General features: G+C 64.5%; 100 protein-coding genes (1 of these 100 only partly in view). 67 read left to right on the top strand and 33 right to left on the bottom strand.

Annotated features, from left to right (window positions below; all coding sequences use genetic code 11):
• Nucleotides 1-46 precede the first annotated feature (46 nt).
• The gene (locus MUB52_RS13855) at nucleotides 47-1774 is read right to left on the bottom strand and encodes a peptide ABC transporter substrate-binding protein (protein WP_263844819.1); all 1728 of its coding nucleotides are present in this window, start codon (nucleotides 1772-1774) and stop codon (nucleotides 47-49) included.
• Between the two features lie 276 nt (nucleotides 1775-2050).
• On the opposite strand from MUB52_RS13855, the gene MUB52_RS13850 reads away from it, so the two are divergent.
• From MUB52_RS13850 to MUB52_RS13835, 4 genes are all read left to right on the top strand, one after another.
• The gene (locus MUB52_RS13850; protein ID WP_263844818.1) at nucleotides 2051-3985 is read left to right on the top strand and encodes an ABC transporter ATP-binding protein; all 1935 of its coding nucleotides are present in this window, start codon (nucleotides 2051-2053) and stop codon (nucleotides 3983-3985) included.
• On the top strand, nucleotides 3978-5141 hold the full coding sequence (argE, locus tag MUB52_RS13845) for an acetylornithine deacetylase (RefSeq protein ID WP_263844817.1): 1164 nt from the start codon (nucleotides 3978-3980) through the stop codon (nucleotides 5139-5141). The genes MUB52_RS13850 and argE overlap by 8 nt, the downstream gene beginning before the upstream one ends.
• A 61-nt stretch (nucleotides 5142-5202) precedes the next feature.
• A complete protein-coding gene (locus MUB52_RS13840) occupies nucleotides 5203-6549 on the top strand; it encodes an NAD(P)/FAD-dependent oxidoreductase (protein ID WP_263844816.1) in 1347 nt (448 codons plus the stop codon).
• Between the two features lie 186 nt (nucleotides 6550-6735).
• A complete protein-coding gene (locus MUB52_RS13835) occupies nucleotides 6736-7899 on the top strand; it encodes a M20 aminoacylase family protein (protein WP_263844815.1) in 1164 nt (387 codons plus the stop codon).
• Here MUB52_RS13835 and MUB52_RS13830 read toward each other — a convergent pair.
• From MUB52_RS13830 to moaA, 3 genes are read right to left on the bottom strand one after another with little or no spacing between them, the layout of a single operon-like run.
• The gene (locus MUB52_RS13830) at nucleotides 7896-8957 is read right to left on the bottom strand and encodes a glycosyltransferase family 4 protein (protein WP_263844814.1); all 1062 of its coding nucleotides are present in this window, start codon (nucleotides 8955-8957) and stop codon (nucleotides 7896-7898) included. The genes MUB52_RS13835 and MUB52_RS13830 overlap by 4 nt on opposite strands.
• On the bottom strand, nucleotides 8954-10252 hold the full coding sequence (locus tag MUB52_RS13825; RefSeq protein ID WP_263844813.1) for a 3-deoxy-D-manno-octulosonic acid transferase: 1299 nt from the start codon (nucleotides 10250-10252) through the stop codon (nucleotides 8954-8956). Before MUB52_RS13825 ends, MUB52_RS13830 begins: the two co-directional genes overlap by 4 nt.
• An 8-nt stretch (nucleotides 10253-10260) precedes the next feature.
• Nucleotides 10261-11268, bottom strand: coding sequence for a GTP 3',8-cyclase MoaA (moaA, locus tag MUB52_RS13820; protein WP_263844812.1), 1008 nt, complete (start codon nucleotides 11266-11268; stop codon nucleotides 10261-10263).
• Nucleotides 11269-11352: 84 nt separating this feature from the next.
• On the opposite strand from moaA, the gene MUB52_RS13815 reads away from it, so the two are divergent.
• Complete coding sequence (locus tag MUB52_RS13815) at nucleotides 11353-11835, top strand: hypothetical protein (protein WP_263844811.1); 483 nt, start codon at nucleotides 11353-11355, stop codon at nucleotides 11833-11835.
• Here the strand turns inward: MUB52_RS13815 and MUB52_RS13810 are convergent.
• From MUB52_RS13810 to glmU, 3 genes are read right to left on the bottom strand one after another with little or no spacing between them, the layout of a single operon-like run.
• Nucleotides 11832-12389 (bottom strand): pyridoxamine 5'-phosphate oxidase family protein, encoded by a 558-nt coding sequence (locus MUB52_RS13810; protein ID WP_263844810.1) that lies wholly within the window; start codon nucleotides 12387-12389, stop codon nucleotides 11832-11834. The genes MUB52_RS13815 and MUB52_RS13810 overlap by 4 nt on opposite strands.
• A gap of 3 nt (nucleotides 12390-12392) precedes the next feature.
• Nucleotides 12393-14213, bottom strand: a complete 1821-nt coding sequence (gene glmS / locus MUB52_RS13805; protein ID WP_263844809.1) for a glutamine--fructose-6-phosphate transaminase (isomerizing) — start codon at nucleotides 14211-14213, stop codon at nucleotides 12393-12395.
• 2 nt (nucleotides 14214-14215) lie between these two features.
• Entirely contained in the window at nucleotides 14216-15568 is a 1353-nt protein-coding gene (gene glmU / locus MUB52_RS13800) for a bifunctional UDP-N-acetylglucosamine diphosphorylase/glucosamine-1-phosphate N-acetyltransferase GlmU (RefSeq protein ID WP_263844808.1), read from the bottom strand.
• A gap of 138 nt (nucleotides 15569-15706) precedes the next feature.
• Here glmU and MUB52_RS13795 point away from each other — a divergent pair, with 138 nt between their 5' ends.
• The 3 genes from MUB52_RS13795 (at nucleotide 15707) to MUB52_RS13785 (ending at nucleotide 18869) form a co-directional block, all read left to right on the top strand.
• Complete coding sequence (locus MUB52_RS13795; protein ID WP_263844807.1) at nucleotides 15707-16372, top strand: HAD-IA family hydrolase; 666 nt, start codon at nucleotides 15707-15709, stop codon at nucleotides 16370-16372.
• A 46-nt stretch (nucleotides 16373-16418) separates the two neighbouring features.
• Nucleotides 16419-17627, top strand: coding sequence for a DegT/DnrJ/EryC1/StrS family aminotransferase (locus MUB52_RS13790; RefSeq protein ID WP_263844806.1), 1209 nt, complete (start codon nucleotides 16419-16421; stop codon nucleotides 17625-17627).
• A 78-nt stretch (nucleotides 17628-17705) separates the two neighbouring features.
• Entirely contained in the window at nucleotides 17706-18869 is a 1164-nt protein-coding gene (locus tag MUB52_RS13785; protein WP_263844805.1) for an isovaleryl-CoA dehydrogenase, read from the top strand.
• A gap of 46 nt (nucleotides 18870-18915) precedes the next feature.
• Here the strand turns inward: MUB52_RS13785 and MUB52_RS13780 are convergent, their stop codons facing one another.
• Nucleotides 18916-19518, bottom strand: coding sequence for an OmpW/AlkL family protein (locus tag MUB52_RS13780; RefSeq protein ID WP_263844804.1), 603 nt, complete (start codon nucleotides 19516-19518; stop codon nucleotides 18916-18918).
• A gap of 167 nt (nucleotides 19519-19685) precedes the next feature.
• Here MUB52_RS13780 and MUB52_RS13775 point away from each other — a divergent pair, with 167 nt between their 5' ends.
• The 8 genes from MUB52_RS13775 to MUB52_RS13740 all read left to right on the top strand — a co-directional run bounded on the left by MUB52_RS13775 (nucleotide 19686) and on the right by MUB52_RS13740 (nucleotide 27116).
• Complete coding sequence (locus MUB52_RS13775; protein ID WP_263844803.1) at nucleotides 19686-20000, top strand: hypothetical protein; 315 nt, start codon at nucleotides 19686-19688, stop codon at nucleotides 19998-20000.
• Nucleotides 20001-20040: 40 nt separating this feature from the next.
• Nucleotides 20041-21645: a carboxyl transferase domain-containing protein gene (locus MUB52_RS13770; RefSeq protein ID WP_263844802.1), complete on the top strand. Its 1605-nt coding sequence runs from the start codon at nucleotides 20041-20043 to the stop codon at nucleotides 21643-21645.
• A gap of 10 nt (nucleotides 21646-21655) precedes the next feature.
• On the top strand, nucleotides 21656-22078 hold the full coding sequence (locus MUB52_RS13765; protein ID WP_263844801.1) for an ASCH domain-containing protein: 423 nt from the start codon (nucleotides 21656-21658) through the stop codon (nucleotides 22076-22078).
• Entirely contained in the window at nucleotides 22075-22764 is a 690-nt protein-coding gene (locus MUB52_RS13760) for a hypothetical protein (RefSeq protein ID WP_263844800.1), read from the top strand. The genes MUB52_RS13765 and MUB52_RS13760 overlap by 4 nt, the downstream gene beginning before the upstream one ends.
• Nucleotides 22765-22767: 3 nt before the next feature.
• On the top strand, nucleotides 22768-24702 hold the full coding sequence (locus MUB52_RS13755) for an ATP-binding protein (RefSeq protein ID WP_263844799.1): 1935 nt from the start codon (nucleotides 22768-22770) through the stop codon (nucleotides 24700-24702).
• On the top strand, nucleotides 24699-25364 hold the full coding sequence (locus MUB52_RS13750) for a glutathione S-transferase family protein (RefSeq protein ID WP_263844798.1): 666 nt from the start codon (nucleotides 24699-24701) through the stop codon (nucleotides 25362-25364). The genes MUB52_RS13755 and MUB52_RS13750 overlap by 4 nt, the downstream gene beginning before the upstream one ends.
• Nucleotides 25365-25468: 104 nt before the next feature.
• Complete coding sequence (locus MUB52_RS13745; RefSeq protein WP_263844797.1) at nucleotides 25469-26338, top strand: hydroxymethylglutaryl-CoA lyase; 870 nt, start codon at nucleotides 25469-25471, stop codon at nucleotides 26336-26338.
• The gene (locus tag MUB52_RS13740) at nucleotides 26331-27116 is read left to right on the top strand and encodes a crotonase/enoyl-CoA hydratase family protein (protein WP_263844796.1); all 786 of its coding nucleotides are present in this window, start codon (nucleotides 26331-26333) and stop codon (nucleotides 27114-27116) included. Before MUB52_RS13745 ends, MUB52_RS13740 begins: the two co-directional genes overlap by 8 nt.
• Nucleotides 27117-27135: 19 nt before the next feature.
• Here MUB52_RS13740 and MUB52_RS13735 read toward each other — a convergent pair whose 3' ends face one another.
• Nucleotides 27136-27315 carry a hypothetical protein gene (locus tag MUB52_RS13735; protein ID WP_263844795.1) on the bottom strand — a complete coding sequence of 60 codons (180 nt, stop codon included), beginning with the start codon at nucleotides 27313-27315 and terminating at the stop codon, nucleotides 27136-27138.
• 70 nt (nucleotides 27316-27385) lie between these two features.
• Between MUB52_RS13735 and MUB52_RS13730 the strand changes: the two genes are divergently transcribed.
• Nucleotides 27386-28303: a LysR substrate-binding domain-containing protein gene (locus MUB52_RS13730; RefSeq protein WP_263844794.1), complete on the top strand. Its 918-nt coding sequence runs from the start codon at nucleotides 27386-27388 to the stop codon at nucleotides 28301-28303.
• A 61-nt stretch (nucleotides 28304-28364) separates the two neighbouring features.
• Here MUB52_RS13730 and MUB52_RS13725 read toward each other — a convergent pair whose 3' ends face one another.
• Nucleotides 28365-28871 (bottom strand): fasciclin domain-containing protein, encoded by a 507-nt coding sequence (locus MUB52_RS13725; RefSeq protein WP_263844793.1) that lies wholly within the window; start codon nucleotides 28869-28871, stop codon nucleotides 28365-28367.
• A 307-nt stretch (nucleotides 28872-29178) separates the two neighbouring features.
• Between MUB52_RS13725 and MUB52_RS13720 the strand changes: the two genes are divergently transcribed.
• The 32 genes from MUB52_RS13720 (at nucleotide 29179) to MUB52_RS13565 (ending at nucleotide 53454) form a co-directional block, all read left to right on the top strand.
• Nucleotides 29179-29544, top strand: a complete 366-nt coding sequence (locus MUB52_RS13720; RefSeq protein ID WP_263844792.1) for an NADH-quinone oxidoreductase subunit A — start codon at nucleotides 29179-29181, stop codon at nucleotides 29542-29544.
• Complete coding sequence (locus tag MUB52_RS13715; protein ID WP_263844791.1) at nucleotides 29535-30068, top strand: NuoB/complex I 20 kDa subunit family protein; 534 nt, start codon at nucleotides 29535-29537, stop codon at nucleotides 30066-30068. The genes MUB52_RS13720 and MUB52_RS13715 overlap by 10 nt, the downstream gene beginning before the upstream one ends.
• Nucleotides 30069-30077: 9 nt before the next feature.
• Nucleotides 30078-30695: an NADH-quinone oxidoreductase subunit C gene (locus tag MUB52_RS13710; protein ID WP_263844790.1), complete on the top strand. Its 618-nt coding sequence runs from the start codon at nucleotides 30078-30080 to the stop codon at nucleotides 30693-30695.
• Nucleotides 30696-30869 carry a hypothetical protein gene (locus MUB52_RS13705; RefSeq protein WP_227270325.1) on the top strand — a complete coding sequence of 58 codons (174 nt, stop codon included), beginning with the start codon at nucleotides 30696-30698 and terminating at the stop codon, nucleotides 30867-30869.
• The gene (locus MUB52_RS13700) at nucleotides 30869-31072 is read left to right on the top strand and encodes a hypothetical protein (RefSeq protein ID WP_263844789.1); all 204 of its coding nucleotides are present in this window, start codon (nucleotides 30869-30871) and stop codon (nucleotides 31070-31072) included. The genes MUB52_RS13705 and MUB52_RS13700 overlap by 1 nt, the downstream gene beginning before the upstream one ends.
• Entirely contained in the window at nucleotides 31072-32289 is a 1218-nt protein-coding gene (locus tag MUB52_RS13695; protein ID WP_263844832.1) for an NADH-quinone oxidoreductase subunit D, read from the top strand. Before MUB52_RS13700 ends, MUB52_RS13695 begins: the two co-directional genes overlap by 1 nt.
• Nucleotides 32286-32549 carry a hypothetical protein gene (locus MUB52_RS13690; RefSeq protein WP_263844788.1) on the top strand — a complete coding sequence of 88 codons (264 nt, stop codon included), beginning with the start codon at nucleotides 32286-32288 and terminating at the stop codon, nucleotides 32547-32549. Before MUB52_RS13695 ends, MUB52_RS13690 begins: the two co-directional genes overlap by 4 nt.
• A gap of 39 nt (nucleotides 32550-32588) precedes the next feature.
• Nucleotides 32589-33602 (top strand): NADH-quinone oxidoreductase subunit NuoE, encoded by a 1014-nt coding sequence (gene nuoE / locus MUB52_RS13685; RefSeq protein WP_263844787.1) that lies wholly within the window; start codon nucleotides 32589-32591, stop codon nucleotides 33600-33602.
• Nucleotides 33603-33672: 70 nt separating this feature from the next.
• Nucleotides 33673-34344 carry a hypothetical protein gene (locus MUB52_RS13680; RefSeq protein WP_263844786.1) on the top strand — a complete coding sequence of 224 codons (672 nt, stop codon included), beginning with the start codon at nucleotides 33673-33675 and terminating at the stop codon, nucleotides 34342-34344.
• A 41-nt stretch (nucleotides 34345-34385) separates the two neighbouring features.
• On the top strand, nucleotides 34386-34634 hold the full coding sequence (locus MUB52_RS13675) for a DUF5337 domain-containing protein (RefSeq protein ID WP_263844785.1): 249 nt from the start codon (nucleotides 34386-34388) through the stop codon (nucleotides 34632-34634).
• A 12-nt stretch (nucleotides 34635-34646) separates the two neighbouring features.
• Nucleotides 34647-35942: an NADH-quinone oxidoreductase subunit NuoF gene (gene nuoF / locus MUB52_RS13670; protein ID WP_263844784.1), complete on the top strand. Its 1296-nt coding sequence runs from the start codon at nucleotides 34647-34649 to the stop codon at nucleotides 35940-35942.
• Nucleotides 35943-35946: 4 nt separating this feature from the next.
• A complete protein-coding gene (locus MUB52_RS13665; RefSeq protein ID WP_263844783.1) occupies nucleotides 35947-36264 on the top strand; it encodes a hypothetical protein in 318 nt (105 codons plus the stop codon).
• 133 nt (nucleotides 36265-36397) lie between these two features.
• Entirely contained in the window at nucleotides 36398-36889 is a 492-nt protein-coding gene (locus MUB52_RS13660) for a DUF5333 family protein (protein ID WP_263844782.1), read from the top strand.
• A 4-nt stretch (nucleotides 36890-36893) separates the two neighbouring features.
• Nucleotides 36894-37388, top strand: coding sequence for a DUF3291 domain-containing protein (locus MUB52_RS13655; RefSeq protein ID WP_263844781.1), 495 nt, complete (start codon nucleotides 36894-36896; stop codon nucleotides 37386-37388).
• A 4-nt stretch (nucleotides 37389-37392) separates the two neighbouring features.
• A complete protein-coding gene (locus MUB52_RS13650; RefSeq protein ID WP_263844780.1) occupies nucleotides 37393-37716 on the top strand; it encodes a hypothetical protein in 324 nt (107 codons plus the stop codon).
• Nucleotides 37717-37813: 97 nt separating this feature from the next.
• Nucleotides 37814-38221 (top strand): DUF5333 domain-containing protein, encoded by a 408-nt coding sequence (locus MUB52_RS13645; protein ID WP_263844779.1) that lies wholly within the window; start codon nucleotides 37814-37816, stop codon nucleotides 38219-38221.
• A gap of 48 nt (nucleotides 38222-38269) precedes the next feature.
• Complete coding sequence (gene nuoG, locus MUB52_RS13640; RefSeq protein ID WP_263844778.1) at nucleotides 38270-40306, top strand: NADH-quinone oxidoreductase subunit NuoG; 2037 nt, start codon at nucleotides 38270-38272, stop codon at nucleotides 40304-40306.
• Entirely contained in the window at nucleotides 40303-40686 is a 384-nt protein-coding gene (locus tag MUB52_RS13635) for a hypothetical protein (RefSeq protein WP_263844777.1), read from the top strand. The genes nuoG and MUB52_RS13635 overlap by 4 nt, the downstream gene beginning before the upstream one ends.
• 6 nt (nucleotides 40687-40692) lie before the next feature.
• Nucleotides 40693-41730, top strand: a complete 1038-nt coding sequence (gene nuoH, locus MUB52_RS13630; protein ID WP_263844776.1) for an NADH-quinone oxidoreductase subunit NuoH — start codon at nucleotides 40693-40695, stop codon at nucleotides 41728-41730.
• Between the two features lie 2 nt (nucleotides 41731-41732).
• Nucleotides 41733-42140 (top strand): hypothetical protein, encoded by a 408-nt coding sequence (locus MUB52_RS13625; protein WP_263844775.1) that lies wholly within the window; start codon nucleotides 41733-41735, stop codon nucleotides 42138-42140.
• Complete coding sequence (gene nuoI / locus MUB52_RS13620) at nucleotides 42137-42631, top strand: NADH-quinone oxidoreductase subunit NuoI (protein ID WP_263844774.1); 495 nt, start codon at nucleotides 42137-42139, stop codon at nucleotides 42629-42631. Before MUB52_RS13625 ends, nuoI begins: the two co-directional genes overlap by 4 nt.
• Nucleotides 42628-43011 (top strand): carboxymuconolactone decarboxylase family protein, encoded by a 384-nt coding sequence (locus MUB52_RS13615; RefSeq protein WP_263844773.1) that lies wholly within the window; start codon nucleotides 42628-42630, stop codon nucleotides 43009-43011. The genes nuoI and MUB52_RS13615 overlap by 4 nt, the downstream gene beginning before the upstream one ends.
• Nucleotides 43008-43427 (top strand): carboxymuconolactone decarboxylase family protein, encoded by a 420-nt coding sequence (locus MUB52_RS13610; RefSeq protein WP_263844772.1) that lies wholly within the window; start codon nucleotides 43008-43010, stop codon nucleotides 43425-43427. Before MUB52_RS13615 ends, MUB52_RS13610 begins: the two co-directional genes overlap by 4 nt.
• Nucleotides 43424-44026, top strand: coding sequence for an NADH-quinone oxidoreductase subunit J (locus MUB52_RS13605; protein ID WP_263844771.1), 603 nt, complete (start codon nucleotides 43424-43426; stop codon nucleotides 44024-44026). Before MUB52_RS13610 ends, MUB52_RS13605 begins: the two co-directional genes overlap by 4 nt.
• Before the next feature lie 99 nt (nucleotides 44027-44125).
• A complete protein-coding gene (locus MUB52_RS13600) occupies nucleotides 44126-44758 on the top strand; it encodes a hypothetical protein (protein WP_263844770.1) in 633 nt (210 codons plus the stop codon).
• Nucleotides 44759-44804: 46 nt separating this feature from the next.
• Nucleotides 44805-45110: an NADH-quinone oxidoreductase subunit NuoK gene (nuoK, locus tag MUB52_RS13595; protein ID WP_011569388.1), complete on the top strand. Its 306-nt coding sequence runs from the start codon at nucleotides 44805-44807 to the stop codon at nucleotides 45108-45110.
• A gap of 6 nt (nucleotides 45111-45116) precedes the next feature.
• Complete coding sequence (gene nuoL, locus MUB52_RS13590) at nucleotides 45117-47189, top strand: NADH-quinone oxidoreductase subunit L (protein WP_263844769.1); 2073 nt, start codon at nucleotides 45117-45119, stop codon at nucleotides 47187-47189.
• Complete coding sequence (locus MUB52_RS13585) at nucleotides 47189-48730, top strand: NADH-quinone oxidoreductase subunit M (RefSeq protein ID WP_263844768.1); 1542 nt, start codon at nucleotides 47189-47191, stop codon at nucleotides 48728-48730. Before nuoL ends, MUB52_RS13585 begins: the two co-directional genes overlap by 1 nt.
• An 11-nt stretch (nucleotides 48731-48741) precedes the next feature.
• The gene (gene nuoN / locus MUB52_RS13580; protein WP_263844767.1) at nucleotides 48742-50184 is read left to right on the top strand and encodes an NADH-quinone oxidoreductase subunit NuoN; all 1443 of its coding nucleotides are present in this window, start codon (nucleotides 48742-48744) and stop codon (nucleotides 50182-50184) included.
• A gap of 64 nt (nucleotides 50185-50248) precedes the next feature.
• Nucleotides 50249-50995 carry a biotin--[acetyl-CoA-carboxylase] ligase gene (locus tag MUB52_RS13575; protein WP_263844766.1) on the top strand — a complete coding sequence of 249 codons (747 nt, stop codon included), beginning with the start codon at nucleotides 50249-50251 and terminating at the stop codon, nucleotides 50993-50995.
• 12 nt (nucleotides 50996-51007) lie between these two features.
• Complete coding sequence (locus MUB52_RS13570) at nucleotides 51008-51781, top strand: type III pantothenate kinase (protein WP_263844765.1); 774 nt, start codon at nucleotides 51008-51010, stop codon at nucleotides 51779-51781.
• Between the two features lie 5 nt (nucleotides 51782-51786).
• Nucleotides 51787-53454, top strand: a complete 1668-nt coding sequence (locus MUB52_RS13565) for a ribonuclease J (RefSeq protein WP_263844764.1) — start codon at nucleotides 51787-51789, stop codon at nucleotides 53452-53454.
• A 98-nt stretch (nucleotides 53455-53552) separates the two neighbouring features.
• On the opposite strand, the gene MUB52_RS13560 is transcribed toward MUB52_RS13565, so the two are convergent.
• From MUB52_RS13560 to MUB52_RS13550, 3 genes are all read right to left on the bottom strand, one after another.
• A complete protein-coding gene (locus MUB52_RS13560) occupies nucleotides 53553-54980 on the bottom strand; it encodes a DEAD/DEAH box helicase (protein ID WP_263844763.1) in 1428 nt (475 codons plus the stop codon).
• Nucleotides 54981-55199: 219 nt separating this feature from the next.
• Complete coding sequence (locus MUB52_RS13555) at nucleotides 55200-56807, bottom strand: peptide chain release factor 3 (protein WP_263844762.1); 1608 nt, start codon at nucleotides 56805-56807, stop codon at nucleotides 55200-55202.
• Between the two features lie 87 nt (nucleotides 56808-56894).
• Nucleotides 56895-57842 carry a Hint domain-containing protein gene (locus MUB52_RS13550; protein WP_263844761.1) on the bottom strand — a complete coding sequence of 316 codons (948 nt, stop codon included), beginning with the start codon at nucleotides 57840-57842 and terminating at the stop codon, nucleotides 56895-56897.
• A 192-nt stretch (nucleotides 57843-58034) separates the two neighbouring features.
• On the opposite strand from MUB52_RS13550, the gene MUB52_RS13545 reads away from it, so the two are divergent.
• The 7 genes from MUB52_RS13545 (at nucleotide 58035) to MUB52_RS13515 (ending at nucleotide 63585) form a co-directional block, all read left to right on the top strand.
• Complete coding sequence (locus MUB52_RS13545; protein ID WP_263844760.1) at nucleotides 58035-58814, top strand: SDR family oxidoreductase; 780 nt, start codon at nucleotides 58035-58037, stop codon at nucleotides 58812-58814.
• Between the two features lie 3 nt (nucleotides 58815-58817).
• Entirely contained in the window at nucleotides 58818-59936 is a 1119-nt protein-coding gene (locus MUB52_RS13540; protein ID WP_263844759.1) for a DNA alkylation repair protein, read from the top strand.
• A gap of 92 nt (nucleotides 59937-60028) precedes the next feature.
• On the top strand, nucleotides 60029-61387 hold the full coding sequence (locus MUB52_RS13535) for an SLC5/6 family protein (RefSeq protein WP_263844758.1): 1359 nt from the start codon (nucleotides 60029-60031) through the stop codon (nucleotides 61385-61387).
• A gap of 42 nt (nucleotides 61388-61429) precedes the next feature.
• Nucleotides 61430-62512, top strand: coding sequence for an ABC transporter ATP-binding protein (locus MUB52_RS13530; RefSeq protein ID WP_263844757.1), 1083 nt, complete (start codon nucleotides 61430-61432; stop codon nucleotides 62510-62512).
• 18 nt (nucleotides 62513-62530) lie between these two features.
• The gene (locus MUB52_RS13525; protein WP_263844756.1) at nucleotides 62531-62881 is read left to right on the top strand and encodes a Lin0512 family protein; all 351 of its coding nucleotides are present in this window, start codon (nucleotides 62531-62533) and stop codon (nucleotides 62879-62881) included.
• Complete coding sequence (locus MUB52_RS13520; protein WP_263844755.1) at nucleotides 62874-63233, top strand: Lin0512 family protein; 360 nt, start codon at nucleotides 62874-62876, stop codon at nucleotides 63231-63233. Before MUB52_RS13525 ends, MUB52_RS13520 begins: the two co-directional genes overlap by 8 nt.
• A 121-nt stretch (nucleotides 63234-63354) precedes the next feature.
• Nucleotides 63355-63585, top strand: coding sequence for a hypothetical protein (locus MUB52_RS13515; RefSeq protein ID WP_263844754.1), 231 nt, complete (start codon nucleotides 63355-63357; stop codon nucleotides 63583-63585).
• 146 nt (nucleotides 63586-63731) lie between these two features.
• Here MUB52_RS13515 and MUB52_RS13510 read toward each other — a convergent pair whose 3' ends face one another.
• Both MUB52_RS13510 and MUB52_RS13505 read right to left on the bottom strand, forming a co-directional pair.
• Complete coding sequence (locus MUB52_RS13510; RefSeq protein ID WP_263844753.1) at nucleotides 63732-64397, bottom strand: helix-turn-helix transcriptional regulator; 666 nt, start codon at nucleotides 64395-64397, stop codon at nucleotides 63732-63734.
• Entirely contained in the window at nucleotides 64384-64713 is a 330-nt protein-coding gene (locus MUB52_RS13505; protein ID WP_263844752.1) for a hypothetical protein, read from the bottom strand. Before MUB52_RS13505 ends, MUB52_RS13510 begins: the two co-directional genes overlap by 14 nt.
• Before the next feature lie 218 nt (nucleotides 64714-64931).
• Here MUB52_RS13505 and tatA point away from each other — a divergent pair, with 218 nt between their 5' ends.
• From tatA to MUB52_RS13485, 4 genes are read left to right on the top strand one after another with little or no spacing between them, the layout of a single operon-like run.
• The gene (gene tatA / locus MUB52_RS13500) at nucleotides 64932-65141 is read left to right on the top strand and encodes a twin-arginine translocase TatA/TatE family subunit (RefSeq protein ID WP_263844751.1); all 210 of its coding nucleotides are present in this window, start codon (nucleotides 64932-64934) and stop codon (nucleotides 65139-65141) included.
• Nucleotides 65142-65144: 3 nt separating this feature from the next.
• The gene (gene tatB / locus MUB52_RS13495) at nucleotides 65145-65597 is read left to right on the top strand and encodes a Sec-independent protein translocase protein TatB (RefSeq protein WP_263844750.1); all 453 of its coding nucleotides are present in this window, start codon (nucleotides 65145-65147) and stop codon (nucleotides 65595-65597) included.
• Nucleotides 65594-66469 carry a twin-arginine translocase subunit TatC gene (gene tatC, locus MUB52_RS13490; RefSeq protein ID WP_263844749.1) on the top strand — a complete coding sequence of 292 codons (876 nt, stop codon included), beginning with the start codon at nucleotides 65594-65596 and terminating at the stop codon, nucleotides 66467-66469. Before tatB ends, tatC begins: the two co-directional genes overlap by 4 nt.
• Nucleotides 66466-67311 carry an ATP-binding protein gene (locus MUB52_RS13485; RefSeq protein ID WP_263844748.1) on the top strand — a complete coding sequence of 282 codons (846 nt, stop codon included), beginning with the start codon at nucleotides 66466-66468 and terminating at the stop codon, nucleotides 67309-67311. The genes tatC and MUB52_RS13485 overlap by 4 nt, the downstream gene beginning before the upstream one ends.
• Nucleotides 67312-67320: 9 nt before the next feature.
• Here MUB52_RS13485 and MUB52_RS13480 read toward each other — a convergent pair whose 3' ends face one another.
• The 8 genes from MUB52_RS13480 to radA form a co-directional block, all read right to left on the bottom strand.
• A complete protein-coding gene (locus MUB52_RS13480; protein WP_263844747.1) occupies nucleotides 67321-68514 on the bottom strand; it encodes a LysM peptidoglycan-binding domain-containing M23 family metallopeptidase in 1194 nt (397 codons plus the stop codon).
• A 72-nt stretch (nucleotides 68515-68586) separates the two neighbouring features.
• Nucleotides 68587-69231 carry a protein-L-isoaspartate(D-aspartate) O-methyltransferase gene (locus MUB52_RS13475; protein ID WP_263844746.1) on the bottom strand — a complete coding sequence of 215 codons (645 nt, stop codon included), beginning with the start codon at nucleotides 69229-69231 and terminating at the stop codon, nucleotides 68587-68589.
• Entirely contained in the window at nucleotides 69228-70013 is a 786-nt protein-coding gene (surE, locus tag MUB52_RS13470; RefSeq protein WP_263844745.1) for a 5'/3'-nucleotidase SurE, read from the bottom strand. The genes MUB52_RS13475 and surE overlap by 4 nt, the downstream gene beginning before the upstream one ends.
• A 74-nt stretch (nucleotides 70014-70087) precedes the next feature.
• Complete coding sequence (locus tag MUB52_RS13465; protein ID WP_263844744.1) at nucleotides 70088-70738, bottom strand: SDR family NAD(P)-dependent oxidoreductase; 651 nt, start codon at nucleotides 70736-70738, stop codon at nucleotides 70088-70090.
• A gap of 31 nt (nucleotides 70739-70769) precedes the next feature.
• Entirely contained in the window at nucleotides 70770-71174 is a 405-nt protein-coding gene (locus MUB52_RS13460) for a DUF1801 domain-containing protein (protein WP_263844743.1), read from the bottom strand.
• 46 nt (nucleotides 71175-71220) lie between these two features.
• On the bottom strand, nucleotides 71221-72702 hold the full coding sequence (gene purF, locus MUB52_RS13455) for an amidophosphoribosyltransferase (protein ID WP_263844831.1): 1482 nt from the start codon (nucleotides 72700-72702) through the stop codon (nucleotides 71221-71223).
• A gap of 155 nt (nucleotides 72703-72857) precedes the next feature.
• The gene (locus MUB52_RS13450; RefSeq protein ID WP_263844742.1) at nucleotides 72858-73412 is read right to left on the bottom strand and encodes a CvpA family protein; all 555 of its coding nucleotides are present in this window, start codon (nucleotides 73410-73412) and stop codon (nucleotides 72858-72860) included.
• Between the two features lie 28 nt (nucleotides 73413-73440).
• On the bottom strand, nucleotides 73441-74802 hold the full coding sequence (gene radA, locus MUB52_RS13445; protein ID WP_263844741.1) for a DNA repair protein RadA: 1362 nt from the start codon (nucleotides 74800-74802) through the stop codon (nucleotides 73441-73443).
• A 257-nt stretch (nucleotides 74803-75059) separates the two neighbouring features.
• On the opposite strand from radA, the gene MUB52_RS13440 reads away from it, so the two are divergent.
• Nucleotides 75060-75371, top strand: a complete 312-nt coding sequence (locus MUB52_RS13440) for a cupin domain-containing protein (protein ID WP_263844740.1) — start codon at nucleotides 75060-75062, stop codon at nucleotides 75369-75371.
• 227 nt (nucleotides 75372-75598) lie between these two features.
• Nucleotides 75599-75781 (top strand): hypothetical protein, encoded by a 183-nt coding sequence (locus MUB52_RS13435; RefSeq protein ID WP_263844739.1) that lies wholly within the window; start codon nucleotides 75599-75601, stop codon nucleotides 75779-75781.
• A gap of 93 nt (nucleotides 75782-75874) precedes the next feature.
• Here MUB52_RS13435 and MUB52_RS13430 read toward each other — a convergent pair whose 3' ends face one another.
• From MUB52_RS13430 to MUB52_RS13410, 5 genes are all read right to left on the bottom strand, one after another.
• Complete coding sequence (locus MUB52_RS13430; protein WP_263844738.1) at nucleotides 75875-76651, bottom strand: nucleotide exchange factor GrpE; 777 nt, start codon at nucleotides 76649-76651, stop codon at nucleotides 75875-75877.
• Nucleotides 76652-76956: 305 nt separating this feature from the next.
• Nucleotides 76957-77703 carry an ABC transporter ATP-binding protein gene (locus MUB52_RS13425; protein ID WP_263844737.1) on the bottom strand — a complete coding sequence of 249 codons (747 nt, stop codon included), beginning with the start codon at nucleotides 77701-77703 and terminating at the stop codon, nucleotides 76957-76959.
• Nucleotides 77700-78473 (bottom strand): MlaE family ABC transporter permease, encoded by a 774-nt coding sequence (locus tag MUB52_RS13420; RefSeq protein ID WP_263844736.1) that lies wholly within the window; start codon nucleotides 78471-78473, stop codon nucleotides 77700-77702. The genes MUB52_RS13425 and MUB52_RS13420 overlap by 4 nt, the downstream gene beginning before the upstream one ends.
• A complete protein-coding gene (gene alr, locus MUB52_RS13415) occupies nucleotides 78473-79504 on the bottom strand; it encodes an alanine racemase (RefSeq protein WP_263844735.1) in 1032 nt (343 codons plus the stop codon). Before alr ends, MUB52_RS13420 begins: the two co-directional genes overlap by 1 nt.
• A gap of 71 nt (nucleotides 79505-79575) precedes the next feature.
• A complete protein-coding gene (locus MUB52_RS13410) occupies nucleotides 79576-80364 on the bottom strand; it encodes a DUF1194 domain-containing protein (RefSeq protein WP_263844734.1) in 789 nt (262 codons plus the stop codon).
• A 315-nt stretch (nucleotides 80365-80679) separates the two neighbouring features.
• Between MUB52_RS13410 and pufB the strand changes: the two genes are divergently transcribed.
• The 3 genes from pufB to MUB52_RS13395 all read left to right on the top strand — a co-directional run bounded on the left by pufB (nucleotide 80680) and on the right by MUB52_RS13395 (nucleotide 82718).
• Nucleotides 80680-80835 (top strand): light-harvesting antenna LH1, beta subunit, encoded by a 156-nt coding sequence (gene pufB / locus MUB52_RS13405; protein ID WP_263844733.1) that lies wholly within the window; start codon nucleotides 80680-80682, stop codon nucleotides 80833-80835.
• 12 nt (nucleotides 80836-80847) lie between these two features.
• On the top strand, nucleotides 80848-81198 hold the full coding sequence (locus MUB52_RS13400) for a light-harvesting protein (RefSeq protein WP_263844732.1): 351 nt from the start codon (nucleotides 80848-80850) through the stop codon (nucleotides 81196-81198).
• Nucleotides 81199-81293: 95 nt separating this feature from the next.
• Nucleotides 81294-82718 carry a PucC family protein gene (locus MUB52_RS13395; RefSeq protein ID WP_318527431.1) on the top strand — a complete coding sequence of 475 codons (1425 nt, stop codon included), beginning with the start codon at nucleotides 81294-81296 and terminating at the stop codon, nucleotides 82716-82718.
• A 284-nt stretch (nucleotides 82719-83002) separates the two neighbouring features.
• Here MUB52_RS13395 and MUB52_RS13390 read toward each other — a convergent pair whose 3' ends face one another.
• From MUB52_RS13390 to MUB52_RS13370, 5 genes are all read right to left on the bottom strand, one after another.
• Nucleotides 83003-84490: a replicative DNA helicase gene (locus MUB52_RS13390; RefSeq protein WP_263844731.1), complete on the bottom strand. Its 1488-nt coding sequence runs from the start codon at nucleotides 84488-84490 to the stop codon at nucleotides 83003-83005.
• 156 nt (nucleotides 84491-84646) lie between these two features.
• The gene (locus MUB52_RS13385; protein ID WP_263844730.1) at nucleotides 84647-85327 is read right to left on the bottom strand and encodes an orotate phosphoribosyltransferase; all 681 of its coding nucleotides are present in this window, start codon (nucleotides 85325-85327) and stop codon (nucleotides 84647-84649) included.
• Nucleotides 85328-85390: 63 nt separating this feature from the next.
• Complete coding sequence (pyrC, locus tag MUB52_RS13380; protein ID WP_263844729.1) at nucleotides 85391-86425, bottom strand: dihydroorotase; 1035 nt, start codon at nucleotides 86423-86425, stop codon at nucleotides 85391-85393.
• 38 nt (nucleotides 86426-86463) lie between these two features.
• The gene (locus tag MUB52_RS13375; RefSeq protein ID WP_263844728.1) at nucleotides 86464-87378 is read right to left on the bottom strand and encodes a phosphoadenosine phosphosulfate reductase; all 915 of its coding nucleotides are present in this window, start codon (nucleotides 87376-87378) and stop codon (nucleotides 86464-86466) included.
• Nucleotides 87379-87496: 118 nt separating this feature from the next.
• Nucleotides 87497-88561 (bottom strand): glycosyltransferase family 2 protein, encoded by a 1065-nt coding sequence (locus MUB52_RS13370; RefSeq protein ID WP_263844727.1) that lies wholly within the window; start codon nucleotides 88559-88561, stop codon nucleotides 87497-87499.
• A gap of 170 nt (nucleotides 88562-88731) precedes the next feature.
• On the opposite strand from MUB52_RS13370, the gene MUB52_RS13365 reads away from it, so the two are divergent.
• Complete coding sequence (locus tag MUB52_RS13365; RefSeq protein WP_263844726.1) at nucleotides 88732-89640, top strand: AAA family ATPase; 909 nt, start codon at nucleotides 88732-88734, stop codon at nucleotides 89638-89640.
• 66 nt (nucleotides 89641-89706) lie between these two features.
• Nucleotides 89707-89892 carry the 5' portion of a vWA domain-containing protein gene (locus MUB52_RS13360; RefSeq protein WP_263844829.1) on the top strand. The gene runs 1077 nt beyond the window's last position, so 186 of the gene's 1263 nt are visible here — the first part of the coding sequence; it begins with the start codon at nucleotides 89707-89709; its stop codon lies off the right edge, out of view.

Genomic DNA, 89892 nt, shown 5'->3' with positions numbered 1-89892 from the left:
GGCGCGGGCTCAAGCCCGCGCCGCCCGGCGCCCCACGCGGATCGCATCAATTCTTGATGCGATACCAGTCTGCGATGTTCCACAACTCGGAATCCCAGTCGGACATCTTCACGCCGCCCAGGGTGTTGGAATGGGCGGACGGGTTACCGCGATGGACCAGCGGGATGATCGAGTAGCTCTGGATGATCATGTCGTTCATCTGCTTGGCCAGCTCACCCCGCTCTTCAAGATCGGAGGTGACGGACATTTTCTTGACCAGCGCGTCATATTCTGACTTGCAGAAGCGCTGGATGTTCGAGCCTTGCCACTGGGTCGCGGGCGTCGGGATGTCCGAGCAGAGCCAGTTCGCCATATAGGCCTCGGGGTCCACACCGGCGAAGTTGTTGGTGTACATCTCGATGTCGGCATAGAACTTCTGGAACGTATCGGGCGAGCCCGGATCCCCACCGAAGAAGACCGAGGCGTCGATGTTGCGCAATTCGGTTTCGACGCCGATCTGGCTCCACCAGTCCTTGATGAGCGCCTGCGTGTCCTGGCGCACGGCGTTGGTGGAGGTTTGATAGAGCACCGACAACTCGACCCCATCCTTGTCGCGGATGCCATTGCCGTTGGTGTCGACCCAGCCCGCCTCATCCAGCAGTGCGTTGGCCCCTTCGATGTCCTGTGTCAGGCAGTCATTGGCCTCGGACGCATAAAGTGCGGGCGCAGGCAGCACGTTGCAGGTGGGCTGGCCACCGGCGCCATAGCCGACCTCCACGATGAGCGCGCGGTCAATGGCCATCGACAGCGCCTGGCCCACTTTCGGGTCGGTCAGGAAGGGGTGCGCGTTCTCGCCGTTCATGAAGACCGACCGCTTGTCGGGGCCGAGCGCCGGGTCGGGATTGGTCTGGTTCAGGTGCAGACGCTCCACCGAGGTGCCGTAAGCGGCCACCACCGTGCCCTTGCCCACCGCTTCCATGCGATCCAGCACGTCGGGCGCAAGCTGCAGGTTCCACGCATAGTCGAATTCGCCGGTTTCCAGGACCGATCGGGCTGCCGCCGCGGCATCCCCACCGCCCTTGAATGTCACCGTGGCGAAGGCCGGTTTGCCCTCTTCGCGATAGTTCTCGTTGGCCACATAGGTGATCACGTCATTGGGGCGGAACTCGCTGACCACGAAGGGGCCGGTGCCGATTGGGCCGAAGTTGGCGTCGGTGCACTCAGGCGCGCGGGCGCCGAGGCAGTCTTGGAACTGCGCTTTCTGCAGGATTGGCGACTCGGCGCCCACGAAGGCCGTGTAGGGGAAGGGCTTGGGCGCCTCGAAGGTGATCTTCACGCCGCGTTCGCCCTCGGCTTCGACCGAGGCCACACCATCAAAGTAGCTGACACCGGCGCAGCCGCTCTCGGGGTGAGTGCAGTATTCATGGGTGAAGATCAGGTCTTCCGCGGTCAGCGGGGTGCCATCGGACCAGAGGACGCCTTCCTTCAGCGTCCATGTGATCGAGGTCAGATCCTCCGCGACACCACCGTTTTCGACCGTTGGGATCTCTTCGGCGAGCCAGGGTACCATTTCACCTGCTTCGTTGAAGCGTGCGAGTGACTCCAGAACAAGGCTGGCCGCTTCGTTTTCCTTCGTGCCGCCGGACAGGAACGGGTTCAGGGTCGAGGGCGCTTGCCAATAGATGATGTTGAGTTGACCATCGCGGCCGCGTTCGCCTTGATGGCCGTCCGCGAGCAGCGCGGGCGCATAGGCTGTTGTGGCGATGGCCCCCAGCAATAGGGTTCTGAGTTTCATGTTCTACTCCATGTTGGACACGTGAATGCCAGGATGAGCCGCGGTTCGAGCGCAGCCGTTTTTTGCCGTCGTTCGGGGAGATGCAGAATGCCGTGTAACGCCGTCTAATGACGCTGTTTTTCACCTGCCCCCTAGATGCATATGCCCATCGAAACAGCTTTTGCGGAAAAAGCAACCCTTCTGATGGCTGACGTCATGGAAAGCGGTGGGCTGCGGGTTTGACACTGCCGCCGGCTTGAGCATAGCGTCGAAAAACGACCAATATCAGGAGCGGCAATGCTGGATCAGGAACACGGTGGCGGCGGGCCGGAGCCGATCGCGCGGCTGAAAGGGCTGCGCGTGGAGTTCCAGACAAAGGATGGCCCCGTTGTCGGGGTCGAGGATGTGTCCTTCGATATCAACCCCGGCGAAACCGTCTGTGTGGTGGGCGAAAGCGGCTCTGGCAAATCGGTGTCTTCGCTGTCGCTCATGCGGTTGGTCGAGTTCGGCGGCGGCGCGATCACCGGCGGTCAGCTTTGGTTTGGCCGCTCGGGCCGTGCCGATATCGATCTGGCGAAAACCGATGGCGATGAGATGCGCCAAATCCGCGGCAACGAGATCGGGATGATCTTCCAGGAGCCCATGACGGCGCTGAACCCCGTCTTCACCGTTGGACGGCAGTTGACCGAAGGGCTGCGGCTGCACAAGAACATGGGCAAGTCGCAGGCGCGCGCCCGGGCGTTGGAGCTCTTGCGCGAGGTGCGGATCCCGGAGCCGGAGCGGCGGCTCGATCAGTATCCGCACGAGCTTTCGGGCGGCATGCGTCAGCGCGTGGTGATTGCCATGGCCCTGGCCTGCAAGCCACGCCTGCTGATCGCGGATGAGCCGACGACCGCGCTCGATGTCACGATCCAGGCCGAGATCCTCGCGCTCATGGACCGGCTCAAGCGCGAGACCGGCACGGCGGTGATGTTCATCACCCACGACATGGCGGTGGTGGCGCAGATGGCCGACCGTGTGGTCGTGATGTTCCGCGGCAACAAGGTCGAGGAGGGCCCGGTCGAGCAGATATTCGAAAGCCCGCAGCATCCCTATACCAAGGCGCTGCTGGCGGCGGTGCCGAAGCTCGGCGAGATGCGCGGCAAGGCCTGTCCCGAGCCCATGAAGCTCTTGGGCAAGCCGCAGGCCGAGATCAAACCGATCCCCGGCACCGATGAGGTGTTGTTGCGGGTGAAGAACCTGGCCACCCGGTTTCCGGTCAAGGGCGGGTTCTTTCGCCGTACGGTGGCGAATGTGCACGCGGTCGAGGATGTGTCCTTCACGCTGAACAAGGGCCAGACCCTCAGCCTCGTGGGTGAGAGCGGCTGCGGCAAGTCGACGGCGGGGCGCTCGATCTTGCGTCTGGTCGATCCGCTGTCGGGTGAGGTCAATCTTGACGGCACGGATATCATGGCGCTGGATCAGGCGCAGCTGCGGCGCGCGCGCCTCGACATGCAGATGATCTTTCAGGACCCCTTTGCGTCGTTGAACCCGCAGATGCAGCTCTCCGATCAGGTGGCCGAGCCAATCCACAACTACGGCACGCTGAAGGGCAGCGAGGTGCAGGACCGCGTTGCGATGCTCTTTGACCGGGTCGAACTGCCGCGCAGCTTCATGCGCCGCTATCCGCACGAGCTGTCGGGCGGGCAGCGCCAGCGGGTGGCGATTGCGCGGGCGCTGGCGCTGAACCCCAAGCTGATCATCGCGGATGAGGCGGTCTCGGCGCTTGACGTGTCCGTGCAGGCGCAGGTCCTGAACCTGATGATGGAACTGCAGGCCGAGCTGGAGCTGTCCTTCCTCTTCATCAGCCATGACATGGCCGTGGTGGAGCGGGTCAGCCACCACGTGGGCGTGATGTATCTGGGCCGTATCGTCGAGATGGGGCCGCGGGCGCGCGTGTTCGAGAACCCGCAGCATCCCTATACCCAGGCGCTGATGAAGGCGGTACCCATCGCCGATCCGCGCCAGCGCAAGTCCGAGAGCGAGCTCAATTTCAAGCCGATCCCCTCACCGATCCACCCGGCCGACTACCGACCGGAGCCCTCGATCTACAAGGAGGTTGCGCCGGGCCACCAGGTCCTCGTCACCGACAGCGGATATGACCGCAGTGAGGCCATTGTCGAGGTCGAAAACCGTCTGCGCGACGGGCAGGAAGAAGCGGAGGGAGCCGGCGGACGCCGCCTGTATGACTGACCGCCTCACGCCGCTGGAGATCATGCGGCAGCTGGTCTCCTTTCCGACCGTCAGCCGCGATACAAACCTGCCGCTGGTTGACTGGGTCGAAGCCTATCTGGCCGAGCACGGGATCACCGCCCATCGCTACACCGACCCCGATCAGCCCAAGGCGGCGCTCTTTGCCCATGTGGGGCCGTGGGAAGAGGGGGCGATCGTGCTCTCCGGCCATACGGATGTGGTGCCGGTCGACGGCCAGCCCTGGGACACGGACCCTTTTGAGTTGGTCGAGAAGGACGGGCGCTACTTCGGGCGCGGCACCTGTGACATGAAGGGCTTTGATGCGCTCGCGATCTGGGCGCTGGTCGAGGCGCATCACGCCGGCATCAAACGCCCCTTGCAGATCGCGCTGAGCTTTGATGAGGAGATCGGCTGTACCGGTGCGCCGCCGATGATCGAGGCAATGCAGCCCGTTCTGCCGAAGGGCAGCGCCGCGATCATTGGCGAGCCATCGGGCATGCGCGCGGTGTCCGGGCACAAGGGCGGCTGCGGCTTTGACACCCATGTGCAGGGGTTCGAGGTGCACAGTTCGATCATGGACCGCGGCGTAAATGCGGTGATGTTCGGGGCCAAGCTGGTGGACTGGGCCAATCAGATGAACGCGGCCAATCGGGACCGCACCCCGCCCGAGCTTGCAGCGCTCTTCGATCCGCCCTTCACAACGGTGCATGTGGGCATGATCGCGGGCGGAACCGCGCACAACATCACCGCGAAGGATTGTCGCTTCGCGATGGATTTCCGGGTGGTGCCGGGCGAGAACAAGAAGGCTTGGGAGGCGCGGTATCGCGCCCGGGTGGCCGAGGTCGAAGCCGAGATGCAGGCAATTGCGCCCGAGACGCGCATCGAGATCACACCGCGCTTCGACGTGCCCGCGCTCAAGCCCGAGACCAGCGGTGAGGCCGAGGCGCTCGTCCGGGGGCTCACCGGCGACAATGCAAGCCATGTAGTGAGCTACGGCACCGAGGCAGGCCAGTTCCAGCGGGCCGGCTACTCCGCGGTGATCTGCGGGCCAGGCGATATCGCCCAGGCGCACCAGCCGAACGAGTTCATCTCGGTGGCAGAGTTCGAGGCAGGACACGACTTCATGCGCCGCCTCGTGGCCCGGCTGGGGGCATGAGCCTGGGCCTGCCACAGCCGGGTCGGGTGGGCTTTCAGGCCACCCGCCACCGGTGCCGGAGATGACAGCCTTTCCGATTTCTCTTGAGACGCCCATCCGCTTTTCCGGGCCGTTGCCTGCAACTGCGGATGTGGCGGTGATCGGCGGCGGGGTTATCGGGGTCAGCACCGCGCTCTTTCTCGCGCGCGCGGGGCGCCGGGTGATTCTTCTGGAGAAGGGGCGGATCGCCGGAGAACAGTCCAGCCGCAACTGGGGCTGGATCCGCCAGCAAGGTCGAGACCCCGATGAGCTGCCGATCATGGTGGAGGCCAACGGCCACTGGCGCCAACTCGCGAGCGAGACCAACCGCGACATTGGCCTGGTGCAGGGCGGCGTGACCTATCTTGCCGAGACCGAAGCGCAGATGGCGCGCTATGCGGCCTGGGTACCGCATGCACAGACGCAGGGCGTCGACACGCGGGTGCTGAGCCGGGCGGAGACGGCCGCGCTGCTGCCCGGCGTCGCAAAGCCCTACGTCGGAGCGCTGCACACGGCCTCGGACATGCGCGCGGAACCGTGGGTCGCGGTCCCGGCGCTTGCGGAACTTGCCGTGCGCGCCGGGGCGCAGATCGTCGAGGGCTGTGCCGTGCGGTGCCTCGACCTTGCTGCTGGCCGGGTCTGCGGCGTTGTCACCGAGCAAGGCCGGATCGCTGTGCCTGAGGTGGTTCTGGCGGGCGGCGCTTGGTCGGCGCTCTTCCTGCGCAATCACGGCGTTGCCCTGCCGCAGCTGTCGGTGCGTGCGACCGTGGCCGCAACCACCGCGCTGCCGGAGGTCGCGGCTGGAGGGATGGCGGATGCAACCCTGGCCTTCCGACACCGGCAGGACGGCGGCTATACTCTGGCACCCGGCGGGTTTCACGAGCTCTTTCTCGGCTGGGACGCCTTGCGCGCACTGCCGAAGTTCCTTGCGCAATTGAAGGCCGAGCCCTTCGGCACGCGCTTTCTGCCGGCCGCCCCCCGGGGCTATCCCGATGGCTGGCTCACGCCGCGGCGCTGGAGCGGTGAGAGGCCCAGCCCCTTCGAACATATGCGCGTGCTGAACCCGGCCCCTAATGCGGCGAAGGCACGCCAGCTGAAAGAAGCCTTTGCCGAACGCTTCCCCGCGCTTCCCGCATTCGACATCGCGCGCAGCTGGGCCGGCATGATCGACACGATGCCCGATGTGGTGCCGGTCATCGACCGGATCGCCGCGCTGCCGGGGCTGACCATCGGCACCGGCATGAGCGGGCATGGCTTTGGCATCGGACCCGCCATGGGACGCATTCTGGCCGATCTGGTGCAGGGCAATGCGCCGGGACACGATCTCAGCCGCTTCCGCTTTGGCCGCTTCGCCGACGGCACACCCATGCGCATGGGTCCCGCGCTGTGACATCGGCGGGAGGCTGCCGAGCTTCGGCTTGAAGCTGCCGGAACGCGCGATAAGATGCGCCGCGCGGCCAAAGTTGCAACCCTTCTGCCCGCGGCGCGGCGTCCGGATCAGCCTGAGCAGGGCGCACCCGTGCCGAGCCCCCTCGCTACCCCAATGGCCTCACGCCATCTCAAGGAGAGATCGTCCATGCCCGTGAAGAACCGTTTCGCCGAATTGCACGAGGAAATCACCACGTGGCGACGGGATCTGCATGAGCACCCCGAACTGCTCTTCGACACGCACCGGACCTCGGCGCTAGTGGCGGAGAAGCTGGCGGCGTTCGGCTGCGACGAGGTGGTCACCGGCATCGGGCGCACGGGCGTCGTGGGTGTCATCAAGGGCAAATCCGACACCTCGGGCAAGGTGATCGGGCTGCGGGCCGACATGGATGCCCTGCCGATCGTCGAACAGACCGGCGTGCCCTATGCGTCCAAGACGCCGGGTGCGATGCACGCCTGCGGGCATGACGGGCACACGGCGATGCTGCTTGGGGCCGCGAAGTACCTTGCCGAGACGCGCAACTTCGACGGCACCGCCGTGGTGATCTTCCAGCCAGCGGAAGAGGGTGGCGCCGGAGGGCGCGAGATGTGCGAGGACGGCATGATGGAGCGCTTCGGCATTCAGGAGGTCTACGGCATGCACAACTGGCCGGGCCAGGCGCCGGGCAGTTTCTCGATCCGTCCGGGGGCCTTTTTCGCGGCCACCGATGTTTTCGAGATCGAGGTGGAGGGCAAGGGGGGCCACGCCGCCAAGCCGCATGAAACCATCGATACCACCGTCGTCGCCAGCCAGATCGTGGTTGCAGCCCAGACGATTGCCAGCCGCAACGCCGACCCGGTTGATCAGATCGTGGTCTCCGTCACCTCTTTCGAGACCTCGTCGAAAGCCTTTAACGTCATCCCGCAAAGGGCCACGCTGAAGGGAACGGTCCGCACGATGACGGATGAGATGCGTGATCTGGCCGAGACGCGGCTCAAGAGGCTCGCGCAAGGGGTTGCCGAGAGCTTCGGCGCAACGGCGCGGGTGGAGTACATCCGCAACTACCCGGTGATGGTCAACCACGAGGAACAGACGGCATTCGCCGCCAAGGTGGCGACGGATGTTTCGGGGGCCTGCGAGGAGGCGCCGCTGGTCATGGGGGGCGAAGATTTCGCCTTCATGCTCGAGGAACGCCCGGGGGCCTACATTCTGGTCGGCAACGGGCCTGGCGCGGCCGTGCATCACCCGGAATACAACTTCAACGACGATGCGATCCCGGCCGGATGCAGCTGGTGGGCCGAAATCGTCGAGCAGCGCTTACCGGCGGCCTAGGACTCTGAAAGCAGCCGCCGGTAGACAGCCACCAGCGCCGCGGCCTCTGTCTCGATGGAAAACCGCGCCTCGACGTGGCGGCGGGCGGCTGCGGACCAATCGCGCAGGCGCTCGGGGTCCATCAGGATGTGATGCGCGGCGGTGCGGATCGCCTCGGCATCGCCTGGTTCCACCAGCAGACCGGTTTCCCCATCGACGACCAGCGCCTCGAACGCACCGACGCGGGTGGCCACGACCGGGCAGCCGCAGGCCATTGCCTCGATCGGGGTGAGGCCGAACCCCTCCCAGCGTTGAGGTGCGATGTAAACGTCCAGGATGCGGTACCAATCCGCCATGGCCTCGGGGGGCACTTCGGGCATGAAGCGGATCCGGCCGGACAGCCCGGCATCGGCGATCTTCGCCCGCAAACCCTCTTCGAAGGCGCGATGCTCCGCCGTGGCCCGGCCCATGACAAGCGCGGTGGCCGTGGGGTGGTCCTCCAGCAGGCCGATCATCGCATCGACGTAGACATCCGTGCCCTTCTGCGCGCGGATGCGGCCGTAGCAGCCGATGACCGGGCCATCCTCGGCGATGCCGAGATCCCGGCGTAGTTTCGTGCGGTCGGAGGTGGGCGAAAACCCTGTTGTATCAATGCCGTGCATGATGACCTGCGACGGCCCTTCCAGGTAGCCCGCGGTTTTGTCCGATGTCGCCACCACAGCATCCATGCGCCGGATCAGCCAGCGGGTGAGCCCGGTCTGCCGACGCTGCGAGGCGGAGGTGAAGAGCAGCTTCAGCCGCTTGCCCAGCAGATACCGCAGGGCCAGGCCGCCGATCATCTCCACATTGCGCCGCGCGTGCCAGACCCGCCAGCCGCCCGGCCCCCGGCGCGACATCCAGGGCAGTGCGGAGAGCGGAACTTGCGGCACGTGATCGGGCAGCACGGGACCGGTGGCTGCAATCGCGATCTGACGCGACTGAATCGGCACCAAGCGGATGATGGTCGCCGTGACACCGGACAGGCGCCGCTTGAAGTTGGGCGCGATCACCTCGACGTCGCGCAGGGCTGTGCGGGTCATCGGGACGGCTCCGCCAGCTTCAGGATGTGAATCAGACGCCTGGCAAGGTCATCGAGGGCATTGGATCGGTCTTGGACAAAGCTCTCTGCCGCTTCGAGCGCTGCGCGTCGTGCGGCGGGCTTGTCGTAGAAGTCTGCGACCGCCTTGGCTAACCCGGCGGCATCTTCGACGAAACCGGCGGCACCTTTGGCCCGCATGTTGTCGTAGGTCTCGGCGAAGCTGGCGACGTGCGGTCCGGAGATCACGGCTGCGCCGGCCTGCACGACCTCGAATGGATTGTGCCCGCCGATGGGCCGGAGCGAGCCGCCCAGAAAGACCACATCGGTGAGCGCATACCAATTGCCCAGCTCGCCCAACGTGTCCGCGAGATAGACCGCCTCGTCGTCGCGGGGCAGCTCGTCCTTGGAGCGTGTCGCGAAGCTGAGGCCTGCGGCGGCGATCAGAGCTGCCACCTCAGCGCTGCGGTTGGGGTGACGCGGCACGAGAACCAGCGCAAGATCCGGGTGGCTTGCGCGCAGTCGTGCATGGGCTGCCAGCACGATCTCCTCCTCACCGGGATGGGTCGAGGCGGCCACCCAGAGACGGCGGCCCTTGAGGGCTGCGCGGATCTGCGCCAGCACTGCGGGATCGGTGGGCAGCGGCGCCGAGAGCGCCTTGAGGTTGGTGCCGCGCGCCACCCGATCGGCGGGGGCGTGCATGTCGACCATGGCCTGCGCCATCTCGTCGTTCTGCGTCAGGATCAGCACGAAGACGTCCAGCACATAGGCCGCCAGCGCCGGTTGACGCGCCCAGGCCGCGCGAGACTTGGCGCTGAGCCGCGCATTGACCAGCGCCATCGGCGTCTCCCGCTCATATGTCATCCGCAGCATACGCGGCCAGAGCTCGCTTTCCACGAAGATCGCGGCATCCGGACGCCAGTGATGCAGGAAGCGGCTGAGCGGTCCGCGGGCATCCAAGGGGGCGAATTGATGCACGGTCCGCGGCGGGATCCGCTCGGCCACCAGTTTGGCCGAGGTGGGGGTGCCGGAGGTAATGAGAAACTGCGCGCGCGGCAAGACCTCACCCATCTTCGCGATCAGGGCCAGCACCGACAGGCTCTCGCCCACAGAGGCCGCGTGAAACCAGATCAGCTGGCCACTGCCCGAGCGGGGCTGGCTGGCATGGCCCATCGTTTCGTGGGCGCGCAGGGCCGGGACGCCCTGTTTGCGCAGTTTCCGGATCTGTGCCCAGGCCGCGAAGGGCGCCAGCAGCACGGTGACCGCCACGTAGAGATGGTAGAGCGGCGGTGCGCGCATGGAGTGGGTCAGCCGCCCGTATGGCTCATATGGCGCGGCATCTGACCGTCGAGCCGCTGGCGGGAATAGTCGAAATCGTGCCCCTTGGGCTTCAGCGCAATCGCAGCGCGGATCGCGTCTTCGAGCGGGCCGTCGTCCTGCGGATGGGCGCGCAGCGGCGCGCGCAGGTCGGCGCGGTCTTCCTGGCCGAGGCACATATAGATCTCACCAGTGCAGGTCACACGCACCCGGTTGCAGCTTTCACAGAAGTTGTGGCTGAGCGGGGTGATGAAGCCGATCTTCTGTCCGGTTTCCTCCAGCCGGACATAGCGTGCCGGCCCGCCGGTGCGTTCGGCGAGATCGGTCACGGTATAGTGTTCGGCATAACGCGCGCGCACGTCTTTCAGTGACCAGTATTGGCCCAGACGATCTTCATTGCCGATGTCGCCCATGGGCATGACCTCGATCCAGGTCAGATCCATGTCGCGCGCGGCACACCATTCGGTGATCTGGGGCAATTCTTCTTCGTTGAAGCCCTTGAGCGCCACGGCGTTGAGTTTCACGCGCAACCCTGCGTCCTGCGCCGCATCGATGCCGCGCAGCACTTGGGGCAGGCGGCCCCAGCGGGTGATCTCGGCGAATTTGGTCTCGTCCAGGGTGTCGAGCGAGACGTTCACCCGCCGCACGCCCGCCGCGTGGAGATCCTTTGCAAAGCGCTCCAGCTGGCTGCCATTGGTCGTCAGCGTCAGCTCCTTCAAAGTGCCGGCGTCGAGATGACGCGACATGCTCTGGAAGAAGGTCAGGATCCCTTTGCGCACCAGCGGCTCGCCCCCGGTGATGCGAAGCTTCTGCACACCCAGACCCACGAAGGTCGAGCAGAGCCGGTCCAGCTCTTCGAGCGTCAGCAGCTCCTTCTTGGGCAGGAAGGTCATGTTTTCCGACATGCAGTAGACGCAGCGGAAATCGCAGCGGTCCGTCACCGAGACCCGAAGGTAGGTGATGGCGCGGGCAAAAGGATCGATCAAGGGCGCTGTCATAGCAGTATAGGTAAAGTGCTGCGCGGGGCGCAGCAAGAGGTTAACGGCATTGATGCTCTGCAGGTGCTGTGGTTTAGACGGGGCATGACAGTTGCCCGACCGCTTCGCCTGCTTGTGTTCAGCGCCGTTTCGGCCCTTGCGGCCTGTGCTGATCTTGAGCAAGGGATCAATCGTGCTCTGGGTGGCGGTGGCACGGCTGCGCCCGAGCAATCGGCCGCGCCGGCGCGGGGCTTGCCCACGGCCCGCGCAAACGATCCCGACGCCCTGGATCAGTCAACCGCCGAAGAGCGGGCTGCGGCGACGGCTGCCAGAGCGGGCGGGCGGTCGTTGGGTCAGACCGTCGCCTCGCTTGGCAGCCCGGCAGAACCCGGGTTCTGGCTGAAGACGCCGCTTGTCTCCGCCGAGACCGCCGGCCGGGTGCGCGATCGCCGAACGGGCGAGGCTGTGGCGGTCACGCTCCAGCCGATCAGCGGGCCGCCCACAGCGGGCAGCCGCCTGTCGCTCTCGGCCATGCGGGCGCTTGGCGTCAGCCTGACCGATCTGGTCACGCTTGAAGTGACGGGCTAGGCGGTCTCTTCCCGGCCGAGAATATGGGTCGGCAGCCCGTCAATGGTGCTCTGGTTGCGGGTTTCCCAATACTCCGCAATCCCGTCTTCCCCCTTGCCGTCGGCCCAGGTCTTCAGCACGTCGCGCTCGCCCGCGTAGTCCATGAACGGCACCGCAAAGCCGCAGCTTGACTGCACCAGGTCGATGGAGAGGTCATAGATCTGACGCGCGCCGGGCGAGGCCGGGAAAAGCCCGTTCAGCTCGGCGAAGCCAGTATCCCGCGGGTGCAACGTCCGCGCCGTGCCATAAGTGCGCAGGATCATCGGCTTGGCCGCGAATCCGCACCACATCAGCGTCATGCGGTTGATCTGCGCGAGATGTCCGGCGGTCTCGTTGCCAGAGCCGGTGAGGTTGCGCCACACGATCCGGGTTGGGGAGAACACGCGCAGGCTGTCCATTCCCTTTGGCGAGATGTTCACACGGCCCTCTGGTGCTGCGGTGCCGACAAAAAAGATGTGCTGCGCTTCGATGAAGCGGATCAGCACGTCGCTCAACTGATCGAATTGCTTGCCCATAGGTCACTCCACGGTCACGGATTTTGCGAGGTTGCGCGGCTGATCCACGTCCGTCCCCTTGGCGACGGCCGTATGATAGGCCAAGAGCTGCGCAGGGATCGCGTAGAGGATCGGGGTCAGAACGTCGGGCACGGTTGGCAGCGCGATGGTGGCGAAGGCGCCGTCACCCGCCTCGTCGAGCCCCTGGCGGTCAGAGACAAGGATCACCCGGCCCTTGCGCGCCATCACCTCCTGCATGTTGCTGACGGTCTTGTCAAAGAGCGCGTCGCGTGGCGCCATGACGACGACGGGCACGTTTTTGTCCACGAGCGCGATGGGGCCATGCTTGAGCTCGCCAGATGCATAAGCTTCGGCGTGTATATAGCTGATTTCCTTGAGCTTCAGCGCGCCTTCATGGGCAAGCGGATACATCAGGCCGCGGCCCAGAAAGAGCACGTCGCGCGCTTCGGCGAGTTTCAGGGCGGCCTTCTGCATCTCGGTGTTCGCTTCGAGCGCGGTGGCGATGACGCTGGGAATGCCGCGCAGGGCAGACAGGTGATCGGCCAGGCTCTCGTCGTCGATCTCGCCGCGGTCCTGGGCGGCTTTCAGTGCGAGGATGAACAGCACCGTGAGCTGGCAGGTGAAGGCCTTGGTCGAGGCCACGCCGATTTCCACGCCCGCGTGGATCGGCATGACAAGATCGCTTTGGCGCGCGATCGAGCTTTCGGGCACGTTCACCACCGACAGGATGCGGTCGGCCTTGCCCCCGCAATAGCGCAGCGCGGCAAGTGTATCCGCCGTCTCGCCCGACTGGCTGACAAAGAGCGCGGTGGTGCCCGCAGGGATGGGGGGCTCGCGATAGCGGAACTCGGAGGCCACATCCACATCGACCGGCAGCCGCGCGATCTGCTCGAACCAGTACTTCGCAGTGAGGCAGGCGAAATAGGCTGTGCCGCAGGCGACCATGGTCAGCCGCTCGATCTTGGAGAAATCCACGCCGGGGTCGGGCAGATGGATCTTGCCCTCATGGTCGAGATAGTTGCTCAGCGCCTGGCCGATCACCGTGGGCTGCTCGGCGATTTCCTTGGCCATGAAGTGCTTGTGCCCGCCCTTGTCGATCAGCGTATCGCCGATCTGCACCGTCTTCACCGGGCGGTTGGCGAGCCGGCCGTGGGCATCGCGGATTTCGACACCGGCGCGCGTGACCACAGCGCTGTCGCCTTCTTCGAGATAGCTGATCCGGTCGGTCAGCGGGGCAAGCGCGATCGCGTCGGAGCCCACGAACATCTCGCCGTCGCCGTGGCCAATGGCCAGCGGCGAGCCCTTGCGCGCGGCCACGATCAGGTCGTCCTCGCCGGAGAAGAGGAAGGCCAGCGCGAAGGCCCCGTGCAACCGCCCAAGCGCCTGTCGGGCCGCCTCTACCGGGGCCGCGCCCTGGCTCATGTAGTGCTCTGTCAGCAGGGCCACGGTCTCGGTGTCGGTCTGAGTGACGAAGCTCACGCCATGATCGGCGAGTTCGGCGCGCAGCTCACGGAAGTTCTCGATGATCCCGTTGTGCACGACCGCGACGCGCCCTGCCTGATGGGGGTGCGCATTCTTGACGGTCGGCGCGCCGTGCGTCGCCCAGCGGGTGTGGCCGATGCCGGACTTGCCGGTGAGCGGTTCGTGCACCAGAAGATCCGAGAGATTCACGAGCTTGCCGACCGCGCGGCGGCGGTCGAGGATGCCGTCCTCGACGGTGGCGATACCGGCGCTGTCATAGCCGCGGTATTCGAGGCGCTTGAGGGCCTCAACGAGAATCGGTGCCGCTTCGTGACTGCCCAGCACCCCTACAATTCCACACATTTTCAGCTGCCTCTTTGAAGTTTTGCCTTCTTGGCCTTTAGTATTGTCAACAATTTGGTGGCCATGCCCGGTTTCTCGACTTGGGGCGCGCGCGCGATGGCAAGCGCCTCGGGTTCGACGTCCGAGGTGATCACCGAACCGCTGCCGGTCATGGCCCGGTCACCGATGGTGACAGGCGCCACCAGCATGGTGTTCGACCCGATGAAGACCTCATCCCCGATTTCGGTGCGGTGTTTCATAACCCCATCGTAGTTGCAGGTGATCGTGCCCGCGCCGATGTTGGTGCGCGCGCCGAGCGTCGCATCTCCGATGTAGCTGAGATGGTTCACCTTGGTGCCTTCGCCGATCTGCGCGTTCTTGACCTCGACGAAGTTGCCGATCCGGGTGTCCTCGCTCAGCTCCGCACCGGGGCGCAGGCGCGCATAGGGCCCGACGATGGCGCCGCGGGCCACATGGCAACCTTCGAGATGCGAAAACGCGCGGATCGTGGCACCGGATTCGACGGTCACGCCGGGCCCGAACACAACGTTCGGTTCGACAATCGTGTCCCGCCCGATCACCGTGTCGAAGGCGAACTGCACCGTCTCGGGCGCAGGCAGGGTGACACCATCCTCAAACGCGCGGGCACGGGCGCGCGCCTGGAAGGCGGCTTCGGCGCTTGCCAGCTCTGCCCGGGTGTTGATGCCGAGGGTTTCGCTTTCGTCGCAGACCACGACCGTCGCGCTGTGCCCGCGCGCCCGGGCGAGGCCGACGATATCCGTCAGATAATACTCGCCCGCGGCGTTGTCGTTGCCGATGGCATCCACCAATTCGAAGAGCAGCTGGGACCGGCAGGCCACCACGCCGCTGTTGCAGAGCGTGATCGCGCGCTGCGTGTCGTCCGCATCCTTGAATTCGACAATACGCTCGAGTGTGTCGCCCTGCATCACCAGCCGCCCATAGCGCCCCGGATCCGCCGCCTCGAAGCCCAGGATGACCACGTCATGGGTTGCCTGGGCGTCGAGCATCGCCTGCAGGGTATCAGAGCTGATAAAGGGCGTATCGCCGAACAGCACGATGACCGTGCCGCTGAACCCCGCGAGCTCTTCGCGGGCCTGCGCGGCGGCATGGGCGGTGCCGAGCTGTTCAGCCTGCTCGACCACCTGGGCTTCGGGGTCATGCGCTAGTACTGCCGTGCGCACCTCGTCTGCGCCATGTCCGGCGACGATCACCGTGCGCTCGGGCGCGAGGCTTGCGCCGGCCTGCATGGCATGGATCAACAGCGGGGCACCGGCAAGCGGGTGGAGGACCTTGGGCAGATCCGAGTTCATCCGTGTGCCCTTGCCTGCGGCCAGGATGACCAAAGCGGTTGTCATGTCGTTTCTCTTTGTATTCTGCTGCACACCTCTTTATCCGTCTGGCGCAGCGGCGCAAGGCACAGGCCCATCAAAGAAGGTTGCGGCTTGCAATATGATTGGGCGGTGTTCTGCCCAGATTGAGACCGGGGAGCAGAGATGAAAACGGTGATCTTCGATCTCGACGGCACGCTGGCGGACACCAGCGGTGATCTCATCGCGGCGGCCAATCACTGTTTCCGCGACATGGGGGCGGGCGATGTGCTTGACCCCGTGCAGGACGCCGGCACCGCTCTGCGGGGCGGGCGGGCGATGCTGACCCTCGGCATGTCCCGGCTGGGGCGGGGGGACGAGGTGGCGACGATCGATCGTTACTATCCGATGCTGCTGGAGGCTTACGGCGCAGCCATCGACGTGCATACGCAAATGTATCCCCGCGCGATGGAGGCGGTCGAGGTGTTGAAGGCCGGAGGCTATGGCGTTGGCATTTGTACGAACAAGCCCGAGGGTCTGGCCGAGACGCTGTTGCAGCGGTTGGGCGTGCGAGAAGCCTTCGGCGCGCTGGTGGGTGCCGATACGCTGCCCGTCCGCAAGCCGGACCCCGAGCCGCTCTTCGAGGCTGCGCGCCGTGCGGGCGGCGATCCAGCCCGTTGCGTGCTCATTGGCGATTCCGATACCGACCGCAATACCGCGCGGGCCGCCGGCGCGCCCTGCGTGCTGGTCACCTTCGGGCCGGCGGGCGGCGACATGGCCGCGTTGGAGCCGGACGCACTGCTAGACGACTATGCGGCCTTGCCTGCGCTGGTGGACCGTCTGCTGGCTTGACCGGGGCGCCGCCCGCCTGCAAGGTCCCTGCGAGTGAGGGCATCAGATGACAGAGCGTTTCGAAGGCAGTTTCACCCAGCAGGAAGCGATCCCCGAAGCGGGCATCGAAGCGGCGCTGAAGGTCATGCGCAGCGGGCGGCTGCACCGCTATAACACCGCGCCGGGTGAGATCAGTGAAACGGCCCTGCTGGAGCAGGAGTTCGCAACCGCGGTGGGCGCGAAGTACTGTCTTGCCGTGGCCTCGGGCGGCTATGCGATGGCGACAGCCTTGCGTGCGGTCGGCGTGAAACCGGGTGATGCCGTGCTGTCCAATGCCTTCACGCTGGCGCCGGTGCCTGGGGCAATTGCGGCGGTGGGTGCAAAACCGGTTTTCGTCGGTGTGACCGAAGCGCTGACCATCGACCTCGACGATCTGCGCGCCAAGGCGGAGCAGGCGAAGGTGCTGCTCTTGAGCCACATGCGCGGGCATATCTGCGACATGGAGGCGCTGATGGAGATCTGCGACGGCGCTGGTATCAAGGTCATCGAGGATTGCGCCCACACCATGGGGGCCGCCTGGAACGGCGTGCCCTCCGGGCGTTACGGGGTCGCGGGCTGTTATTCCTGCCAGACCTACAAGCATGTGAACTCTGGCGAGGGCGGGTTCCTTGTGACCGATGACGTGGAGGTGGCGGCGCGGGCGGTGATGCTCTCGGGCTCCTACATGCTCTACGAGCGGCATCTGGCGGCGCCGCCGATGGAGGCGTTCGAGACGATCCGCTACGAGACGCCGAATATCTCGGGCCGCATGGACAACCTGCGCGCGGCGATCCTGCGCCCGCAGGTTGCCGACCTTCCCACGCAATGCGCGCGATGGAACGAGCGCTATCGGCGGCTGGAGGCCGGGCTCCGCGGCACGCCGGGTCTGACCGTGATCGAGCGGCCCGAGGCGGAGACCATCGTGGGCTCATCCATTCAGGTGCTGCTCCTGGATTGGGCGGCAGCGGACGTGCAGGCCGTGGTGGCGCGCTGTGCTGCGCGCGGGGTCGAGTTGAAGTGGTTCGGCGGCGCGGAGCCTGTGGGCTTCACCAGCCGCTACGATAGCTGGCGCTACGCCGAGACACCCAGCCTGCCGGCCTCTGACCGGGTGTTGGCGGGCATCCTCGACATGCGCGTGCCGCTGACATTTTCGCTGGAGGACTGTGACCTGATTGCCCGCATCATCCGAGCCGAAGTCGGCGCGGTTTATCAGGAGCAGTCGACCGCCGCGGAGTAAGCCGCCCGCTTGACCGGTGCGGCCCGCTGTGACATTAATGAACGCATGTTCAATAAAATCTGAGGGGAGGTCCGCGCGATGTTCATGGCCACCATGGCATTCGATCTGGGCGAGGATGTGAACGCGCTGCGCGAGGTCGTGCACCGCTGGGCGCAGGACCGCGTCAAGCCCATGGCCGCCGAGATCGACGCCAAAAATGCCTTCCCTCCAGAGCTTTGGCCCGAGATGGGTGAGCTTGGGCTGCTGGGCATCACGGTCGAAGAGGAGTTCGGTGGCGCGGGCATGTCCTACCTCGCCCATACCGTCGCAATCGAGGAGATCGCGCGGGCGAGCGCCTCGGTCTCGCTGTCCTACGGCGCGCATTCGAACCTCTGCGTGAACCAGATCAAGCTCAACGGCACGCCCGAGCAGAAGGCAAAATACCTACCGGGGCTGATTTCTGGAGAGCATGTGGGCGCGCTCGCGATGTCCGAGGCGGGTGCGGGATCGGACGTCGTTTCGATGAAGCTGCGTGCCGAGAAGCGCAACGATCACTATCGGCTCAACGGCACGAAATACTGGATCACCAATGGCCCCGACGCGGACACGCTGGTGGTCTATGCCAAGACCGACCCGGAGGCGGGATCGAAGGGGATCACGGCGTTTCTGATCGAGAAGGAGATGACCGGGTTCTCGACCTCACCGCATTTCGACAAGCTGGGGATGCGCGGCTCGAACACGGCGGAGCTGGTCTTTGAGGACGTCGAGGTGCCCTTCGAGAACGTCCTCGGCGAAGAGGGCAAGGGCGTGCGCGTGTTGATGTCGGGCCTCGACTATGAGCGCGTCGTGCTGGCGGGCATCGGCACCGGCATCATGGCGGCCTGCCTCGATGCCATCATGCCGTATCTGAGCGAGCGCAAGCAGTTCGGCCAGCCGATCGGGAGCTTCCAGCTGATGCAGGGCAAGATTGCGGATATGTACACGGCGATGAACTCCGCCCGCGCCTATGTCTATGAGGTTGCCAAGGCTTGCGACCGGGGGGATGTGACGCGTCAGGATGCGGCGGCCTGCTGTCTCTATGCCTCGGAAGAAGCGATGAAACAGGCGCATCAGGCGGTGCAGGCGATGGGCGGCGCAGGGTTCCTGAATGACAGCCCCGTCGCGCGGATTTTCCGGGATGCAAAGCTGATGGAGATCGGCGCAGGCACCTCAGAGATCCGGCGGATGCTGGTGGGCCGTGAATTGATGGCGGCGATGGGCTGACCCGATGGGGAACATCGGATCAACCCACACCAGCCCTTTTCCTGCTTCAGAATTTGTGTACGTAGGCGACACCGAAGAGGAACGGATCGATCTCGGCAGTACCGATGTCCGCGCCGTCCAGGGTTGCTTCGGTGTCGATGTCGAACCAGCGCACATTGGCGCGCAGCCATCCGTTATCGCTGATCTTGTAGTCCACACCGACCTGCACGGAAATCCCGAAGGAATCATCCAGCTCAAGCGTGCCAAGGTTGGTCTCTTCCTCGAAGAAAGTGGTGTAGTTGATGCCCGCGCCCACATAGGGTTTCCACGGGCTCGCGTTGGTGAAGTGATAGTTCACCGAGAGGGTCGGCGGCAGGTGCTTGGTGCTGGCCTCGCCGACGTTGGCGATCGAGATGCCATGCTCGAACGGTGTGGCGGCCAGCAGTTCGATCCCGATGTTGTCGCGGATGAAGTACTCGAAGGTCAGGGTGAGGGCTTCATCGCTGGCGATATCCGCAGGGTTCCCCGCAAGCGGGCCGTTGTCGGATTTCGGATCGATGCTGCCGACACCGATCCCGAAGGTCCAATCGCCTTGGGATTGTGCGAGGGCAGGCAGAGCGCAGACCGCAAGGGCGCTGCTCAGAAGGAGGGTTTTGATGGCAACTCTCATTGGTTTTTTCCTTCCGGTATTGAGTTCGATCCGGTGATGCTCCCTGTGGATTGCTACTGCATTGATGCAGATCAAGAGGGCCTGCGAAGTGCCTGTGCAAAAACGCCGCAGCGCGGTTGGACCGGTGCGCGGGGCCGCCTGACGGAGGCGCAGGATGCGGGGGTTTGATGCCGCGCTGGATGTGGTTCGCGCCGCTCGCTCTTCTGATCCTGGCGGGTGCTGTCTGGGCGTTCCGCTGGGGCTGGATCGCGGCAACGATCACCGAGACCGACGTGATCACCAGCTATGCACAAAGGTACCTGAAGGAAGCGGGCGCAGATGCACAGCTGACCGATTGCGCGGCACGTCCGGGACGGCAGGCTGGCGTCTGGCTGGTGGTGCGCTGTCTCGGACCGGGTGGCCGGTACGACTACCCGGTCGACCGGTTTGGGCGGTTGCTCGCGGTGCCCGAGACGTCGCCGCCAGGCGTGCCGGAGACCTGAGCGCTGCCAAGACCTCACTGACACGCGACAAGAGGTTGTCATGAAGCTTACATCACAGGCGCTGCCCTCCTCTGAAAACTTCCAAGCCAACCGTGCGGCCCATCTTAAGGGGCTGGCGGACATCTCGGCCGCTGCCGAAGCTGCAGCGATGGGCGGCGGCGAGAAATCCCGCGCCCGGCACGTCAGCCGGGGCAAGATGCTGCCGCGCGAGCGGGTGGCGAACCTGCTCGACCCCGGCAGCCCGTTTCTGGAAGTGGGGGCGACGGCGGCCCACGGGCTCTACGATGGGGCGGCGCCTTGCGCCGGGGTGATTGCGGGCATTGGACATGTGCAGGGGCAGGAGGTCATGGTCGTCTGCAACGACGCGACCGTGAAGGGCGGCACCTACTACCCGATGACCGTGAAGAAGCACCTTCGCGCACAGGAGATCGCGCAGGAGAACCACCTGCCTTGCATTTACCTCGTCGACAGTGGCGGGGCGAACCTGCCCAATCAGGATGAGGTTTTCCCGGACCGCGACCACTTTGGGCGCATCTTCTACAATCAGGCGCGGATGTCGGCGCTCGGCATCCCTCAGATCGCGGTTGTCATGGGCTCCTGCACCGCTGGTGGCGCCTATGTGCCCGCGATGTCGGATGTGACGATTATCGTGCGAGATCAGGGGACGATCTTCCTCGCCGGGCCGCCACTGGTGAAGGCGGCGACAGGTGAGGTGGTGAGCGCCGAAGATCTCGGCGGCGGCGAGGTTCACACGCGACTCAGCGGGGTGGCGGATTATCTGGCCGAGGACGATGCGCATGCGCTGGCACTGGCCCGGCGTGCGGTCGGCGGCCTGAACCGCGCCAAGCCCGCGACGGTGCAGTGGGAGAACCCGGAGGAGCCCGCCTATGACCCTGAAGAGATTCTTGGGGTCGTGCCGGCAGATTTGCGCACGCCCTATGACATCCGCGAGGTGATCGCGCGGCTGGTCGACAGCTCGCGGTTCGACGAGTTCAAACCGCGCTTCGGTGAGACGCTGGTGACCGGTTTTGCGCATCTCAAGGGCTGCCCCATCGGGATCGTCGCAAACAACGGCGTGCTCTTTTCCGAGAGCGCGCAGAAGGGCGCGCATTTTGTCGAGCTGTGCTCGCAGCGCCGTATCCCGCTGGTTTTTCTTCAGAATATCACCGGCTTTATGGTCGGGCGGAAGTATGAAAACGAAGGCATCGCGCGGCACGGGGCCAAGATGGTCACCGCCGTCGCCTCGACCGAGGTGCCGAAGATCACGCTGCTGGTCGGGGGGTCCTTCGGGGCGGGCAACTATGGGATGGCCGGGCGCGCCTATAGCCCGCGCTTCCTCTGGACCTGGCCGAACAGCCGCATCTCGGTGATGGGCGGGCCGCAGGCGGCGGGGGTGCTGGCCACCGTGAAACGCGACGCGATGGAGCGCGCGGGCGAGACCTGGTCCGCCGAGGAAGAAGCGGCGTTCAAGCAGCCGACGATCGATATGTTCGAGCGGCAAAGCCACCCGCTCTATGCTTCGGCGCGGCTCTGGGATGATGGCGTGATCGATCCGCGCCGCAGCCGTGACGTGCTGTTCCTGTCGCTATCCGCTGCGCTCAATGCCCCGATCGAAGAGACGCGCTTCGGCGTCTTCCGGATGTGAGGGCAGCACCATGGTGACACTTGCAGAGGTCAAGGCGCGCTACCCCGATGCGGAAGTCTTTAGCTTTGGTGACACGCCAGAGCTGATCGCGGCGTTGACGGCGCTTGTGCGCTCGGGCGCGAAACGGGCCACATGCTCCGCCGTGGTCGATATCGAAGCGGGTCGTCAGGAGGCGCCTCAGGTCGGGCGGCGGGATATCGTCTTGGACGAAGGTGGGGCGCCCGCCTTTGTCATCGAGACGCTTGAGCTGCGCGAGACGACCTGGGAGACGATGCCTGAAGAGATGGCGCTGGCCGAGGGTGAGAACGAGACGCTGGAGGGCTGGCAGGCCGATCACAAGGACTACTTCACGCGCCACGGCATCTTTGCGCCGGACATGAAGCTGATCTGGGAGCGGTTCGAGGTCGTCGAGGATTTCGGAGCTGGCGGATGAAGGGCATCCGTGCCTTGGGTGACCGGATCGCCGAGACGGTGGGCGGGCTCAGCCTGCCGACCCTTGGGCGCGAGGTCGAGCTGTCTGTGTACCTTATCCACAATTCGCCGGATGCGGAGGACTACTTCTTCATCTTCGACTTCGAGGAGTTCGTCGAGCAGTCGCGTCAGGGTTGGTTCGTGCGGCCCAAGCTGCGGCTCTGGGCCGGGCGGTCGGACTTCAACCGCCGCGCCTTTGCGCGGCAGTTCCGCGAAAGCTTTGCGCAGGAATTCGAACTGGCGCGGGTCGAGCTTGCCCAGCAGAAGGACACCAAGCGCGGCTGGTTCGGCGGGCTGCCCGGGTTCTTTCGCGACATTGCAGCCCCGTCGATTCCGGGGATGCTGGCGAACCTGGTGCTGCTGGTTGCTGTCTCGGCGGGGACAAAGGTGCTGGGGCAGATCCTGCCCGGCAGTTGGACGCAGCCGAAGACCGATGCGCAGAAACTCGAAGACGGCATCACCGAGACCCGCAGCAAGGTCGACGAGGCACTCAGCGAAATCGAGATTTCGCTGCACATGGAACTCTACCGGCACGCCTGGCGTGGGCAGCCGCCGGGGCGCCTCACGGGCGTGGATTATGATGCCTGGCCGCTGCCGAACTACGTGCGGCAACATCTGGACGACGGGACCTCGGGGTCGTGGTGGTGAGATATGTTTGACCGAATTCTGATTGCAAACCGGGGCGAGATTGCTTGTCGCGTGATGGAAACGGCGCGGGCCATGGGCGTGGGCACGGTGGCCGTTTACTCCGATGCGGACACCGGTGCGAAACACGTGGCTATGGCGGATGTGGCTGTGCATATCGGCGGCTCGGCCCCGGCAGAGAGCTATCTGCGGGGCGATGTGATCATTCAGGCGGCGCTAGACACGGGGTGCCGCGCGATCCACCCCGGCTATGGGTTTCTCAGCGAGAACCCCGAGTTCGTCGAGGCGGTGGAGGCGGCGGGGCTCGTGTTCATTGGGCCCTCGGCGCAGGCGATCCGCGCGATGGGGTTGAAGGACGCGGCCAAGGCGCTGATGGTGGAGGCGGGCGTGCCGGTGGTGCCGGGCTATCACGGAACGGAGCAGGACGACGCGTTGTTGGCCGAGGAGGCCGGAGAAATCGGCTATCCGGTGCTGATCAAGGCCGTGGCGGGCGGCGGCGGCAAGGGGATGCGGCTGGTCGAGCGCGCAGGCGATTTCACAGCGGCCCTGGCCTCGGCACGCGGCGAGGCGCAGACCGCCTTCGGCAATGCGGATGTGCTCGTGGAGAAATTCGTGAGCCAGCCGCGGCACATCGAAGTGCAGGTCTTTGGCGACGGGACACGCGCGGTGCATCTCTTCGAGCGGGATTGTTCGCTGCAGCGCCGGCATCAGAAGGTGATCGAAGAGGCTCCCGCACCGGGCATGACGCAGGAGATGCGCGCGGCGATGGGCGCGGCGGCGGTGCGCGCGGCGGAGGCCATCGGCTATGCGGGGGCGGGTACTGTGGAGTTCATCGTCGATGGCGCGGGCGGGCTGTCGCCGGACGGGTTCTTCTTCATGGAGATGAACACGCGGCTGCAGGTAGAGCACCCGGTGACCGAGGCTATCACGGGCGTCGATCTGGTCGAGTGGCAGCTGCGCGTAGCCGCTGGAGAGGGGCTGCCGCTGACGCAGGAGCAGCTCACCATCACCGGCCACGCCTTCGAGGCGCGGCTTTACGCGGAGGACGTGCCGGCCGGATTTCTGCCCGCCACCGGAACGCTCAGCCATCTGCGCTTTCCGGACGGCGCGCGGGCCGACAGCGGCGTGCGCGCGGGCGACACGATCAGCCCCTTCTATGATCCGATGATCGCGAAGGTCATCGTGCATGGGCCGACGCGGGCGGTCGCGCTCAAGCGTCTGTCGGCGGCGCTCCGTGGCACGAAAGTGGGTGGCACGGTGACCAATCTGGCCTTTCTGGGCGCTTTGGCCGGGCACGCGGGCTTTGGGCGCGGAGACGTCGATACCGGGCTGATCGCGCGGGATCTCGAGGCATTGACTGAGGTGCCCGGTGTTGCGCCGCGGCATCTGGCGGTGGCCGGGATGGCGGCGCTGAATCTCTTTGAACTGAGCGACATGGCGGGGTTCACGCTCTGGCAGCCCTTGCGGCGCAGCGTGTCCCTGATCTCGCAGGACGAGAGGTATGATCTGACGGTGGAGGTGCTGTCGCCGGTCCGGCAGCGGTGGGATGTCGCCGGTCGTGAGGTGTGGGCCGAACGCCGGGGCGATCTCTGGCAGGTCGACGGTGTGCCGCAACCTTCGGTGGCCCTCGACAAGCGCGTTGTGACGGTCTTCGATCACTACGGGCTGACGTTCGAGGTGGTCGACCCGCTGGACCAGGCGGCGGGCGCGGCGGGCGATGGCAATCTGATCGAGGCGCCGATGCCGGGGCTGGTGAAGGCGATCGATGCGACACCGGGGCAGAGCGTGGCGCAAGGCGACCGGCTGGCCGTGTTGGAGGCGATGAAGATGGAACATGGGCTCCTGGCCGCGCGCGACGGTGTGGTGGCCGAGGTGCTGGCCAAGGCGGGCGATCAGGTGGAGGCGGGGGCGGCGCTCATCCGGCTGGAGGCGGAGGCGTGATCACCCTGCATCACTGTCCGCAGACGCGGTCGATGCGCACACTGTGGCTGTTGCACGAACTGGGCGTGGAGTTTCAACTGCGCAGCTACCCCTTCGATCGCACGCTGCGCAGCCCGAAGTTTCTGAGCCTCTCGCCCGCGGGTCGCGTGCCCGCACTGGAGATCGAGGGCGAGCGGATGTTCGAAACGGGGGCGATCACGCAGTATCTCTGCGAGCGGTTCAGCCCGGACGGGCTGGGCCGGAGCCCGGGCAGCCCTGACCGGATGAGCTGGCTCGTGTGGCTGCATTTCGCCGAGACCGTGAGCCAGCACACCGCGGCGCTGACCCAGCAGCATGTGGCCCTCTACGAGGACGCGATGCGCAGCCCGATCGTGATGAAGCTGGAAGCCGCGCGGGTGGGCAAGTGCTATGCGGCGATCGAGGCGCGGCTGTCGACGCCGATCGAAAGCCGCGACTACCTGCTGACCAGCGGGTTCTCCGCAGCCGATATCTCGGTGGGGCAGGCGGTCTATATGGCGCGGCATTTCGTGACGCTGGAGGGCTTTCCCGCTGTGGCGGCGTGGTATGACCGGATCACGGCGCGGGAGGGCTTTCGTACGGCTTTGCCGCAGGGCGATGGTATCTACGAGAGGGATTTCTACGTGCCCTGGCCGGTGGGCTAGCCGCCGCTGTCGGATCTGAGTATTTTTGGACGGGTGAAGGGGAGGGCTGTGCAGATGATCACGTGGGGCGCGAGAGGGCTGAAGCGGATGTCAGGAGGGATGTCATGAGCCTTGGGCCGTGCGAGATTTTCGAAGTCGGGCCGCGTGACGGGCTGCAGAACGAGGCACGCGACATTCCGGTCGCGGAGAAGATCGCCTTGGTCGATTGTCTCAGCCGCGCGGGGTTCTCGCGTATCGAGGTTGCGAGCTTCGTCTCGCCGAAGTGGGTGCCGCAGATGGCGGGCTCGGCCGAGGTGCTGACAGGGATCACCCGGACGGGCGGTGTGCGCTATGCCGCACTCACCCCGAACATGCGCGGCTATGAGGATGCGCGCGCCGCAGGCGCCGATGAGATTGCCGTCTTCGCCTCGGCCTCCGAAGGATTCTCGCGTGCGAATGTGAATGCCGGCATCACCGAAAGCCTGGAGCGGTTTGCGCCCATTCTCGAAGAGGCGCGGCACATCGACCTGCCGGTGCGCGGCTATGTCTCCTGCGTGGTCGAGTGTCCTTATGACGGGCCCGTGGCGCCTGCAGCAGTGGCCGAGGTGGCGGACAAGCTCTTTGCCATGGGCTGCTATGAGATCAGCCTCGGGGACACCATCGGGGCCGGCACGCCCGACAGTATCGCGCGGATGCTGCTGGCGGTGCGAGACGTGGTGCCCGCCGGGCGGTTGGCGGGCCACTACCACGACACGACAGGGCGCGCGCTGGAGAACATCGACACCTCCCTCAGCCTCGGGCTTCGGGTTTTCGATGCGGCGGTGGGCGGGCTCGGGGGCTGCCCCTACGCCCCGGGCGCGGTAGGCAATGTTGCCACCGAGGCCGTCGCGCGGCACCTTTCGGCGTTGGGTTATGAGACGGGGCTCGACCTCGATGTGATCGACGAGGCAGCCGCGACGGCCCAGGCGATGCGCCAGGAGGTGGCCGATGTTTGAGACGCTGAAGCTGGAGACTGATGCCCGCGGCGTAGTGACGCTGACGCTCAACCGCCCCGAGAAGCACAATGCCATGTCGGCGCAGATGCTGGCCGAGTTGACCGAAGCGGCGGCGTGTCTGGGCACGGATGCAAAAGTCCGCGCGGTGGTCCTGGCCGGCGCGGGCAAGAGTTTCTGCGCAGGCGGCGATCTGGCCTGGATGCAGGCGCAGCGCGAGATGGATGCAGAGACGCGATCGGCCGAGGCGCGCAAGCTCGCGACCATGCTCGGGGCGTTGAATGCGCTGCCCAAACCTCTGATCGGGGCGGTGCAGGGCAATGCCTTCGGCGGTGGCGTGGGGCTGGCCTGTGTCTGCGATGTGGCGATTGCCGTTGACGTCGCAAAGTTCGGCTTCACCGAGACGCGCCTTGGCATCATACCGGCCACCATCGGACCTTATGTGCTGGCCCGCATGGGCGAGGGGCGCGCGCGGCGGGTGTTCATGTCGGCGCGACTCTTCGATGCGGCCGAGGCGGTGCAGCTGGGTGTGATTGCGCGCGTCGTGCCTGACGAAGCTCTGGCGGAGGCGGTCGAAGCGGAAGTGGCGCCATATCTCGCCTGTGCGCCGGGGGCCGTGGCGGCGGCGAAACAGCTGGCGCGGGATCTGGGGCCGCGGATTGACGATGTCGTCGTGGACCGGACGATTGCAGCACTTGCTGCGCGCTGGGAGACGGAGGAGGCGGCTGAAGGCATCGGGGCCTTCTTCGAGAAGCGTAAGCCGGGCTGGGTGGTGCCCTAACGCATTGGGGGCGACCTCGTCATTCGGACCGCACGCGGGCCGGGCAGAAGGGCAGGTCGGCGCGCTCCCGCTCTGACATGCGTGCGATGTCGGGATGAGACAGCGGATCGCGGGCGTAGCGGAGGCTGTCGTCCTGAATGTCCGGGAGAAACCACGCCCAAAACGCGCGTCTCAGGTGCAAGGTAAGGCGGGATGTCATGCGGGCAGTCTGAGCCTTCAGGTGTCAGACGGGAATCGACTTCGCGAGCATCGCCGTTTAGATTTTCTAAATGCAGAACCTCAACACGATCCCGCTGTCTGCGCTGCGCACCATCGAAGTCATCGCCCGCCACGGAACCCTGCGCGCAGCGGCCAAGGACCTTGGCGTGACACCGGGCGCGCTCAGCCAGCGGCTGGCGAAGGCCGAAGCGGCCCTCGGCCAGCCACTCTTCATAAGATCGTCGAAGGGGCTTCTGCCGACCGAAGCCTGCGTGCGGATCAGATCGCGTCTGTCTGCGGCATTTACGGAGCTCTCGGCCGTGGTGGCGGAACTGGCGCCAGACCAGGGCAACCAGCTGACGGTTTCGGCCGCACCGCTTTTTGCAAGCCGTTGGCTCATATGGAGAATCAAGCGCTTCAGCGATCTGAACCCGGAGATCAGCCTGCGCGTTCTCCCGACGCTGGAGGTGGTCGACCTCGATCATTCCGAAGTGGATGTGGGGCTGCGCGTCGGGCCGGAGGCAGCACTGGGGCAGGGCGCGACGAAGCTGCTCGACCAGCGGGTGTTTCCGGTTTGCGCGCCCGAGCTCGCCGCACAGGTCACGACACCAGAGGATCTGTTCCGGCTCCCGGTCATCCGCGAGACCGAAGCGCTCCATGGATGGAAGGCTTGGCTGTCTGCCATGGGCCTTTCCGATCAGCGGCTGAGGCCCGGCCCGATCTATGCCGATGCCGCACTGTGTTTAGATGCGGCGATGACCGGACAGGGTGTGTTCATGGCCTGGGAGACATTGGCCTGCGACGCGCTGGAGCGGGGGCAGATCGCGGCGCCCTTCGATGTGAGAGCGCAAACAGGAGCCACCTACTGGTTTGCTGTGAGCCGGCTGGCCGCGCGCAAGCCCAGCGTGACCAAGTTCAAATCCTGGCTGCAGGCGGAGCTCGATCGTTCGACGCAGTGCTGGCGGGCGGGACCTGCTGCGGGGTCATGATGGGTTGAGTGGACGGGCCCGGCAGATGTACTGCCGCGCCCGCGGTTGAGCAGAGTCGGCCTTAGTTCGGCAGCAGCACCTTGTCGATCACGTGGATCACGCCATTGGTGGCGAGGATATCCGCGGCGGTCACATTGGCGTCATTCACACGAACGGCCGCAGCAAACTTGCCGCCGGTGCCATCGACGCGCACGGTCTGGCCCTGGACGGTCGCCACATTGGTCACCGAGCCCAGCACGTCACTGGATTGCACCGCGCCCGGCAGCACGTGATAGGTCAGGATACTTACCAGCTGATCGCGGTTCTCGGGCAGCAGCAGGCTCTCGACCGTGCCGGGAGGCAGGGCAGCGAAGGCCGTATCGGTCGGAGCGAAGACCGTGAATGGGCCCGGGCTGCGCAGCGTCTCTTCCAGCCCTGCGGCCTGCACCGCGGCTACAAGCGTCGTGAAATTGCCGTCTGCCGCGGCGATATCGACAATGTCGCTGCCTTGATCGGCGGGGGCGCAGGCGGTGAGTGCAGCGAGCGCGCTGGCGGTAAGAGCGGCCTTGAGGGCGGAACGTCGGTTCATGATCTGTCCTTCGTGTTCGGAGAAGTTGTGTGTGCAGGGCCAGAGTGGCCCTGCATCCCTGTCGTGAGCTGTCTATACGGTGCGGGTGTGACAACAGATCACATCTCTCTTGAATCGCTGGCTTTTTGAGCGGAAATACGCACAATGGCAGCGCTAACGCCGCGGCACGAATGGCTGTCAGATCAAGGGTTTTCCCGCCGCGCATCTGTTGACCCTGCGGGGTGAGCGGCGTAAACCCGGGTCAGCCCCTGTCGCCGCGGGGCAGCATAGCGCCTGCGCGCCAGTGCAACAACAAAGGAGCCAAGCCTTGGACGAGATGTTGCGGGAGTACCTTCCGATCCTCATGTTTCTGGCCGTGGCCATAGGGTTGGGGCTGGTTCTGATCCTTGCCGCGGTGGTTTTGGCGGTGCGCAACCCCGACCCCGAGAAGGTCTCGGCCTATGAATGCGGCTTCAACGCCTTTGACGACGCGCGCATGAAGTTCGATGTGCGGTTTTACCTCGTCTCGATCCTCTTCATCATCTTCGATCTGGAGATTGCCTTTCTCTTCCCCTGGGCCGTGGCCTTCCAGGACATCTCGATGGTGGGCTTCTGGTCGATGATGGTGTTCCTCGCGGTGCTGACGATCGGATTTGCCTACGAATGGAAAAAGGGAGCGCTGGAATGGCAGTAGCCGCCGGAGCCAATGTCGCGGGCGTGGACCGCGACGTCGCCACGCAGGATCTGAACCGTGAATTGCAGGACAAGGGCTTCCTGCTGACCTCGACCGAGGATATCATCAACTGGGCGCGCACAGGCTCGCTGCATTGGATGACTTTCGGTCTGGCCTGTTGCGCGGTGGAGATGATGCACACCTCCATGCCGCGTTATGATCTGGAACGCTTTGGCACCGCCCCGCGCGCCTCCCCGCGCCAATCCGACCTGATGATCGTGGCCGGAACCCTGACCAACAAGATGGCGCCCGCTCTGCGCAAGGTCTACGATCAGATGCCCGAGCCGCGCTATGTGATTTCCATGGGCTCCTGCGCCAATGGCGGCGGCTATTATCACTACAGCTATTCCGTCGTGCGCGGCTGTGACCGCATCGTACCGGTCGACGTCTATGTGCCCGGCTGCCCGCCCACGGCCGAGGCGCTGCTCTACGGCATCATGCAGCTGCAACGCAAGATCCGCCGCACCGGCACCATCATCCGCTGAGGAGGCCTCATGTCTGACGCATTGAACGAGCTGGGCGGCTATATCGAGGCGAAACGCACGGATTGCGTGTTGGCCTGGGATGTGACCCATGGTGAGCTGAACCTCGATGTCACGCCCTCGAACATCACCGGGCTGGTGGAGTTCCTGAAGGCGGATGCGACCTGCCAGTTCTCGACGCTCGTGGACATCACGGCGGTGGACTACACCGGGCGCGCCAAGCGCTTCGACGTGGTCTATCACCTGCTGTCGATGTACCAGAACCACCGTATCCGGCTGCGGGTGAGTATCCGCGAGGAGGCGATGGTGCCGTCGATCATCTCGGTGCACCCCTCGGCCAACTGGTTCGAGCGTGAGGTCTTCGACATGTTCGGCATCCTCTTCTCCGGCCACCCGGATTTGCGGCGCATCCTCACGGATTACGGCTTCCGCGGCTATCCGCTGCGCAAGGACTTCCCGACCACGGGCTACACCGAGGTGCGATATGACGAGGCGCAGAAGCGTGTGGTCTACGAGCCGGTGAGCCTGGTGCAGGAATACCGGCAGTTCGACTTCATGAGCCCCTGGGAGGGGGCGGAGTACATCCTGCCCGGCGATGACAAGGCGGACGAGAAAGCGGAGGCCAAGTAGATGGGTGGCTTCTGGTGGCTGGTCCTGTCGGCGCTCACGGCCATCCCGATGGTCAAGCTGCTGCCGTTCTTCGGCATCAACAAATACTGGGCCGCGGCCTGCCTGATCCCGCTGGGCACGATTGCCCTGCTGTGGTGGATGGGTCTGAAGCTGCAAGAACTGGAGAAGCGGTGATGGGATTTGACCTCGGGCTTCCTTCGGTAGTTCTAGTGTTCATAATGGCGGCAGTATTTGCGACGCCCATATGGATGCTGTTGCCGAAATTCGGAATGTCAAAGTGGTGGGCGATTCCGGCAGTCAATCCGGCTTTTGTTTTCATATTCTGTTGGATTTTTGCATTTCGTGATCCGGTTCAAACAACGGAGGAACGCGCATGATGGACGGCTCCAAATTCGACGACGCCCTCACGGGTGAACAGAAGATCCGCAACTTCAACATCAATTTCGGGCCGCAACACCCTGCGGCGCATGGAGTTTTGCGGCTGGTGCTGGAGCTGGACGGCGAGATCGTGGAGCGCTGTGACCCGCACATTGGCCTCCTGCATCGCGGCACTGAAAAGCTGATGGAGAGCCGGACCTACCTGCAGAACCTGCCCTATTTCGACCGGCTCGACTATGTGGCGCCGATGAACCAGGAGCATGCCTGGTGTCTGGCCATCGAGAAGCTCACCGGCGTGGAGGTGCCGCGCCGCGCCTCCCTCATCCGCGTGCTCTTCTGCGAGATCGGGCGGGTGCTCAACCACCTGCTGAACGTGACCACGCAGGCGATGGACGTGGGCGCGCTGACCCCGCCGCTCTGGGGGTTCGAAGAGCGCGAAAAGCTGATGATCTTCTATGAACGCGCCTGCGGCGCGCGGTTGCACGCGGCCTATTTCCGCCCCGGTGGGGTGCATCAGGACCTGACGCCCGAACTGCTCGACGATATCGAGACCTGGGCGCAGGAATTCCCGAAGGTGATGGCGGATATTGACGGGCTGCTCACCGAGAACCGCATCTTCAAGCAGCGCAACGCGGATATTGGGATCGTGACCGAAGAGGATATCCTCGAATACGGCTTCTCCGGCGTGATGGTGCGGGGCAGTGGCCTCGCCTGGGATCTGCGCCGCGCGCAGCCCTATGAGTGCTACGACGAGTTCGACTTCCAGATCCCCGTGGGCAAGAATGGCGATTGCTATGACCGCTACCTCGTGCGCATGGAGGAGATGCGCCAGTCGGTCAGCATCATCCTACAGGCCATCGAAAAGCTGCGCGCGCCGGAGGGGCAGGGCGACATCCTTGCCCGCGGCAAGATCACCCCGCCCAGCCGCAAGGATATGAAGCAGTCGATGGAAGCGCTGATCCACCACTTCAAGCTCTACACCGAAGGCTTCCACGTGCCCGAGGGCGAGGTCTATTGCGCGGTCGAAGCACCGAAGGGCGAGTTCGGCGTTTACCTCGTGGCCGATGGCACCAACCGGCCCTACCGCGCCAAGCTGCGCGCGCCGGGGTTCCTGCACCTGCAAGCGATGGACCATATCTCGAAGGGCCACCAACTGGCCGATGTGGCGGCCATCATCGGCACCATGGACGTGGTCTTCGGGGAGATTGACCGATGACGGGCCGGATGATTGCGCTTGGCCTCTGCGTGGCGCTGGCTCTGGTCCTGAAGTTTGCTGATGGCCCCGATGGGACCGCACCGCTCGAGACGCAGCAGGCAGAGCGGCCGGCCTGTGAAACGCCGAAGTATTGGACCAATCCGGGCCCGGGTGCGGAGTGCTATGAGGCGCCTGAGATCTGTCCGAACGGTGGACACTGCGATACGTCCCCGCGTCTTTGGACAAACGCCAAACCTCACGAAGCGGTTCACCGCCTCTGACGACATCGACGTGCCGTGAGGCACCCAAAGGACACTGACATGCTCCGCAGACTTCATCCCGACCAACCCGACAGTTTCGCGTTCACCGACGCCAACCTCGCTTGGGCCGAGGGGCAGATCACGAAATACCCCGAGGGGCGGCAAGCGTCGGCGATCATTCCGCTCCTGTGGCGCGCGCAAGAGCAGGAGGGGTGGCTCAGCAAACCGGCGATCGAAACGGTCGCGGATATGCTGGGGCTCAGCTATATCCGGGCGCTGGAGGTCGCGACATTCTACTTTATGTTTCAGCTGCAACCCGTTGGGAAAATTGCGCATATTCAGGTTTGTGGGACGACCTCCTGCATGATCTGCGGAGCGGAGGACCTTGTCGCCGTCTGCAAGGAGAAGATCGCGCCCGAGCCGCATGCGCTGTCGGCGGACGGGAATTTCTCCTGGGAGGAGGTCGAGTGCCTCGGCTCCTGCTCGAACGCGCCGATGGCTCAGATCGGCAAGGATTATTACGAGGATCTGACCGCCGAGCGGATGGGGGAGATCATCGACGAACTGGCGGCGGGCAAGGTGCCGGTCCCGGGCCCCCAGAACGGTCGCTACGCGGCCGAACCGCTCAAGGGGCTGACCTCGCTGACAGACTACGACAGCGGCAAGACCCAGTACAACGCGTCCGTGCAGCTTGCGGTCGACATTGGCGACACGGTCAAGCGGATCGACGGGACCGAGGTGCCGCTGGTCATGCCGTGGCAGGCCAAGGCGGCGAACACGCCGTCGCAGCCGTCGGCCAAGTCGGCCGAGACAGCGCCAACCGGCGAGAAGCCGGCGACCCTGACCGAGGCGCGCGCAGGCCGGCCGGACGATCTGAAGAAGATCAAGGGCGTCGGGCCGAAGCTCGAAAAGCTGCTTCATTCCATGGGGTTTTTCCACTTCGATCAGGTCGCGGCCTGGACCGAGGCGGAAGTGGCCTGGGTCGACGAGAACCTCGAAGGCTTCAAGGGCCGTGTCAGCCGGGACAACTGGGTGCAGCAGGCCCGTGATCTGGCCGAGGACAAGGCCACCTGAATTTCCAAAAGCGCAAAAGCTGGTTAGAATGAGAGTCTGAACGGACGACCAACAGGAAAAGAGGGACGGGATGGACAACAATCAAGGTATGATCGGGATGGCTCTGGGCAGCTGGCTCGTGGCTTTGGCAGGTGGTGTCTTGGCGGCAGTGCTGCTGATGGTGCTCGGCGACTGGGGCTTTATGCAAGGCGCCTTTGCGGGCTTTGTTGTTTGGATCGTGTTCGGGGCCATCATCAGCTGGATCATGACCCGGCCACTGCCCGGCCCGGCTGACATGGGCGCCGAGGTGGCCGCCGCTCCGAAGCCTGCCCCGGCTCCCGCGACGGCCTCGGCCCCGACGACTGCAAGCGAGGCGCCGAAGGTGCAGCCGTCGAAGCGGCTGGCCGGGGAAGAGGAACTGGCCGCTCGCAAAGGCGAGTGGACCTACGAGAAAGAGCCTGAGACCAAGGGCATCAAGAAAGTGGCGAAGAAGGTGGCGCCCGTTGTAACCTCCGACACCGACCGCCCCGGAACCTTCACCGACGGCCCGCGTGACGGCGGCGCAGATGATCTGAAGAAGATCAGCGGTGTCGGACCAAAGCTGGAGGAAACGCTGAACTCCCTGGGCATCTGGCACTTCGATCAAGTGGCAGCGCTGACCAAGGAGGATATCGCCTGGGTCGATGAACGGCTGCGCTTCAAGGGCCGGATCGAACGGGACGATTGGGTCGGACAGGCGAAGAAACTGGCGAGCGGCGGATAGGCCGCGGCCGCCACGGAAGAGACGGAAAGGCAGAACTGATCATGAGTGCGCAGGATCAGGACAGGCAGGCGCAAGAGCGCGCACTGGCCGCCAAGGGGCGGTTGGTGAGCCTTGTGATCGTGGGCACCATGGGGCTGTGGCTGCTGGCGCTCTGGCTGGGGCCGAAGCTGGGCATGCCCGGGCGCTACGCGTTTCTCTTCGATTTTGCGGCATTGGCGGGGCTCTTCTGGGCGCTGGTGGTGTCATTACAGATACGGCGCGCGCGCAAGGCCGCGCGCGGGCCCGAGTGAGAGGGGAAGCGGATGCTTCAGGACAAGGACCGGATCTTTACCAATCTCTACGGCATGCATGACCGCACGCTGAAGGGGGCGCAGGCGCGCGGCCATTGGGACGGCACGGCGGACATCATCAAGAAGGGCCGCGACTGGATCGTGGACCAGATGAAGGCCTCTGGTTTGCGCGGACGCGGCGGCGCGGGTTTCCCGACCGGGCTCAAGTGGTCCTTCATGCCGAAGGAGAGCGACGGGCGCCCGGCCTATCTGGTGGTGAACGCGGATGAATCCGAGCCCGGCACCTGCAAGGACCGCGAGATCATGCGGCACGACCCGCATACGCTGGTCGAAGGCTGCCTGATCGCATCTTTCGCCATGGGCGCGCATGCCTGCTACATCTACATCCGTGGCGAGTACATCCGTGAGAAGGAGGCGCTACAGGCCGCGATTGACGAGGCTTATGACGCGGGGCTTGTCGGCAAGAATGCGGCGGGCTCCGGCTGGGATTTCGATCTCTATCTGCACCACGGGGCGGGTGCCTATATCTGCGGTGAGGAAACCGCGCTGCTCGAAAGTCTTGAGGGCAAGAAGGGCATGCCGCGCATGAAGCCGCCCTTCCCGGCGGGCGCGGGGCTTTATGGCTGCCCGACCACGGTGAACAACGTGGAATCCATCGCCGTTGTGCCAACGATCCTGCGGCGGGGCCCGGAGTGGTTCGCGAGCTTTGGCCGGGCGAACAACGCAGGGACGAAACTCTTTGCGGTCTCTGGCCATGTGAACAACCCCTGTGTGGTCGAAGAGGCCATGTCGATCACCTTCGAGGAGCTGATCGAGACCCACTGCGGCGGCATTCGCGGCGGCTGGGACAACCTCAAGGCGGTGATCCCCGGCGGCTCCTCCGTGCCTTGCATTCCGGGCAAGGACATGCGCGAGGCGATCATGGATTTCGACTACCTGCGCGAACAGCGGTCAGGCCTCGGCACGGCGGCGGTGATCGTGATGGACAACTCGACCGATGTGATCAAGGCGATCTGGCGGTTGTCGAAGTTCTACAAGCACGAGTCCTGCGGCCAATGCACGCCCTGCCGCGAGGGCACCGGCTGGATGATGCGGGTGATGGACCGGCTGGTGACCGGCGAGGCGGAGGTCGAGGAGATCGATATGCTGCTCGACGTGACGAAGCAGGTGGAGGGCCACACGATCTGCGCCCTCGGCGACGCAGCGGCCTGGCCCATTCAGGGCCTCATCCGCCACTTCCGCGACGAGATCGAGGACCGCATCAAGCACAAGCGCACGGGCCGCGTGAGCGCGGTGGCGGCGGAGTGATTGAATGCTCGCTTGGCTGGCCCTCACCTATTTTTGTCTGACCTCCTGTGCGATTTGCTTTTGGAGATTGGGCATGAGGACGGGCGGCGGCTTTACATGGCGGATCATGTGTGTGCTCGCAGCATCGGGACCACTGCTGATCTTCCTGATGATGGTGTTCAACATAGTTGGGCTGGATGTCCGTTTTGTCGCTGACCTCGGCAGGACTGGCGGCAGCCTGTTGTTCTTTTGGGCAAACGTGCTTTCTCCCGTTCTTTTGACCGCGATGCTGTGGACGATCGCCCTTCGATATCAACCTCAGGTGTCTGGGGGGCAAAGATGACTCGTCGCAGCTCAAAGATGCACCTCGCTGAATCCAACATCGGCGCGCTCCAATTCAATTGGGAGGACCAGCTTCTGGTCGAGATCGTGACCGGTTCGGGCGTTTGGGCCAGGCGACCCTGCGGAGCGGCGGCATGAGGCAGCTGCGCCCATCCTGCCCCGGTTGGGCCGTGACGGGGGCCGCGACGCTGGCGCTGGCCGCTTGTGGGCCGGTGGGCGTGGCGCCGCAGGGGACGCCTGGAGACATCTTCGGCACCACGGAGGGCGGGGGGCCGTCGCTGAATTATATATATGACGAGATCGTGCCGCTCTCGGCAGCTGGCTACATCTCGGACAACTGCGACACCATCGCCTTCAGCCAGGTGGAGGAAGACCGGATGCTGCGCGATCTGAAGGAACGGGTGCTGGAGGACGGCATCACGCCGAACCAGATGGACGCGATCTTCAAGGGGCTGGATGAGAATGCCGAGTTCCAGCGGCGGCTCTCGGCGGATCAGAGCGCCTATATCCAGCGCTGGCTGCTGGACGAGGACAGGCCCGAGACCTTCTGCGCGGCTGGCAAGGCGGAGCTCGCCGCGAACAGCAAGGTCGCGCGGTTCCTGATCGACACAGAAAGGCAGGTCTGAAGAGATGGGCAGATATCACCTCGCAGAGCTCAACGTCGGCCGGTTGGTGGCCCCACTGGACGATCCGCGCGTGGCAGAGTTCATGGCGAACATCGACCGGATCAACGGCTTGGGCAAACGGATGCCCGGGTTTGTCTGGATGATGGAAGGCTCGGGCGCGCCGGGCACGGGCAATACCGAGAACGCGATTGGGGGCGACCCAAGGTTCGTGCCGAACCTGAGCGTCTGGGAGAGCGTCGAGCAGCTCGAGACATTCGTCTGGGGCACGATCCACAAGCAATTCTACCAGCGGCGCGCGGAGTGGTTCGAGGTGCTGGGAGAGATGCATTTCGTGATGTGGTGGGTGCCGGAAGACCACCGCCCGACGCTGGAGGAGGCCCTGGCGCGGCTCGAGCACCTCAAGACCCACGGAGACAGCGACCACGCGTTTGGCTGGGCGCACCTGAAGCAAGCAAGCCAGTGGCAGGGCAACCGGTGCGCACCTGTCGCGGCGGAGTAGAAAGATGAGACCAGTTTACACGATTTTGATGATGGCAGGACTGCTCACAGCCTGTGGCAGCGGGGCGGAGGACATCGCCTTTGACGGGCAATTCTATCGAACGGGCATCAGTGATCTCGATGAGCGGCACAAGTTCCAGGTGACGGCAGCGCCGGTCTCGGCCTCGCTGCTGGGTGCGCGGGAGGCGGCGCGCTATGAGGCGACTGTCTTCTGTGTGAACGAATACGGCAGCTCGGCCATCGAGTGGGTCGTGGGCCCCGATGATGCCGATGAGGTGCTGCCGATTGCCAATGACACGCTGACGCTGGAAGGGGCCTGTCCGCAGTGATCCGCCACCCGTCATATCCCTGCTATTGCATAGCGGCCGCCCCGGCCCCCATCTCTGAGGGGATGGGGTGCGCGGTGTGCCCTGCAGGAGGTTGGATATGAGGAAATTCGTTGTCTCACTGATGCTTGGGGCGCTTGTGGCTGCACCGCAGGTCGGGCTGGCCAAGCCGCCGCTACGCGAGGTAAAGCCCATTGACGATGGGCTGTTCGCAATCGGGCTGGCGGATCAGATCCGCAAGAACTGCCCGGAGATCTCGGCGCGCATTCTGCCGGCGCTTTCTGCATTGCAGAATTTGAGCCAACAAGCGAAGGACATGGGCTATACTCAGGCGGAGATCGACGCCCATGTGGACTCGGATGTCGAGAAGGACCGGCTGCGCGCCAGGGCCCAGCAATACATGGCGTCGAAGGATTTGACGATGGATCAGGCGGGCTATTGTGCGCTTGGCAAAGAGGAAATCGCACGCAACAGCACGGTGGGCGTGCTGCTGCGGGCAGAGGAATAGGGCGCGCCGCTGCAAGAGGCGGGCGGGCCGGAGCGAGAGGCGAGTGATATGAGCGACTTACGAAAGGTTGTCATCGACGGGACCGAGATCGAGGTGGACGGTGCGATGACGCTGATCCAGGCCTGCGAAGAAGCGGGCATCGAAATTCCGCGGTTCTGCTATCACGAGCGACTGACGATTGCGGGGAACTGCCGCATGTGTCTGGTCGAAGTGGTGGGCGGGCCACCCAAACCCGCCGCCTCCTGTGCGATGCAGGTGAAGGACTTGCGGCCGGGGCCGGAGGGTCAGCCGCCGGTGGTCAAGACCAACTCGCCCATGGTCAAGAAGGCGCGCGAGGGGGTGATGGAGTTCCTGCTCATCAACCACCCGCTCGATTGCCCGATCTGCGACCAGGGCGGCGAATGCGACCTGCAGGACCAGGCGATGGCCTATGGCGTGGATTTCTCGCGGTATCGCGAGCCGAAACGCGCTGTCGAAGATCTCGATCTGGGCCCGCTGGTCGAGACGCACATGACCCGCTGCATCTCCTGCACCCGCTGCGTGCGGTTCACCACCGAGGTGGCGGGCATTCACCAGATGGGCCAGACTGGCCGGGGCGAGGATGCGGAGATCACCTCCTATCTCGGGCAGACGCTCGACTCTAATTTGCAAGGCAATATCATTGACTTGTGCCCCGTTGGCGCATTGGTCTCAAAGCCCTATGCCTTCACCGCGCGGCCTTGGGAGCTGACCAAGACCGAGAGCATCGACATCATGGATGCGCTGGGGTCGAACATCCGCGTCGATACCAAGGGCCGCGAAGTGATGCGCTTTTTGCCGCGCAACCACGACGGCGTGAACGAAGAGTGGATCTCGGACAAGACGCGCTTTGTCTGGGACGGGCTGCGGCGGCAGCGGCTCGACAAGCCCTACATCCGCGAGAACGGCAAGCTGCGGCCTGCGACCTGGCCCGAGGCGCTGGAAGCGACGGCGAAGGCGCTGACCGGCGGCAAGGTGGCCGGTATGGTGGGCGATCTAGCGCCGGTGGAGGCTGCATTCGCGCTGAAGACGCTGATCGAGGGTCTCGGCGGGGTTGTGGAGTGCCGGACCGATGGGGCGAAGCTGCCCGCCGGCAACCGCTCGGCCTATGTCGGCACCGCGACCATTGAGGACCTTGAGTTTGCGGACAAAATCCTGCTTGTCGGGACAAATCCCGCGCTCGAAGCCCCGGTTCTGAATGCGCGCATCCGCAAGGCCTGGACCAAGGGAGCCGATGTGATCGTCGTCGGTGAAGCGGTCGATCTGACCTATGAGTACGAGCATATGGGCACGGATCGCGCGACGCTGGCGCATGTGGCCGGGCTCGACATGACCGAGTTGCACGACAAGAATTGCGTTGTGGTCGTGGGGCAGGGCGCGCTGACCGGTGAGGATGGTGCCGCCGTGCTCGCCGAGGTGCAGGGCATTTGCGAGAAATCCGGCGGCAAGCTTCTGGTGCTGCACAGCGCAGCCTCCCGCGTTGGCGCGATGGACGTGGATGCGACAAACCCCGACGGGATGGCGGCGGTCCAGCAGGCCGAGGTGATCTATAACCTCGGGGCTGATGAGATCGACATCGCCGAGGGCCCCTTCGTGATCTACCAGGGCAGCCACGGCGACCGGGGGGCGCATCGCGCCGACATCATCCTGCCGGGCGCGGCCTATACCGAAGAAGACGGGCTGTTCGTGAACACCGAAGGTCGCCCGCAATTGGCTGCGCGCGCGGGCTTCCCGCCGGGCGAAGCCAAGCCGAACTGGGCCATCCTCCGGGCGATTGCGGGACAGCTGCGGAACATTCCGATCCCGGGTGGGTTCGGCTTTCCCTTCGACAGCCTCGGCCAATTGCGCCAGGAACTGGTCAAACGGCATCCGCATCTGGGTGACATCGACGAGGTGCCGGAAAACGCGTGGCAGGCGCTCGAAAAGGGTGCTCTGGGGTCCGGCGACTTCCACAGTGCCGTCACGGACTTCTATCTGACCAATCCGATTGCCCGCGCGTCCGAGCTGATGGCGGAGCTTTCGGCCAATGCCAAGGCGCGCCGACAGGAGGCGCTTGCGGCGGAATGAGAGGGGCTGTGCTGACCTCGGCGGTTCTGCTGGCGGCCTGCACGGAACGGGCGCCGCTGGCCTCGGATTTCGTGCCCGACTATCTGGGCGCCGAGATCACGCAGCTCGCAGGTGATCTCGTACAAGTCGAGGCGCGCATGACCAAGGCGCGTACCGCGGCCACGGTCTTTGAATATGCGGATTGCGCCGTGGCGTCTTTCATGCAGGAAGATGCTGTGCCATATGCGCGATACGTGCGCTCGAATTTCGACAGAGAGGGTGGCGTCTGGGCGGCAGATGTTGTTTACATCACCTCGGTGGAGCGGCCGCGCGGTATCCGGGTGATCGACGCGGCGGCGGTCGCCGCGCACTGCAGGCAAAAACGCATTCCCACGGTGTGAGGACCTATGGCTGATTTCTTTACCACCCCGGGCGGCATTGCCGTGATCATACTGGCGCAAGTGCTTGCGGTTGTTGGCTTTGTGATGATCTCGCTGCTGTTCTTGGTTTACGGCGACCGCAAGATCTGGGCTGCAGTGCAGATGCGGCGCGGGCCGAATGTGGTCGGCACCTTCGGGCTGTTGCAGACCGTGGCGGACGCGCTCAAATATGTGGTGAAAGAGGTCGTGGTGCCCGCCGGCGCGGACAAGACCGTCTTCATGCTGGCGCCGATGACGTCTTTCGTGCTGGCGCTGATCGCCTGGGCGGTGATCCCCTTCAACGAGACGTGGGTTTTGTCCGACATCAACGTCGCCATCCTCTTCGTCTTCGCCGTCTCCTCGCTGGAGGTCTACGGCGTGATCATGGGCGGCTGGGCGTCGAACTCGAAGTATCCATTCCTCGGGAGCCTGCGGTCCGCCGCGCAGATGATTTCTTACGAGGTGTCGCTGGGGCTGATCATCATCGGGGTGATCATCTCGACCGGGTCGATGAACTTTGGCGGCATCGTGGCCGCACAGGACGGGCCCTATGGTTTCTTCAGCTGGTACTGGCTGCCGCATTTCCCGATGGTGTTCCTGTTCTTCATCAGCTGTCTGGCCGAGACCAATCGCCCACCGTTTGATCTGCCCGAGGCGGAGTCTGAGTTGGTGGCGGGCTATCAGGTGGAGTATTCCTCAACACCCTTCCTGCTCTTCATGGCTGGCGAATACATCGCGATCTTCCTGATGTGCGCGCTGACCTCGCTCTTGTTCTTCGGCGGTTGGCTCTCGCCCATTCCGGGGCTGCCCGATGGGGCGCTCTGGATGGTCGCGAAGATGGCGTTCTTCTTCTTCATCTTCGCGATGGTGAAGGCGATCACGCCCCGCTACCGCTATGACCAGCTCATGCGGCTGGGCTGGAAAGTCTTCCTGCCGTTCAGCCTCGTCTGGGTGGTCTTTGTGGCCTTTGCAGCCAAATTCGAGTGGTTCTGGGGCGCTTATGCGCGCTGGGGCATTGGGGGGTGAGGGTGACTGCTGCGATCCTCGGTTTCTCTTTTGCGATGCAAGGCTCTGGCGCTGTCGCGGACTGCGAAGCTGAATTTACGCGGTGGCTTGACGCGTTGCCCGACTGGCAGGCGGCGGGTGCGCAGGAAATGTACATGGATGCAAAGACCCATGCAGGCAAAGAACACGCCATGGCCATCTACAAGTACATCGACGAAATGGTTAAGGTTAAATACAATCTGGACCGAGACCGACCAGTAAGCTCCACAACCGCAACTCGATTCATACTGGTTGATGATTGGCTGACCTGCACGGAAGGGCTTGGGTATGAGCCTGACACACCGATAGCGATTGAGTTTTTCAGCGACTTTTACAAGACAATTGACAAAGACCGAAGCTCACTGAGGCAAACAGCGGAGGCTGCTCAATGACACAGATCGACTACACCCGTGCCGCCAAGTATTTCCTGCTGCAGGATTTCTGGGTCGGCATGAAACTGGGGCTGAAGTACTTTTTTGCCCCCAAGGCAACCGTGAACTACCCGCATGAGAAGGGGCCGCTTTCCCCGCGGTTCCGGGGCGAACACGCGCTGCGGCGGTATCCGAACGGCGAGGAACGCTGCATTGCCTGCAAGCTTTGCGAAGCGATCTGCCCCGCGCAGGCGATCACAATTGATGCAGAGGCGCGCGACGATGGCTCGCGCCGGACCACGCGGTATGACATCGACATGACCAAATGCATCTACTGCGGCTTCTGCCAGGAAGCCTGCCCGGTGGATGCGATTGTCGAAGGGCCGAACTTCGAATTTTCCACCGAGACCCGCGAGGAGCTCTACTACGACAAGGAGAAGCTGCTCGCCAATGGCGAGCGCTGGGAGGCCGAGATCGCCCGCAATCTGGAGCTGGATGCGCCCTACCGATGACCAACTCTGACGCATATCAACGCGGCAAGGCGATGGCGGAGGCGACCAACCCGGGGATCGAGGCGACGCTGGCAGAGCGCTATGATGCGATCCTGCCGGGCTTTTCGACCACCATGATGGAAGTGGCCTTCGGGCACTACTACACACGCGAAGGGCTAGACGATCGTACGCGGTATCTCGCGACCGTGGCAGCACTTGCGGCGCTTGGCGGTCAGACCGGGCCGCAGTTGAAGGTGCACATCCGAAACGCCCTGCGCGCAGGCGCGACCCAGCGCGAGGTGGCGGAGGTAATCAACCAGATGGCGCTCTACGGTGGCTTCCCGGCGATGATCAACGCGCTCAATTCCGCGCTCGAGGTCTTCGAGGAGGAGGCCGCATGAGCGAGCCGAAAAACCCCTTCGAAGGGGCCAATCCCTTCGCGGCAATGTTCACGCAGGCGCAGGAGATGGCCAAGGCCTTCCCGGCGATGGAGGCTTTCACGCCCAAGGGCTTCGAGAAGATGATGGGCACCATGCCCAAGGACCTGATGGAAATGATGTTCGGCAATGCGCTGAACGAAGGCGCGCTCGATGCGCGCACACGGATGCTGTTGACCTTGGCGGGGCTGACCATGCAGGGCGCGCAGAACGACATCGCGTTCCGGCAGGCGGTGCGCCACGCGCTGGAGGCCGGCGCCACCGAACAGCACATCGTCGAGACCATCGGCCAGATGTCGATGTTCGCGGGTTTGCCTGCGATGACCCGCGCGCTGGAACTGGCGCAGCAGGTGCTGGACGAAGGAAAGGACGAGGAATGACGGTTTTTGCCTTTTATCTCTTCGCGATCAGCGTGATCGCCGGCGGGCTCTTCACCGTGATCAGCCGCAACCCGGTGCATTCGGTGCTCTGGCTGATCCTCGCGTTTCTCAGCTCTGCCGGGCTCTTTGTGCTGCTGGGCGCGGAGTTCGTGGCGATGCTGCTGATCATCGTCTACGTGGGCGCGGTGGCGGTATTGTTCCTTTTCGTGGTGATGATGCTCGACGTGGATTTCGCCGAGCTCAAGGCCGAGATGGCGAAATACATGCCGCTGGCGCTGCTGATCGGGGTGGTGATCCTGATGCAGTTTGTCATAGCCTTTGGGTCCTGGGAGGCCAATGTCGCGGCTGAAGGCTTCCGCGCGCAGGTCACACCGGTGGACCGGCACAACACCGAGGCCTTGGGGATGATCCTCTATGATCAGTACTTCCTGCTGTTCCAACTGGCGGGGCTGATCCTGCTGGTGGCGATGATCGGGGCCATTGTGCTGACACTGCGCCACCGCTCGGATGTGAAGCGGCAGGATGTGGTCGCACAGATGATGCGCGACCCGGCTGTCGCGATGGAGCTGAAGGACGTGAAACCGGGGCAGGGCCTCTGATGGACGGTGATCAGATTGCTATTCTGGTGGCCATGGCGGTCGCGGTGCTCGCGGCCTTTGGATATTTCAACCGGCGCTGAAGCCGGCAAGGACGACACGATGGGGCAAGCTATCAATACGCCATGGGGAGCGCTGATTTCGACCAAACCCCCGGGTGTGCTTGGAAACGAGGGCAGCGGCCGACCGCGGGCGTCGCGCGAAGCGTCCGCCGTTTTGCCAAAGGCAAACCACAGGTTTGACGGAGGCGGTCGGGCGCTGCCCGGCGGTTCCCACCGGGCGTTGGCTTTGGGCTTTGCGCTTCTTGTCTCAACACCTCTTCACGCCCTCTCAGTCGAGGACTGCACCCGCGTCACGCATATCAGCCATGGCGGCGAGGCGGATCATATTGACCTCGGCGAGGGCCGCGTGATGTGGCGCGACTGGTGGTCTCAGGAAGGCTCGGCCACTGACATCACGGTGATGGATTGCGGGCCCGGAGCGGCGCTGACCTTTCGGGCGGCCGAAGAGAACATGAACGCGCGCTTCCCCTTCAATCGGGTCGAGGACGCGCTGAAGGTCATTGCAACGCATGAATCCGGCGCGCGGGTTTTTGCGACGCTGGAGCGGATGGCGGAAGAGCTAAAGGCGTTCACACGCGATGTGCGCATTGAGACACGCCACGGCGAAACATGCGCCTGCGCGGCCTTCTACCCGGAGACGCGCGGCGATAAGACGGAATTTGTGCTGGGCTGAAGCCCGGCATCAGGAAGACAAGCGGGATGCATCCCGGAGGGGCGACATGATCGGACTTGAACACTACCTTACAGTGGCGGCGACGCTCTTTGTCATCGGCATCTTTGGCCTCTTCCTGAACCGCAAGAACATCATCATCCTGCTGATGAGCATCGAACTGATGCTGTTGGCGGTGAACATCAATCTGGTGGCCTTCTCCAGCTTCCTCGACGATCTGGTTGGTCAGGTCTTCACGCTCTTCGTGCTGACCGTGGCCGCAGCGGAGGCGGCGATCGGGCTCGCGATCCTGGTCTGTTTCTTCCGCAACCGCGGCACCATCGCCGTGGAAGACGTCAACGTGATGAAGGGCTAAGACATCATGGAAACCATCATCCTCTTTGCCCCGCTGGTTGGCGCGCTGCTCTGCGGTTTCGGCTGGCGCATCTTTGGCGAGACGGCGGCGCTGTGGATTTCCACCTCGCTGCTCTTTGTCTCAGCGGTCCTGTCTTGGGTCGTGTTCCTGACCTTCGACGGCACCACCGAGCAGATCCAGATCTTGCGGTTTATCGAGAGTGGCACGCTCAGCACGGATTGGGCCATAAGGCTCGACCGGCTGACGGCGATCATGCTGATCGTGATCACCACGGTTTCCAGCCTCGTGCACCTCTATTCCTTTGGCTACATGGATCACGATCCGCAGTGGCGGGAAGGCGAGGTCTATAAGCCGCGCTTCTTTGCCTACCTGAGCTTCTTCACCTTCGCGATGCTGATGCTGGTCACCGCGGACAATCTGGTGCAGATGTTTTTCGGCTGGGAGGGCGTCGGCGTCGCCTCCTATCTGCTGATCGGCTTCTATTATCGCAAACCTTCCGCCAATGCCGCCGCGATCAAGGCTTTCGTGGTCAACCGCGTGGGCGATTTCGGCTTTGCGCTGGGGATCTTCGCGCTGTTCTTCCTGACCGACAGCATCAATTTCGACGATATCTTTGCCGCCGCCCCCGATCTGGCGGAGACGCAGCTCACCTTCCTCTGGGGCGAATGGAACGCGGCCAATCTCGTGGCCTTCCTGCTCTTCATCGGGGCAATGGGCAAATCGGCGCAGCTTCTGCTGCACACCTGGTTGCCGGACGCGATGGAGGGGCCGACGCCGGTCTCGGCACTTATCCACGCTGCGACCATGGTGACGGCGGGCGTTTTCCTGGTGTGCCGCATGTCGCCGGTGATGGAATTCGCGCCCGAGGCGATGGCCTTCGTGACGGTGCTCGGCGCGGCCACGGCCTTTTTTGCGGCGACCGTGGGGCTGGTGCAGACCGACATCAAACGCGTGATCGCCTATTCGACCTGCTCGCAGCTGGGCTATATGTTCGTGGCCGCAGGCGTGGGTGCCTATTCGGTGGCGATGTTCCACCTTTTCACCCATGCGTTCTTCAAGGCGATGTTGTTTCTCGGCGCGGGCTCGGTCATCCACGGGATGCACCATGAGCAGGACATGATGAACTACGGCGGGCTGCGCAAGAAGCTGCCCTACACCTTCTGGGCCATGCTGATCGGCACGCTGGCGATCACCGGGGTGGGCATTCCGCTCACCGGGTGGATCGGGTTTGCCGGGTTTGCCTCGAAGGATGCGGTGATCGAGAGCGCCTATGCGGCGGGCCCCGGTGGCTTTGCCTTCTGGGCGCTGGTGATCGCAGCGCTGTTTACCTCCTTCTATTCCTGGCGGCTGATGTTCCTGACCTTCTGGGGGGAGCCGAGGGGCGACAAGCACACGCATGAGCACGCGCATGAAAGCCCAATGACCATGATCTTGCCCTTGGGCGTTCTGGCGCTCGGTTCGATCTTCGCCGGGGCGATCTGGTATTCGAGCTTCTTCGGCAAGCAGAACGAGGTGATCACCTTCTTCGGCGGCCACTACGAAGAGCCAAGCGACGAGATCAAGGCCGCGGTCGCGGAGCGCAGTCCCAAAGCCTCCGAGCTTCACTATGTGATGGAAGATCGACCCGGCGGCGCTGGCATTTACATCGCGCCCGAGAACACCGTGCTGCACGAGGCGCACTACGTGCCCACCTGGGTGAAGCTCTCGCCCTTCGTCGCGATGGTGCTGGGGCTCGTCGTGGCGATCTGGTTCTACCTCGTGAACCCGGAGTTGCCGAAGCGTCTGGCCGAGAACCAGCGGCCTCTCTACCTCTTCCTCAAGAACAAATGGTACTTCGATGAGCTTTACGACGCGATCTTCGTGGGCCCGGCGAAGGCCATCGGCCGTTTCTTCTGGCGGCGGGGCGACGGCGATGTGATTGACGGCAGCCTCAACGGTGTCGCCATGGGCATCATCCCCTTCTTCACCCGCCTCGCGGGCCGTGCGCAGTCCGGGTATATCTTCACCTACGCCTTTGCCATGGTGATCGGCATCGCGGTGCTGGTCACGTGGATGTCGCTCTCCGGGGGAGCCAATTGATGGATAACCTGCTTTCCATTGTGACCTTCATCCCGGCGGTTGCGGCGCTGATCCTGCTGATCTTCCTGCGCGGCGACGATGAGGCGGCCAACCGCAATGCCAAGTGGCTGGCGATGGCCGCGACGACGATGACCTTCCTCGTCTCGCTATTCATCCTGGCCGAGTTCGACCCGAACGATACCGGCTTCCAGTTCGTGGAAGAGGCGCCCTGGCTTTTGGGCCTGCAGTACAAGATGGGCGTCGATGGCATCTCGGTGCTCTTCGTGATGCTGACCACCTTCATGATGCCCCTGGTGATCGCCGCCTCATGGAATGTGACGGTGCGCGTGAAGGAGTACATGATCGCCTTCCTGATGCTGGAGACCCTGATGCTGGGCGTCTTCATGGCGCTGGATCTGGTGCTCTTTTACCTCTTCTTTGAGGCCGGCCTCATCCCGATGTTCCTGATCATCGGCATCTGGGGCGGCGCGAACCGCATCTATGCGAGCTTCAAGTTCTTCCTCTACACCTTCCTCGGCTCGGTGCTGATGCTGGTGGCGATGGTCGGCATGTTCGCTGAAGCGGGCACCACGGATATTGAACAGCTGCTGCGGCACCAGTTCGATTTCGAGACCTTCTCAATTGCGGGCGTGACCATCGTAGGCGGCTTGCAGACGCTTCTGTTCCTCGCTTTCTTTGCAAGTTTCGCCGTGAAAATGCCCATGTGGCCGGTGCACACGTGGTTGCCCGACGCGCATGTGCAGGCGCCGACGGCTGGCTCGGTTGTGCTGGCCGCGATCCTGTTGAAGATGGGCGGCTACGGCTTCCTGCGGTTTTCGATCCCGATGTTCCCGGTGGGGGCGGAGGTGCTGACGCCGCTGATCTTGTGGATGAGCGCCATTGCGATTGTCTACACCTCGCTGGTGGCGCTGGTGCAGGAGGACATGAAGAAGCTGATCGCCTATTCCTCGGTCGCGCATATGGGCTTTGTGACGATGGGGATCTTTGCGGCGAACCAGCAGGGGGTTGATGGCGCGATCTTCCAGATGATCAGCCACGGGTTCATCTCCGGCGCGCTCTTCCTCTGCGTGGGCGTGATCTACGACCGGATGCACACGCGGGAGATCGACGCTTACGGCGGGCTGGTGAACCGGATGCCCGCTTACGCGCTCATTTTCATGCTCTTCACCATGGCCAATGTGGGGCTGCCGGGCACCTCCGGGTTTGTTGGCGAATTCCTGACGCTGATGGCGACCTTCCAGGTCAACACCTGGGTGGCGGCGGTGGCGACCACGGGCGTGATTTTCTCGGCGGCCTATGCGCTCTGGCTTTACCGCCGGGTGGTCATGGGCGACCTGATCAAGGAGAGCCTGCGCTCGATCACCGATATGAGCCCGCGCGAGCGCTGGATCTTTGCGCCGCTGGTGGCGATGACGCTTCTGCTGGGTGTCTACCCGGCGCTGGTGCTGGATATCACCGGGCCCGCGGTGGCCAATCTGGTTGAGAATTACGAGACGGCGCTGGCCGCGGCAGAGACCGCGACGCAGCTGGCGTCGAACTAGAGGACGATGCGATGACTGCCGCTGATCTGACCCTTGTGTTGCCGGAAATCCTGCTCGCCTGCTATGCGATGCTGATGTTGCTGGTGGCGGTCTACACCACCAAGGACGGGCTCGCCTCCACGCTGGTGTGGATGACCGCGGGCGTCATGATCGCCATGGCCGCCTGGATCGGCACGACCGGCGAGGGCGCCAAGAGCGCCTTCAACGGGATGCTGATGATCGACGGCTTTGCGCGCTTTGCCAAGGTCACGATTCTGCTGGCCGCCGCCGTCGTACTGGTGATGTCGGAAGGCTACATGAAGGCGCGCGGGCTCTTGCGCTTCGAATACCCGCTGCTCGTCGCACTGAGTGCCGTCGGAATGATGGTGATGGTCTCGGCCGCGGACCTGATGGCGCTCTACATGGGGTTGGAGCTGCAATCTCTGGCACTCTACGTGGTGGCCTCGCTGCGCCGCGATTCCGTGAAATCGACCGAGGCGGGGCTGAAGTACTTTGTGCTCGGCGCGCTCTCGTCAGGCCTGCTGCTCTATGGCGCCTCGCTGGTCTATGGCTATGCGGGCACCACGCTGTTCTCTGGCATTATCGAGACGGCACAGGCGGGGGAGGTGTCGCTGGGGCTGCTCTTCGGGTTGGTGTTCCTGATGGCGGGGATGGCCTTCAAGGTCTCGGCCGTGCCCTTCCACATGTGGACACCGGATGTCTATGAAGGCTCGCCGACCCCCGTCACGGCATTCTTTGCGACTGCACCGAAAGTGGCCGCCATGGCGCTCTTTGCGCGCGTCCTGCATGATGCCTTTGGCAATGCGGTGAGCGACTGGAGCCAGATCGTGGCCCTTCTGTCGGTGTTGTCGATGTTTCTGGGTGCCGTGGCGGCGATCGGGCAAACCAATATCAAGCGGCTGATGGCGTTCTCCTCGATCGCCCATATGGGCTATGCGCTGATGGGCCTGGCAGGGGGCACGGTCTTGGGTGTGCAGGCGATGCTGATCTACATGGCCATCTATGTGACCATGAATGTCGGCACCTTCGCCTTCATCCTGATGATGGAGAAGGATGGCCAGCCGGTCACGGATATCGGCGCGCTCAACATGTATGCCAAGCGCGAGCCCGGCAAGGCGCTGGCGATGCTGGTGCTGCTCTTCAGCCTCGCCGGGGTGCCGCCGATGCTAGGCTTCTTCGCCAAGTTCTACGTGCTGCGGGCGGCCTATGAAGCCGGGCTCGCCTGGCTCGCCGTCGCGGGGGTGATCGCCTCGGTCATCGGGGCCTACTATTATCTGCGAATCGTCTTCTACATGTATTTCGGCGACGAGGCGGAAGAGGGTGTCGACGGGGGCGGTGCACCGCTTCTGTCAGGTCTGCTGATGGCCTCGGCGGCGATCATGGTGCTGGGTATCGCGAATATGTTTGGCGTCGAGGCGGCGGCCGCTGCGGCTGCGGCCATGCTCGTCAACTGATCCCGGTGCAGCGCATGGCGGAGCGACCCTCCGGGGGGGATATTTCCGGCCAGAAGAACCCGTGATGCCCTGGCCCGACGGATATGGGCGGGTGATCCTGCACGAGGCGGAATCGACTTTGGACGAGGCGCAGCAGCGGGCCGGGACAGAGCCTGTGCCGTTCTGGGTGCTCGCCCATCGGCAGACGGCGGCGCGGGGCCGCCGGGGGCGGGCCTGGGCGATGCCTGAGGGGAATTTCGCGGCGAGCTTGCTGCTGCAGCCAAAGGAGCCGCCGGGCGTAGCGGCCCTGCGGTCTTTCGTGATGGCATTGGCGCTGCACCGTGCATTCGTGGAGGTTTGCGGGCGTGCGGATCTCTTCGCGTTGAAATGGCCGAACGATGTGCTGTTGCGCGGCGGCAAGGTGGCCGGCATCCTTCTGGAAGGATCGGGGCAGGGCGGTGCGATGGGACCGCTGGCGATTGGGGTCGGCGTCAATCTCAAGGCAGCACCAGGGGCGAATGATGTTGAGGCCGGGGCAGTGCGGCCGGTGTCTCTGCGCGGTGAGACGGGTCTGACCGTGGCGCCCGAGGCCTTCCTCGATGCGCTGGCCAGCGCCTATGCCCCTCTTGAGCAGCAGTTCACCACCCATGGATTTGCGCCCATTCGCACGGCCTGGATGGCTCTGGCGGCGCGTCTGGGTGAGAGGATCGTGGCGCGCACGGGGCGCGACGAGGTTGCGGGCACCTTTGAGGATGTGGATGCGGATGGTAGCCTTGTCTTGCGCACGCCCGAGGGTGCGCGCACCATCGCCGCGGCGGATGTGTTTTTCTGAGAGGATCGGCCGATGCTTCTGGCGATTGATTGCGGCAACACCAACACCGTCTTCGCGATCTGGGACGGGGATCAGTTCGTCGCCCAGTGGCGCACCTCCACCGAATGGCAGCGCACGGCGGATCAGTATTATGTCTGGCTGAGCACGCTGATGCGGCTGCAGAACATCGATGTGACGATCACCGATATGATCATCTCCTCCACAGTCCCGCGCGTGGTGTTCAACCTGCGGGTCCTGGCGGACCGGTACTTCAACACGCGGCCCTTGGTGGTGGGCAAATCCGACTGCCTGTTGCCGGTGGATGTGCGGGTGGATGAAGGCACGCAGGTGGGCCCTGACCGGCTGGTGAACACCGTGGCCGGGCACAACCTTTATGGCGGCGACCTGATCGTGGTGGACTTTGGCACAGCGACCACCTTTGACGTGGTCGCCAGCGACGGGGCCTATGTGGGTGGGGTGATCGCGCCGGGCGTGAACCTGAGCCTCGAGGCGCTGCATCAGGCGGCGGCGGCCCTGCCGCATGTGGATATCTCCAAGCCGCAGGCCGTGGTGGGCACCAATACGGTCGCCTGCATGCAGTCGGGCGTCTTCTGGGGTTACATCGGGCTCGTGCGTGAGATATGTGCCCGCATCAAGGCTGAACGGTCCCGCGAGATGCGGGTGATTTCCACGGGGGGGCTGGCCCCGCTGTTCCAGCAGTCCGAAGCGCTCTTTGATGCCTTCGAGGATGATCTGACCATTCACGGGCTGACCGTGATCCACGAGTTTAACAAGGACGCCGCTTAACACATATGAGCAATGAGAGATTGATTTACCTCGCGCTGGGGGGCGCGGGTGAAATTGGTATGAACTGTTATGTCTACGGCTACGGCCGACCTGGCAAGGAGCGGTTGATCGTCGTCGACCTGGGTGTGGCCTTTCCGGATATGGAGACAAGCCCCGGTGTCGACCTGATCCTGCCGGATATCTCGTGGCTGGTGGAGCGGCGCGACCGGATCGAGGCGGTGTTCATCACCCATGCCCACGAGGACCACATCGGGGCCGTGGCCCATACCTACGATCAGCTGCGCGCGCCGATCTACGCGCGGCCTTTCACGGCCAACATCGCGCAGCGCAAGATGGAAGAGCAGGGCCATCCGGAGGATGCGGTGCAGGTGGTCTCGCCTTGGCCGCAGCAGCTGACGGCAGGGCCGTTCTCGGTGGGGTTTCTGCCGATTTCCCATTCGATCCCGGAAAGCTCGGCGATGGTGATCGACAGCCCCGATGGGCGGGTCATTCACTCGGGCGATTTCAAGCTGGATGAGACGCCGCTGGTGGGCGAGCCCTTCGATGCGGAGCTCTGGGCGGAGGTGAGCAAACCGGGCGTGAAGGCGTTGATTTGCGACAGCACCAATGTGTTTTCGCAGCATGCGGGGCGCTCGGAGGCGAGCGTCGGTCCTGAAATCACCAAGCTGGTGGAGCAGGCCAAGGGCATGGTGGTGGCGACAACCTTTGCCTCGAACGTGGCACGGGTGAAGACGCTGGCCGAGGCGGGCGAGCGAGCGGGCCGTTCCATCGTGCTGATGGGGCGGGCGATGAAGCGGATGGTCGAGGCCGCGGTGGAGAGCGGTGTGCTATCCGATTTCCCCCGGATCGTGCAGCCGGAGGACGCCAAGGATATCCCGCGCGAGAACCTGATGCTGCTGGTCACTGGCAGCCAGGGCGAGCGGCGGGCGGCTTCGGCGCAGCTGTCGCGCGGCAAGTATCAGGGGGTCGAGATGAAGGAGGGCGATCTCTTCCTCTTTTCCTCCAAGACCATCCCCGGCAACGAAAAAGGTGTGATCCGCATCATCAACGCCTTCTCCGAACAGGGTGTGGATGTGGTGGATGACAGCACCGGACTCTATCACGTCTCGGGCCATGCGAACCGCCCCGATCTGGAGCGTCTGACCGGGATCGTGAAGCCGCAGGTGGTGATCCCCATGCACGGCGAGCACCGGCATCTGCGCGAGCATGTGAAGCTGGCCGAGCGCAACGGCATGACCGGGGTGCTGGCGGTGAACGGGATGATGGTGGATCTGTCCGGCAACCAGCCGACGATTGCGGAATACATCGAGACGGGCCGCACCTATCTCGACGGGACGGTGCAGATCGGTGCGCTCGACGGGGTGGTGCGGGACCGAATCCGCATGGCGCTGAACGGCCATGTGGTGGTCACCGTGATCCTTGATGACGAAGATGAACCGCTGGGCGAGCCCTGGTGCGAGTTGATGGGGCTGCCGGAGACGGGCAGCAGCCGCGCATCATTGGCCGATGTGCTGGAGGCCGATCTCGGGCAATGGTTGGCGCGGGCGGGGGCGAAGACCCTGCGTGACGACGACAAGCTGCACGAGGGGTTGAAGCGCACGGTGCGGCAGACCGCGCTCGATGAGATCGGGCGCAAGCCTGAAGTCACGGTTGTGGTCAGCCGGCTGAGCTGAGGCGGGCGCGGCGCTGGTGGCAGCCCGGCCCTTCGGGGAGGATATTTTTGGCCAGAAGAAGCGGGGGTACCGCCAGATGGTCAGCCCGTCTTCGGGTCCTATCCGGCGCTGCGTTCCTTGAAGCTGAGGCCGATGAATTCGGGCGTGTGATCCCCAAGACCCACGACCTTGTTGCCACCCTTGTCCGACTTTTCGCCGGCACCACCTCCGCCGGAGCCGCGCCGCCCGCGGCTGCGTTTCGGGCCGTCGTTGGTTTTGCCCGGGGTTTCGGCCGCCGGGCGCTCGGTGGTCTGCGGTGTATCCGCATCCTTCTTGCGGCGCCCGCGTTTGGGCTTGGCCTCGCCTTCGGGTTTTGTCTCTTCGGCGGGGCTGCCGCTCTTCAGCGGGTTGTCGAGCCGCGGTATCTCGCGCTGGACAAGGCTTTCGATATCGGCCAGGTTTTTCTCGTCGCGCGGGATGCAGATCATCACGGCCTTGCCGTCTCGTCCGGCGCGACCTGTCCGGCCGATCCGGTGCACGTAGTCCTCCGCGTGGCTGGGCACGTCGAAGTTGAACACATGGCTGACCGAAGGCACATCGAGGCCGCGCGCGGCAACATCGGAGGCCACGAGAAAGCGCAAGGTGCCGTCGCGGAACCCGTCCAGGGTGCGGGTGCGTTGCGACTGATCGAGATCGCCGTGGATCGGCGCGGCATCATAGCCGTATTTCTTGAGCGATTTCGCGACGATATCCACATCGACCTTGCGGTTGCAGAAGACAATCGCGTTGGTACAGGCCTCGCCCTCCGCGTCGATGATCGCGCGCAGAAGCTTGCGTTTCTCCGAAGGCTCGCGATCCCTGCGTGAGCCTTTGAACATCACCACCCCTTGTTCGATGTTCTCGCCCGTGGTGGCCTGCCGTGCCACTTCGATGCGTTCGGGCGCCGAGAGGAAGGTGTTGGTGATCCGCTCGATCTCGGGCGCCATGGTGGCGGAGAAGAACAGCGTCTGCCGCGTGAACGGTGTGAGGCTGAAGATGCGCTCGATATCCGGGATGAAGCCCATATCGAGCATCCGGTCGGCCTCGTCCACCACCATGATCTGAACGCCGGTCAGCAGCAGCTTACCGCGCTCGAAGTGATCGAGCAGGCGACCCGGCGTGGCGATCAGCACGTCAACACCCTTGTCGATCAGCTTGTCCTGCTCCTTGAACGAGACGCCTCCGATGAGCAGCGCCTTGGTCAGCTTCAGATGCTTTGTATAGGTGTCGAAGTTCTCGGCCACCTGGGCCGCCAACTCCCGCGTGGGGCAGAGCACGAGGCTGCGAGGCATGCGCGCCCGGGCGCGGCCACGGGCCAGCAGGGTAATCATGGGCAGCGTGAAGCTCGCGGTCTTGCCCGTGCCGGTCTGCGCGATGCCGAGCACATCCTTGCCCTCGAGTGCAGGCGGGATCGCTCCGGCCTGGATCGGTGTAGGCGTTTCGTAGCCCGCCTCGGCAATGGCTTTCAGAACTTTTGGATTCAGATTCAGATCAGAGAATTTGGTCATATGTGTCCGATTTTGGCGGACACTGTCTTGGCCCGCAGCAGCGTTCATGTCGGCCCGTATGGCCCAAACTGGCGGCGCTGAGCCGCGACATGCGGGCCTGCATAGCAACATGTGTGCGCAGCGTCAAATCACCATACTATCTATTGGTGAATCCTTGAAAAAATAAGGCTGCGAAAGCGCCCAATTGCGCGGTTTTGTGGCGCCGCCGCTGTGTCTGCACTAGATCATCATTTCCTTGGTCGCGCTGAGCGTGACGTCGGGATAGTCGCGACCCACCCGATCGATGTCCCATTGCAGGCGTGTCAGGTAGACGATGTCGCCATCGTGGTCATGCGAGATGTGCTGCTTGTTGGCCTCGGTAAAGGCATCGACGGCCGGCTTTGGGCCGCTGACCCAGCGGGCGGAGGTGAATTGCGAGGCTTCAAAGCGCACCGGCAGCCCGTATTCCAGCTCGATCCGGCTGGCCAGCACTTCGAATTGCAGCTGGCCCACGACGCCAACGACGAAGCCGGAGCCAATGGCCGGTTTGAAAACCTTGGCGGCGCCTTCCTCGGCGAACTGCATCAGCGCCTTCTCCAGGTGCTTTGCCTTCATCGGGTCACCCGCGCGTACGCCCTGCAGAAGCTCTGGTGCGAAGGAGGGGATGCCGGTCACCCGGATCGCCTCGCCCTCGGTCAGCGTATCGCCGATGCGCAGCTGCCCGTGGTTCGGGATGCCGATGATGTCGCCCGCCCAGGCCTCCTCGGCCAACTCCCGGTCGGAGGCGAGGAACATCACCGGGTTGGTGATCGCCATCGGCTTTTTGGAGCGCACGTGGGTCAGTTTCATGCCGCGTTCGAAATGCCCCGAGGCGAGGCGGACAAAGGCCACCCGGTCGCGGTGCTTTGGGTCCATATTGGCCTGCACCTTGAAGACGAAGCCTGCGACCTTGCTCTCTTCGGGCAGGATCTGGCGCGGCTCGGCGGTCTGGATCTGGGGTTGCGGTCCGTAGGCGGCGATACCCTCCATCAGTTCCTTGACCCCGAAGGAGTTGATGGCCGAGCCGAACCAGATCGGCGTCAGCGAGCCTTCGTGCATCGCGGCCACGTCGAGCGGCGGCAGCAACTCGCGGGCCATCTCCAACTCCTCGCGCAGCTTCTCCAGAAGGGCGGCAGGCACGTGCTCGGCCAGTTTCGGATCGTCGAGCCCCGCTATCTCGATGCTTTCAGCGACACGGTTGCGGTCGGCGCGATCCATCAGTTCCAGCCGGTCGCGCAGGATGTCGTAGCAGCCCAGGAAGTCGCGGCCCATGCCGATGGGCCAGCTCGCCGGGGTGACATCGATGGCGAGGTTCTCCTGGATCTCGTCGATGATCTCGAACACGTCGCGGCTTTCGCGGTCCATCTTGTTGCAGAAGGTCAGGATCGGCAGGTCGCGCATCCGGCAGACCTCGAAGAGCTTCTGCGTCTGGCTCTCGACCCCCTTCGCCCCGTCGATCACCATGACGGCCGCATCGACAGCCGTGAGCGTGCGATAGGTGTCTTCGGAGAAATCCGAGTGGCCGGGCGTATCGACTAGGTTGAAGCGATACTCCTTGAAATCGAAGGACATGGCGGAGGCGGAGACAGAGATGCCGCGGTCCTTCTCCATCGCCATGAAGTCCGATCGCGTGCGCCGCGCCTCACCCTTGGCGCGGACCTGTCCGGCCATCTGTATCGCCCCGCCGAAGAGCAGGAACTTCTCGGTCAGGGTGGTCTTGCCCGCATCCGGGTGGCTGATGATCGCAAAGGTGCGGCGGCGTGCGATTTCCGGCGGCAGATCGGGGCGATTTCTGGGGCTGTCCAACATGTGCGAGCGTATAGCGACGCGCGCGTGCGGCGGCAAGCGCTGTGGGTGAGGCAGGCAGGTGGGGTGGGCTTTCAGGCCACCCGCGCGTCAGCGCAGCGAGGCGCGGCGCAGAATCTCGGCGGCATCGGCGCGCTTCAGCACCTCTTCCTGCACCTCGAGCCGCGTCATGTCGCTGCGGTGATGCGGCTCACCGTCCGCGGTCCGCAGGTCGGGCGGCAGCAGGGCCGCGGTCCGCCCGTCCAGCAGCATCGATTCGGCTGCAATGCCCTCTGCATAGATGATCTGATGGGTGTCGAAGAGCAGCTGAAAATAATCGACAAAGCCACCCTGATCGACTGTCACTGTCGTGCCGTTCACCAGATGGCGCGCCTTGACCAGCACCTCCGGACGGCCTGCGCCGAGGCGGTCCGTGCGTTGATAGATCAGCAGCCTGTGGTCCGGGCTGACGACCAGGTCCCGCGTGTTGTTGAGCGTGCCCGCCGTAATCCGGATCGGGGCGAATTCCCCGACCGCCCGCAGGGTGCTCTGACCGATCCAGCGGATCGGCTGCACGCCATCGTCCCGCGTCAGAACCTCGTCGCCGGGATGCAGGTCTTCGATGGGCATCTGACGACCCGAGCCGAGGGTGATTTGCGTGCTGCGGGTGAAGGACACACTGGCGATCTGCGCAAGCTTGTGCACAGCCTCGGTGCGGTCAATCCCGACGAGCTGGTACTCGGTCTTCGGCGCCAGCGGCGCGAGAGGCAGGGCAAAGACATCCTCGGCATGGCCCTGCGCATCGGTCTGCACAAGGATCAGCACCTCGGTCACAGGAGCGTTCTGCGCCATGAACGTCAGCAGGCTATCCACATGAACCGACGCGCCGGGCGGGCCAAGCTCGGTGTCGGGCGCGATGAGAAACGCACCGGTTGCATCGCAGTGCAGCGCCAGCTTGCTGCAGGCCGTGCCTTCTGTCAGCTCGTAGATGTCGTCCATGCTGAGGTCGGCGGCAAAGCTCAGGGCGTCTCCCTCGTTCGCGCCCGAAACAACGATCATGTCCGACGCCCGAAGCGCGGCGATCAATTGGTGGGATGCGGGGTCTGACACGGGGTTGGCGGGCTTTCGAAAGAGATATCTTGACCGGTAAACCTAGAATTGCGTCCCGGTCCGGTCAACTTTGGCGGTCTTTGGCTGGTCTTGTCCGGGACGGCGATGCTACGCATGCGTGAATCATATCAGGAGGATGCCATGGATTTGGGGATTAAAGGTAAACGCGCGGTCGTTTGTGCGTCGTCAAAAGGTCTTGGGCGGGGCTGTGCCGAGGCGCTGGCCGCTGCGGGCTGCGATCTTGTGCTCAATGCCCGGGGCGCCGAGGCGCTCGACAGCACGGCCGAGGCGATCCGTACGGCCCATGGCGTCTCGGTCGAGACGGTGCCCGCCGACATCACCACAGAAGAGGGTCGCGCGGCGGTGCTCGCAACGGCGGGCGACGCGGACATCCTGGTGAACAACGCCGGTGGTCCGCCGCCGGGCATGTGGCACGATTGGGACCGCGAGGATTTCATCAAGGCGCTCGATGCGAACATGCTGGCACCCATTGCCATGATCAAGGCGCTGGTCCCCGGCATGATGGAGCGCAGTTGGGGGCGGGTCGTCAATATCACCTCCCAGTCGGTGAAGGCGCCGATCCCGCAGCTGGGTCTCAGCAACGCCGCACGCACCGGGCTCACCGGCTATGTGGCGGGTACCAGCCGGCAGGTGGCGGGGTCAGGTGTGATCATCAACAACCTCCTGCCGGGCATTCACGCCACCGACCGCGCCCAGGCGCTCGACGGTCCGGTGGCTGAGCGCGAGGGCATCAGCATGGAAGAGGCGCGTGCGCGTCGCGCGGCGACGATCCCCGCAGGGCGCTATGGCACATCCGAGGAATTCGGCGCGACCTGCGCGTTTCTCTGCTCGCAACATGCAGGCTTCATCGTCGGACAGAACATCCTCTGCGATGGCGGCGCCACGAATGCCACGATCTGAGCGATGGCGGAGCGGTTTTCGTTAAAGGACGATCTCTTCAATGCACGAACCGTCGCACAGCTTGCCGGCGAGTTTGCCGCGGGCGTTCCGGGGTTCGATGCGGCGCGCTTCGAGCAGGAGGCCCTCGCAGGCTTTCCCGAGCGCGAGCTCATGGCGCGGATGGAGTGGCTGGCCGATTGCGCCGAGGCGCAACTGGCCACGGATTTCCCCACCATGGCGGATCAGCTTGAGGCGGCAATGCCCGCACGGCTCGACCCGACATTGCGGGATGACGACTTTGGCCAGTTCATCCATGCGGTGCCGGGTATCCTCGCCGTGCGCCACGGGCTGGAAGACCACCGGGTCCGGGCGATGGCGTTGCTTTACGAGGCAACGCAGCGCTTCTCGATGGAGTTCTACATTCGGCCCTTTCTGAACCGCTGGACCGAAGAAACCCTGGCTGACCTGACGCTCTGGGCCGAAGACGGCAATTACCATGTGCGGCGGCTGGTCAGCGAGGGCACGCGGCCCAAGCTGCCCTGGGCCAAGGCGGTGGTGCTGACCCCGGATCAGACGTTGCCGCTGCTGGACCGGCTGCACGACGATCCGACGCGCTTTGTCACCCGCTCGGTCGCCAATCACCTCAATGATCTGTCAAAGACCCATGACGATCTGGTGCTCGCGCAGCTCGCCGCCTGGCAGGCGCAGGGCAGCCAGGCCCCCAAGGAGCTCGACTGGATCACGCGCCACGCGCTGCGCACGCTGATCAAGCAGGGGCACAAGGGCGCCATGACCGCGCTCGGCTTCGATGCGGAGGTGCCCGTGACCGTCGCGCTGAACATCGAGACCGCGGAGGTCGCGATCGGCGAGGCGTTGGTCTTCAGCTGCACGGTCACCAGCGACCAGGCGCTGCCCGTCCTTGTGGACTATCGCATCACCTTCGCCCGCCCGGACGGCAAGGCGGGTGAGAAGGTCTTCAAGCTCAAGCAGGGAACGGCCACGGCCACCAAACCGTTCGCGGCCCGGAAGGTGCACAAGCTCAAAGGCGATGCGACCACCTTCCGGCTTTATCCCGGGGCCCATCGGGTCACGGTGCAGGTGAATGGTGTTGACCGGGCAGAGGCCGGGTTCGAGCTGATCTGATCGCGGTGCATCACATTCCCGACAGGCCGGTGGCGCTTGGCCCACGGCTCCGATAGCCCTTGCGTCCAGCACAGGACCAAAGGGCGAGATCCATGCAAACCACTGTTCTGATACTTCTTTTCGCGGCCGTCGTGGTGGTGAGCCTGCTCGCCGCACCCCGCCGCGCCACGGTTGACGGCTTCTTCGGCGGGCTGAGCGCGGAGGGCCGTGCGCCAGGGCTGTGGATGCTGGTGCTGAGCCAGGTCACCACCTGGATTTTCGCCCGCTCGCTGATGAATTCCGCCATCCTCGGCTACTACTACGGGATCGCCGGCACGCTGGCCTATGCAGCCTATTACGGCTCTTTCCTGACCGGCGGACTGATCGTGGCGCACCTGCGCCGCAACGGGGCAGGTTCGATGCAGGATTGGCTCGGCGCGCGCTTCGGGCCCGCCGGGCAGGGGACCTACAATCTGGTGATCGGCTTGCGGTTGCTCTCGGAGGTGTTCGCCAACCTTCTGGTGGTCGGGCTTATCTTCGATGCGCTGGCGGGAGGCAGCGGCACGCTGGCCATCCTCATCGTGTCGGTCCTGGGGCTCGCCTACTCGGCCTGGGGCGGCTTGAGTGCGGCTTTGCGCACCGATGTGGTGCAGATGACACTGTTTCTCGTGGTCCTCATGCTGGCTTTCGGTGCACTGGTGCTTTCGCCCGGATTCTCTCTCGGCGCGGTGCTGACGGCCTCGGGTGTGTCCGGCAGCCACAACGGCTGGATTCTGCTGGCCGTCGCGGCGCTGCAGGTCTTCTCCTATCCCGCCCACGACCCTGTCATGATGGATCGCGGGTTCCTCGCGGATGAGGCGACCACACGCCGCTCGTTCCTTCACGCGTTCTGGATTTCGACACTCTGCATCATCGCCTTTGGGTTTTTCGGCATCCACGCGGGCCTGATCGGAGCTGACTACGAAGGCGAACTCATCGGGACCTGGGCGGGCATGTTTCCGCCCTGGGTCTTCGTGCTGCTGGTTGTATCGCTGCTGGTCTCCGCGCTCAGCACATTGGACTCCGCCCTCGCCTCATCCGCCCGTCTGGGGGTCGAGGAGCTGGGCCTTGCCGCGCGCAGCTTGGCCGGCGGGCGCGGAGTCATGGTGGCTGTGATGGTGCTGGGGGCGGCACTGACACTGTGGGGCAATGCGACCCTCTTCGATGCGGTCGCTGTCAGCGGGACGGCCTCGATGTTCCTTGCGCCGGTGCTGCTGATTGGACTGATCCGCGGGCGCCACGTGCCGCTCTGGTCTTATCTGCTGGCTTACGGTGCTGCGATGCTCGGCGCGTTCGCTTACTTCGCGCGCAGCTGGCCGACCATAGCCGCGCTGCTGCCCGAGGGGCACAAATACGAACAGCTGCTGGCGATCTGCGTCGTGGTTCTGGGCGTCGGCTTCGCGGCAGTGCTTGCAGGGGCGCGGAAGGGCTGATAGCCCCTTATCCGATGAATTTGATCGGATTTGGGCCGACACGTGACCACGCCTCCCCCCCGGCTTGAAATCAGAAACCTGCGCCGCGCCTTTGACGGGCGCGCGGTCGTCGATGATGTGAGCTTTGCGATCCAGCCCGGGCAGGTCACCTGCCTGCTCGGCCCGTCGGGATGCGGGAAATCCACCACGCTGCGCATGATCGCGGGCGTGGAGATGCAGGACAGCGGCGAGATCTATGTGGACGGGCATCTCGTCTGCGACACGGTCTTCCGGCTGCCGCCCGAGCGGCGCGAGATCGGGCTGATGTTTCAGGACTTTGCGCTCTTCCCGCATCTGAGCGTCGCCGACAATGTGGCCTTTGGCCTCAAGAGGGCCCCGAAGGCCGAGAAGCGCGCGCGGGTTGAGGAACTGCTGGCCCGGGTGGATCTCATGCGGTTCATCGACGGCTATCCGCACCAGCTTTCGGGGGGCGAGCAGCAGCGCGTCGCCCTGGCGCGTGCCCTCGCGCCGCGGCCGAAGATCATGCTGATGGACGAGCCTTTTTCCGGCCTCGACAACCGGCTGCGCGACGGCATTCGGGACGAGACGCTGAACATCCTCAAGGAGGAGAACACCGCCGTGCTGCTGGTCACGCATGAGCCAGAAGAGGCGATGCGCATGGCCGATGAGATCGCGCTCATGCGCGACGGGCGGATCGTGCAGCACGGCGCGCCCTATAACGTCTATACCCGGCCTGTGGACCGCGCGGCGGTGGCGTTCTTCTCGGATACCAACGTGCTGAAGGCGCGCGTGCAGGGGGCGCTGGCCGAGACGCCGTTCGGGCAGTTCCTGGCGCCAGGAGTGCCCGATGGGACAGATGTGGATATCGTCTTTCGTCCGCAGCATGTGCGCATCGACTTCGACCGCAACGGCGTCGGCCCCAAGCCCACGGCCACGGACGGCACAGCGGCGCGCGGCGTGGTGCAGCGGGCGCGCTTCATGGGCAACGAAAGCCTCGTGGAGTTCGCCATGGATTACGGCGGTGCCGTCCTGCGGGCGACGGTGCCGAATGTGTTTCTGCCGAAACCGGGCACGGTCATGTGGCTGACGATCCGGCGGGACAGGTGTTTTGTTTTTCAAGCCTGAGGGCCAAGGAGGAGTGCTATGACGCGATTGCTGGTGGAGTTCGGAATGGGCACGTCGCTGCGGCGGGGCGACTATACGCAGGCGGCGATGCGGGGTGTGAAGGACGCGCTCTGGCACAATTCGATCAACCTGGCCGAGCTTTTCGGCTTCGAGAAAACCGACATGCAGATCCGCGTCGACATCGGCGTGCAACAGCCCGACCAGGTGGATGTGACGGAGGTTTTGAAGGTCTTTCCCTATGGCCATGCTGAGGTCGTGGTGCATCACGGCGGGCTCGACATCGCGCGGCCCGAGGGTGAGGGCAACCCGACCATCATGGCCAATGTGGCGCTGACCGTGGGCTTCGACATGGAGCGCGGCGGTGACTGAGCAGCGATTGATCATCGAGATGGGCATGGGCAACGACCTGCACGGGCAGGACTATACCAAGGCCGCCAAACGCGCGATCGAGGATGCGTTCCGCCATTCCTCGCTGCCGATCTTTGGCGCTGTGGGGCTGACCCATGAGGCGATGCGCGTGCAGGTGACCGTGGGTGTGCAAGAGCCCGAGGCGGTGGATGTGGACGCTCTGGTCGCAACGCTGCCGCGCGGGCGGGCCGAGGTGCGTGTGGTCAAGGGCGGGTTGAACGTGGGCACCGACACCGACGACCCCATCGTGATTGCGCAGGCGAGCGTCGAGGCTTTCCTGCCGCCCCAGACCGGCTGGCGGCTCAGATCCTGACAGCCGGCGTTGGCCTGTTGCCCTACGGACTCGCGCAGGCGTGTCTTGCGTGCGTCACCGTCTGGTTGTACATCCGGTGCAGCCCATGTCATCTCATGGGACAGGTAACAAGGATTGTGATATGAAGAAATCTGGTATTGTAGTGGCCGTCGCCGCAACCGCGCTGCTGACCGCCTGCGCGAACACACCGCAGCAACAAAGAGAAGTCGGGTGCGTCGGTGCAGGTGTTGCCGGTGCACTGGCCGGTGCGGCCGTTGGCAGCCAGCTGGGTGGCGGCACAGGTCGCGACATCCTGATGGCGGGTGGCGCCGTCGCGGGCGGTCTGGCCGGAAACAACGCCGCCGGCTGCTAAGGATGCCCTGGCGCGGAGACTGTCGCGCCAAGGTGGAGCCCACTGCTGTTTCGGCCCGAACCGAAACAGCAAATCTCCCCTCTCAACCAATCTGCATTCGTGCGGCGCGCTGCTGACGGCGCGTGCCGTCGTCATACCCTCTGCGATCAGGGCGTATAGTCGGCCAGCGTCTTGCCCGGTTCGTCCACGAAGAGCTCGGGCAGGGCCTCCGCGGTCTCGATCAGATCGACGCGAAAGACGCGAAACGCATCGCGCAGCTCACACCAGGCGGTGAGCGTCCAGATGCGGCCCCAATACTCCATATGCAGCGGCCGGATCGTGCGCGTGGTCATGCGCGCCTCCTTCGACGTATAGGTCAGCCGCAGCTTCTGCTTGGCGCGGATCGCGGCCCGCAGCGTGGGCATGTGGGCAAAGCCGCGGGCCGCATCCGCAAAGGGGTAGACGGCGAACTTCCATTGATCGGCCTCGGCGATGGTCTGGGTGGGCAGCACCGCGTCGACCTTGTCCGCAAGGCTGAGGGCGGCCGCCTTGAGATCGGGGTCAGCGGCTTCGGCGACGATGGCCATGCCGAGGTTCAGCGCCTCCAGTTCGGCCACCGTGAGGTTCAGCGGCGGCAGGCTGATCGCCTCGGTGATCATGTAGCCCACGCCGCGTTCGCCCTGCACCGGCACGCCCGAGGCCACCAGCGTGTCCATATCGCGGTAGATCGTGCGGGTGGAGACCTCCAGCCGCGCGGCAATGTCCTGCGCGCGGTGCAGTTTGCCGTCGCGCAGGATCTGGATGATGTCAAAGAGGCGGTCAGTGCGGCGCATGATCCTCCGGTGGCAGGTAAAGCGAAATCTCTGCATGGCGCATGGACATATCCGTCTGGTCGATCATTGCCATGAAAGGCCCGGCTTCGGGGCGGTCGAATATCGCCTTCGCGGCCGCCTCCGCGGCGTCGCGCGAGGTCCAGGTGATGAATTCGGTCCAGAGACCGTCCGCATCGGCGCTGAGCGTGCGCGAGATCATGGCCCCAGTGCTGCGCAGGAACGGAGTCATCGCCTCTGCGGCCTCCGCGAAGGCTTGCGGATCGCTGCCCGCCTTCAAGCGGAAGGTCACGATCTCGGCGACTGTGGGCGTGGTCATATGTCTGTCCTTTGCTGGTGTTCTTGACAGGCCCGGTCTAGCACTCTGCAACTGACATAAACCTGTCAGTTGAGTTTTGCGAGGCTTCATTTTCCGTGCATTTGTCCCAGATTCACGGGTGTCGGACCGGTTTCAGGCTTCTGTGACTCGGGCTGGCTGCGTATTGCTGTCTCAGACGGCGCTGCGGATGCGGCGCGTGACCTTATGGGAGACGTATCATGTTGAACAATATCGGCCTTCCTGGCCTTCTGTTGATCGCGGTCGTTGTGCTGGTGCTCTTCGGACGCGGCAAGATTTCCAGCCTGATGGGCGAAGTGGGCAAGGGCATCACCTCGTTCAAGAAAGGCATCAGCGAAGGCCAGGACGAAATCGCCAAGTCCGAAGAAGCCAAGGACGTGACCCCCGAGGCCGAAAAAGACAAGGTCTAGCGCATGTTCGATATTGGCTGGACGGAGATGCTGGTCATCGGCATCGTCGCGCTGATTGTTGTGGGCCCGAAGGATTTGCCGGTGCTGTTCCGCTCGCTGGGGCAGTTCGTGGGCAAGGCCAGGGGCATGGCGCGCGAGTTCAGCCGCGCGATGAACGACGCCGCCGACGAGGCGGGCGTGAAGGACGTGGCCAAGGGGCTGAAGGCGGCGACGAATCCGATCAACTCCGCCATGGACGGCGTGAAAAACGCGGCCGCCGATCTCGGCAAGTTCGATCCGGACAGCGAAACCGGCAAGCTGGCCGCGGAACGGGCTGAGAACGCCAAGAAGATCCAGGCGGCGACCGCCCGTGCCGCAGCGGACCGCAAGATGAAAGAGGCGCAAGAGGCGCAAGCCAAGGCCGCCGAGCTCGAAGCTGTGCGCGATGCCGAGCCTCCTGCCAAGAGTGAAACATGAGCTCATCCGACGATATCGACGACAGCGCCGCCCCGCTGATCGAGCATCTGGCCGAGCTGCGCACGCGGCTCATCCGCTCGGTGCTGGCGTTTCTGGTGGGCATGGTGATCTGCTTTACCGTCGCGACACCGATCTTCAACTTCCTGACCGATCCGCTCTGCGCCGTGCTCTCCGACCGCGGGCAGGACTGCGACCTGATCTTCATCAGCCCGCAGGAAGGCTTCTTCGTGGCGATCAAGGTCTCGTTGCTGGGCGGGTTTATCCTGGCGTTCCCGGTGATCGCGCATCAGATGTGGCGCTTCGTGGCGCCGGGGCTCTACAAGAACGAAAAGAATGCGTTCCTGCCGTTCCTCGTCGCCTCGCCGGTGATGTTCCTGCTTGGCGCGTCCTTTGCCTTCTACATCGTCACGCCACTGGCCTATGACTTTTTCCTTGGGTTCCAGCAGTTTGGCGAGGGCGGCGAGGCGGTGGTCGGCGATCCGGCGACCAATCCTGGCTTGAGCGTGGTGTTCCAGGGCTCGGCGCAGGAGTATCTGAACCTCACGATCAAGTTCATCGTGGCCTTTGGCATGTGTTTCCAGCTGCCGGTGCTGCTGACCCTGATGGGCAAGGCGGGGCTGGTGAGCGCCGAGGGGCTTGGCAATGTGCGCAAATATGCGGTGGTTGCGATCCTGGTGCTCGCGGCACTTGTGACGCCGCCCGACGTGATCACGCAGATCATTCTCTTCGTGGTGGTCTATGGGCTCTATGAGGTGTCGATCTTTCTTGTGAAACGGGTCGAGAAGAAACGCGAAGCCAAGCTGCGCGCGGAAGGTGTCTGGTTCGAGGACGATGAAGAGGCGGAAGACCTCGCGGAGGAGCGGACCAAGTGACCCACGACCCGATGGAGCGCATCGCGGCGGCGCTGGAGCGTCTGGCGCCCGCGCCGCTCGCCGCGCCCGATTTTTCCGCCGCGCCGGCCTTTGTCTGGCATGTGGAGCCGGACCGGCTGGAGCCTGTCCAGCAGGTGGCACGCGTCGATCTCTCGCTGTTGATCGGGGTGGATCGGGCGCGCGACACACTGCTTGCGAATACCGAGCAGTTTGCCCGTGGATTGCCGGCGAACAACGCGCTCCTCTGGGGCGCGCGCGGAATGGGAAAATCAAGCCTTGTCAAATCTATACATGGAGATGTTCACGCAAAGCATGAAGCCTTGCGGATCGTGGAGCTGCAGCGCGAAGATCTGCCCTCCGTCGGGCGGCTGCTGAACCTGCTGCGCGGCGCACCCTACCGCTTCATCCTGTTCTGCGATGATCTCTCTTTCGGTCATGACGATGCGCATTACAAGAGCCTGAAAGCGGTACTCGATGGGGGCATCGAGGGACGGCCGGAAAACGTGGTGCTTTATGCCACGTCGAACCGGCGGCACCTGATGCCGCGGGACATGATCGAGAATGAACGTGGCAGCGCGATCAACCCCTCCGAGGCCGTGGAGGAGAAGGTCTCGCTGTCGGACCGCTTCGGGCTGTGGCTCGGGTTCCACCCCTGCGACCAGGATCAGTATCTCGCCATGATCCGCGGCTATTGCGATGCCTATGGCATCCAGATCGGCGAGGATGACCTGCGCGCGGAAGCCATCGAATGGCAAGCCACGCGCGGAGCGCGCTCGGGCCGGGTCGCCTGGCAGTACGTCAACGATCTGGCGGGCCGCAAGGGCGTGACGCTGGGCGCCTGAGGCCGCCGCCTATTGCAGGTAGGGCATCGGGTCGACGCTGTCGAAGCCCTTGCGCACCTCGAAATGCACATAAGCATCGTTGCCGCTGCGCAGTTTCGCCATGGGCTGGCCCCGCGTGACCTGTGTGCCCTTCTCCACCGAGACATCGGTGACATTGGCATAGACGGTGAGCAGTTCCGGGTCGTGGCGCACCACGATGATCGGAATGCCATCGGCGCTCTTGGTGATCGCGGCGACGGTGCCTGCATCGGCAGCCTTCACAGGGGCGCCGTCCTCGGCCTTGATGTTGATGCCCTCGTTCTTGCCCTTGGCATACTCGCGGATGATTGAACCGCTGACCGGGAAGACCATCCGGGCGTCCGAGGCGGTTTGTGTCTGTTCGCCCACGTCCACGGGGGGCGGAGCCTCGACGGCAGGTGCGGGGTCGGTCTCGGGCAGCGGCTTTTCGGCGCTCGGCGGCGTGGGCGTGGGCGAGCCTGCACCGGGCCGGGTCACCGCGTCCGCCGGGGCGGGCGCGGCCTGCTTGGCAACGGGGATCAGCAGGAACTGACCTTCGCGGATCGCGAAATCGGGGCCGAGACCGTTCCACTCGGCCAACGACTTTACCGGCACGTCGTAAAGCCGCGCGATCGTATAGGCCGTCTCGCCGCGCTCGACCTTGTGGCGGGTGGGCTCGTCGCCGGTCTGCGGCTGCGGGGCCGCAGCCGTGGCGGGCGGCAGCGCCGCGGTGCGCACGCCCTCACTCTGAGGCGACCGGTTGATCGCATCGCCCGCCAGCGTGCCGATATCCACATTGCTGGGCTGGATCGGGCCGGTGGCGATGGCGCCCGTGGCAGGCGACGGCTCGGCCACGCGGCTGGGCAGCGCGATGACCTCGCCCTGGCGCAGCGGTACATCCGCTTCGATCCCGTTGAAGCGGGCGAGCTCCGGCGCGCTGACGCCGAGCCGGGTGGCGACGCTCTGGATGGTGTCGCCGCGCTCGGCCACGGCCACTTGATAGTTGGGGTAGGAAATCACGCCGCGGTCGTCGGGCCGGGGGCGGTCGGCGGTGACCACGCCCGTCGCAGCACTGGCCGTACTGAACTGACCGAGCCCGCCGCGCAAGTCGAAGTCGAGCGGATCGGAACAGCCCGCGAGCATCACAATCGCGGTTGCCGTCGTCAGCGAAAGGCGCGCGCGGGTGCGCGAGATCATCGGGGTCATCTGCTTGTCCTCAATCGGGCCACTGCCATGCATTGGTTTTGTCCAACACTTTGTTAACCCCTTTATAACAGCTTATGTGTCCTTTCCCAAGCCTTCCAATAGCGGGACGAAGCGGACTTGCCGCAATTCCTCGTATTCGACGCCGCTGGGCTTCTTGCGCACGACGATCAAATGCTGCACCGCATCCGATTGACCGACCGGAACGACCATGGTGCCGCCGGTCTTCAGTTGCTCCATCAGCGTGCCCGGCGGGTCTTCGGCGGCCGCTGTCACGATGATGCGATCAAAGGGCGCCTGGTCGGGGTAGCCGAAGCTGCCGTCGCCGGTGATCGCTGTGATGTTGGTGAGGCCTAACTCATCGAAAAGCTCGCGCGCCTCGCGGACCAGCCGGCTGTGCCTGTCGATGGTATAGACCCGCCGCGCGAGCCTGCTGAGGATCGCGGCCTGGTAGCCCGAGCCCGTACCCACCTCCAGCACCTTGTCGCGCGGGCTGATGTGCAGGGCTTGGGTCATCAAGCCCACGACCGAGGGCTGGCTGATGGTCTGGCCGCAGGCGATGGGCAGCGGCATGTCCTCGTAGGCCCGGTTCGAGAAGATACCGCGAATGAAGGGGCCCCGGTCGATCGCCTCCATCGCCGAGAGCACGCGGCTGTCGGTCACGCCCTTGGAGCGCAGCGCATAGAGGAACTGCATCTTGCGTTCCGCGTCGTCGCTCATGTGGCAATGCCTGTGAGCCGGTCCATCATCTCATGTGCTGTCAGGTCGGCCCGCATGGGCGTCACGGAGACATAGCCTTCCAGGTTGTCGGCGGCATCCGATCCTGGTGCCGTTGCGATCTGCTGGTTGCCGCCGCGGATCCAGAGGAAGCGGCGGCCCGAGGGCGAGGTGTGTGGCTCGGTCGAGAAGCCGGTTCCGGGGCGCATGCCTTGGGTGGAGAGGCGGATGCCCTTCACATCGCGCGCCAGCACGGGTGGGAAATTCACGTTGTAGAAGAGCCGGTAGCCGCCGTTTTCCTCCGGGGTGGAGGCGAGGATGCGGCGCACCACATCGGCGCCATGCTCTGCCGCGGCGTCGAAGGGGTTGTCGGCGCGCCCGTTTGCGGGGCCGTAGTATTGCGACAGTGCTATGGCAGGCAGCCCCTGCAAAGCCGCCTCCATCGCCCCGCCTATGGTGCCGGAGTAGAGCGTGTTCTCCGCCGAATTGTTGCCCCGGTTCACACCGGAGAGCACCAGATCGGGCGGCGCGTCCTTCATCACGTCATGCAGGCCGGCGAGCACGCAATCGGCCGGTGAGCCTTCGGCGGCAAAGCGGCGCGGGCCGAATTCGCTGATCATCATCGGGTGGGTGTAGCTGATGCAATGCCCGACGCCCGATTGTTCGAAGGCGGGCGCCACGGTCCAAACCTCACCTTTCGGCCCTGCGATGTCTTCGGCTATGGCGTGCAGAACCTCGAGCCCGGGAGCGTTGATGCCGTCGTCGTTGGTGATGAGAATACGCATGTGTGGGTCCCTTTGCGCCTTGATAGGCGAGGGCAGTGCAGGCGGCAAGGTGGGAGCCTCCGGCGGGGATATTTTTAGCCAGAAGAAGCGGCGAGCTCCGCGAGAATGCAGGCCGCCTGGCCATGCGGGTCGGCGAGGCTGCCGCGGTCCTCGCCGGGGTGGAACCGGGCGCGGGTGGCCGTCGGCATCGCGTCCGGGGTCATGATGTGGATGGTCGGACCGGTCTTGGCTGTCTCGGCCTGCCAGCTGCGCGCCAGGGCGATTTGGGCCGCCTTGGTGGCGCCGTAGCTGCCGAAGAACTTCTCGCCCGCGGTGGGGTGATCGAAGAAGACGGCCTGTCCGGCCTGACCGAGAAGCGGACCCACATAGGTGATCAGCGTGCTCGTGGCGGTGACGTTGGTGGCGATGGATTTGGAGAAATCCTTGGCATCGATGTGATCGGTCGGGGCCAGCGGGGCTGCATGGACCGCGGTGTGCAGCCATAGATCGAGATGGCCCCAGCGGTCGAAGATGCCGCGGCAGAGCGTCGCCATGGCTTCGGGCTTGGTGATGTCCATTGGAGCCAGCGTGGCGCTGCCGCCCTTGGCCTTGATGCGGTCGTCGAGCTCTTCCAGCGCGCCGGTGGTTTTGGCCACGGCAATGATATGGTGGGTTTCGCCAAGCGCTTCGGCGAGGGCGGCGCCGAGGCCGTGCGAGGCGCCGGTGATGAGGGCGGTCTGTGTCATGGGCGCGTGATGAGCGCGATTGGGCGCGGCGTCAAGCGGTCTTGCGGTGGTAGGTGAGCGTCAGAAAGGCGCAGTGGTCGACGGCATCGCCGGGTATCGGCTGAGCGAGCGGCATGTGGAGCGCGCGGCTGCCGTCGTAGGTGAAGGCCCGCGGGTAGAGCGTTCGCATCGTCTCGACAAGGGTGGTCTGGCAGTGCACGTAGAGGCTCAGTCGATCTGGCATGGTCTCATGCCAGTCACACCGCAGGGTGGAGCCGATGCGAGGCCGCGCGGGCAGCCAGGCGGGATGGCCCCATTTCAGCGTTTCGGTCAAGGCGCCGACCCCCGCGCGATCTGCCACACGATAGACGATCTCGCGCAGGGCGTCGAAGTGGGCCCGCGCCGGGGCCGGCCAGCGCAGGGTGCAGGAATGGACGTCGTCGGGCAGGGGCGGCATGCTGTCAGTCTGGCGCACTCTGCTGACAGGTTTCGGCACGAGGCGGCTACTCTGCCGCCTTCATCTCGAAGCCGCTTTCGATCTGATCCGCAGGCTCCACCGGGTATTCGCCGGAGAAACACGCATCGCAATACTGCGGCTGCGCGTTGTTGCGCCCCTCGACTTCGCCCACGGCACGATAGAGCCCGTCGAGCGAGATGAAGCGCAGGCTGTCGACCTGAAGATGATCGCGCATCTCTTCTTCCGACATGGTCGCAGCCAGCAGCTTTTCACGTTGCGGTGTGTCCACACCATAAAAACACGGCCAGGCGGTGGGCGGGGAGGCGATGCGGAAGTGCACCTCCTTGGCACCGGCATCAAGGATCATCTCCTTGATCTTGCGGCTGGTGGTGCCGCGCACCACGCTGTCATCCACGAGGATCACGCGTTTGCCTTCGATCAGCGCGCGGTTCACGTTGAGCTTGAGACGCACCCCCATGTTGCGGATCTGCTCGGTGGGTTCGATGAAGGTGCGGCCCATATATTGGTTGCGGATGATGCCCATGGCGTATGGAATGCCGGATTCGAGGGAATACCCGATGGCGGCCGGGGTGCCGCTGTCGGGCACCGGGCAGACGAGATCAGCCTCGACGGGCGCTTCCTTGGCCAACTCGCGACCAATCGCCTCGCGCGTTTCATAAACGGAGCGACCGCCCAGGATGCTGTCCGGGCGGCTGAAATAGACATGCTCGAAGATGCAGAACCGGGGCTTTTGCGGTCGGAAGGGGAACTGGCTGTCGACGCCGTCCTTCGTGATTACCACCATCTCGCCCGGTTTGATCTCGCGGATGAACTCGGCGCCGATGATGTCGAGCGCGCAGGTCTCGGAGCTGAGCGCCCAGCCATCGCCGACCTTGCCCAGAACAAGCGGCCGGACGCCCAGCGGATCGCGGACGCCGATGAGCTTGGTCCGGGTCATGGCCACCACGGAAAAGGCGCCCTCGACCCGGCGCAGCGCGTCTTCCATGCGTTCGGGGATGTTGCGTTGCAGCGACCGGGCCATCAGGTGGATGATGCACTCGCTGTCCGAAGAGCTTTGGAAGATCGAGCCGCGCTCGATCAACTCGCGCCGCAGCGCATTGGCGTTGGTGATGTTGCCGTTATGCGCGATCGCGGCACCCCCCATGGCGAATTCGCCGAAGAAGGGCTGCACGTCGCGGATCGCCGTTTGCCCCTTCGAACCGGCGGTGGAATAGCGTACATGGCCGATGGCAAGTGGGCCGGGCAGGGTCTCCATGACCGCCTGGCTGGTGAAGTTGTCGCGCACATAGCCGAAGCGGCGGGCGGACTGGAACCCCTGTTCGGGATCGTGGCTGACGATGCCGCCCGCTTCCTGTCCGCGGTGCTGCAGCGCATGCAGCCCCAGGGCCACGAAGCTCGAGGCGTCGCTCACACCGATCACGCCGAAGATGCCGCATTCCTCTTTGAGTTTGTCCCCATCCTCGACATCATCGAGACAGGAGGTGTCAAAAGGATGCGCGGGGGGCATGATCTTGGACAACGGGGCAGCTCCGAATCCGGTTCGTTGTGTCACTTCGTATGTAGGGCGTCCGACCCGGCCTGTCACGAAACTATCACGAGGCAAGGCCCGATTGTCGCCTCGAAGCCACGGTCCCGACACGCGGTGCGGGAACTGCCGAAAGATCAGGCGCCGCAGTTGCCGACGAGCGTTTCATATTGCTGGGTGACCCAGCCAAGCGCCTGCTCGGGCTCCGAGTTCTCGATGCGGTCCGAGACCTGACCGAACACCACGGCCGAGCGGCTCTCATCGACCACGGTATAGCTTTCGCCCGTCACGACGGTTTCGTAGACGAAGAAGGCGATGGCGACGAGCAGGATGCCCCGTGCGACGCCGAAGACGAAGCCGAAGCCCTGGTCGATGGCCCCGAGGGCCGAGCGCTGGACCACCGAGGCAAAGAGCGGCGTGAAAAGCGACACCACGATGAGGGCCACGGCGAAGACGAGGGCGAAGGCGCCGATGATCGACAGCTCGCAGCTGTCGGCGATGAACTCGCCCACCACCGGGATCTCGCGCACCAACGGTTCGACCTGCGGCGCGAAGAGAAAGCCCAGGATCGCCGCAGCGATCCACCCGACGATGGCCATGATCTCGCGCACGAACCCGCGCCCGTAGGCCAGCAGCGCCGAGACAACGATGACAAGCGCGACCACGCCGTCGATGATGGTAAAGCCTTCCATAGTCCCTCAACGCCTTTGTTTTCTGCGCTCAGCCGGCCCCGAACACGTCGCCCACGAAGCCGGTCAGATCGCCCATGGTTGTCAGGCTCAGGCCGTGTGCGCCGAGTGGTTTGCCTCCCGCAGGAGCGATGGCAGCGGTGAAACCAAGTTTTTGCGCCTCTTTCAACCTGTTTTCCGTCTGGCTGGCGGGTCTGAGCGCGCCGGAGAGGCTGATTTCGCCGAAAACCACCGTATCGGCCGGCAAGGCTGCGTCCTCCCGTGCCGAGAGGAGCGCGGCGGCAACGGCCAGGTCGGCAGCGGGTTCGGTCACCTTCATGCCGCCGGCCACGTTGAGGTAGACGTCGAGCCCCGCGAAGGGGATGCCACAGCGTGCTTCCAGCACTGCGAGGATCATCGCGAGCCGCCCGCCGTCCCAGCCGACGACGGTGCGGCGCGCCTGGGCGTGCGGCGAGGGAGCGACGAGGGCCTGGAACTCAACGAGAACCGGCCGCGTGCCTTCGACACCAGCGAAGACAACGGAGCCGGGCGACGGCTCGCCGCGTTCGCTCAGGAACAGTGCAGACGGATTAAGAACCTCCGCCAACCCTTTGCCAGTCATTTCGAAAACACCGATCTCGTCGGCGGGTCCGAAGCGGTTCTTGACGGCGCGGAGGATGCGGAAGTGATGCCCCCGCTCACCCTCGAAGTAGAGCACCGTGTCGACCATATGCTCAACGACACGGGGGCCGGCGATCTGGCCCTCCTTGGTGACATGACCCACGAGGATCACGCTGATGCCCTTGCGTTTGGCAAAATTCGTCAGCTCATGGGCGGCCGCGCGGACCTGGCTCACCGAGCCGGGGGCGCTCTCGACATTGTCGGCCCACATGGTCTGGATTGAGTCCACGATCGCCAGCTGCGGCTTCTCGGCTTCGAGCGTGGTCAGAATATCGCGCAGGTTGGTCTCGGCGGCGAGCTTGACCGGCGCGTCCGCAAGGCCAAGACGCTGGGCGCGCATACGCACCTGCGCCGAGGCTTCTTCGCCGGAAACATATATAGTTTTCAGACCACTGCGGGCGAAAGCTGATGCGGCTTGCAAAAGGATGGTCGACTTGCCTATCCCCGGATCGCCGCCCACGAGGATGGCCGAGGCGGGCACAAGGCCGCCGCCGAGCACGCGGTCAAGCTCCGCAATGCCCGAGGTCGTGCGCGGCGGTGGCGGCTCTTCGGTCGCGAGGTCGGTCAGAACGATGGCCGCGCCGCGCCTGGCGCCGAGCGATTTGGCGGGCCCGGTCGAGATGCCAGCGTCTTCGGAGATGGTGTTCCACTCGCCGCAGGCCTCGCAGCGCCCGGCCCATTTTGACGTGACATTGCCGCAGGCGGAGCAGGAGAACGACGGGGATTTTGCCATGCCTCGTTTTGACCCAGCGGGCAGATGCGCTCAACCCCTTTTCTCCGCCGTGCCGACTGATATTCGACCGCTTGCACTGACATCCTGGCGAGGCAATGGTATCGCGTTGAAATCATTTGGATCGAAATGCCGGGGTTTGGCCGTTCCTGCATCGTCGCGAAAGTTGTTTCCGGCCACATGGGTGCGTCGATATGGCAATCGTGGATATACGCTCCGTGGCGCCGGTTTCCTGGGGGGCGGGCTGCACAGCATGGCCTTTGACAGAAGGGCCAGAGCTCTCCGTCAAGCTTGAGGAGATGCCCCCCGGAACGGCAGAGCAGCGTCACCGGCACGCCCGCGCGCGACAGCTGTTTTTTGTCCTGAGCGGTCTGCTGGAGATGGAATTGGCAGGGACGGTCTTCGAGATCGGCGCCGAGCAGGCGCTTGAGGTGCCGCCGGGTGCGCCGCATCAGGCGCGCAACCCTGGCAGGGACCCGGTGCGCTTTCTCGTGATCTCCAGCCCGCCAACGTCTAGAGACCGGCAGGAGGTGACCGCCCCCTCCTCTCCGATGGATGACGAGAGCACCTGACCCGCCGGCAGTGCTTGGCCGAGACCGGGCGGCTGGTTTGATTCGCGGCACCGGACGATGTATACTCAGAGGCGACGCTGCCACGTGAATTCTGCCTCTGGTTGCAACGCAACCCCCGGGAGGAGGCGGGCTGCGGCAAAGCTCACAGGGCAGGACGTCAGTCACCGGCGCGGTGCGACCAAAACATTCCGACGCGTACCGTGCTGCACATGCGGAGGACACCATCAATGAACGTGATCAAGACAGCGGAAATCGCGCGTGCACTGTACCACGCGCATGGAGACAAGGCCGAGCTCGAGGCGGCGCAACGGGAGCGCACCTCCAAAGAGGCTGGGAATCATGACGAAGCGCAGCGTTGGCGCACCATTCGGGGAAGCATCCGCCAGCTGCGCGGCGCCAACCAGAGCTAGGACGCCCGTCTGAAATTCCACGCCAGTGGCGGCTGGTGATGCTGGCAGCGCCCGACCCGTGGGTGAGGGTGCGTCGGTGCCGCCGCGCCGCGCCTATTCGGCAGCGACGTTCGACAAGCGCACAACGCGGTCAGGCGCGGTGGGGCTGTTGGTCGACCGGCTGCTGGAGAGGTCCAGCTCTGGCAACAGTTCGTTCAGATCGGCGGCCATGCGATTGAGCTGGGCGCGTGCGATATCCTCATCGACTTCGAGCCGATTGGCCCATTGGCGTATGTCGTCGTGCAGCGCCTTGGCGTGGTCGAGACGCTCCTGAAAGCTGTCGATTTCCTGCTGGCGCTGGCGCAGGAAGTCATAGGCGCGCTCCATCCGCTCGTCGGAGTAGGTTTGCGCCAGATCTTCGCTGATCCGGCTCATTTGGGCGGCCACTTCCAGGATGTCGGGCTCCAGCCCGCCGAGGTCGGGGTGGTTGCGCAGATGGGTGATGCGCTCCTTCACAGCGTCGAACTCGGAGGGGGCCTGAAACGCTCCGGCACGGTCAGCGGCATGTACGGTGGCGTAGGCACGCGCGACATCCTCCATGCGCATCGAGAAGCTGTGATGCGCGCTTTCGAGCTGCATGACGCGGCGGTTCGTCGGCAAAAAGACGCAGAGGCAGAGCAGCAGGCCGGTCAGTGCCAATTGCAGGTAGAGCCCGCCGTCGGGCACCGCGGTTTCATTGATCATCAAGGGCAGTTCGAGCCAGGGCACGACACCCACCGCCGCAAGCCCACTCAGGGTCGTTGCAGCCAGCGTGGCAAGACAGATCAGCGTGAGGGCCGCGCCTTGCAGGGCGGTCCGGGTCGCAACGAGGGTCGGTCGCATCGTCTGCATGGATCAACTCTTCCGCATCATCGTTAACACCAGCGCCACCTGACCGCTCGAAAGCTGCCCGGTAAGCGATAGCAAGGTATCATAAAACATCGAAAAATTTTAGAAGAAACCAATTCTTAGTGAATCTTGCCACTTTGAGGCGAGGACTGTTTCCCTAGCGTCAACAGCGCGACTTCCTGGCGGGAATCGTTTCGAATTTTCCGGGAGTCACGCGGCGAAAACGGAGTACGACTCCGAACACTTGGTGACCCGGCAGCGCTGACGCCAACAGGCTGCACAGCGCCAGACACTATTCACCGGGTGATCTAACGCACCGCCTCGATAGGACCTTCAGCCTTGCCTTGGATGAATTGCTCCAGGTAAGGGTTGCCGCTCTGGTCCATTTCGCTCACCGGGCCGGTCCACTGGATCACGCCCTCGTGCAGCATGGCGATGTTGTCGGCGATGGCGCGCACCGAGGTCATGTCGTGGGTGATGGTCATGGCCGTCGCCCCCATTTCCACCACGATCTCGCGAATGAGTTCGTTGATCACGCCCGACATAATGGGGTCGAGCCCGGTGGTGGGCTCGTCGAAGAAGATGATCTCGGGTTCCGCGGCGATAGCGCGGGCGAGGCCAACCCGCTTTTGCATGCCGCCCGAGAGCTCAGCCGGCAAGCGGTCGGCGACATCCTCTTTCAGCCCCACGCGGCGGAGCTTTTCGATGGCGATGGCGCGCGCCTCCTCGTGCGGGCGCTTGAGCGAGCCGCGCAACAGGCGGAATGCGACGTTCTGCCAGACCGGCAGGCTGTCAAAGAGTGCGCCGCCCTGGAAGAGCATCCCGAAGCGGGCAAGGAAGGCGTCGCGGTCGCCTTTGCTCGCGTCCTTGCCGTCGACGGTGATGGTGCCGCTGTCCTGATGCACAAGCCCGAGGATACATTTCAGCGCGATGGATTTGCCCGTGCCCGATCCGCCGATGATCACCATCGACGTCCCCTTGGGGATCGAGAGGTTGAGGCCCCGCAGCACGTGGTTCGATCCGAAGGATTTGCGGATGTCTTTCATCTCGATCATAGGGTGAAGAACACTCCGGTGAGGACGAAATTCGCGGCGAGGATGAGCACCGCGGCCCCTTCGACGGCGGTTTTTGTCGCACGGCCCACGCCCATCGCGCCGCGGCCCGAATGCATACCGTGGTAGCAGCCCATCAGGGTTGCGGCGAAGCCGAAGAAGGCCCCCTTGGTCAGCGAGGAGATCACGTCGAGCGGTTCGAGGAAGTCGACGGTGTTGCGGATGTAGGCCGCCGGGTTGAACCCCAGCGTGCCGGTGGCCACCGCATAACCGCCGAAAACGCCGATGATGTCGCCCACAGCCACAAGGCCGGGCACCACGATCAGGCCCGCGAGCACGCGCGGCACGGTGAGGTATTTCATCGGGTGGGTGGAGAGGGTGACCAGCGCGTCGATCTGCTCGGTCACTTTCATGGTGCCGATCTCGGCGGCGATCGAGGAGGTGACGCGGGCGGCGATCATCAGCCCGACCATCACCGGGCCCAGCTCGCGCACCACGCCCACGGCGACGATCTGCGGCACCACCGCTTCGGCGTTGAACCGCGAGCCGCCTGCGTAGATCTGCAAGGCGAGCGCACCGCCGGTGAAGACGGCGGTCAGGCCCACCACCGGCAGCGACAGCCAGCCGATGTTCATCAGCGCGGACAGAAACTCCCGGCCATAGAACGGCGGGCGCAGCATGTGGCTGACCGCATCCACGGCAAAGAGCGCGATGCGGCCGATCATGGCCAAGGCGGCCAGCACGGCGCGGCCAAGGAGGGCGAACGGTTTCATCAGACGTAGATGCGCTTGTAGCGCCCTCCAAGCGAGGTCAGGATTTCATAGCCGATGGTATCGGCAAACCCGGCGACCGTGTCCACCGATTGATGGCTGCCGATGAGCTCGAGCGTCTCCGGCTCCTCGGCGAGCCCGGTCACGTCGACGCCGATCATGTCCATCGAGATCCGCCCGACGACCGGCACCGCGGAGGCGCCGGTATGCAGCTGTGCTTTCGGACCCATGCCGCGGATGACCCCGTCGGCGTAGCCGGCCGAAATCGTGGCGATGCGCGAGGGGCTGCGGGCGACCCAGGTGTTGCCATAGCCAACCGTTTCACCCACCGCGACATCGCGGATCTGGATCACCGGGATATGCAGCTCCACCACCGGGCGCGCATCGACGAAGGGCAGGCCGCCGTAAAGCCCGATGCCGGGGCGCACCATGTCGAAGTGATAATCGGACCCGAGCAGGATGCCGCCCGTGGCGGCCAGCGAGCGGGGCACGTCGATGCCCTCGGTCATCTCGCGGAAGGTCTGAAGCTGGCGCGCGTTCATCTCGTGATCGGCCTCATCGGCGCAGGCGAGATGCGACATCACCAGTGTCGGGCTCTGATCGAGGGCCAGGTCGCGCAGCGCGCGCCACTCCGCATCCTCCATGCCGAGCCGGTTCATTCCGGTGTCCAGCTGCAGACCGAAGGGGTGGCCGGGCAGCGATTCCACATGCACCAGCATCTGGTCGACGGAGTTCAGCATCGGTGTGAGCTGTGCCTCCCGGATCAGCGCGGTGTCGCCGGGCATGTGACCGGAAAAGACGTTGATCTGCGGGCCCTCACCCAGGATCTTGCGCAGCTCGGCGCCTTCTTCGGCCATGGCGACAAAGAAGCTGCGGGCGCCCGCGCGGGCCAGCGCCGGGGCGACCTTGGCCAGCCCAAGCCCATAGGCGTCGGCCTTGACGACCGCACCCGTTTCCGCCTGCGCCATCGTGTTCAGGCTGTGCCAGTTCTCCACCAGCGCGGTCATGTCGATGGAAAGGATCGCGGTTGCCATTGTCGCGTTTTGACAGGGATCAGCCGAGGGTCAAGTGGAAATTGGCCACCGGGCAGGGGCTTGCGCAGCGATCATGGAATGTCGAAGTAGGCCCGGTTCTGCTCCCACATCTTTTCGCCGATCAGGCAATCATAGGCGGGCGGGGGGCTGTATTGCGCCGGTTGGACGCGTGCAGGCTGCCCTGCGATTTCCAGCACCAGCTTGCGCTTGACCGCACCCGCGAACTGGTCCCAGTCGAGCACCGGGATCACGAAGGCGCCGGGCCCGCCGATCACGCAATTCTTGTAGTAGATGTCGAGATCGGGAATGCCCCAGATCTCGCTCAACGCATCGGTGGTCATCAGCGGCAGGCCGTTGATGATGAACCCCGCTTCGAGGGCGGCATCGCGGGCACCGGTGACCGGACGGCCCTGGTTGTTCGGCCCGTCGCCAGAAACATCGATCACCCGCCGCAGGCCGTGAAAGCCGTTGTCCTCGAAATCGCCCGCCGCATAGAGCAGCGCGCCCGAGATCGACGTGCGGCGCAGCCCCGCATCAAAGCGCGCGGTGATCTGATGTGCGATCGCTTTGGCCTCTTCCTCGGTACTCAGCAGGGTCCAGGGCACGATGACCCGCTGCGAGTACTCCCCCGCCCATTCCACGTACGTCACCGCGATGCGACCCAGAAGGCCGTTCGCGATCGCGTCGAGCACCTGCGGGCTGGTGATGGCCTCGGCATAGCCGCGGCGCTGTATCTCCAACTCCGCCGGGGACATGGAGCGCGAGACATCGACAGCAAGGAAGAGCTCGACATCGACCTCAAGATCATCCGCCCGAAGCAGGGTCGGCCAGAGCAGCAGAAAAGCGAAAAGGAGACGCATGACCCCATAGCGCCAGACTTCGCGAAGGCTGTCCAATCACAATTGTTTCACGCGGTCTCTGGCGGCGTCGTATGTCCTCGCGCGCCGGTTCCAGGCTGCGTCCGACTGTTTTCGAGCGCAGCGTTCAGCGCCACATCTTTGACTGGCTTGCCCAGCCTCTGATCACATTTCGGTCTCCAAGCTGTGTCAAGCTAACTTTACACTTGTAGATGTCAATATCATGTGACACAGTTGACGCTACGGTGCGCGTTTTGGAGTGGGTCAGGCAGAGCTTGGGTCTGGCCAGTATTACGTACGCAAAACGGAGGACCCATTATGGCGGACGGAGAAGACAAGGTTTGGCCTACGGGGCTGACCCTGGAGGAGGCTGAGGAGGTCCATAGTTACCTCATCGACGGAACACGCGTCTTCGGCCTGATTGCGCTTCTGGCTCATATCCTGGTCGCGTTTTCGACCCCCTGGCTTGGATAAGGGAGAGACGACATGAACAATGCAAAGATGTGGCTGGTCGTGAAACCGACCGTAGGTGTGCCGATCTTCCTGAGTGCCGTGGCGATCGGATCGTTCGCGGTGCATGTGGCCGTGTTGAGCAATACGACCTGGGTGTCGGATTTCCTGTCAGGCAAGGAGCTGGGCTCGGGCGCTGAAACCGCCTCGGCCACGATGCTGCAGGATGGCGATACGGCGAAGGTGTCCTATGCGGCGCCAGCAGCAGATGGCACGCAGGAGGTAACCATCATCCTGTCGGATGGCACGCCGGTGAAGGCGATCCTACAGCCGCCGGAGGTGCATGCGGCCTCGAGTACCGGGGGCGCGACCGTCCTCAGGCAATAGCGCTTTGGGCCCGCTGATCTGATGCAGCGGGTCTGATTTTTCGCCGTTGGATGTGCGTGCGGCCGATGATGGGTCGCCTGGGGCGGAGAAGAAATATGTTGGACTATCGCGCCTTTGCGATGCGCAGGCTGGCGGCTCTGGGGCCGCGTTATCTGCCCTTTGCGGATGTGGCAACCGAGGAGGTGCCGTTGCGGCGCCTTCTTCGGCTGTCTCTCTTTCAGGTCACCGTCGGCATGGCGCTGGTGCTCATCGTGGGCACGCTGAACCGCGTGATGATCGTGGAGCTCGCTGTTCCGGCGACGCTGGTGGCCGTGATGCTGGCGCTGCCTCTGATGTTTGCGCCGCTGCGCACGCTCATCGGGTTCAAATCAGACGTGCATGTCTCTGCGCTGGGGCTCAGGCGCGCGCCATACATCTGGAAAGGGACGCTCTACCAGTTTGGTGGTTTTGCCATCATGCCCTTCGCGCTTTTGGTGCTGTCGGGATACGGTGAGGCCGTGGATGCGCCGCGCTGGGTCGGCTATAGCTCGGCGGCGCTGTCATTCCTTCTGGTCGGCGCAGGTGTGCATATGGTGCAGACCGTGGGGCTGGCCCTGGCCACGGACCTTGTGGCTGAGGAGGACCAGCCCAAGGTCGTCGGGCTCATGTATGTCATGCTGCTGCTGGGCATGGTGGTCAGCGCGCTGGTCTTCGGCGCGCTGCTCGAGGACTACACGCCGGGGCGGCTCATTCAGGTTATTCAAGGGGCTGCGGTGGTGACCGTCGCCCTCAACCTCGCAGCACTTTGGCAACAGGAGGCGCGGAACCGCACGCGCGCGCAGGCCATGAAGGCCGCCCCGCGCGTGCGCTTTGCCGACGCCTGGACCAAGCTGATGGCGCAGGACGGAATGCTGCGGCTGCTGGTGGTGATCGGTCTGGGAACCTTCGGCTTCGGCATGGCCGATGTGCTGATGGAGCCTTACGGCGGGCAGGTGCTTGGGCTGTCGGTCGCCAGCACCACGAAGCTGACGGCCCTTCTGGCGGCGGGCACGTTGGGAGGATTTGTGGTCGCCGCGTGTGGGCTGGGGCGCGGCGGTGCGCCAGCGCGCTATGCCATCATCGGGGCCGCCATTGGATTGCCGGGGTTTGCAGCGATCATCCTGTCTTCCTTTGGCGCGGGCGTCCCGGCCTTCTTGGCAGGTGTCTTTGCAACCGGCCTCGGCGCGGGGCTTTTTGGGCACGCGACCCTGACCGCGGCGATCCGCGCAGCACCGGCCGAGCGGATTGGCCTGTCACTGGGTGCCTGGGGCGCTGTTCAGGCGACCGCGGCCGGCCTGGGGATTGCAACAGCGGGCATCGTGCGTGATCTGGTCGTGGGCCTGACGCCCGTGGGCGACGCGCCGCAGGTGCCCTACAATACGGTGTTCCTGATCGAGACGCTGTTTCTGGTGCTGGCGATTGTCGTGGCCTGGCCAATCCTGCGAGATAGCGCGCGGGCGCGGCGGTCCGGCGCGGACGGGCGCGCAGTGGAGGCGTCCTGAGCGCTGCGCGCAGGGCGTTCTTTGGTAAGACAATCAGGCATGTGAAGTGCTGAGGGCATGCCCGACCCGGAGGGCGTCTGCACCAGATGTGCCTTTTGCGGGGTCTCCAGCACGGCCAGCGTGATGCTCTTTACGACCTCTACATCGCCTTCCGGCGGGAGGGGAGGTGTCGCCAGTGTCGCTCGGACCGTTGGCGCGACTATGACGACCGGTGCCCGGTCTATCGACCGGGCGGGACAGTTGAGATCTGCGTGCCCGAAGCGGCTTCTGCTGGTGATTGCGCTCTAGAAGTCGCGCTCGCTGCCTTGCTGCCAAGGCTGCACAAGGTTGCCGAAACGGGTGAAGCGGCCTTCGAAGCTGAGATCCACCGTGCCGATGGGGCCATGGCGCTGTTTACCGATGATCACCTCGGCGCGACCGTGCAGGCGTTCCATCTCCTCCTGCCATTTCGCCATGGCTTCGAGGTCGTGATCGCCGGGTTTTTCGCGCTCCTTGTAGTATTCCTCGCGGAAGACGAACATCACCACATCCGCATCCTGCTCGATGGAGCCGGATTCGCGCAGGTCACTGAGCTGTGGGCGTTTGTCCTCACGGTTCTCGACCTGCCGCGAGAGCTGCGACAGGCCGATCACCGGGATATCCAGCTCTTTGGCGATGGCTTTGAGCCCCATGGAGATCTCGCCAATTTCCTGCACCCGGTTGTCAGACGTCCCGCGGGCAAGCTGGATGTAATCGACGATCAGCAAATCAAGCCCATGGGTCCGCTTGAGCCGTCGTGCGCGGGCGGCGAGCTGGGCGATGGGGATCGAGGGGGTGTCGTCGATGTAGAGCGGGCAGGCCTCGAGCGCCTTGGCCGCTTCGACAAACCGCCGGAACTCGCCTTCCGTCATATCGCCGCGACGGATCTGTTCGCTGGGCACTTCTGCTGCCTCTGACAGGATCCGCGCGGCGAGCTGCTCGGCACTCATCTCAAGAGAAAAAAAGCCCACCACACCGCCCTGAACGGCGCCTTCGGTGCCATCGTGGCGCACGCCCTTCTTGTAGGCCTTCGCGATGTTGAAGGCGATATTGGTGGCCAACGAGGTTTTACCCATCGACGGGCGGCCCGCGAGGATCAGCAGGTCGGACCGGTGCAGCCCGCCGAGCTTCTTGTCCATGTCGATGAGCCCGGTGGAGACACCCGCGAGCCCTCCCTCGCGCTGATAGGCGGCGTTGGCGACATTAACAGCGTCCGTTACCGCTTTGAGAAAGCTTTGAAATCCGCCTTCTGTGTTGCCCTGTTCCGCGAGATTGTAGAGCGCTTGTTCGGCCTCGACGATCTGCTCTTTCGGCTCGGAGGCCACATCCACTTTCGCAGCTTTGTCGGAGATTTCGCGCCCGAGCTGAATGAGATCGCGCCGCACCGAGAGATCATAGATCATCTGCGCGTAGTCGCGCACGGCGAAGGCGGAGATCGCGGCCCCTGCGAGGCGTGCGAGGTAAGCGGGGCCACCGAGCTCCTTCAGCCCCTCGTCATCCTCCATGAAGGCCTTGAGGGTGACGGGCGAGGCGAGATTGTTCTTGGCAATGCGCGCTGCCGCGATCTCGAAGATGCGTGCATGCACCGGGTCATAAAAGTGTTGCGCATTGATGATAGAGGCCACGCGATCGTAGACGTCATTGTTGGTCAGGATCGCGCCGAGCAGCTGCTGTTCGGCCTCGATGGAGTGCGGCATCGTCTCGGGCGCCTGCACGTCCACGCCGGTTGGATTGAATGCCGTGATTTCGTTCATGCCTGCGCCCACCTTGACCCGCCACCGGTCTTACCTGCGCCGCTCTGTGACATGCAATCAGGATAAGACGGTATAACGTGTGGATATGTTTTTATCCTGAGAACATACCCTATGTGGTGGTGGATTGCACGCGAATATACAGGATCGAGTGGCCGCTCAGTCGCTTTTTCGGGCGGCCTGCCAAGCGCGTGGGTCGTTGAGGAAGGCCTCGACTTCCGCGAGGGTTGTGGCGTCGAACGCGCCTTCGACGCGGGCCTCGGCGAGCACATCCCACCAGGTGCACAAGGAGTGCAGGGCAACCCCATGATCGCCAAGGGTCTTTTCGGTTTCCGGGAAAATCCCGTAATAGAAGATGACCGCGGTATGCCCGCAGGTCGCCCCCGTCTCGCGAATCGCATCGACGAAGCTGAGCTTGGAGCCGCCGTCGGTGGTGAGGTCTTCGACCAACAGCACGCGCTGGCCTTCGGACATATCCCCTTCGATGCGGGCGCCGCGGCCGTAGCCCTTGGGCTTCTTGCGCACATAGGTCATGGGCAGCCCGAGGCGCTCGGCCACCATGGCGGCGAAGGGGATGCCCGCGGTTTCGCCGCCTGCGATGTTGTCGAAGGCCTCGAAGCCCGCGTTGCGCATGACGGTGACGGTGAGGAAGTCCATGAGCGTCGAGCGGATGCGCGGGTAGCTGATGAGCTTGCGGCAATCGATATAGGTCGGGCTGGGCAGGCCGGAGGCGAGGATGAAGGGCTGGGCCGCGTTGAAATGCACCGCCTTGATTTCCAGCAGCATGCGCGCGGTGAGGCGGGCGATTTCACTGGCGTCGGGGTAGCTGCTGGGGATCATCTCGGGGTCCTTTGTGGCAGAGGGCGGATGCCTCCGGCGGGAGTATTTGTCGACGGGTGAAGCTCAGGTCACCGCCCAGTCAAGCGGGAAGCCGGGGTCGAAGACGGTGACGGGGCCGTCGTCGGTGGCGATCTGGGTTGGGTAGGTGGCGCCGGTCTTGGTGAGGGTGACCGTGTCCTCGTTCGGCGGCAGGCCGTAGAAAGCGGGGCCGTTCAGAGAGGTAAAGGCTTCGAGGTGGTGGAGGGCGCCTTCCTCTTCGAAGACCTGCGCGAGGATCGAGAGGGTATTGGGTGCCGTGAAGCAGCCCGCGCAGCCGCAGGGCAGGAGCTTGTTCGCATCCGTGTGCGGGGCGCTGTCGGTGCCGAGAAAGACGCGCGCAGCACCCGAGGTGGCGGCCCGGCGCAGGGCGCGCCGGTGGGTTTCGCGCTTTGCCACTGGCAGGCAGTAATAATGTGGTTTGATGCCACCCGCGAGGATGTGGTTGCGGTTGATCACCAGGTGGTGCGTGGTGATCGTCGCGCCGAGGGTGTCGTCTTGCGCGCTGGCGTAGTCCACGGCGTTGGAGGTGGTGATGTGTTCCATCACCACGCGCAGGCCGGGGGTAGCGCGGCGAATGGGGTCGAGCACGCGGTCGATGAAAACGGCCTCGCGGTCGAAGATGTCGATGTCCGCGTCCGTGACCTCTCCGTGCACGCAGAGCGGCAGGCCGATCTCGGCCATCTTCTCCAGCACCGGGCGGACCTTGTCGAAGTTCCGCACCCCGCTCGCGGAATTGGTGGTGGCCCCCGCGGGATAGAGCTTGACCGCGTGCACGAGGCCCGAGGCCTGGGCGGCGGCGACATCCTCGGGGTCGGTGTCTTCGGTGAGGTAGAGCGTCATCAGCGGGGTGAAATCGGCGCCCTCGGGCAGCGCGGCCAGGATGCGGTCGCGGTAGGCGCGGGCATCGGCGGCGGTGACAACCGGCGGCACGAGGTTGGGCATGATGATCGCGCGGGCGAAGTGGCGGGTGGTTTCGGGCAGCACCGCGCGCAGCATGGACCCATCGCGCAGGTGCAGGTGCCAATCGTCGGGGCGTCGGAGGGTCAGGCTCTGGCTCATGGCCCTGCGCTAGCACAGCTTGCAAGTCAGGACCAGTATCAGGCGCTGGCTGGCTCGGCGAACTGGTCCAAGCGGCGGGCAAAGCGCGGCGCCGTGTGACGCCGGACGACGGAGCGGCAGAGCATTTCGATCCGGCGCGGGCGCGTGTCTCGGTCGAGTTGTCTGAGCAGGTGGCGCAAGTAGGGCATGTCATCGCGGCGCGCACGCAGCAGCCGCCCGAACTCCGCTCGTGTGAGACGGTCGCGGGCGGCGGCGACCATAAGCTGGTCGAGGATGCCCATGCGCAGAAAATCGGCGTGCAGCCTGCCGCCGAAGTGGCGAGCTCGCAGCATCGTCGCGTTCGGGCGGGTGAAGAGCGCGGCATGCATTGCGTCTTCGGTCTGACGGGGATCGAAGACAACGAAGGCGGCGGCGGCCGCATCCAGCATATCTGGGGCATAGCCGTAGCGGTCCGCAAAGCTGGTGCGGCGCATCTTCGCAAAGCGCGTGTCCCAGCCGGCGATCCCGGGGTCCAGCGTTGCCTGGGGCTGCAGGGCCAGCACGCGTGCGCCTGGTGCCGCGACGGAAAAGGCCGCCGCCGCATAGCCGCAGGGGCCGGCCCCGTAAAAGAGGATCGTATCGAAGGCGTCGAAAAAACCATCATCGGTCAGCCCGTCGAAATGGGCAAAGACCGCTTCGTCGCGGAACCACGTGTCGCCGTCGCTTGTCACACCCAGATGTGACCAACCGAAGCGGCGCATCAAATCGGGGCCCTCTGCGTGGCCGCTGGGCACAAGCGGCGGGCCGCTTTGCGCGCTTTCAAAGGAGACCAGAAGCGTTGGGCCGCGGTCGACAAATGTGGCGCGGTGACGGTCGCCAAGCTGGGTCACGGCCCCCCCGGTGTCGAGCGGATCCGCTGCTTCGTCTATCCACGCCCCCCAAGGCGTATGCCCCGGCGTCTGGTCAGAATCCACGCGTGCGTCTCATGTGATCTGCATCTCCCCCACCAAAACGTCATAGGCCGCCGGGCGCCGCCATGCAATCGACCGGCGGCTCAGAGGGCGAATTGGGAAACAATGAAGCTGATTGGCCCTAATTGTTTGGATTTTGGCGATCCTGCAGCGCGTATCGGGTCAAGTCCTTTGCGGCCTCGGGTGAGATCGGCTCTGAAGGCGGCGTCATGAGCAGCCGGGCGAAGAGGGCGCGCATGGGCTCTTGCTGCATCAGCGTCTCGAAGCGGGCCTTGCGCCAGGCGACGGCCTCCGTGTGCAAACGGGCCAGCGTTTGATCGGCTTTCAACTCGGCCAGCATCGCGTCCCGCCGCGGCTTCAGGGCGGCGATGGAGGTATCCTCATCGGTGTTGAAGTTCCGCTCCACCCAGTAGTCCATCGCCAGCGGCACATCCGCATGCACCGCCCGCCCACGATCGGCCTTCAGCACGAAGCTTTCCATCGCGCCCAGCGGATAGTGATTGAGCTGTACGAGGCCGTAGTTCGGCTGGCCGTAGTCCGAAAACACGCGCCGGGTCTTGAAGGGGGCACCGAGGGAGCGGCCCTCGCCGTCCCTCCACTGCGCGCCATCCAGCCGGTCGCGGTTGGGCGCCTTGGGGCGATGCACGCCCAGCTTTCCGTAGGTGCCGTCGTTTCGGTAAAGCGTCTTGAACATCACCGCGCGCCAGGGCCAGAAGATCACCTCCGGCGCGCAGCGGGTAAACTGGTCGGTCACAAGCTGGTCGCAATAGTGCGTGACGCCGGCATTGCCGAAGAGCCGCCAGGTGAGAGTGATCGCTGTGGCGTCCGGCAGGGCGGCGATGAGGGCGGGCAGGGTATTGTCGCCCGTCTTCACGGTCACGAATTCGTCGATGTCGAGCGGCACGAGCCAGTCGGCGTCCTTCACCAGCGGCTGTTCGTCGGCCAGTTTCAGCGCCGTGAACTGGATGCCGCGATTGCCGTAAGGCCCCGCGTTGCGCAGATGCGCGAGCCACCCGATCTGCTCCAGACGATCGAGCATGGCATCGGTGCCATCCGCACAGTCGTTGGAACAGACGACAAAATCGCTGACACCTGCCGCATGGTGATGCGCAAACCATTCCAGCAGGAAGGCGGCCTCGTTGCGCACGGTCAGAACGGCGGTGATTTTGGGGGCTGCGTCAGCCATCGGTGGCGCGGGCCTGCGGGGAAGTCATGGGGGACCCGGTCCTCGGTCAGCGGCGTGTCGGTGACCATGGCAGGTGGCGCGCATGCCGTCAACGTAGACCAAAAGGCCCCCCATCGGCGCTTGACCCGACCGGCTTTGGATGCAGGTATCAGAGCCAAAGAGGAGGACATATGTCCGGAGTTGAGACGATTGATGCCGTGCAGGAGATGCTGGCGGCAGAGGGCTATGTCTGTGACCGGGCGCTGGGCACGGTTGTGTTTCTGGCGCTGCGGCTGGGGCGGCCCCTGTTCCTTGAGGGCGAAGCCGGCGTTGGCAAGACCGAGATCGCCAAGGCGCTAGCGGCTGGGCTGAACCGGCGGCTCATCCGGTTGCAATGCTACGAAGGGCTGGATGCGGCCACGGCAGTCTACGAGTGGAACTTCCCGGCCCAGATGGTCGCCATTCGCACGGCCGAGGCAGCGGGCGGGGCCGAGCGCGCGGATCTGCAGGCGGAGCTCTTCAGCGATGACTACCTGATCGAGCGGCCCCTGCTGGAGGCGATGCGCCCCGATGAGCACGGCGCGCCGGTGCTGCTGATCGACGAGTTGGACCGGACGGATGAACCTTTCGAGGCATTTTTGCTGGAAGCCCTGAGCGATTTTCAGGTCACGATCCCGGAGCTGGGCACGATCAAGGCACCGGAGCCGCCGGTGGTGATCCTGACCTCGAACCGCACGCGCGAGGTGCATGACGCGCTGAAACGCCGCTGTCTCTATCACTGGGTGGACTACCCGGATTTCGACCGCGAAATGGAGATCCTCGCCGCCCGCGCGCCCGAGGCCGCAGAGGCGTTGAGCCGGGAAGTCGTGGCCTTCGTGCAGCAGTTGCGGACCGAGGATCTCTTCAAGAAGCCGGGCGTAGCGGAAACCATCGACTGGGCGAAATGCCTGCTGGCGCTGGATGTGATCAACCTCAGCCCCGAGGTCATCGCCGATACGCTGGGCGCGATCCTGAAGTATCAGGATGACATCCAGAAGCTGCAGGGCTCGGAGGCCAAACGAATCCTCGACCAGGCCAAGGCTACCCTGGAGGTGGCATGAGGCGTCTTCTGGCTCAAAATATCCCGGGGAGTCGCGCAGCGACGGGGCAGAGCCCCAATGAACGCAATGCCTGAATACCCCGCCCTTGAGCTTCCGGAGACCCCCCGGCTCGCCGGGAACATCACCCACTTCGCCCGCGCGCTGCGGCGCGCCGGACTGCCGATCGGGCCGGGCCGCGTCGTTGACGCGATCCGGGCGGTGGAGGCCGCGGGCTTCACCGACAAGCGGGATTTCTACTGGACGCTGCATGCG

Origin of the sequence: Roseobacter sinensis, assembly GCF_025755255.1 — a bacterium.
GTDB classification, from domain to species: domain Bacteria; phylum Pseudomonadota; class Alphaproteobacteria; order Rhodobacterales; family Rhodobacteraceae; genus Roseobacter; species Roseobacter sinensis.
This window is presented reverse-complemented; position numbering and strand designations above follow the sequence as displayed.

Bases quoted from the DNA above. Each gene is read 5' to 3' on its own strand.
- glmU (WP_263844808.1), bottom strand. From the start codon at position 15,568: ATGACAACCGCTTTGGTCATCCTGGCCGCAGGCAAGGGCACACGGATG.
- MUB52_RS13565 (WP_263844764.1), top strand. From the start codon at position 51,787: ATGAGCAATGAGAGATTGATTTACCTCGCGCTGGGGGGCGCGGGTGAA.
- radA (WP_263844741.1), bottom strand. From the start codon at position 74,802: ATGGCAAAATCCCCGTCGTTCTCCTGCTCCGCCTGCGGCAATGTCACG.
- tatA (WP_263844751.1), top strand. From the start codon at position 64,932: ATGTTGAACAATATCGGCCTTCCTGGCCTTCTGTTGATCGCGGTCGTT.
- MUB52_RS13610 (WP_263844772.1), top strand. From the start codon at position 43,008: ATGAGCGAGCCGAAAAACCCCTTCGAAGGGGCCAATCCCTTCGCGGCA.
- MUB52_RS13690 (WP_263844788.1), top strand. From the start codon at position 32,286: ATGACGGGCCGGATGATTGCGCTTGGCCTCTGCGTGGCGCTGGCTCTG.
- MUB52_RS13545 (WP_263844760.1), top strand. From the start codon at position 58,035: ATGGATTTGGGGATTAAAGGTAAACGCGCGGTCGTTTGTGCGTCGTCA.
- MUB52_RS13770 (WP_263844802.1), top strand. From the start codon at position 20,041: ATGAAGCTTACATCACAGGCGCTGCCCTCCTCTGAAAACTTCCAAGCC.
- MUB52_RS13660 (WP_263844782.1), top strand. From the start codon at position 36,398: ATGAGGCAGCTGCGCCCATCCTGCCCCGGTTGGGCCGTGACGGGGGCC.
- MUB52_RS13390 (WP_263844731.1), bottom strand. From the start codon at position 84,490: ATGAACGAAATCACGGCATTCAATCCAACCGGCGTGGACGTGCAGGCG.
- nuoH (WP_263844776.1), top strand. From the start codon at position 40,693: ATGGCTGATTTCTTTACCACCCCGGGCGGCATTGCCGTGATCATACTG.
- MUB52_RS13515 (WP_263844754.1), top strand. From the start codon at position 63,355: ATGAAGAAATCTGGTATTGTAGTGGCCGTCGCCGCAACCGCGCTGCTG.
- nuoN (WP_263844767.1), top strand. From the start codon at position 48,742: ATGACTGCCGCTGATCTGACCCTTGTGTTGCCGGAAATCCTGCTCGCC.
- MUB52_RS13480 (WP_263844747.1), bottom strand. From the start codon at position 68,514: ATGACCCCGATGATCTCGCGCACCCGCGCGCGCCTTTCGCTGACGACG.
- MUB52_RS13425 (WP_263844737.1), bottom strand. From the start codon at position 77,703: ATGATCGAGATGAAAGACATCCGCAAATCCTTCGGATCGAACCACGTG.
- moaA (WP_263844812.1), bottom strand. From the start codon at position 11,268: ATGACAGCGCCCTTGATCGATCCTTTTGCCCGCGCCATCACCTACCTT.
- MUB52_RS13555 (WP_263844762.1), bottom strand. From the start codon at position 56,807: ATGTTGGACAGCCCCAGAAATCGCCCCGATCTGCCGCCGGAAATCGCA.
- MUB52_RS13810 (WP_263844810.1), bottom strand. From the start codon at position 12,389: ATGGGCAAGCAATTCGATCAGTTGAGCGACGTGCTGATCCGCTTCATC.
- MUB52_RS13665 (WP_263844783.1), top strand. From the start codon at position 35,947: ATGCTCGCTTGGCTGGCCCTCACCTATTTTTGTCTGACCTCCTGTGCG.
- MUB52_RS13795 (WP_263844807.1), top strand. From the start codon at position 15,707: ATGAAAACGGTGATCTTCGATCTCGACGGCACGCTGGCGGACACCAGC.
- MUB52_RS13655 (WP_263844781.1), top strand. From the start codon at position 36,894: ATGGGCAGATATCACCTCGCAGAGCTCAACGTCGGCCGGTTGGTGGCC.
- MUB52_RS13680 (WP_263844786.1), top strand. From the start codon at position 33,673: ATGGACAACAATCAAGGTATGATCGGGATGGCTCTGGGCAGCTGGCTC.
- MUB52_RS13730 (WP_263844794.1), top strand. From the start codon at position 27,386: ATGCAGAACCTCAACACGATCCCGCTGTCTGCGCTGCGCACCATCGAA.
- MUB52_RS13510 (WP_263844753.1), bottom strand. From the start codon at position 64,397: ATGCGCCGCACTGACCGCCTCTTTGACATCATCCAGATCCTGCGCGAC.
- MUB52_RS13560 (WP_263844763.1), bottom strand. From the start codon at position 54,980: ATGACCAAATTCTCTGATCTGAATCTGAATCCAAAAGTTCTGAAAGCC.
- MUB52_RS13535 (WP_263844758.1), top strand. From the start codon at position 60,029: ATGCAAACCACTGTTCTGATACTTCTTTTCGCGGCCGTCGTGGTGGTG.
- MUB52_RS13370 (WP_263844727.1), bottom strand. From the start codon at position 88,561: ATGGCTGACGCAGCCCCCAAAATCACCGCCGTTCTGACCGTGCGCAAC.
- nuoK (WP_011569388.1), top strand. From the start codon at position 44,805: ATGATCGGACTTGAACACTACCTTACAGTGGCGGCGACGCTCTTTGTC.
- MUB52_RS13450 (WP_263844742.1), bottom strand. From the start codon at position 73,412: ATGGAAGGCTTTACCATCATCGACGGCGTGGTCGCGCTTGTCATCGTT.
- MUB52_RS13505 (WP_263844752.1), bottom strand. From the start codon at position 64,713: ATGACCACGCCCACAGTCGCCGAGATCGTGACCTTCCGCTTGAAGGCG.
- alr (WP_263844735.1), bottom strand. From the start codon at position 79,504: ATGGCAACCGCGATCCTTTCCATCGACATGACCGCGCTGGTGGAGAAC.
- MUB52_RS13675 (WP_263844785.1), top strand. From the start codon at position 34,386: ATGAGTGCGCAGGATCAGGACAGGCAGGCGCAAGAGCGCGCACTGGCC.
- nuoL (WP_263844769.1), top strand. From the start codon at position 45,117: ATGGAAACCATCATCCTCTTTGCCCCGCTGGTTGGCGCGCTGCTCTGC.
- MUB52_RS13775 (WP_263844803.1), top strand. From the start codon at position 19,686: ATGCCGCGCTGGATGTGGTTCGCGCCGCTCGCTCTTCTGATCCTGGCG.
- purF (WP_263844831.1), bottom strand. From the start codon at position 72,702: ATGCCCCCCGCGCATCCTTTTGACACCTCCTGTCTCGATGATGTCGAG.
- MUB52_RS13365 (WP_263844726.1), top strand. From the start codon at position 88,732: ATGTCCGGAGTTGAGACGATTGATGCCGTGCAGGAGATGCTGGCGGCA.
- MUB52_RS13430 (WP_263844738.1), bottom strand. From the start codon at position 76,651: ATGCAGACGATGCGACCGACCCTCGTTGCGACCCGGACCGCCCTGCAA.
- MUB52_RS13850 (WP_263844818.1), top strand. From the start codon at position 2,051: ATGCTGGATCAGGAACACGGTGGCGGCGGGCCGGAGCCGATCGCGCGG.
- MUB52_RS13635 (WP_263844777.1), top strand. From the start codon at position 40,303: ATGAGAGGGGCTGTGCTGACCTCGGCGGTTCTGCTGGCGGCCTGCACG.
- MUB52_RS13840 (WP_263844816.1), top strand. From the start codon at position 5,203: ATGACAGCCTTTCCGATTTCTCTTGAGACGCCCATCCGCTTTTCCGGG.
- MUB52_RS13695 (WP_263844832.1), top strand. From the start codon at position 31,072: ATGGACGGCTCCAAATTCGACGACGCCCTCACGGGTGAACAGAAGATC.
- MUB52_RS13460 (WP_263844743.1), bottom strand. From the start codon at position 71,174: ATGCCGCCCCTGCCCGACGACGTCCATTCCTGCACCCTGCGCTGGCCG.
- MUB52_RS13570 (WP_263844765.1), top strand. From the start codon at position 51,008: ATGCTTCTGGCGATTGATTGCGGCAACACCAACACCGTCTTCGCGATC.
- MUB52_RS13615 (WP_263844773.1), top strand. From the start codon at position 42,628: ATGACCAACTCTGACGCATATCAACGCGGCAAGGCGATGGCGGAGGCG.
- MUB52_RS13760 (WP_263844800.1), top strand. From the start codon at position 22,075: ATGAAGGGCATCCGTGCCTTGGGTGACCGGATCGCCGAGACGGTGGGC.
- nuoI (WP_263844774.1), top strand. From the start codon at position 42,137: ATGACACAGATCGACTACACCCGTGCCGCCAAGTATTTCCTGCTGCAG.
- MUB52_RS13790 (WP_263844806.1), top strand. From the start codon at position 16,419: ATGACAGAGCGTTTCGAAGGCAGTTTCACCCAGCAGGAAGCGATCCCC.
- MUB52_RS13830 (WP_263844814.1), bottom strand. From the start codon at position 8,957: ATGACCCGCACAGCCCTGCGCGACGTCGAGGTGATCGCGCCCAACTTC.
- MUB52_RS13600 (WP_263844770.1), top strand. From the start codon at position 44,126: ATGGGGCAAGCTATCAATACGCCATGGGGAGCGCTGATTTCGACCAAA.
- MUB52_RS13725 (WP_263844793.1), bottom strand. From the start codon at position 28,871: ATGAACCGACGTTCCGCCCTCAAGGCCGCTCTTACCGCCAGCGCGCTC.
- MUB52_RS13825 (WP_263844813.1), bottom strand. From the start codon at position 10,252: ATGCGCGCACCGCCGCTCTACCATCTCTACGTGGCGGTCACCGTGCTG.
- MUB52_RS13540 (WP_263844759.1), top strand. From the start codon at position 58,818: ATGGCGGAGCGGTTTTCGTTAAAGGACGATCTCTTCAATGCACGAACC.
- nuoF (WP_263844784.1), top strand. From the start codon at position 34,647: ATGCTTCAGGACAAGGACCGGATCTTTACCAATCTCTACGGCATGCAT.
- MUB52_RS13735 (WP_263844795.1), bottom strand. From the start codon at position 27,315: ATGACATCCCGCCTTACCTTGCACCTGAGACGCGCGTTTTGGGCGTGG.
- MUB52_RS13525 (WP_263844756.1), top strand. From the start codon at position 62,531: ATGACGCGATTGCTGGTGGAGTTCGGAATGGGCACGTCGCTGCGGCGG.
- MUB52_RS13475 (WP_263844746.1), bottom strand. From the start codon at position 69,231: ATGAGCGACGACGCGGAACGCAAGATGCAGTTCCTCTATGCGCTGCGC.
- MUB52_RS13465 (WP_263844744.1), bottom strand. From the start codon at position 70,738: ATGACACAGACCGCCCTCATCACCGGCGCCTCGCACGGCCTCGGCGCC.
- glmS (WP_263844809.1), bottom strand. From the start codon at position 14,213: ATGTGTGGAATTGTAGGGGTGCTGGGCAGTCACGAAGCGGCACCGATT.
- MUB52_RS13575 (WP_263844766.1), top strand. From the start codon at position 50,249: ATGCCCTGGCCCGACGGATATGGGCGGGTGATCCTGCACGAGGCGGAA.
- MUB52_RS13550 (WP_263844761.1), bottom strand. From the start codon at position 57,842: ATGATCGTTGTTTCGGGCGCGAACGAGGGAGACGCCCTGAGCTTTGCC.
- MUB52_RS13700 (WP_263844789.1), top strand. From the start codon at position 30,869: ATGGGATTTGACCTCGGGCTTCCTTCGGTAGTTCTAGTGTTCATAATG.
- MUB52_RS13835 (WP_263844815.1), top strand. From the start codon at position 6,736: ATGCCCGTGAAGAACCGTTTCGCCGAATTGCACGAGGAAATCACCACG.
- MUB52_RS13705 (WP_227270325.1), top strand. From the start codon at position 30,696: ATGGGTGGCTTCTGGTGGCTGGTCCTGTCGGCGCTCACGGCCATCCCG.
- tatB (WP_263844750.1), top strand. From the start codon at position 65,145: ATGTTCGATATTGGCTGGACGGAGATGCTGGTCATCGGCATCGTCGCG.
- MUB52_RS13410 (WP_263844734.1), bottom strand. From the start codon at position 80,364: ATGCGTCTCCTTTTCGCTTTTCTGCTGCTCTGGCCGACCCTGCTTCGG.
- MUB52_RS13745 (WP_263844797.1), top strand. From the start codon at position 25,469: ATGAGCCTTGGGCCGTGCGAGATTTTCGAAGTCGGGCCGCGTGACGGG.
- MUB52_RS13435 (WP_263844739.1), top strand. From the start codon at position 75,599: ATGAACGTGATCAAGACAGCGGAAATCGCGCGTGCACTGTACCACGCG.
- MUB52_RS13710 (WP_263844790.1), top strand. From the start codon at position 30,078: ATGTCTGACGCATTGAACGAGCTGGGCGGCTATATCGAGGCGAAACGC.
- MUB52_RS13400 (WP_263844732.1), top strand. From the start codon at position 80,848: ATGAACAATGCAAAGATGTGGCTGGTCGTGAAACCGACCGTAGGTGTG.
- MUB52_RS13645 (WP_263844779.1), top strand. From the start codon at position 37,814: ATGAGGAAATTCGTTGTCTCACTGATGCTTGGGGCGCTTGTGGCTGCA.
- MUB52_RS13855 (WP_263844819.1), bottom strand. From the start codon at position 1,774: ATGAAACTCAGAACCCTATTGCTGGGGGCCATCGCCACAACAGCCTAT.
- MUB52_RS13755 (WP_263844799.1), top strand. From the start codon at position 22,768: ATGTTTGACCGAATTCTGATTGCAAACCGGGGCGAGATTGCTTGTCGC.
- MUB52_RS13715 (WP_263844791.1), top strand. From the start codon at position 29,535: ATGGCAGTAGCCGCCGGAGCCAATGTCGCGGGCGTGGACCGCGACGTC.
- MUB52_RS13395 (WP_318527431.1), top strand. From the start codon at position 81,294: ATGTTGGACTATCGCGCCTTTGCGATGCGCAGGCTGGCGGCTCTGGGG.
- tatC (WP_263844749.1), top strand. From the start codon at position 65,594: ATGAGCTCATCCGACGATATCGACGACAGCGCCGCCCCGCTGATCGAG.
- MUB52_RS13765 (WP_263844801.1), top strand. From the start codon at position 21,656: ATGGTGACACTTGCAGAGGTCAAGGCGCGCTACCCCGATGCGGAAGTC.
- MUB52_RS13420 (WP_263844736.1), bottom strand. From the start codon at position 78,473: ATGAAACCGTTCGCCCTCCTTGGCCGCGCCGTGCTGGCCGCCTTGGCC.
- MUB52_RS13650 (WP_263844780.1), top strand. From the start codon at position 37,393: ATGAGACCAGTTTACACGATTTTGATGATGGCAGGACTGCTCACAGCC.
- pufB (WP_263844733.1), top strand. From the start codon at position 80,680: ATGGCGGACGGAGAAGACAAGGTTTGGCCTACGGGGCTGACCCTGGAG.
- MUB52_RS13605 (WP_263844771.1), top strand. From the start codon at position 43,424: ATGACGGTTTTTGCCTTTTATCTCTTCGCGATCAGCGTGATCGCCGGC.
- nuoG (WP_263844778.1), top strand. From the start codon at position 38,270: ATGAGCGACTTACGAAAGGTTGTCATCGACGGGACCGAGATCGAGGTG.
- MUB52_RS13585 (WP_263844768.1), top strand. From the start codon at position 47,189: ATGGATAACCTGCTTTCCATTGTGACCTTCATCCCGGCGGTTGCGGCG.
- MUB52_RS13385 (WP_263844730.1), bottom strand. From the start codon at position 85,327: ATGATCCCCAGCAGCTACCCCGACGCCAGTGAAATCGCCCGCCTCACC.
- MUB52_RS13785 (WP_263844805.1), top strand. From the start codon at position 17,706: ATGTTCATGGCCACCATGGCATTCGATCTGGGCGAGGATGTGAACGCG.
- MUB52_RS13815 (WP_263844811.1), top strand. From the start codon at position 11,353: ATGACAGTTGCCCGACCGCTTCGCCTGCTTGTGTTCAGCGCCGTTTCG.
- surE (WP_263844745.1), bottom strand. From the start codon at position 70,013: ATGCGTATTCTCATCACCAACGACGACGGCATCAACGCTCCCGGGCTC.
- argE (WP_263844817.1), top strand. From the start codon at position 3,978: ATGACTGACCGCCTCACGCCGCTGGAGATCATGCGGCAGCTGGTCTCC.
- MUB52_RS13780 (WP_263844804.1), bottom strand. From the start codon at position 19,518: ATGAGAGTTGCCATCAAAACCCTCCTTCTGAGCAGCGCCCTTGCGGTC.
- nuoE (WP_263844787.1), top strand. From the start codon at position 32,589: ATGCTCCGCAGACTTCATCCCGACCAACCCGACAGTTTCGCGTTCACC.
- MUB52_RS13740 (WP_263844796.1), top strand. From the start codon at position 26,331: ATGTTTGAGACGCTGAAGCTGGAGACTGATGCCCGCGGCGTAGTGACG.
- pyrC (WP_263844729.1), bottom strand. From the start codon at position 86,425: ATGAGCCAGAGCCTGACCCTCCGACGCCCCGACGATTGGCACCTGCAC.